This is a genomic window from Nocardioides sp., assembly GCF_014360585.1.
In the GTDB taxonomy this organism is placed as follows: domain Bacteria; phylum Actinomycetota; class Actinomycetes; order Propionibacteriales; family Nocardioidaceae; genus Nocardioides.
The window spans coordinates 1-113,968 of the sequence record NZ_JACIXG010000002.1; the positions used below are offsets into that span (position 1 = coordinate 1).

105 protein-coding genes (1 of these 105 cut by a window edge) are annotated in these 113,968 nt (G+C 69.3%); 65 read left to right on the forward strand and 40 right to left on the reverse strand.

Going from position 1 to position 113,968, the window contains the following annotated elements; genetic code table 11:
- Positions 1-53 precede the first annotated feature (53 nt).
- The 4 genes from H5T77_RS00850 to H5T77_RS00865 are packed head-to-tail and all read right to left on the reverse strand — an operon-like array spanning position 54 to position 5,077.
- Positions 54-1,796, reverse strand: coding sequence for an ABC transporter ATP-binding protein (locus tag H5T77_RS00850; RefSeq protein WP_292643998.1), 1,743 nt, complete (start codon positions 1,794-1,796; stop codon positions 54-56).
- On the reverse strand, positions 1,793-3,694 hold the full coding sequence (locus H5T77_RS00855; protein WP_292644000.1) for an ABC transporter ATP-binding protein: 1,902 nt from the start codon (positions 3,692-3,694) through the stop codon (positions 1,793-1,795). The genes H5T77_RS00850 and H5T77_RS00855 overlap by 4 nt, the downstream gene beginning before the upstream one ends.
- 49 nt (positions 3,695-3,743) lie before the next feature.
- The gene (locus H5T77_RS00860) at positions 3,744-4,415 is read right to left on the reverse strand and encodes a potassium channel family protein (protein ID WP_292644001.1); all 672 of its coding nucleotides are present in this window, start codon (positions 4,413-4,415) and stop codon (positions 3,744-3,746) included.
- A complete protein-coding gene (locus H5T77_RS00865) occupies positions 4,415-5,077 on the reverse strand; it encodes a potassium channel family protein (RefSeq protein WP_292644004.1) in 663 nt (220 codons plus the stop codon). Before H5T77_RS00865 ends, H5T77_RS00860 begins: the two co-directional genes overlap by 1 nt.
- Before the next feature lie 119 nt (positions 5,078-5,196).
- Between H5T77_RS00865 and H5T77_RS00870 the strand changes: the two genes are divergently transcribed.
- From H5T77_RS00870 to H5T77_RS00880, 3 genes are all read left to right on the forward strand, one after another.
- The gene (locus H5T77_RS00870) at positions 5,197-7,212 is read left to right on the forward strand and encodes an APC family permease (protein WP_292644006.1); all 2,016 of its coding nucleotides are present in this window, start codon (positions 5,197-5,199) and stop codon (positions 7,210-7,212) included.
- Positions 7,209-8,405, forward strand: coding sequence for a class I SAM-dependent RNA methyltransferase (locus tag H5T77_RS00875; RefSeq protein WP_292644008.1), 1,197 nt, complete (start codon positions 7,209-7,211; stop codon positions 8,403-8,405). The genes H5T77_RS00870 and H5T77_RS00875 overlap by 4 nt, the downstream gene beginning before the upstream one ends.
- Before the next feature lie 250 nt (positions 8,406-8,655).
- Positions 8,656-9,489, forward strand: a complete 834-nt coding sequence (locus H5T77_RS00880; protein ID WP_292644010.1) for an arylamine N-acetyltransferase family protein — start codon at positions 8,656-8,658, stop codon at positions 9,487-9,489.
- On the opposite strand, the gene H5T77_RS00885 is transcribed toward H5T77_RS00880, so the two are convergent.
- Positions 9,486-9,917, reverse strand: coding sequence for a hypothetical protein (locus H5T77_RS00885; protein WP_292644012.1), 432 nt, complete (start codon positions 9,915-9,917; stop codon positions 9,486-9,488). The two genes, H5T77_RS00880 and H5T77_RS00885, sit on opposite strands and share 4 nt — an antisense overlap.
- Positions 9,904-10,275: a hypothetical protein gene (locus tag H5T77_RS00890; RefSeq protein WP_292644014.1), complete on the reverse strand. Its 372-nt coding sequence runs from the start codon at positions 10,273-10,275 to the stop codon at positions 9,904-9,906. Before H5T77_RS00890 ends, H5T77_RS00885 begins: the two co-directional genes overlap by 14 nt.
- Positions 10,276-10,560: 285 nt before the next feature.
- On the opposite strand from H5T77_RS00890, the gene acnA reads away from it, so the two are divergent.
- Together acnA and H5T77_RS00900 are read left to right on the forward strand one after the other, a co-directional pair.
- Positions 10,561-13,248 carry an aconitate hydratase AcnA gene (gene acnA / locus H5T77_RS00895; protein WP_292644016.1) on the forward strand — a complete coding sequence of 896 codons (2,688 nt, stop codon included), beginning with the start codon at positions 10,561-10,563 and terminating at the stop codon, positions 13,246-13,248.
- A 144-nt stretch (positions 13,249-13,392) separates the two neighbouring features.
- A complete protein-coding gene (locus tag H5T77_RS00900; RefSeq protein ID WP_292644018.1) occupies positions 13,393-14,904 on the forward strand; it encodes a hypothetical protein in 1,512 nt (503 codons plus the stop codon).
- Here H5T77_RS00900 and H5T77_RS00905 read toward each other — a convergent pair.
- The 3 genes from H5T77_RS00905 to H5T77_RS00915 form a co-directional block, all read right to left on the reverse strand.
- Positions 14,826-16,484, reverse strand: coding sequence for an ArnT family glycosyltransferase (locus H5T77_RS00905; RefSeq protein WP_292644020.1), 1,659 nt, complete (start codon positions 16,482-16,484; stop codon positions 14,826-14,828). The two genes, H5T77_RS00900 and H5T77_RS00905, sit on opposite strands and share 79 nt — an antisense overlap.
- Positions 16,485-16,571: 87 nt before the next feature.
- Positions 16,572-17,258 carry a hypothetical protein gene (locus H5T77_RS00910; RefSeq protein ID WP_292644022.1) on the reverse strand — a complete coding sequence of 229 codons (687 nt, stop codon included), beginning with the start codon at positions 17,256-17,258 and terminating at the stop codon, positions 16,572-16,574.
- Positions 17,255-17,482, reverse strand: a complete 228-nt coding sequence (locus tag H5T77_RS00915) for a hypothetical protein (protein ID WP_292644024.1) — start codon at positions 17,480-17,482, stop codon at positions 17,255-17,257. The genes H5T77_RS00910 and H5T77_RS00915 overlap by 4 nt, the downstream gene beginning before the upstream one ends.
- 100 nt (positions 17,483-17,582) lie before the next feature.
- Here H5T77_RS00915 and H5T77_RS00920 point away from each other — a divergent pair, with 100 nt between their 5' ends.
- Positions 17,583-17,888, forward strand: coding sequence for a thiamine-binding protein (locus H5T77_RS00920; RefSeq protein WP_292644026.1), 306 nt, complete (start codon positions 17,583-17,585; stop codon positions 17,886-17,888).
- Positions 17,889-17,890: 2 nt separating this feature from the next.
- Here the strand turns inward: H5T77_RS00920 and H5T77_RS00925 are convergent, their stop codons facing one another.
- The 3 genes from H5T77_RS00925 to H5T77_RS00935 form a co-directional block, all read right to left on the reverse strand.
- A complete protein-coding gene (locus tag H5T77_RS00925; RefSeq protein ID WP_292644028.1) occupies positions 17,891-18,382 on the reverse strand; it encodes a (2Fe-2S)-binding protein in 492 nt (163 codons plus the stop codon).
- An 8-nt stretch (positions 18,383-18,390) separates the two neighbouring features.
- Positions 18,391-20,712: a molybdopterin cofactor-binding domain-containing protein gene (locus H5T77_RS00930; RefSeq protein WP_292644030.1), complete on the reverse strand. Its 2,322-nt coding sequence runs from the start codon at positions 20,710-20,712 to the stop codon at positions 18,391-18,393.
- A gap of 275 nt (positions 20,713-20,987) precedes the next feature.
- Positions 20,988-22,313, reverse strand: coding sequence for an MFS transporter (locus tag H5T77_RS00935; protein ID WP_292644032.1), 1,326 nt, complete (start codon positions 22,311-22,313; stop codon positions 20,988-20,990).
- Between the two features lie 148 nt (positions 22,314-22,461).
- On the opposite strand from H5T77_RS00935, the gene H5T77_RS00940 reads away from it, so the two are divergent.
- Positions 22,462-23,697: a PucR family transcriptional regulator gene (locus H5T77_RS00940; protein ID WP_292644034.1), complete on the forward strand. Its 1,236-nt coding sequence runs from the start codon at positions 22,462-22,464 to the stop codon at positions 23,695-23,697.
- On the opposite strand, the gene H5T77_RS00945 is transcribed toward H5T77_RS00940, so the two are convergent.
- From H5T77_RS00945 to H5T77_RS00960, 4 genes are all read right to left on the reverse strand, one after another.
- Entirely contained in the window at positions 23,694-23,903 is a 210-nt protein-coding gene (locus H5T77_RS00945) for a hypothetical protein (RefSeq protein WP_292644036.1), read from the reverse strand. The genes H5T77_RS00940 and H5T77_RS00945 overlap by 4 nt on opposite strands.
- A gap of 48 nt (positions 23,904-23,951) precedes the next feature.
- The gene (locus tag H5T77_RS00950; RefSeq protein ID WP_292644038.1) at positions 23,952-24,782 is read right to left on the reverse strand and encodes a hypothetical protein; all 831 of its coding nucleotides are present in this window, start codon (positions 24,780-24,782) and stop codon (positions 23,952-23,954) included.
- Positions 24,783-24,845: 63 nt separating this feature from the next.
- Positions 24,846-25,529, reverse strand: a complete 684-nt coding sequence (locus H5T77_RS00955; RefSeq protein ID WP_292644040.1) for a phosphonatase-like hydrolase — start codon at positions 25,527-25,529, stop codon at positions 24,846-24,848.
- Complete coding sequence (locus tag H5T77_RS00960; RefSeq protein WP_292644042.1) at positions 25,526-26,284, reverse strand: GntR family transcriptional regulator; 759 nt, start codon at positions 26,282-26,284, stop codon at positions 25,526-25,528. The genes H5T77_RS00955 and H5T77_RS00960 overlap by 4 nt, the downstream gene beginning before the upstream one ends.
- A 167-nt stretch (positions 26,285-26,451) precedes the next feature.
- Between H5T77_RS00960 and H5T77_RS00965 the strand changes: the two genes are divergently transcribed.
- From H5T77_RS00965 to H5T77_RS01010, 10 genes are all read left to right on the forward strand, one after another.
- Complete coding sequence (locus H5T77_RS00965; protein WP_292644044.1) at positions 26,452-27,609, forward strand: TIGR03364 family FAD-dependent oxidoreductase; 1,158 nt, start codon at positions 26,452-26,454, stop codon at positions 27,607-27,609.
- A gap of 18 nt (positions 27,610-27,627) precedes the next feature.
- Positions 27,628-28,569, forward strand: a complete 942-nt coding sequence (locus H5T77_RS00970; RefSeq protein WP_292644046.1) for a phosphate/phosphite/phosphonate ABC transporter substrate-binding protein — start codon at positions 27,628-27,630, stop codon at positions 28,567-28,569.
- The gene (locus H5T77_RS00975) at positions 28,566-29,354 is read left to right on the forward strand and encodes a phosphonate ABC transporter ATP-binding protein (RefSeq protein ID WP_292644047.1); all 789 of its coding nucleotides are present in this window, start codon (positions 28,566-28,568) and stop codon (positions 29,352-29,354) included. Before H5T77_RS00970 ends, H5T77_RS00975 begins: the two co-directional genes overlap by 4 nt.
- A complete protein-coding gene (gene phnE / locus H5T77_RS00980; RefSeq protein WP_292644049.1) occupies positions 29,351-30,226 on the forward strand; it encodes a phosphonate ABC transporter, permease protein PhnE in 876 nt (291 codons plus the stop codon). The genes H5T77_RS00975 and phnE overlap by 4 nt, the downstream gene beginning before the upstream one ends.
- 62 nt (positions 30,227-30,288) lie before the next feature.
- Positions 30,289-30,741, forward strand: a complete 453-nt coding sequence (locus tag H5T77_RS00985; RefSeq protein WP_292644051.1) for an NUDIX domain-containing protein — start codon at positions 30,289-30,291, stop codon at positions 30,739-30,741.
- A gap of 11 nt (positions 30,742-30,752) precedes the next feature.
- Positions 30,753-32,678 (forward strand): 1-deoxy-D-xylulose-5-phosphate synthase, encoded by a 1,926-nt coding sequence (gene dxs / locus H5T77_RS00990; protein ID WP_292644052.1) that lies wholly within the window; start codon positions 30,753-30,755, stop codon positions 32,676-32,678.
- A gap of 35 nt (positions 32,679-32,713) precedes the next feature.
- Positions 32,714-33,799, forward strand: a complete 1,086-nt coding sequence (locus tag H5T77_RS00995) for a sugar diacid recognition domain-containing protein (RefSeq protein WP_292644270.1) — start codon at positions 32,714-32,716, stop codon at positions 33,797-33,799.
- Between the two features lie 174 nt (positions 33,800-33,973).
- Positions 33,974-35,347 carry a GntP family permease gene (locus H5T77_RS01000; RefSeq protein WP_292644054.1) on the forward strand — a complete coding sequence of 458 codons (1,374 nt, stop codon included), beginning with the start codon at positions 33,974-33,976 and terminating at the stop codon, positions 35,345-35,347.
- Between the two features lie 3 nt (positions 35,348-35,350).
- Positions 35,351-36,502, forward strand: coding sequence for a glycerate kinase family protein (locus H5T77_RS01005; RefSeq protein WP_292644056.1), 1,152 nt, complete (start codon positions 35,351-35,353; stop codon positions 36,500-36,502).
- 196 nt (positions 36,503-36,698) lie between these two features.
- Positions 36,699-36,920: a hypothetical protein gene (locus tag H5T77_RS01010; protein WP_292644058.1), complete on the forward strand. Its 222-nt coding sequence runs from the start codon at positions 36,699-36,701 to the stop codon at positions 36,918-36,920.
- Between the two features lie 99 nt (positions 36,921-37,019).
- On the opposite strand, the gene H5T77_RS01015 is transcribed toward H5T77_RS01010, so the two are convergent.
- Both H5T77_RS01015 and H5T77_RS01020 read right to left on the reverse strand, forming a co-directional pair.
- The gene (locus tag H5T77_RS01015) at positions 37,020-39,113 is read right to left on the reverse strand and encodes a 3-hydroxyacyl-CoA dehydrogenase NAD-binding domain-containing protein (RefSeq protein WP_292644060.1); all 2,094 of its coding nucleotides are present in this window, start codon (positions 39,111-39,113) and stop codon (positions 37,020-37,022) included.
- The gene (locus H5T77_RS01020; RefSeq protein WP_292644062.1) at positions 39,110-40,309 is read right to left on the reverse strand and encodes a thiolase family protein; all 1,200 of its coding nucleotides are present in this window, start codon (positions 40,307-40,309) and stop codon (positions 39,110-39,112) included. The genes H5T77_RS01015 and H5T77_RS01020 overlap by 4 nt, the downstream gene beginning before the upstream one ends.
- A gap of 311 nt (positions 40,310-40,620) precedes the next feature.
- On the opposite strand from H5T77_RS01020, the gene H5T77_RS01025 reads away from it, so the two are divergent.
- The 3 genes from H5T77_RS01025 to H5T77_RS01035 all read left to right on the forward strand — a co-directional run bounded on the left by H5T77_RS01025 (position 40,621) and on the right by H5T77_RS01035 (position 43,003).
- Positions 40,621-41,580 (forward strand): proteasome assembly chaperone family protein, encoded by a 960-nt coding sequence (locus tag H5T77_RS01025; RefSeq protein ID WP_292644064.1) that lies wholly within the window; start codon positions 40,621-40,623, stop codon positions 41,578-41,580.
- A 15-nt stretch (positions 41,581-41,595) separates the two neighbouring features.
- Positions 41,596-42,474: an acyl-CoA thioesterase gene (locus H5T77_RS01030; RefSeq protein ID WP_292644066.1), complete on the forward strand. Its 879-nt coding sequence runs from the start codon at positions 41,596-41,598 to the stop codon at positions 42,472-42,474.
- 178 nt (positions 42,475-42,652) lie between these two features.
- A complete protein-coding gene (locus H5T77_RS01035; RefSeq protein WP_292644068.1) occupies positions 42,653-43,003 on the forward strand; it encodes an arsenate reductase family protein in 351 nt (116 codons plus the stop codon).
- Between the two features lie 6 nt (positions 43,004-43,009).
- On the opposite strand, the gene H5T77_RS01040 is transcribed toward H5T77_RS01035, so the two are convergent.
- The 4 genes from H5T77_RS01040 to H5T77_RS01055 form a co-directional block, all read right to left on the reverse strand.
- Positions 43,010-43,399 (reverse strand): PIN domain-containing protein, encoded by a 390-nt coding sequence (locus tag H5T77_RS01040; RefSeq protein ID WP_292644070.1) that lies wholly within the window; start codon positions 43,397-43,399, stop codon positions 43,010-43,012.
- A gap of 14 nt (positions 43,400-43,413) precedes the next feature.
- Positions 43,414-43,632 (reverse strand): type II toxin-antitoxin system VapB family antitoxin, encoded by a 219-nt coding sequence (gene vapB, locus H5T77_RS01045; RefSeq protein WP_292644072.1) that lies wholly within the window; start codon positions 43,630-43,632, stop codon positions 43,414-43,416.
- Between the two features lie 99 nt (positions 43,633-43,731).
- Positions 43,732-44,598, reverse strand: coding sequence for a MaoC family dehydratase (locus H5T77_RS01050; protein WP_292644074.1), 867 nt, complete (start codon positions 44,596-44,598; stop codon positions 43,732-43,734).
- Complete coding sequence (locus H5T77_RS01055) at positions 44,598-45,920, reverse strand: 3-oxoacyl-ACP reductase (RefSeq protein WP_292644075.1); 1,323 nt, start codon at positions 45,918-45,920, stop codon at positions 44,598-44,600. Before H5T77_RS01055 ends, H5T77_RS01050 begins: the two co-directional genes overlap by 1 nt.
- A 164-nt stretch (positions 45,921-46,084) precedes the next feature.
- On the opposite strand from H5T77_RS01055, the gene H5T77_RS01060 reads away from it, so the two are divergent.
- Positions 46,085-47,380 (forward strand): acetyl-CoA C-acetyltransferase, encoded by a 1,296-nt coding sequence (locus tag H5T77_RS01060; RefSeq protein ID WP_292644077.1) that lies wholly within the window; start codon positions 46,085-46,087, stop codon positions 47,378-47,380.
- A gap of 274 nt (positions 47,381-47,654) precedes the next feature.
- Here the strand turns inward: H5T77_RS01060 and H5T77_RS01065 are convergent, their stop codons facing one another.
- The 3 genes from H5T77_RS01065 to H5T77_RS01075 form a co-directional block, all read right to left on the reverse strand.
- Positions 47,655-48,368 carry a TetR/AcrR family transcriptional regulator gene (locus tag H5T77_RS01065; RefSeq protein WP_292644079.1) on the reverse strand — a complete coding sequence of 238 codons (714 nt, stop codon included), beginning with the start codon at positions 48,366-48,368 and terminating at the stop codon, positions 47,655-47,657.
- Between the two features lie 82 nt (positions 48,369-48,450).
- Positions 48,451-49,956 carry an ATP-dependent DNA ligase gene (locus H5T77_RS01070; RefSeq protein ID WP_292644081.1) on the reverse strand — a complete coding sequence of 502 codons (1,506 nt, stop codon included), beginning with the start codon at positions 49,954-49,956 and terminating at the stop codon, positions 48,451-48,453.
- Positions 49,957-50,086: 130 nt separating this feature from the next.
- Positions 50,087-50,671, reverse strand: coding sequence for a TIGR03086 family metal-binding protein (locus tag H5T77_RS01075; protein ID WP_292644083.1), 585 nt, complete (start codon positions 50,669-50,671; stop codon positions 50,087-50,089).
- Positions 50,672-50,723: 52 nt separating this feature from the next.
- Between H5T77_RS01075 and H5T77_RS01080 the strand changes: the two genes are divergently transcribed.
- From H5T77_RS01080 to H5T77_RS01090, 3 genes are read left to right on the forward strand one after another with little or no spacing between them, the layout of a single operon-like run.
- Positions 50,724-51,140 (forward strand): MarR family winged helix-turn-helix transcriptional regulator, encoded by a 417-nt coding sequence (locus tag H5T77_RS01080; protein ID WP_292644085.1) that lies wholly within the window; start codon positions 50,724-50,726, stop codon positions 51,138-51,140.
- On the forward strand, positions 51,137-52,540 hold the full coding sequence (locus tag H5T77_RS01085; RefSeq protein ID WP_292644087.1) for a serine hydrolase domain-containing protein: 1,404 nt from the start codon (positions 51,137-51,139) through the stop codon (positions 52,538-52,540). Before H5T77_RS01080 ends, H5T77_RS01085 begins: the two co-directional genes overlap by 4 nt.
- Positions 52,537-53,442 carry a DNA-3-methyladenine glycosylase family protein gene (locus H5T77_RS01090; RefSeq protein WP_292644089.1) on the forward strand — a complete coding sequence of 302 codons (906 nt, stop codon included), beginning with the start codon at positions 52,537-52,539 and terminating at the stop codon, positions 53,440-53,442. Before H5T77_RS01085 ends, H5T77_RS01090 begins: the two co-directional genes overlap by 4 nt.
- A gap of 105 nt (positions 53,443-53,547) precedes the next feature.
- Here H5T77_RS01090 and H5T77_RS01095 read toward each other — a convergent pair whose 3' ends face one another.
- Complete coding sequence (locus tag H5T77_RS01095) at positions 53,548-54,798, reverse strand: phospholipase D-like domain-containing protein (protein ID WP_292644091.1); 1,251 nt, start codon at positions 54,796-54,798, stop codon at positions 53,548-53,550.
- A 343-nt stretch (positions 54,799-55,141) separates the two neighbouring features.
- Between H5T77_RS01095 and H5T77_RS01100 the strand changes: the two genes are divergently transcribed.
- The 16 genes from H5T77_RS01100 (at position 55,142) to H5T77_RS01175 (ending at position 70,026) form a co-directional block, all read left to right on the forward strand.
- Positions 55,142-55,915: an MlaE family ABC transporter permease gene (locus tag H5T77_RS01100; protein WP_179657991.1), complete on the forward strand. Its 774-nt coding sequence runs from the start codon at positions 55,142-55,144 to the stop codon at positions 55,913-55,915.
- 28 nt (positions 55,916-55,943) lie between these two features.
- Positions 55,944-56,765 (forward strand): MlaE family ABC transporter permease, encoded by an 822-nt coding sequence (locus tag H5T77_RS01105; protein WP_292644097.1) that lies wholly within the window; start codon positions 55,944-55,946, stop codon positions 56,763-56,765.
- 16 nt (positions 56,766-56,781) lie between these two features.
- The gene (locus H5T77_RS01110; protein ID WP_292644099.1) at positions 56,782-57,924 is read left to right on the forward strand and encodes an MCE family protein; all 1,143 of its coding nucleotides are present in this window, start codon (positions 56,782-56,784) and stop codon (positions 57,922-57,924) included.
- Positions 57,921-59,021, forward strand: coding sequence for an MCE family protein (locus tag H5T77_RS01115; RefSeq protein WP_292644101.1), 1,101 nt, complete (start codon positions 57,921-57,923; stop codon positions 59,019-59,021). The genes H5T77_RS01110 and H5T77_RS01115 overlap by 4 nt, the downstream gene beginning before the upstream one ends.
- A complete protein-coding gene (locus H5T77_RS01120; protein WP_292644103.1) occupies positions 59,018-60,007 on the forward strand; it encodes an MCE family protein in 990 nt (329 codons plus the stop codon). Before H5T77_RS01115 ends, H5T77_RS01120 begins: the two co-directional genes overlap by 4 nt.
- A complete protein-coding gene (locus tag H5T77_RS01125; protein ID WP_292644105.1) occupies positions 60,004-61,260 on the forward strand; it encodes an MCE family protein in 1,257 nt (418 codons plus the stop codon). The genes H5T77_RS01120 and H5T77_RS01125 overlap by 4 nt, the downstream gene beginning before the upstream one ends.
- The gene (locus H5T77_RS01130; RefSeq protein WP_292644107.1) at positions 61,257-62,627 is read left to right on the forward strand and encodes an MCE family protein; all 1,371 of its coding nucleotides are present in this window, start codon (positions 61,257-61,259) and stop codon (positions 62,625-62,627) included. Before H5T77_RS01125 ends, H5T77_RS01130 begins: the two co-directional genes overlap by 4 nt.
- Positions 62,624-63,901 carry an MCE family protein gene (locus H5T77_RS01135; RefSeq protein ID WP_292644109.1) on the forward strand — a complete coding sequence of 426 codons (1,278 nt, stop codon included), beginning with the start codon at positions 62,624-62,626 and terminating at the stop codon, positions 63,899-63,901. Before H5T77_RS01130 ends, H5T77_RS01135 begins: the two co-directional genes overlap by 4 nt.
- 5 nt (positions 63,902-63,906) lie before the next feature.
- Positions 63,907-64,494, forward strand: a complete 588-nt coding sequence (locus tag H5T77_RS01140; RefSeq protein WP_292644111.1) for a hypothetical protein — start codon at positions 63,907-63,909, stop codon at positions 64,492-64,494.
- Positions 64,494-65,357: a hypothetical protein gene (locus H5T77_RS01145; protein WP_292644113.1), complete on the forward strand. Its 864-nt coding sequence runs from the start codon at positions 64,494-64,496 to the stop codon at positions 65,355-65,357. Before H5T77_RS01140 ends, H5T77_RS01145 begins: the two co-directional genes overlap by 1 nt.
- Positions 65,358-65,440: 83 nt before the next feature.
- Positions 65,441-65,917 carry a pyridoxamine 5'-phosphate oxidase family protein gene (locus H5T77_RS01150; RefSeq protein WP_292644115.1) on the forward strand — a complete coding sequence of 159 codons (477 nt, stop codon included), beginning with the start codon at positions 65,441-65,443 and terminating at the stop codon, positions 65,915-65,917.
- 19 nt (positions 65,918-65,936) lie between these two features.
- Positions 65,937-66,131 carry a ferredoxin gene (locus H5T77_RS01155; protein ID WP_292644117.1) on the forward strand — a complete coding sequence of 65 codons (195 nt, stop codon included), beginning with the start codon at positions 65,937-65,939 and terminating at the stop codon, positions 66,129-66,131.
- Positions 66,132-66,137: 6 nt separating this feature from the next.
- Positions 66,138-67,025: an SDR family NAD(P)-dependent oxidoreductase gene (locus H5T77_RS01160; RefSeq protein WP_292644119.1), complete on the forward strand. Its 888-nt coding sequence runs from the start codon at positions 66,138-66,140 to the stop codon at positions 67,023-67,025.
- Entirely contained in the window at positions 67,025-67,783 is a 759-nt protein-coding gene (locus H5T77_RS01165) for a glucose 1-dehydrogenase (protein ID WP_292644120.1), read from the forward strand. Before H5T77_RS01160 ends, H5T77_RS01165 begins: the two co-directional genes overlap by 1 nt.
- A gap of 214 nt (positions 67,784-67,997) precedes the next feature.
- Positions 67,998-69,209 (forward strand): hypothetical protein, encoded by a 1,212-nt coding sequence (locus tag H5T77_RS01170; RefSeq protein ID WP_292644122.1) that lies wholly within the window; start codon positions 67,998-68,000, stop codon positions 69,207-69,209.
- On the forward strand, positions 69,151-70,026 hold the full coding sequence (locus H5T77_RS01175) for a hypothetical protein (RefSeq protein WP_292644124.1): 876 nt from the start codon (positions 69,151-69,153) through the stop codon (positions 70,024-70,026). The genes H5T77_RS01170 and H5T77_RS01175 overlap by 59 nt, the downstream gene beginning before the upstream one ends.
- A gap of 4 nt (positions 70,027-70,030) precedes the next feature.
- Here H5T77_RS01175 and H5T77_RS01180 read toward each other — a convergent pair whose 3' ends face one another.
- Positions 70,031-70,678, reverse strand: a complete 648-nt coding sequence (locus H5T77_RS01180; RefSeq protein WP_292644126.1) for a TetR family transcriptional regulator — start codon at positions 70,676-70,678, stop codon at positions 70,031-70,033.
- 164 nt (positions 70,679-70,842) lie between these two features.
- Between H5T77_RS01180 and H5T77_RS01185 the strand changes: the two genes are divergently transcribed.
- Entirely contained in the window at positions 70,843-73,008 is a 2,166-nt protein-coding gene (locus H5T77_RS01185; RefSeq protein WP_292644128.1) for an acyl-CoA dehydrogenase, read from the forward strand.
- Positions 73,009-73,023: 15 nt separating this feature from the next.
- Here H5T77_RS01185 and H5T77_RS01190 read toward each other — a convergent pair whose 3' ends face one another.
- On the reverse strand, positions 73,024-74,247 hold the full coding sequence (locus tag H5T77_RS01190; protein ID WP_292644130.1) for an alpha/beta hydrolase: 1,224 nt from the start codon (positions 74,245-74,247) through the stop codon (positions 73,024-73,026).
- 71 nt (positions 74,248-74,318) lie between these two features.
- Here H5T77_RS01190 and H5T77_RS01195 point away from each other — a divergent pair, with 71 nt between their 5' ends.
- The 5 genes from H5T77_RS01195 (at position 74,319) to H5T77_RS01215 (ending at position 79,062) form a co-directional block, all read left to right on the forward strand.
- Positions 74,319-76,493: an acyl-CoA dehydrogenase gene (locus H5T77_RS01195; protein WP_292644132.1), complete on the forward strand. Its 2,175-nt coding sequence runs from the start codon at positions 74,319-74,321 to the stop codon at positions 76,491-76,493.
- Positions 76,490-77,014, forward strand: coding sequence for an FAS1-like dehydratase domain-containing protein (locus tag H5T77_RS01200; protein ID WP_292644134.1), 525 nt, complete (start codon positions 76,490-76,492; stop codon positions 77,012-77,014). Before H5T77_RS01195 ends, H5T77_RS01200 begins: the two co-directional genes overlap by 4 nt.
- The gene (locus H5T77_RS01205) at positions 77,011-77,418 is read left to right on the forward strand and encodes a Zn-ribbon domain-containing OB-fold protein (protein ID WP_292644136.1); all 408 of its coding nucleotides are present in this window, start codon (positions 77,011-77,013) and stop codon (positions 77,416-77,418) included. The genes H5T77_RS01200 and H5T77_RS01205 overlap by 4 nt, the downstream gene beginning before the upstream one ends.
- Positions 77,418-77,795 (forward strand): MaoC family dehydratase, encoded by a 378-nt coding sequence (locus tag H5T77_RS01210; RefSeq protein WP_292644272.1) that lies wholly within the window; start codon positions 77,418-77,420, stop codon positions 77,793-77,795. Before H5T77_RS01205 ends, H5T77_RS01210 begins: the two co-directional genes overlap by 1 nt.
- A 100-nt stretch (positions 77,796-77,895) precedes the next feature.
- The gene (locus tag H5T77_RS01215; protein ID WP_292644139.1) at positions 77,896-79,062 is read left to right on the forward strand and encodes a lipid-transfer protein; all 1,167 of its coding nucleotides are present in this window, start codon (positions 77,896-77,898) and stop codon (positions 79,060-79,062) included.
- 71 nt (positions 79,063-79,133) lie between these two features.
- On the opposite strand, the gene H5T77_RS01220 is transcribed toward H5T77_RS01215, so the two are convergent.
- The 3 genes from H5T77_RS01220 to H5T77_RS01230 are packed head-to-tail and all read right to left on the reverse strand — an operon-like array spanning position 79,134 to position 82,917.
- Positions 79,134-80,348 (reverse strand): pyridoxal phosphate-dependent aminotransferase, encoded by a 1,215-nt coding sequence (locus H5T77_RS01220; RefSeq protein WP_292644141.1) that lies wholly within the window; start codon positions 80,346-80,348, stop codon positions 79,134-79,136.
- Complete coding sequence (locus tag H5T77_RS01225; protein WP_366816602.1) at positions 80,345-81,631, reverse strand: MFS transporter; 1,287 nt, start codon at positions 81,629-81,631, stop codon at positions 80,345-80,347. The genes H5T77_RS01220 and H5T77_RS01225 overlap by 4 nt, the downstream gene beginning before the upstream one ends.
- Positions 81,628-82,917, reverse strand: coding sequence for a 3-keto-5-aminohexanoate cleavage protein (locus H5T77_RS01230; RefSeq protein ID WP_292644145.1), 1,290 nt, complete (start codon positions 82,915-82,917; stop codon positions 81,628-81,630). Before H5T77_RS01230 ends, H5T77_RS01225 begins: the two co-directional genes overlap by 4 nt.
- A gap of 616 nt (positions 82,918-83,533) precedes the next feature.
- Between H5T77_RS01230 and H5T77_RS01235 the strand changes: the two genes are divergently transcribed.
- Together H5T77_RS01235 and pulA are read left to right on the forward strand one after the other, a co-directional pair.
- Positions 83,534-84,925 (forward strand): alpha-amylase, encoded by a 1,392-nt coding sequence (locus H5T77_RS01235; RefSeq protein WP_292644147.1) that lies wholly within the window; start codon positions 83,534-83,536, stop codon positions 84,923-84,925.
- Between the two features lie 143 nt (positions 84,926-85,068).
- Entirely contained in the window at positions 85,069-90,348 is a 5,280-nt protein-coding gene (gene pulA / locus H5T77_RS01240) for a pullulanase-type alpha-1,6-glucosidase (protein ID WP_292644148.1), read from the forward strand.
- A 481-nt stretch (positions 90,349-90,829) separates the two neighbouring features.
- Here the strand turns inward: pulA and H5T77_RS01245 are convergent, their stop codons facing one another.
- The 3 genes from H5T77_RS01245 to kstD are packed head-to-tail and all read right to left on the reverse strand — an operon-like array spanning position 90,830 to position 95,021.
- On the reverse strand, positions 90,830-92,296 hold the full coding sequence (locus H5T77_RS01245) for an FAD-binding protein (RefSeq protein WP_292644150.1): 1,467 nt from the start codon (positions 92,294-92,296) through the stop codon (positions 90,830-90,832).
- Positions 92,293-93,255, reverse strand: a complete 963-nt coding sequence (locus H5T77_RS01250; RefSeq protein ID WP_292644152.1) for a MaoC/PaaZ C-terminal domain-containing protein — start codon at positions 93,253-93,255, stop codon at positions 92,293-92,295. Before H5T77_RS01250 ends, H5T77_RS01245 begins: the two co-directional genes overlap by 4 nt.
- Positions 93,255-95,021, reverse strand: a complete 1,767-nt coding sequence (gene kstD, locus H5T77_RS01255; RefSeq protein WP_292644154.1) for a 3-oxosteroid 1-dehydrogenase — start codon at positions 95,019-95,021, stop codon at positions 93,255-93,257. The genes H5T77_RS01250 and kstD overlap by 1 nt, the downstream gene beginning before the upstream one ends.
- Positions 95,022-95,207: 186 nt before the next feature.
- On the opposite strand from kstD, the gene hsaA reads away from it, so the two are divergent.
- Genes hsaA through H5T77_RS01275 form a run of 4 tightly spaced genes read left to right on the forward strand, consistent with a single transcriptional unit; the run spans position 95,208 to position 98,904 of the window.
- A complete protein-coding gene (hsaA, locus tag H5T77_RS01260; protein WP_292644156.1) occupies positions 95,208-96,401 on the forward strand; it encodes a 3-hydroxy-9,10-secoandrosta-1,3,5(10)-triene-9,17-dione monooxygenase oxygenase subunit in 1,194 nt (397 codons plus the stop codon).
- Entirely contained in the window at positions 96,401-97,396 is a 996-nt protein-coding gene (gene hsaD, locus H5T77_RS01265; RefSeq protein WP_292644158.1) for a 4,5:9,10-diseco-3-hydroxy-5,9,17-trioxoandrosta-1(10),2-diene-4-oate hydrolase, read from the forward strand. The genes hsaA and hsaD overlap by 1 nt, the downstream gene beginning before the upstream one ends.
- Positions 97,393-98,292, forward strand: a complete 900-nt coding sequence (gene hsaC, locus H5T77_RS01270; protein WP_292644160.1) for an iron-dependent extradiol dioxygenase HsaC — start codon at positions 97,393-97,395, stop codon at positions 98,290-98,292. The genes hsaD and hsaC overlap by 4 nt, the downstream gene beginning before the upstream one ends.
- Before the next feature lie 30 nt (positions 98,293-98,322).
- Positions 98,323-98,904, forward strand: coding sequence for a flavin reductase family protein (locus tag H5T77_RS01275; RefSeq protein ID WP_292644162.1), 582 nt, complete (start codon positions 98,323-98,325; stop codon positions 98,902-98,904).
- A 158-nt stretch (positions 98,905-99,062) separates the two neighbouring features.
- Here the strand turns inward: H5T77_RS01275 and H5T77_RS01280 are convergent, their stop codons facing one another.
- Genes H5T77_RS01280 through H5T77_RS01290 form a run of 3 tightly spaced genes read right to left on the reverse strand, consistent with a single transcriptional unit; the run spans position 99,063 to position 100,782 of the window.
- Positions 99,063-99,476 carry an RpiB/LacA/LacB family sugar-phosphate isomerase gene (locus H5T77_RS01280; protein WP_292644164.1) on the reverse strand — a complete coding sequence of 138 codons (414 nt, stop codon included), beginning with the start codon at positions 99,474-99,476 and terminating at the stop codon, positions 99,063-99,065.
- Positions 99,477-99,496: 20 nt separating this feature from the next.
- Positions 99,497-99,949, reverse strand: coding sequence for a nuclear transport factor 2 family protein (locus H5T77_RS01285; RefSeq protein ID WP_292644166.1), 453 nt, complete (start codon positions 99,947-99,949; stop codon positions 99,497-99,499).
- Positions 99,946-100,782 (reverse strand): LLM class F420-dependent oxidoreductase, encoded by an 837-nt coding sequence (locus H5T77_RS01290; RefSeq protein ID WP_292644168.1) that lies wholly within the window; start codon positions 100,780-100,782, stop codon positions 99,946-99,948. The genes H5T77_RS01285 and H5T77_RS01290 overlap by 4 nt, the downstream gene beginning before the upstream one ends.
- A 62-nt stretch (positions 100,783-100,844) precedes the next feature.
- On the opposite strand from H5T77_RS01290, the gene H5T77_RS01295 reads away from it, so the two are divergent.
- On the forward strand, positions 100,845-102,452 hold the full coding sequence (locus tag H5T77_RS01295) for a GMC family oxidoreductase (protein WP_292644170.1): 1,608 nt from the start codon (positions 100,845-100,847) through the stop codon (positions 102,450-102,452).
- Between the two features lie 3 nt (positions 102,453-102,455).
- Positions 102,456-103,250, forward strand: coding sequence for an enoyl-CoA hydratase/isomerase family protein (locus H5T77_RS01300; protein ID WP_472850323.1), 795 nt, complete (start codon positions 102,456-102,458; stop codon positions 103,248-103,250).
- A gap of 5 nt (positions 103,251-103,255) precedes the next feature.
- On the opposite strand, the gene H5T77_RS01305 is transcribed toward H5T77_RS01300, so the two are convergent.
- Genes H5T77_RS01305 through H5T77_RS01315 form a run of 3 tightly spaced genes read right to left on the reverse strand, consistent with a single transcriptional unit; the run spans position 103,256 to position 104,833 of the window.
- Positions 103,256-103,519: a hypothetical protein gene (locus H5T77_RS01305; protein ID WP_292644174.1), complete on the reverse strand. Its 264-nt coding sequence runs from the start codon at positions 103,517-103,519 to the stop codon at positions 103,256-103,258.
- Positions 103,516-104,259, reverse strand: a complete 744-nt coding sequence (locus tag H5T77_RS01310; protein ID WP_292644176.1) for a metallophosphoesterase family protein — start codon at positions 104,257-104,259, stop codon at positions 103,516-103,518. The genes H5T77_RS01305 and H5T77_RS01310 overlap by 4 nt, the downstream gene beginning before the upstream one ends.
- Positions 104,252-104,833, reverse strand: a complete 582-nt coding sequence (locus tag H5T77_RS01315) for a nucleotidyltransferase (RefSeq protein ID WP_292644178.1) — start codon at positions 104,831-104,833, stop codon at positions 104,252-104,254. Before H5T77_RS01315 ends, H5T77_RS01310 begins: the two co-directional genes overlap by 8 nt.
- A 70-nt stretch (positions 104,834-104,903) precedes the next feature.
- Between H5T77_RS01315 and H5T77_RS01320 the strand changes: the two genes are divergently transcribed.
- The 11 genes from H5T77_RS01320 to H5T77_RS01370 all read left to right on the forward strand — a co-directional run.
- Entirely contained in the window at positions 104,904-105,488 is a 585-nt protein-coding gene (locus tag H5T77_RS01320; protein ID WP_292644180.1) for a TetR/AcrR family transcriptional regulator, read from the forward strand.
- Complete coding sequence (locus tag H5T77_RS01325) at positions 105,481-106,722, forward strand: cytochrome P450 (RefSeq protein ID WP_292644182.1); 1,242 nt, start codon at positions 105,481-105,483, stop codon at positions 106,720-106,722. Before H5T77_RS01320 ends, H5T77_RS01325 begins: the two co-directional genes overlap by 8 nt.
- Positions 106,722-107,510 (forward strand): SDR family oxidoreductase, encoded by a 789-nt coding sequence (locus H5T77_RS01330; RefSeq protein WP_292644183.1) that lies wholly within the window; start codon positions 106,722-106,724, stop codon positions 107,508-107,510. The genes H5T77_RS01325 and H5T77_RS01330 overlap by 1 nt, the downstream gene beginning before the upstream one ends.
- Positions 107,507-108,862, forward strand: coding sequence for a cytochrome P450 (locus tag H5T77_RS01335; RefSeq protein ID WP_292644185.1), 1,356 nt, complete (start codon positions 107,507-107,509; stop codon positions 108,860-108,862). Before H5T77_RS01330 ends, H5T77_RS01335 begins: the two co-directional genes overlap by 4 nt.
- Positions 108,859-109,062 carry a ferredoxin gene (locus H5T77_RS01340; RefSeq protein WP_292644187.1) on the forward strand — a complete coding sequence of 68 codons (204 nt, stop codon included), beginning with the start codon at positions 108,859-108,861 and terminating at the stop codon, positions 109,060-109,062. The genes H5T77_RS01335 and H5T77_RS01340 overlap by 4 nt, the downstream gene beginning before the upstream one ends.
- On the forward strand, positions 109,055-109,696 hold the full coding sequence (locus H5T77_RS01345) for a hypothetical protein (RefSeq protein ID WP_292644189.1): 642 nt from the start codon (positions 109,055-109,057) through the stop codon (positions 109,694-109,696). The genes H5T77_RS01340 and H5T77_RS01345 overlap by 8 nt, the downstream gene beginning before the upstream one ends.
- Positions 109,693-111,174, forward strand: coding sequence for an aldehyde dehydrogenase (locus H5T77_RS01350; protein WP_292644191.1), 1,482 nt, complete (start codon positions 109,693-109,695; stop codon positions 111,172-111,174). The genes H5T77_RS01345 and H5T77_RS01350 overlap by 4 nt, the downstream gene beginning before the upstream one ends.
- A gap of 189 nt (positions 111,175-111,363) precedes the next feature.
- A complete protein-coding gene (locus H5T77_RS01355) occupies positions 111,364-112,110 on the forward strand; it encodes an SDR family oxidoreductase (protein WP_292644193.1) in 747 nt (248 codons plus the stop codon).
- Positions 112,107-113,024, forward strand: a complete 918-nt coding sequence (locus H5T77_RS01360; RefSeq protein WP_292644195.1) for an NAD(P)-dependent oxidoreductase — start codon at positions 112,107-112,109, stop codon at positions 113,022-113,024. Before H5T77_RS01355 ends, H5T77_RS01360 begins: the two co-directional genes overlap by 4 nt.
- A 6-nt stretch (positions 113,025-113,030) precedes the next feature.
- The gene (locus tag H5T77_RS01365; RefSeq protein WP_292644197.1) at positions 113,031-113,435 is read left to right on the forward strand and encodes a carboxymuconolactone decarboxylase family protein; all 405 of its coding nucleotides are present in this window, start codon (positions 113,031-113,033) and stop codon (positions 113,433-113,435) included.
- A protein-coding gene (locus tag H5T77_RS01370) for an FAD-dependent oxidoreductase (RefSeq protein ID WP_292644199.1) crosses the window boundary here: on the forward strand, positions 113,432-113,968 show its 5' portion. It continues 1,077 nt past the right edge of the window; only the first 537 of its 1,614 coding nucleotides appear in the window; its start codon is at positions 113,432-113,434; its stop codon lies off the right edge, out of view. The genes H5T77_RS01365 and H5T77_RS01370 overlap by 4 nt, the downstream gene beginning before the upstream one ends.

Here is a 113,968-nt window from a genome sequence, read left to right on the forward strand (position 1 = left end):
TCCGATCCGGGCCGGTCGGGCAGTCCAGGGACTGCCCGACCGGCTCTTCGTGTCTACTCTCCGGCGAGGAGCCGCCAGCCCTCGGCCTGCGTACGCTCGCGCCAGAAGTCGAGGTAGCGGCCGCCGTGCGCGAGCAGCTCGTCGTGGCTGCCGCGCTCCACGATCCGCCCGCCGTCCAGGACGACGATCTGGTCGGCGGCCACGACGGTCTGCAGCCGGTGGGCGATGACGATGACCGTACGGTCGGCGGCGAGCGCGGTCAGCGCTTCCTGGACCGCGGCCTCGTTCTCGGCGTCGAGAGCAGCCGTCGCCTCGTCCAGGAGGACGACGGGGGCGTCCTTCAGCAGCGCCCGGGCGATGGAGACCCGCTGCTTCTCACCGCCGGAGAGCGTCGACCCGGCTTCGCCGATCCGGGTCTGCCAGCCGTGCGGGAGACGCGCGACGATGTCGTCGACCCGGGCCAGCCGGGCAGCCTCCCGCAGCTGCTCGTCGGTGGCGTCGGGGCGCGACATCATCACGTTGTCGCGCAGGCTGCCCTCGAAGAGGTAGACGTCCTGGAAGACGATGGAGACGCGCCGCATCAGGGCCTCGGTGCCGAGATCGCGTACGTCGACGCCACCGAGCCTCACCGAGCCCGCCGTGACGTCGTGGAACCGGGCGACCAGGCGCAGCAGAGTGCTCTTCCCGGAGCCCGACGGACCCACCACCGCGGTCAGCGAGCGTGGCGGCGCGGTGAGGGAGACCTGGTCGAGGACCTGGGTGGTGCCGTCGTAGGAGAAGGCCACGTCCCGCAGCTCGATGCCGCTGTCGGCCGGCTCTGCGGGGGTGGTCGGCTCGGGGAGGGGCTCGAGGGCCAGGACGTCGAGGACACGTCGCAACGAGCCCTCCGCGATCCGCAGCGCGCTGGAGAGCTCGCCGTAGTCGATGAGCGACTCCACGAACCGCACCGTGAGAACGAGAAGACCGATCGCGGTGGCCGGGGCGAGCGTGCCGCCGAGGCTGAGCTGGACGGCCAGCGCGATCACCACGGTGAGCAGCGCCTGGATGGCGAGCAGCTGGATCCCGAGGCCGCCGAAGCCGGTCACCAGCAGCCGTCGGGAGGCCCGCTTCTGCTCCTTCAGCGCGGTCTCGACGAGCTCGTTGCCGTGAACGGTGCGTCCGAAGACCCGCAGCGCCGGCTGGTTGAGGGCGAACTCGACCACGCGCGCCGAGCCCTCGGCCATCGCGGCGTCGTAGGCGCCCTCGCCGCGGCCGACGATCGCCGCGAGGAGCCGGGTGGCGGCCAGCACGGCGAGGACCCCGGCGAGGAGCGCGAGCGCGAGACGCCACTCCAGGAACGCCATCGCGACGATCACGGTGACCGGGCTGACGACGGCGGCGATCAGCGGCCGCAGCAGATGGCCCGGCACCGAGGCGATGTCGGTGGCGCCCTTGGAGGCCATCCGGGAGAGCTGTCCGGTGCGGTCCTGGTCGTACCAGCCCAGCGGCAGCCGTACGGTGTGGTCACCGAGCCTGGCCAGGGTGATGTCGAGCAGGTCGCAGGCCAGGTCGTAGCCGTCCAGGTTGCCCACCGCCAGAGCGACATGATGAGCCACGAAGAGGCCGGCGAGCACCATCAGCCATGTCGCCGCGGCGTCCCAGTCCTGACGCAGCGCGGCGTCCAGGACCGGTACGACGCAGGCGAAGGCCAGACCCTGGAGCACCCCGGTGGCGACGAACATCGCCACCACGCGGGCGAGCTGACGCTGGTGCGGGCGGTCCACGAGGGCCGCGAGCAGACGGACGATGGTGATCATGCCGACTCCTCCTCGCCGTCGCCGGTCGAGCCGCCGGAGCCGCTCGGCGAAGGCGTGTCGAGACCAACACGGTTTCTGCCCGTGCTCATGACGACTGTGTTGGTCTCGACGCGCTCGGCCGCGGGCGGCCTCACGGCTCGACCGACGGGGGCCGGGTGGGCGCGCTGGTCGGCGGCCCAGAGCCGGGCGTAACGCCCGCCGCGGGCGAGCAGCTCCTCGTGGGTGCCGCGCTCGGCGACCCGGCCCGCGTCGAGGAGCACGATCTGGTCGGCCGCGGTGACCGTCGAGAGCCGATGGGCGATCACCAGCAGCGTACGTCCGGCGACGAGGCGGGACAGTGCCCGCTGGACGAGGGCCTCCGACTCGGGGTCGGCCGCGGCGGTGGCCTCGTCGAGGACGAGGATCGGGGTGTCGGAGAGGAGGGCGCGGGCGATCGCGACCCGCTGCCGCTCGCCTCCGGAGAGCTGGGCGTCCTCGCCGACCACCGACTCGTAGCCGCGTGGAAGCTCGTCGATGCGGTCGGCGATCTGCGCGGCCGCCGCCGCACGGCGTACGTCCTCGTTGGCTGCCTGGGGGTGGGCCAGCCGGATGTTGTCCCGGATCGAGGTACGCAGCAGCCCGGTGTCCTGGAAGACGAAGGAGACCTGCTCGTAGAGCTGTGCGCTCGTCAGCTCGCGCAGGTCCACCCCGTCGATGGTGATCCGGCCGGCCGTCGGGTCGGCGAAGCGGGGCAGCAGCTTGGCGAGCGTCGACTTGCCTGATCCGGAGTGGCCGACGAGCGCGGTCACGGTGCCGGGCTCGAGGACCAGGTCGATGTCGTGCAGCACCGCAGCGTTGGTGGGGGAGTAGGCGAAGGAGACGGCCTCGAGCTCGACTCGCGCCGAGGTCGGCGCGGCGGCGGGGAGCGCGGGCTCGGGAAGCTCCGGCTCGGCCAGGAGCCGCTGGATGCGGCGCGCCGCCTCGGTCGCCTCGCGCAGCTCGCGGGCGGCGTAGCCGGCGACGGTGACCGGTGCGGTCATCGCCAGCCCGAGGACGAGGAACGGGACCAGGTCCGGCCCGGTGAGCCAGCCGGCCCGCAGCATCCAGACCCCGCCACCGAGGACGAGCACGAGGGTGAGCGCGGGGGTGAGCGCGAGCTCCATCAGCAGCATGCCGAGGGCGGAGTGACGCATCCAGGCGCGGTTGAAGCCGCCGAACCGGGTGGCGACCTCGGCCAGGCGCCGGTGGGCCTGCCCGGTGGCACCGAACGTCTTGATCTCCGCGATCCCGCCGCTGTTCTCGACCGTCGCCGCGGCGAGCTCGGCCAGCCCGGCGTCGTAGTCGCGGTAGAGCGCACCGGCGCCCCGCATCGTGATCCGGAACCCGATCAGGCCGAGCGCGAGCGGGACGAGCGTGACCAGCGCGAGCGGCGGGGAGACGACGCAGAGGTAGACGGCGACGACGGTCGGGAGCGTGATCGCCGCGGTGAGCTCCATGACCGAGTGGGCGACCAGATGGTGCAGCGCGGCGACGTCGTCCTGCACCGCCTTCTTGACCGTGCCGGAGTTGCGCTCGGTGAACCATGCCAGCGGCACCCGGCCGAGCCGCGCGACCAGCAGCCGGCGCAGATGGATGGAGAGGTCGAGGTCGGCGACGTGGGAGAGCCAGGACGAGCCGAGCACCGTCGCCAGGCGCACCAGCAGCGCGGCGACGCTCACCCAGACCACGACCCAGGCGCGGTCGGCGTCCACCGCAGAGCCGGGGCCGCCGGTGACCGCGGGCAGCAGGATCCGGGCGAGCTCGACGATCCCGACCAGGGGCACCAGGCCAGCGACGGTCGAGACGACCATCAGCAGCAGGCTGGCGATCAGCCTTCCCTGGACAGGGCGCAGCGTCTGGAGGAGGGGAGAGCGAGCCAACTGATGTCCTGCCGAGATCGGGGGGTTGCGGCGTACGAGATCCTCGGCGTCAGCCGGGGTGACCGGCCGGCGCAAGAAGACGCTCGAGCTCGTCCTCCTGCTCGGTGGGCACGACGAAGAGGAGCTCGTCGCCCTGCTCGAGAGGCTGCTCGGGCGTGGGTACGTAGACCTGACCGTCACGCAGGAGCGTGACCAGCGCGCAGTTCTCCGGGAACGGCACCAGGCCGGTCGGCTTGCCGACATAGGGCGAGTCGGCGGGCAGGGTGATCTCGACCAGGTTGGCCTGTCCCTGCCGGAAGGTGAACAGCCGCACCAGGTCGCCCACCGTGACGGCCTCCTCGACCAGCGCGGACATGATCCGCGGTGTCGAGACGTTGACGTCGACTCCCCACGCCTCGGTGAAGAGCCACTCGTTGTTGGGGTGGTTGACCCGGCCGACGGTGCGCGGCACGGCGAACTCGGTCTTGGCCAGCAGCGAGCAGACCAGGTTGGCCTTGTCGTCGCCGGTCGCGGCGATGACCACGTCGCAGTTGTCGAGCCTGGCCTCCTCGAGCGAGGAGAGCTCACAGGCGTCGGCGAGCAGCCACTCCGCGTCGGGCACCCGCTCGGGCTTGATCGAGCCCGGGTTCTTGTCGATGAGGAGCACCTCGTGGCCGTTGGTGATCAGCTCACGGGCGATGGACCTGCCGACTGCCCCGGCTCCCGCAATCGCTACGCGCATCACTCCTCCTCGGGACCGTTCTTGATCGTCTGGTACGCCTGTGCGGTGTTCTCCTCGCGCATCACGACGTGGAGCACGTCGCCCTCCTGGATCACGCTCTCGCGGACCGGCAGCATGCCCTCGCCGAGCCGGTCGATCCAAGCGATGCGGCTTCCGGACTGGCGCTGGAACTTGATGGTCCGCTCGCCGACCCAGGACTCGGGCATGACGACCTGGTCGATGCGGATGTTGCCCGACATGTCCCGGAAGTCGGGCTCGGCGCCGGCCGGGAGGAGCCGGCGGAGCACCTGGTCGGCGGTCCACTTCACCGTCGCCACCGTGCTGATCCCGAGGCGCTGGTAGACCTCGGCGCGGCCGGGGTCGTAGATGCGGGCCACGACCTGCTGGATGCCGAACTCCTCGCGCGCGACCCGGGCGGAGATGATGTTGGAGTTGTCGCCGCTCGAGACCGCCGCGAACGCCTCGGCCCGCTTGATGCCGGCCTTGAGCAGGACCTCCCGGTCGAAGCCCATTCCGGCGACCTTGTCGCCGTTGAAGCCCGGTCCGAGCCGCCGGAACGCTTCGGAGTTCTGGTCGATGACCGAGACCGTGTGGTTGCGGTCCTCGAGGCTCCTGGCCAGGGTCGAGCCGACCCGGCCACAGCCCATGATCACTACGTGCACCGTGTCATGATTGCACTCGCTCGGCCTGCGCGTCGCCTACGCCCTCGAAGTTGGCGTGTTCGGTGCGATGGCGATCCGGAAGCGCGCGGAAGGCGCTATGTGCCGTAGCGTCTTCCGTTGTGGGTGTTGGTGATGTCTCCAAGCGGATTCTGATCGGCCGCAAGCTCCGCAGCTCGCAGCTGGGTGAGACGCTGCTGCCGAAGCGCATCGCGCTACCCGTCTTCGCCAGCGACGCGCTCTCCTCGGTGGCCTACGCGCCCGACGAGATCTTCATCATGCTCTCGGTCGCCGGCGCCTCGGCGTACGTGTGGTCGTGGAAGATCGCGCTGGTCGTCGTCTGCGTGATGATCGCGGTGATCGCCTCCTACCGGCAGACCGTGCACGCCTACCCGTCGGGTGGCGGCGACTACGAGGTCGCGACGGTCAACCTGGGTGACAAGGCCGGCACGACGGTCGCCAGCGCGCTGCTGGTCGACTACGTCCTCACCGTGGCGGTGTCCATCTCAGCAGGTGCCAACTACGCAGCGTCCGCGCTCCCGCTCCTGCGCGACTACGAGGTGGCCGTCGCCGTCGGGCTGGTCGTCCTGCTCGCCGCGATGAACCTGCGCGGCGTGCGCGAGGCCGGGGCGACGTTCGCCATCCCGACCTACCTGTTCATGTTCGCCATCGCCGCGATGGCTGTCACCGGGTTCGTCCAGATGATGAGGGGCGATCTGCCACAGGTCGAGAGCGCGGCCTACGACATCGCACCGGTTCCCGGCTGGGACGGTCCGCTCACCGCGTTGGCCCTGGCCTTCCTCCTGGCGCGGGCGTTCTCCTCGGGGTCCGCGGCGCTGACCGGTGTGGAGGCCGTCTCCAACGGCGTACCGGCCTTCCGCAAGCCCAAGTCGAAGAACGCTGCCACGACGCTGGCCATGCTGGGGCTGATCGGCATCGCCATGATGATGTCCATCATCGTGCTGGCCCGCGAGATGGGCATCCGGATGGTCGACCCCGGCGAGCAGAACCGCCTCCTGCTGAACGGGGTGCCGCTGTCGGACAGTCACGTCCAGGATCCGGCGATCGCCCAGATCGGGCGGGCCGTCTTCGAGGGGTTCCCGCCCGCCTTCTATCTGGTCGTGGTGGTCACCGGGCTGATCCTGGTGCTGGCTGCCAACACCGCGTTCAACGGCTTCCCCGTCCTCGCCTCGATCCTGGCCAAGGACGGCTACGCCCCGCGTGCCCTCGGTTCCCGGGGCGATCGGCTGGCCTACTCCAACGGCATCGGATTCCTGGCGATCATGGCGATCGTCCTCATCCTCGTCTTCGAGGCCGAGACGACCCGGCTGATCCAGCTCTACATCGTCGGCGTCTTCGTCTCGTTCAACCTCAGCCAGCTCGGCATGATCCGCCATTGGACCCGCGAGCTGAAGTCCGAACGTGATCCCGGTGAGCGGATGCGGATGCAGCGCTCCCGACTGATCAACACGATCGGTCTCTGCATGACCGCCGCGGTGCTGGTCATCGTGTTCGTGACGAAGTTCCTCGCCGGTGCCTGGATCGCGATCCTGGCGATGGTGATCTTCTACTCCGGCATGCGCAGCATCAAGCGACACTATGACAACGTCGCCGCGGAGCTGGCCGCCGACGAGCGCGACCGGGTGCTGCCGACCCGGGTCCACGCGATCGTCCTGGTCTCCAAGCTCCACAAGCCGACGCTGCGAGCGCTGGCCTTCGCCCAGGCGACCCGGCCCAACGCGCTCGAGGCGGTGACCGTCTCGACCACCGACTCCGACACCGCCGAGCTGCTGAAGCAGTGGGACGAGCGCAACCTGCCGATGCCGCTGAAGGTGCTCCACTCGCCCTACCGCGAGCTGATCCGCCCGGTCGTGGAGTACGCCTCGGCGATCCGCGACGCCAACCCGCGTGGAGTCGTGGCCGTCTACATCCCGGAGTACGTCGTCGGCCGCTGGTGGGAGCAGTTCCTCCACAACCAGACTGCGCTGCGGCTCAAGGGCCGGCTGCTGTTCACGCCGGGCGTCATGGTCATCTCGGTGCCCTACCAGCTGGCATCGGGCAAGGAACGCGCGGAAGAGTTGCGCGAAGAATACTGGCTGGCCCCCGGGCTGCGCCGAGGAAGCGACGGACGACGATGAGCGGCACACGCAGACCCCCACGCGGGCGGCGGCCACGTCCGAAGGCCGCGAAGGGCGAGTCCTACGTCGGTCGGCGCTTCGAGGTCGAGGTCGGGCCGGTCGCGCACGGCGGTCACTTCGTCGCCCGGGTTCAGATCGAAGCCGGCACGTCCAAGGAGGGCTCTCGCGTCGTCTTCGTACGCCACGCCCTGCCCGGCGAGCAGGTGGTCGTCGAGATCACCGAGGGCACCGCCGGTGACCGGTTCTGGCGCGGCGACGCGGTCTCGGTGCTCGAGGAGTCACCGGAACGCGTCGTTCCGCCGTGTCCGTACGCCGGCCCCGGGCTCTGCGGCGGCTGCGACCTCCAGCACGTCTCGCTCTCGGGGCAGCGCGACCTGAAGGCCACGGTCCTGCGGGAGCAGCTGGTGCGGCTGGGTGGCCTCGACGCCGCTGACCCACTGCTGACCGCCCTCGTCGTCGAGGCCGTTCCCGGCGATGTCGACGGCCTGCGGTGGCGTACGCGTCAGCGCTATGTCGCCGCGCCAGGCGGTGGACGCGGGATGCGGAAGTATCGCTCGCACGAGGTGATCCCCGTCGACGACTGCCTGATCGCCGCTGTCGACGCGCGCGAACCCGCTCCCGGGACCGTCGTCGAACGAGTCGACGTCGGGGGAGTCGCGCACACCTTCGAGGTCGCCACCGACGGCTTCTGGCAGGTGCATCCCGGTGCGCCGGAGGCGTTGGTCTCGGCTGTGCTCGCAGCGCTCTCGCCGGCCCCGGGCGATTCCGCCCTGGACCTCTACGCCGGTGTGGGTCTCTTCTCCGCCTATCTCGCCGACAGGGTGGGACCCTTCGGGAAGGTCGTCGCCGTCGAGGGAGACCGGACCGCGTCCGCGCTCACCGCGAGCAACGTCCCATCCGCCGAGGCGATCGCAGGCGACGTCGGCACCGTCCTGGCCGACCTGGGGGAGCGGTCGTTCGACCTGGTCGTCCTCGACCCACCCCGCGAGGGCGCTCGACGAGCCGTCGTCGAGGCCGTCGTCGCGCGCACGCCCCGGAAGGTCGCCTACGTCGCCTGCGACCCCGCGGCGCTGGCTCGCGACGTAGCGATCTTCGCCGAGCACGGTTACCGGCTGCGCTCCCTGCGCGCCTTCGATCTCTTCCCGATGACTCATCACGTCGAGGCCGTCGCACTGCTGGAGAGGACCGACTGACCGGCTGCGTACAGGCCCAACTCCTTCAGGTCGGTTCCACAGGGCGCTGAAGGCGACCGGCGCGCTGTCGACGGTGAACTCGGACATCGGCATGCCGAACCCACGGACGACGTCGACCAACGGGTTGTCGTCGATGGTCACCGCCAGGATTATCCTGGAGTCGCCGGCGCTGTCCTGGTCCTGTGCGCCGTCGCGCTCGACCGCACCTATATCGGTTGCGCATCGTGGACATCGGCGCTGAGATGCTGTCGTGAGCGATGACCTGTGGGGGACCGACCGGCTCGATCTGACCGCCTATCTGGAGCGGATCGGGGTGGCTGAGCCGCCCGGTCCCTCGCGCGAGGTCCTGGAGGAGATCTACGACGCACACCTGCGCACCTTCACCTTCGACAACATCGACGTGCTGCTGGAGCAGCACCCTGGCGTCGACCTGGCGGACGTGCAGACGAAGTTCGTCGGGCGGGGGAGAGGCGGCTACTGCTTCGAGCACGGGACGCTCCTCGCGGCAGCGCTCGAGCAGTTGGGATACGCCGTCGAGCGACGGCTCGCGCGGGTCGGTGACGACCCGACCGGCGCCGGACGTACGCATCTGGTGGCCGTCATCGATCTCGACGGCGAGCGGCTGCTGGCGGATCCCGGGTTCGGGCTGAGCGTGTGGCGGCCGATCCCGCTGGTCGACGGGGCCGTCGACCAGCTCGGCGGCATCACCCATCGGGTGCGGTGGACCGAGCTCGGCTGGGCGCTGGAGCGGGCGAAGGGCGAGGGGTGGGATCTGATGCACACCCACGACGAGGCGCTGGTGGTGCCCAGCGACGTCGCGCTCGGCCACCACTACACCAGCACCCACCCGACGGTGCACTTCCGCCACCGGCTGATCGTGACCAAGCTCCTCGCCGACCGTCACGTCAGCCTCACCCACGACACCGTCACCATCCGCCGTGCGGGCGAGGACACCGAGCACCGCGAGATCGGGCTGGACGAGGCGATGGCCTACGTCGAGGAGCTCGAGGTGCCGCTCACCGACGACGAGCGTGTCCGCCTGCGCGAGCGCCTGGAGACCCTCGAGTCCCAGGCGAGTCGCTAGCGGGCGGCGTCGTCGGTGATGGCGCGCATCGCCATCGTCGGGTCCTCGGAGAGGTCGGTGATCAGCTGCTTGCGGTCGAGGACGGCCTCATCGAGGTGAGGGCCGAGGGAGCCGAGCAGCTCCCTGGTCGTCGCGGTCGGCACCGTGTCGAGCACGCGCGTGCCGCGCCGGTGTGAACGAGGCACTACGCGGGCGAGCGCATCCGCCACCGATCGGGTCGCGCCGGCGAACGGTGCTGTGATCGGCTCGGTGATCGGGCCGAGCCAGTTCGCGGCGCGCTCGGCCTCGGCGTGAGATGTGCGCGCCTTCAGGTCCCCGAGGCGTACGTCCTCCAGAGCCTGCTCCAGAAGATGCTGCTCCCGGAGGGCGAGAGCGACGACGACGGCAGCGCCGAGTGCGGCGAGCAGAGCGAGGCTAGCGACCAGCATGGACCTTGACCTCGGCCACGACACCCTCGTCGGCGAGCCGTTCGCGCAGCGACTCGGCGGCTTGGTCGTAGACCATCTTCGAGAGCAGCGCGGGGCGCACCCGGTGCAGCATCGTGGCCGCCTTGGTCTGGGCGGAGGCCAGCTCGAGCGGGTTGAGGATGCGGATGCTCAGCAGTCGGTCCTCGGGCGGGAGCTCGGCGTAGGCGTTTCGCGGCGCCGTCAGATCGGCCTGCTCCAGCCGCCACAGCAGCCCGATGGTCTCGGCGCGCAGGGCCTTGTTGGACCGCCGCAGGCGCCAGGCGACAGCGGCGGCGGCCGCGGCGACCACCAGTGCCACGACAGCGATCAGGGTGCTCAAGGCTCTCCTCGCATCATTACTGGTTTCCGGCGAGCAGCGGCCCGCCGGGAGGCCCGGTCGGAACAATCATGGAGCATCCGAGGATCGCTGTCAGCGGCGGTGGTCACAACGCGGCGCGCCGGGTGATTCGAATTGTCGTTCGACATCATGTATCTTGATATCAAGAGATTGGGCGGGTGGCCGCCACAAAAGGTTAGGTGAGCCTTTGTTTTCCCGGCGCGGGTAGCCGGGGCAGGATGGGTTCCAAAGACTTGAATTCGTACGTCTGTAGACGCGAGCAAGGAGATGAACGCGTTGGCCAGCAAGGACAGCTTCGGTGCCAAGAGCACCCTGGACGTGGACGGTAAGTCCTACGAGATCTTCCGCCTGGATGCGGTCAAGGGTGAGGGCCTCGACGTCGCGTCGCTGCCCTTCTCGTTGAAGGTGCTGCTGGAGAACCTCCTGCGCACCGAGGACGGCGCGAACATCACCGCCGACGACATCAAGGCGCTGGCGGGCTGGGACGAGACCGCCGATCCCGACAAGGAGATCCAGTACACGCCGGCGCGCGTGATCATGCAGGACTTCACCGGCGTGCCCTGCATCGTCGACCTCGCCACCCTGCGCGAGGCCGCGGCCGAGCTCGGCGGCGACCCGACCAAGATCAACCCGCTCTCGCCGGCCGAGATGGTCATCGACCACTCCGTGATCGCCGAGGTCTTCGGCACCCCGGAGGCGTTCGAGAAGAACGTCGAGATCGAGTACGAGCGCAACCGCGAGCGCTACCAGTTCCTGCGCTGGGGCCAGACCGCCTTCGAGGACTTCAAGGTCGTCCCGCCGGGCACCGGCATCGTGCACCAGGTCAACATCGAGCACCTGGCCCGCACCGTCTTCACCCGTGAGGTGGACGGCGAGCTGCAGGCCTACCCCGACACCTGCGTCGGCACCGACTCCCACACCACCATGGTCAACGGCCTGGGCGTCCTCGGCTTCGGCGTCGGCGGCATCGAGGCCGAGGCCGCGCTGCTGGGCCAGCCGGTCTCCATGCTGATCCCGCGCGTGGTCGGCTTCAAGCTCAACGGCGACCTGCCCGAGGGTTCGACCGCGACCGACCTGGTGCTCACCATCACCGAGATGCTGCGCAAGCACGGTGTGGTCGGCAAGTTCGTCGAGTTCTACGGCGACGGCGTCACCGCGCTGCCGCTGGCCAACCGCGCCACCATCGGCAACATGAGCCCCGAGTTCGGCTCCACCATCGCGATCTTCCCGGTCGATGAGGAGACCATCAACTACCTCAAGCTCACCGGCCGCTCCGAGGAGCAGCTGGCGCTGGTGGAGAAGTACGCCAAGGAGCAGGGCCTCTGGCACGACCCGGCCGCCGAGCCGCGCTTCTCGGAGAAGCTCGAGCTCGACCTCGCCACGGTCGTCCCCTCGATCGCCGGCCCGAAGCGCCCGCAGGACCGCGTCTCGCTCACCGACGCCAAGGCCTCTTTTGAGGGTCACCTGCCGACGTACACCTCCAAGGCGACCGACGCGAAGATCCCGGTCACCCTGGCCGACGGTCAGCAGTTCGAGCTGGAGAACGGCGCGGTCACGATCGCCTCGATCACCTCCTGCACCAACACCTCCAACCCGTCGGTCATGATCGGCGCGGCGCTGCTGGCCAAGAAGGCCGTCGAGAAGGGCCTGACCCGCAAGCCGTGGGTCAAGACCACCCTCGCGCCGGGCTCGAAGGTCGTCACCGACTACTACGACAAGTCGGGCCTCACGCCCTACCTGGAGAAGGTCGGCTTCAACCTGGTCGGCTACGGTTGCGTGACCTGCATCGGCAACTCGGGTCCGATCATCCCCGAGGTCTCCGCCGCGGTGAACGAGCACGACCTCGCCGTCGTCTCGGTCCTCTCCGGCAACCGCAACTTCGAGGGTCGCATCAACCCCGACGTGAAGATGAACTACCTCGCGTCGCCGCCGCTGGTCATCGCCTACGCCCTGGCCGGCAACATGAACGTGAACCTGTTCGAGGACCCGCTGGGCCAGGACCAGGACGGCAACGACGTCTTCCTCAAGGACATCTGGCCGACCCCGGCCGAGGTCGAGGAGACCATCGCCACCTCGATCTCCTCCGACATGTTCACGAAGGACTACGCCGACGTCTTCGCGGGCGACGAGCGCTGGAAGAACCTGCCCACCCCGACCGGTGACACCTTCACCTGGGACGAGGACTCGACCTACGTCCGCAAGGCTCCCTACTTCGAGGGCATGGACAAGACCCCGGCCCCGGTCACCGACATCGAGGGTGCCCGGGTGCTGCTGAAGCTGGGCGACTCGGTCACCACCGACCACATCAGCCCTGCCGGCAACATCAAGAAGGACTCGCCTGCCGGCAAGTACCTCATCGAGCACGGTGTCGAGCAGCGGGACTTCAACTCCTACGGCTCGCGCCGAGGCAACCACGAGATCATGATCCGCGGCACCTTCGCCAACATCCGGATCAAGAACCAGGTCGCCGCGGGCACCGAGGGTGGCTACACCCGCGACTTCACGCAGCCCGACGCTCCGGTCAGCTTCGTCTACGACGCGGCGCAGAACTACGCCGCGGCCGGCACCCCGCTGGTCGTCCTCGGCGGCAAGGAGTACGGCTCCGGCTCCTCGCGCGACTGGGCTGCCAAGGGCACCTCGCTGCTGGGCGTCAAGGCGGTCATCACCGAGTCGTTCGAGCGCATCCACCGCTCCAACCTCATCGGCATGGGCGTCATCCCGCTGCAGTTCCCGGTGGGCGAGAACGCCGACAGCCTCGGCCTGACCGGCGAGGAGACCTTCTCCATCTCCGGCATCACCGAGCTCAACGAGGGCCGCACTCCGAGGACGGTCAAGGTCAGGACCAACACGGGTGTGGAGTTCGACGCGGTCGTCCGCATCGACACCCCCGGTGAGGCCAACTACTACCGCAACGGCGGCATCCTGCAGTACGTCCTGCGCAGCCTGGTGAGCTGACCCTCCACCTCCTGCAGGCCGGGCCCGTTGCTCCGATGGAGCGACGGGCCCGGCCTCATGACATCTGGGCGAACGCCGGGCGAACATGCCCGCTGGAGGCCGAGATGAGTGCTCGCCGGGGATGACGGCGTCCTAGATTTGGGTGTGCCCAATCGCAGAGCGTTTCTGCTGGTCGGCCTCGTGGTCTTCGTGCTGTGCCTCCAGACGGCTGTCGCGACCGCGCCGCTGCACCAGGCCGACGAGCGTGCCCACGCGGGCTACGCGGAGGTGCTGTACCGGGGACAGCTGCCGACGATCGACACCCCGATCCCGGCGGAGCCGAACGCCTACCCGCGGATGTCGGCGATCCTGGCGACCAAGGACGAGGCGCACAGCGCGGTCTGGGTCGCCAACCATCCGCCGCTCTTCTACGTCCTGTCGCTGCCGATGGTCGCGCTGGGTGACGTCACCGGTCATCCAGGGGTCACCTACTTCGGCATGCGGCTGCTCAACGGCATCGGTCTGACCCTCTCGGTCCTCCTGGTCGGGCTGATCTCGCGTGAGCTGGTGCCTCGACGCCCGGCGGTGCCGCTCCTCGCCGCGGCTCTCGCGCTCTCCTGCGGTGCGATCCCCTACCGCGGCGGCGGCATCTACAACGACGGCCTCTCCGTCGTGACCATGCTGTTCGTGGTGCTGGTGGCGCTGCGGATGGTCAGAGCGGGGGTCACCCCAACCCGGATCGCGCTGATCACAGCCGCGGCCACCGCCTCGGTGGCGACCCGGTCGACAGGGGTGATCGCGGTGGCGCTCGCCTGCCTGGTCGTGGTCGGCGCGACGTGGCTGCACCGGCGCAGCCGCGCGGGTCTGGTGCGCGGTCTCGTGGGCGGTTTCGTGGTCGGCATCGTGCCGGTGGTGGCGGTCGCCTGGTTCTACGTACGCAACATCCGTCTCTACGGCGACCCGACGGCCTCGGCAGCTCTCTTCGAGAAGTTCGGCCGGGAGCCCTCGGGCACCACGCTCGGCACCCTGCTCGACCCGACGTTCCACTGGCAGCTCTTCGCCTCGCTGTGGATCGACGAGCGGCTGCTCGACGTGCTCGTCGTGGTGCCGGTCCTGGTGCTCGCGATCATGCTCGCCGCGGTCTGGGCCGAGGCCCGCGCGCGGCACCGTCAGCGCATCGGCCGGCCGGCCCTCCAGCGCTGGGCCCGCACCGTCTCCGCGGAGGACTGGGCAGCGTGGGGTGTCGTGGTGGGCTACTCGGCGCTGGTGGTCGCCAGCGTCGCCTCCTTCATCGCCGGCGGCGGCTGGATCCATGCTCGATACGCGATGCCGCTGCTGCCGCTGACGGCCACCCTGGTGGCTCTGGCCGTGCTACGCCTGGCCCGGGCGCTGGCGCCAGGGGCAGAGCCTGCTGCGCTGGAGTCGAAGGTGGCGTACGTCTTCGTCTCGATCATGCTCGCCGCGGCCCTGGTCGCCCACGTTCTGCTGCAGACCCAGCTGACCGGTCCGGTGCACAGCCTGCTCGGCGGCGGCCTCTTCGTGATCGGCGACGCGGTCGTGCTGGCGGCAGCGGTGGCGCTGGTGCGTGCGCTGCGAGCTCAGCCGGTGCAATCGGAGAGCGAGACGACCTCGATCTCGGGGCCAGGGCGCTCGAACGCGAGCGGGTACCAGTCGTAGCTGAAGTCGAAGGAGAAGCTCGGCGCGCTCGCTCCGTCTCGGTAGGGCGAGATCGTCACGATCTGGTCTGCCTCGCGTCGCAGCCGATCGTAGTAGGCGGCGGCGCCGCTCAGCCCGGCGGCGAGGCCGCGGTCGCGCTGGTGGCTGGTGACCAGCACCCAGCAGTAGCCCTCCTCGCGGTAGGTGTCGACGAGCTCGGGACCCAGCCGTGACTCGTACTCCTGGAACGGCCGCGCGACCGGCCGTTGCACGACGTCTGCGGAGTCGAGGTACGCCGCCGGGAAGGCCGGCTCGACCACGATCCGGGCTCCGGGCGGGAGGTTGTCGCGGAGGTGACCGAGGGCAAGGGCTCGGGTGTCGGTGCGGGTGAGGATGACGGAGTTGCGCACCGAGTCGGCCAGGGGCTGGGCGAGCACGAGAAGTGCAACCGCCGGCAGTGCCAGCTCGGCAAGGCGGGTCCGCCCCCGTTCGGTGAGACGCCTGGCGATCCAGCCGGCCAGGACGACCGCCCCGAGCCCGGCCAGGACGGCCAGGAGCGGGTAGGTCGGCAGCATCCAGCGGGCGAAGAACCGACCTTGGGTGGAGGCGTAGAGGTAGAGCACGACGGGGAAGAGAACCAGCAGCAGCGTACGGCCCCGGTCGCTGCGCAGCCCGGATATCGCGCCGAGCAGCGCCATCGCGACCGGCACCACACCGAGCCCCCAGAGGAAAGAGTACGGGTAGTAGGACCAGGCGGCGCCGCTCTGCCCGATCTTGCCGGCGGGGAGCTGCGCCGACTGCCCGCTGTACTGGCGGACCGCGTAGTCGAAGTCGATCACCAGGAACGGGTTGACCAGCACGAACGCCGCGAAGCAGGCCACCCCTGAGCAGACGAGGACGGTGAGGGTCGGGAGCACCCGGTCCCTGCGCTCGAGGAGACGCAGGAGGCCGGCCAGCCCGACGACCAGCGCGACCGGTCCGGCGGAGTACTTGGTGCCGGCGGCGAGCCCGACCATCGCGCCGGCGAGCGCGAAGTCGGCCAGGCGGCCGTCCTCGTAGGCGCGCAGCGATGCCCAGATCGCCAGCGACACCGGGATCAGCGTGACGATGTCGTTGAGCGCCTGATGGCTGTAGAAGACGGGGAGGAAGGCGAAGCCCAGCAGGGCACCGGCGATCAACCCGGCGGCGGCGCCGTAGAGCCGGCGTCCGAGCCGGTAGACGACGTAGACCAGGACGGTCGCCAGGGTTGCGACCACGACCCGTGACACCCAGAAGACCTCGCCGGGATCGGCTGCCAGCTGATCGGTCACGTCTTGGCCGATGTAGACCACCCGCAGCATGATGGCCAGCAGGTAGGTCAGCGCCGACGGGTTCTGGAAGTAGCCCGGGTTGAGGTCGCCGTCCGCGGCAGCCGCGGCCTGCGGGACGAAGTGGAGCTCCTCGTCGGGGTTGTAGACCTGCGGCAGACCATGGTCGATGCCGACCAGACGCAGCGCGAAGGACCCGGTCAGCAGCGCTCCGAGCAGCAACCTGATCCGCCCCTCGCCCCCGTCCCGGTGGTCCGGGAGGAGGGGAGGGTGCGGCAGATGGACAGTGGACACGCGCGGACGGTAACCGCAGGCCCGCGCGAAGGTGCGCTCGATCCGCCGCTGTTCGACAGATTGTCACCGGATGGCCAGGTTCCGGCCTCAGGCGAGCGAGGCGATCCTGGCGCGGCTGTCCTCGCTCAGGGTGGCCAGGAGGGCCTCCGCGGCCTCGCCCTGGTCGGCGGTGGCGGCCACCACCTCGGTCAGGGTCTCATCGGAGAGGCCGGCGAGGAGCGGGTCGAGCACCGAGGTGTCGTCGAGGAAGAGCGCCACCTGGAGGATCTCGGCGCCGGAGGCGCCGTCCATCACCTGGAGCGAGGTCTCGGGACCGACGACGCCGGTGAACCGCGCCAGCGTGAGGACGTGACCGTCGGCCAAGAGCCGGCGGCCGACGTCGACGACCAGAGCCTGGTCGAGCTTGGCGATGATCGCCTCGACCCGGCTCGGATCGAGGTGGACGGAGAGCTCGGCGAGGAACTCCGGTTTCAGGTGGCCGGCCAGCTTCGCAGCGTCGGCGGGATCCATCACCGCAGCCACGCGGGCGCTGAGCATCGGACCCATCGCGATCTCGGTGATCTTCGCGGTGACCGCCGCGGGGAGCTTCTTGCTGACCGCGGCCAGCCCTTTGACCCGGGACTCGTGGCGGCTGAACATCGCGTGCGAGACGATCCCGCGCAGGTCGCGGAGGTCGTCGGGGGAGGTGGTGGCGAGGAACGCGAGCTCGGCCTCGTCCACATGCATCTCGTGGGCGAGCTTGGTGATCTCCAGCGCGCTGGTCAGAACTGTCATCGGGCACCTCCGAGCATCCTCTGGACGACCCCGCGCAGCATCTTCGGGACCATCTTCAGCGCCTCGTCGAGAGAGGCGTCGAACGCCTTGTCCTCCGCGGTCATCACGCCCCGGACCAGATCGTCGAAGCGGTCCAGCTGCTGGTCGTCGTACGCCTCCAGCGGTGCGAGCCGCGTGGCCGGCACGCCGAGCGTGGCAGCGAGCCGGTCGAGTCCCTCACTCATCGCCTTCCTTCCCGCCGGCTGTGGCACGTTCGGCCCCCGGCGGCGCCACTATATGCAGGCGACGGAGGCAGTTGCAGAGGCAGTTGGATATCGTCTCGGCATGCTCGTCGCCTTCTCGATCGCCCCGACGACCTCCGACGACCCCGATGGCTCGGTGGCCGCCTCCGTCGCGGAGGCGATCCGCATCGTCCGCGAGTCCGGACTGCCCAACGAGACCAACGCCATGTTCACCAACCTGGAAGGTGAGTGGGACGAGGTCATGGGTGTCATCAAGCAGTGCGTCGACGCGGTCGCCGCCGTCTCCCCGCGGGTCGGGCTGGTGCTCAAGGCCGATATCCGGCCCGGCTACACCGGCCAGCTCACCGCGAAGGTCGAGCGGATCGAGCAGGAGCTCTCCGGAGACTGAGGCTAGAGCCCGCGGGCCATCGCGTCCTGTCCGGTCTTGATGGCCTCCCGGATCCGGGAGTACGTCCCGCAGCGGCAGACGTTGCGGATCGTGTCGAGGTCGGCCTCGGTGATGGCGCGGCCCTCCTTGCGGACCTTGTTGACGAGGGCGACCGCGGTCATGATCTGGCCGGGCTGGCAGTAGCCGCACTGGGCGACGTCGTGCTCGAGCCAGGCCTCCTGCATCGGGTGCAGGCCGTCGCCCGGGGCGGTGTCGGCGAGACCCTCGATGGTGGTGATCTCGTCGTCGGTGCCGATGTCGGCGACCCGCACCGAGCACGGGTTGAACGCCTTGCCGTTGATGTGCGACGTACAGGCCTTGCAGACGTTGATGCCGCAGCCGTACTTCGGGCCGGTGACACCGAGGACGTCGCGCAGCACCCACAGGATGCGTACGTCGTCCTCGACGTCGACGGTGACGGTCTCGCCGTTGAGCTGGAAGGTGTGAGAAGGCATCGGTGACCTCAGAAGGTGTAGGCGAGGCCGTCGGTCGGCGACTCGGGGACGGACGGGATGAAGGACTTGGGCTTGAAGTGGATCGGCTCGTTGAAGTTGATCGGGAATTCCGTCGGCATCTCGCCGGTCGCACGTGCGTAGGCGCAGGCGACCGCGGCCATCGAAGCGGCCACACCGGCCTCACCGACACCACCGGGCTGGCCGCCGTGCGACTCCATCACCTCGCACTCGAACTCGAACGGCGTGTTCCACTGCCGGGTGTAGGCCGAGTTGTCCCAGCTGGCCTCCAGGAACTGACCGTCGACCAGGTGGTTGCTGTAGGTCAACGCCTGGCACATACCGTCGGAGAAACCCCCCATCATCTGGGCGTTCACGCCGGCAGGGTTGATCACCAGGCCGACGTCGGCGACCACGACGGCCTTGGTGATTCGAGGCCCGGTGACCGCGTCGCGCACCTCGCGGTTGACGGTCTCGGGGCGGCAGTCGATCTCGACGAGGACGGCGGTGGCGCCCTTGTACTCCTTGTGGACGGCGATGCCCTGTGCCGTTCCTGCGGGCATCGATCGACCCCAGTCGCCGAGCTCGGCGGCACGGTCGAGCACCCGCTTGACGGCGTCGCTCTTGAGGTACCTGCGCCGGAAGACGACCGGGTCCAGCTTCAGCTTCTTGGCCAGCTGGTCGACCATCAGCTCGCTGGCCGTGGCGACGTCGGGGGAGTAGATGTTGCGCACCGAGCTGGTGTTGAACCGGTCGACCTCGGGCTTCGGCTCGTTGAGCAGCTGGGTGACCACACCGAAGTTGTAGGGCAGCTCCTGGCTGAGCAGGAAGATCGACTCCGAGAAGCTCAGGTTCGACAGACCGGTCGGCAGCGCCGCCACCTCGGCGGTCAGCCGCTCGCCGAGCCCGTGGGTGAAGTCGGTGGCGACGCTGGAGTGGCGCTGCTCGAAGGTGAGGATGCTCCCGGCCAGCACCGTCGCCCGGACCTTGGAGACCGCCATCGGGTGCACCCGGCCCTGGCGCGGCTCGTCGGCGCGGTGCCACATCAGCTTCACCGGCGCACCGAAGGCCTTGGAGGCGAGGGCGGCCTCGACGGCGGCGTCACTGAACAGCTTGCGGCCGAAGGAGCCGCCGCCCTGGACCACGTTGACCGTGACCTTGGTCTGCGGGAGGCCGAGCGCCTTGGCGATCCGGCCCTGGGCGTCGATCGGCGACTTCAGGCCGCCCCAGACGGTGGCCTCGCCGTCGCGTACGTCGGCGACCGCACAGTTCGGCTCGAGGGCCGAGCCGCTGCGGAAGTGGAAGGTGAACTCGCCGTCGACCGAGGTCGCCCCGATCTTCGGCACCGCGAGCGGGATCTGTCCGTCCTTGAGCTCGGCCTTGATGTCCTTGGCCGACAGCCCGCCGACCGTGCCGGAGTTCCAGGTGACGTCCAGCGCGCGTACGGCGTCGATGCACTGCCCGAACGTCTTGGCCCGGACCGCGACACCGGTCGGGATGATCGCGACGTGGGTGACGCCCGGCATCGTCTCGACCTCGCCCTTGTTGCTGATCGACTCCGGCGTCCCGTTGAGCTCGGGCGCGCGGCACACCATGGTGGGCAGGGCGTCGGGGATGTCGAGGTCCATCGCGAACTGCTTCTTGCCGGTGACCGCCTCGCGCGCGTCGATGCGCCGATGGGGTTTGCCGACGACCTTGTGGTCGGAGGTCTTCTTCAGCTCGACCTCGACCTTCTCGGTCGTCGGCTTCGCTGCCTTGGCAGCGGCTTCGCCGTACGTCACCGACGAGCCGTCCGGGAGGCTGATCACGCCTTCCTTGGTGGTCAGCTGGGTCACCGCGCCCCCGAGCATGATCGCGGCCGCCTCGAGCAGCGCCTTGCGGGCGATGGCGGCGGCGACCCGGACCGGGGTGTAGACCGAGACGATCGTGTTGGACCCGCCGGTCAGCTGGTTGAACAGCAGCTCCGGGCGAGCAGGTGCCAGCGTCACGTGCACGTGGCCGACCGGGAGCTCGAGCTCCTCGGCGATCAGCATCGCGACGGCCGTGGTGATCCCCTGGCCTACCTCCATCCGCGGCAGCGCGAAGTGGGCGTGCCCCTTCTCATCGACCTCGATCGCGATCAGGTTCGAGGTCGGCATCGCGCAGTGCGTGAGGAAGTCGTTGAGGTCGTAGACCTCGGGGATCTGCGGCACCGACGGGATCGGTGCCGCGTTGGCCGCCGACGGCGTCAGGCCCAGATCGGCTGCCGCGATCAGGGTCGCGCCGCCGATGACGTAGCCGACGAACGAACGTCTGGAGACCCGAGACGGGCCCTCAGCGGGATGATTCTCCATGGTGTGCTCACTCCTGGTTGGGCAAGGCCGAGATATTTGTGACCCCCGACACATAGCACCATTCAGCAGCCCTCGCTTGTTTGGGAAGGGCGCGTCGGGAAATGTGTGAGGCCGCTATAAATCGGATGGTGACGGACAATAAAAGGGTTTCGATGCCGGCCTGGGTATCCGGTTTCGAGGTCAGTTCGAAACTGCCGACGAATCGATCTCGCGGCGCAGGATCTTGCCGGTCGGGCCCTTGGGGAGCTCCGGCATGATCCAGACGTGACGCGGGTTCAGGCCGTCGTGGCTGGGGAGACGGGATCGGCGTCCAGCACCTGGCCGCGGGTCTCGCGCAGCGCGAGGAGGCACGCGGTGCTGAGCACGGCCAGGACCGTCACGAAGCCGGCGAGGCCGCTGGTGCCCCAGCGCTCCAGCAGCGCGCCGCCGATCACGAGCGGCAGCGCGCCGCCGATGATCCCGGCCAGGTTGTAGGCCATCCCGGCACCGGTATAGCGGTACTCCGCCCGGAAGAGCTCCGGAAGGTACGCCGCGGCCGGCCCGTAGGGGATGCCGATGGCGATCATCAGCACCGCCAGCGCCAGGGTGAAGGAGCCGGCGTCACCGGGGGTCAGGATCGCGAACGCCACAGGGCCGGCGATCAGACCGAAGACCGTCCCGGTCATCAGCACGGCGCGTCGGCCGACCCGGTCGGAGAGCAGAGCGGACCCGATCACCGCGACGCAGAGGACGAGGCCGGCCACCATGTTGGCCGTCAACATCTGGTTGAGGGTGAGGCCGAGTCCGTTCTCCTCGGGCGGCCTGGTGGCGATGCCGCCGAGGAAGACCACGGCGAGGTAGAAGGCGCCGAACGTCATCGCCAGCATCCCGCCGCCGAGCAGGATCTGCCTCCACTGGTCGCGCAGTGCGGCGGCGAACGGGAAGGACACCGTGGCTCGAGCGGCGGTGACCTTCGAGAACGACGGTGTCTCGGCGATGTTGAGCCGGACCCAGAGGCCGAGCGCGATGAGCACGATGCTGACCAGGAACGGCACCCGCCAGGCCCACTGCTGGAAGGCCGCCAGGCCGAGCACCTGGATCGTGAGCAGGAAGGTCCCGCTGGCGATGATCACGCCGAGGCCGGGTCCGAGCTGGGGGAACAGGCTGTAGCGCCCGCGCTTGCCCTCCGCGGCGTACTCGGAGGTGAGCAGCGCGGCTCCTGCCCACTCGCCGCCGAGCGCGGTGCCCTGGGTCGCCCGCAGGAGCACCAGCAGCAGCGGCGCCGCCGCTCCGATCGCGGCGGCCGTCGGGATCAGGCCGATCGCGAAGGTCGCACCACCCATCATCAGCAGCGTCGTCACCAGGGTGCGCTTGCGGCCCAGCCGGTCGCCGAAGTGCCCGAACACCACGGCGCCCAGCGGGCGGAAGACGAAGGCGACCCCGAACGTCGCGACGGATGCCCAGGTACCCGCGGCGCTGCCGAGCGAGGGGAAGAAGAGCGGTCCGAAGACCAGTGCGGCGGCGTAGCCGTAGATGAGGAAGTCGTAGAACTCGATGGTCGTGCCGACCAGCGATGCCATCGCGATCCGTGACATCGACCGGGGCTGGGTCGTTGTGGTCATGTGCCTGCCTCTGTGTCCGTCCCGCCGTGTGCGGCAGGATGTCGGGTGTGACAGGCATCACTGTGCGGTCGCGACGGGCCTCGGGGCCACGAGTACGAGCCACAGAACTCGTTGTGGTCGGCCCACAACTCCGGACGAGGAGGTCCTGATGAGCACCGATCCGATCAAGCGCATCGTCGCCGGCGTGCGAGACCGCCTGCCGACGACCGTCGAGGTCTTCCTGACGCGCACCTGGGAGCAGGTCCCGGCCTACGCGGCCAGCCGCGACCCCAACCTGCGCAGCGATGTCGGCCGCCATGCCGAGGCGGTCTTCCATGCGGTGCTGATCACTCTCGAGGAGGGCCGCGACGCGGTCCGCGAGGACTTCCCCCTGAGTGCCGGTCAGGCGGCCAACCGGGTGCGCCAGGGGGTCGCGCTAGCTGACTTCCTGCACGCGTTCCGGCTGGGGCAGGTCGCGTTGTGGGAGCGAATCGTCGAGATCGCTGCCTCGGACCCAGAGACCAGCCAGGCGGCGCTTGCCGCGGCCTCGCGCGTGATGCAGGTGATCGAGGTGGGGAGCACGGTCGCTGCCGAGGCCTACCTCAACACCCAGCAGCTCGAGCTTGCCGAGGGGGACCGGATCCGGCGGGACCTCGTCGAGGATCTCCTGGCCGGACGTGAGGTCCCGGCGGGTCCGAGGCTCGATGTCGCTCGCTCGTGCGGGCTCGAGCGCGACGGACGGGCGGTGGTGATCATCGCGGTCCCGGTGCGCCCCCTACGTGTCGGCCAGAGTCTGCGCGAAGCGCTCCGGGTCATCCGCACCGAGCTCGGTCCGGAGCAGGAGGGCGTCGCGGTGATCCAGCAGGAGCAGATGATCGGAATCCTGCCGGCGGCCACCGACGACGTACAGGCTCTCGTGCCCGATCTACGCCGGGTGCACCGCCAGCTCGCCCGTCAGGGCATCGATCTGGCGGTCGGCGTCAGCACCGTCCACACCGGCTGGGCAGATGTCCCGGCGGCGTACGCCGAGGCCGGGATCGCCCGCGACTCCCTGGCGGATGAGCCGGGTGTGGTGGCGCTGCCGATGCTCTCGACGGTCGACTATCTGGTGCTGCGCGAGGACGCCACCGTCCGTCGGCTGATCCGTCCGGAGCTGCGTCAGTTCGTCACCGACGACCTGGCGCGCGACGGGGCGATGATCGAAACGATGCTGGCCTACGTGGCCAGCGACATGAATGCGAAGCTCGCCGCGGAGCGGCTGCACATGCACGTCAACACCGCCTACTACCGGCTCGAGCGGATCGCCGAGCGCTCCGGCTGCGACCTGCGGCGGTTCGCCGATGTCGAGGAGCTGATCTTCGCGATCCGGCTCCTCACCAAGCCTCGCGGCGTTTCGAGGACCTAAGCCTGCGCCGGCTTGCGGCCGTAGAACCAGTAGACCGCCGCGCCGAGCAGGTTGGTGCTGCCCCACAGTCGCCACAGCATCCGCGGCCCGCGGAGTTCGTCGTCGGAACGCTTCTGCAGGTCGCGCAGGATCACCGGGGCGACCGCCGCCTGGGCCACGAGCGCGCTGGTGGACAGGATCGCCTTCTGCTTCTTGGTCAGTGCCATATCGCCAGTCTTTGCCGTCGTTTGCTTTGCGTCAAGCGTCCTGGCCGATCAGGCGGCCGATCGAGCCCAGGGTGGGATCACGACGATGCCCTCGATCGGGAAGGTGCCGTCGCGGTCTCGGCGCAGCCACACCGGGCCCAGGCGCTGGGTGCGTAGGTGGGCCCGCCACATGCTTCGGCGGTTGACGTTGTCACCGCCATCCTGGCCCAGGACGATCTGCCTCGTCCCTGTCGAGTTCATGCCGATGACTCGCGGCGTGAAACCCCAGTAGGACGAGATCGAGTATGGCGCCGGCCGTCCCAGAACCCAGACGTCGCTGCCCTTGGGCACATGCCGGAGGACCAGCTGGCCGCCGCCGTCGAGCTCGGAGGCGACCCCGTGCCAGAACCGCTTCGCACGGACCGTCTTGACCGCGCCCTTGCGCTCTAGCTGGCTGTCGTCGAAGAAACGTGCGATGCACGTCGTATGACCCCAGGGCCCGACGCGCCCCGCGGCGTCGACGGCCCGGGCTCCGACGCACGAGCCATGACCCTGGTTGATGCCGACGGTGATCTGGCTCGTCCGCGACGTCGAGGTCAGCCCGACGCGCTGTAGGTGCGACGGATAGGTCCATGCCCGTCGGCCGGTCGAGGTGAGGGGTGTCTTCGAGACCCGCACCTGGACGTAGGCAGGCTTGCCGCCGGCCGCCAGGTCGCTGCCGGCGTACGCCTCGTAGGTGACCTTGAAGCTCGGCGCGAGGGTGAAGCCATAGGTGGGTCGAGCGACGGTCTGGACGCTCGGCCCAGAGGTGGCTGCCTGCGTGGCGGGCGCGGGGCTCATGGTTGCCAGGAGAGCGATCGCGACGGCTGTCGCCACGCGCGGCAGGGTTCGGTTGGGCATGCGGCGGAGGGTATCTCTGGCTGGGGGTCCGCGGCGACCGTTTTCGCCGGTTTTGTCGACGAGTTACAGCAGGCTCGGCAGGTCGGCCGTCGAGGGCAGGAGATGGGTGCGGGACTCGCCGGCGAGCTGGTCGTGGGTGAAGGAGCCGGTGGCGACGCCGACGACGAAGCCCGCTCCGGCGTTGGTGCCGGCCCCGAGGTCGTTGGGGGTGTCCCCGGCGACCAGCACGCGGCGTACGTCCTGGACGCCGGTCGCCTCCATGCAGCGGAAGACGAGGTACGGAGCGGGGCGGCTGGCGGGGACGAGGTCGGAGGTGATCACGGCGTCGACGGTCGAGCCGGTGTCCGCGCCGACGGTCCAGCCGAGGCCGTCGAGGATGGCGGCGGCGATCTCGGTGGAGTAGCCGGTCTGCAGCGCCACCTTCACGCCCCGCGAGCGCAGGGTCGCGAACATCTCGGGAACGCCGGGGATCGGCTGCGGCGGGCTCTCCCGGTAGGCGGTGACGAGACGCTCGCCGAAGCCGTCGAAGATCTTGTCGACCTGGGCGGTGCTCGGGTCCTGGCCGAGCCCGCGCAGCAGCCCCTGGATCGCCTCCCGCTTGGAGGTGCCCTTCCACTGCTGCAGCAGATCGCGGGGGACCGGCTCGCCGGCGGCGTCGGCGACGGTGGTCTCGAGGACGTCGTAGACCAGCCCGCCCTCGTCGACGGTGGTGCCGGCCATGTCGAGGGCGGCGAGCTGGAAGTTCACGAGATCTCCTTGAGGATGCGTACGTCGGTGCGGACCCCGGCCGCGGAGGGGCGGGCGTTGTCGATGGTGAAGGTGACCCGGTCGGGGCGGTAGCGGTCGTCGGCGTACTCCAGCGGGACCCCGTCCGAGGATGTCGCCCGGCGACGCTCGCGCAGCAGCGGGCCGCCGACGGCGATCTCGAGCAGGTCGGCGTCGGTCTCGTCGGCCGCGACCGCGTCCATGGTGTGGCGGGCCGCGTGCAGGTCGACGCCGGCGGCGGTGAGGTAGCCGTAGAGCGACCCGGAGTCGGGGTCGAAGTCGAACAGGAGGCGCCCGACGCTCTCGACGAAGGTGCTGCGCTCCAGCATCGCGGGCTGACCGTCGAGCAGGCGAAGCCGCAGCACGTCCACCACCGGGTCGCCCTCGTCGATGTCGAGCGCCTCGGCGGCAGCTGCGGTGGCGCCGCGCCGGGCGACCTCGATGGTGCGCTGGCCGGCGGTGTGGCCGATCTGCTGCACCCACGCGCTGAACGAGATCAGCTGCTCGAAGGGCTGGCCGAGGGCGGTGTCGCGCACGGTCGGCGGGCGTCCCTGGCCGCCGCTGAGCAGGCCTTCGCGACGCAGGCTGGCCAGCGCCGTACGGATGGTGCCGCGGGAGGCGCCGAACTGCGCGCAGAGCTGCGCCTCCGAGGGGATCGGGGCGCCGGTCGGCAGCTCGCCGCCGACGATCCGCGCTCGGATGGCCTCGGCGACCTGGACGTGCAGCGGACTACTCATGAAGGCAGGCTACAACTTGACCAGACAAGAGCGCGGAAGAGCTTCGTGAACAACCGGAGAACGCCCAACCGGTCAAACAGGTCGCAGGAAAACGACCGGTTAACTTGTCTGTACATGTTGCTCGATCCTGTTGACCAAGGCCGCTGCGAGACAGAAGTGTTCGGGCTGTGCCAACTCATACGTCCACCCCCGACGGTGCCGCCGACCTCGTTGTCGTCGGTGCCGGGATCGTCGGCCTCGCGCATGCCGTCGAAGGGCTCGCGCGCGGTCTGAAGGTCCATGTCGTCGAGCGGGACGAGCGCGCCGTCGGCGCCTCCATCCGCAACTTCGGGCACATCTGCACCACCGTGCAGTCGGGCCAGGCGCTCGCCTACGCCGTCCCGTCCCGGGAGCGCTGGCTCGCCCTCGCCGCCAAGGCGGGCTTCGGTCTCCGGGAGACGGGGACGCTCGCCCTGGCCCGCTCCGAGGCGGAGATGGCCGTGCTCGAGGAGTTCGCCGCCGCCCGCGGCGCCGAGCAGGCCCGTGTGCTGAACGCCGCCACCGCCCGCGAGCTGTTCCCGCCGGCAGCCGCCGACGTCCTCGGCGGCGCCCACCTGCCGCTCGACCTCCGGGTGGACCCGCGCGAGGCGCTGCCCGCGATCGCCGCCTGGCTCGAGGCCCAAGGCGTCCGGTTCAGCTGGGCGACCCACGTCGGCGCCATCGACCCGGTCGCTGATGGGATCGAGGTCCGCACCAGCCGCGGAACGATCCGTTCCGCACGCGTCGTGCATGCCGCCGGCCATGACGTCGACCGGCTCTTCCCGCGGGCGGCCGAGGAGGCGGGCGTACGCCGCTGCCGCCTGCAGATGCTCGAGGTCGCGCCCCCGGGCGACGTCGAGATCGGGCCGGCGGTGCTGACCGGGCTCTCGATGCTGCGCTACGGCGGGTTCGCCGAGACCGCGGCCGCGGCCGACGTACGCAGGCAGCTCGAGCAGACCAGCCCGGAGCTCCTCGACGTCGTCATGAACCTCATGCTCACCCAGCGTCCCGGCACCGGCGGCCGGCCGGGCTCGATCGTCCTGGGAGACACCCACCACTACGACCGCACGCACCTGCCCTTCGACGACGAGCACGTCGCCGACCTGGTGCTGCGAGAAGGGGCGCGGCTGCTCGGGGCTCCGCTCACCGTCCGACGTCGCTGGCGAGGGGTCTACGCGGACTCACCGCTCACCGACTTCCTCATCGAGGAGCCGTTCCCGGGACTCCGGGTCGTCTCAGTGACATCGGGCATCGGCATGACCACCGCACTGGGCCTCGCGCCCGACGTCCTCGACCAGCTGCTCTGACCCACAGGAGAAACCGACATGTCCACGCTGCGCTCCCTCACCGCGCTCGCCGGCGCCGCCACCCTGAGCCTCGCCCTGGCCGCCTGCGGTGGCGAGGCGGCCCCTCAGCAGGCCGCCGCCGGCGGCGAGATCGGCCCCGACCAGATCTGCCCCGACGGCACCCTCACCATGGGCGTCGAGCCCTTCGAGGACCCCAAGACCCTCATCCCCGTCTACGAGACGCTGGGCAAGGCGCTCGGTGAGGAGCTCGGCTGCGAGGTCGAGGTGCAGATCTCCGACACGTACGTCGCCGAGATCCTCGCCATGCAGAACGGCAAGCTCGACATCGGCCAGTTCGGTCCGCTGGGCTATGTCTTCGCCCAGAAGCAGGCCGGCGCCACACCGCTGGCGTCCTTCGCCGGCGAGGACGGCAAGGTCTCCTCCTACACCGGCGGCATCTGGGTGCCGAAGGACTCGCCGATCCAGTCCGTCGACGACCTCGCGGGCAAGACGCTGGCGCTCTCCGAGTCCGGCTCCACCTCCGGTGACGCGGTGCCGCGCATGGCTCTCATCGACGCGGGGATCGAGAAGGACGTCAGGGCCGAGTACGCCGGTGGCCACACCGAGGCCCTCCTGGCCCTGGTCAACGGCAAGGTCGACGCGGCCGAGATCAACAGCCAGACCCTGGTCTCGGCGACGGCCGAGGGCCAGTTCGACGAGACCGCCTTCCGTCAGATCTGGGAGTCCGAGCCGATCCTGAACGACCCGATCACGGCGGGACCGAACATGACGCCCGAGGTGTCTGCGGCCGTCCAGGAGGCGCTGCTGAACCTGCCGGCCGAGACGGTCGCGGAGATCGGTGAGTACCTCGACTTCACCCCGCCGGCCGGCAAGCCGGCGATGGTCGCGGTGACCGAGGAGGACTACCAGCCCGTCGCGGACCTCGCCGAGGCCCTCGACCTGACCACGGACGATCTGTGAGCGAGCACGCGGCCACACTGAGTATCGAGGGCCTGAGGAAGGCGTTCGGGGAGAAGACGGTCCTCGACGGCCTCTCCTTCCAGGTCGCCTCCGGGGAGGTGGTCAGCCTCCTCGGGGCCAACGGCTCGGGCAAGTCCACCTCGTTGCGCTGCGTGGTGGGTCTGGAGCGCCCCGACGCCGGCACGATCACCGTCGGCGGGGTCACCGCCAAGCCCGGCGAGGCGGTGCCGGAGGTGGCGATGGTCTTCCAGAAGATCCATCTGGTGCCCCGCCGCAGCGTGCTCGACAACGTCTGCGCGGGCGCCCTGGGCCGGCTCGGCCTGAGCCGGTCCTGGTCGGTGCTGGCCTTCCCGCGCGAGGTGCAGGCCGAGGCGATGGCCTGCCTGGACCGGGTCGGCCTCGCCGACCGGGCCCGGGAGAAGGCCGGTCGCCTCTCCGGTGGCCAGCAGCAGCGAGTCGCGGTCGCCCGGGCACTGTGCCAGCGCGCCAAGGTGCTGCTCGCAGACGAGCCGGTCTCGGCGCTCGACCCGGCCGCCTCCGAGCAGGTCATGAACCTCCTCCGGTCGCTGGCCGACGACGACGGCCTCGCCGTGGCCGCGGTGTTGCATCAGCCCGACCTGGCGCGCCGCTTCTCCGACCGGATCCTCGGGCTGGCCGGCGGCCGGCTCGTCTTCGACAGCAGCGCCGAGGTCACCGACGAGGCCGTCGCCGACCTCTATCGGCCAGCCCTCGAGGCCGCTGCCTCGATGGCCTCCACGGGCACCGCGACGAAGGAGTTCGCATGAGCGGCCTGACCACCGCCCCGAGGCCTCGCCTCGACATCCCGCCGCGCTTCCGTCCGTCCGGCGTCGCCGCCGCGGCGCTCATCACGGTCGCCCTGGTCCTGGTGCACTGGTACGCCGCGGTGCAGACCAACACCTCGCCCAAGGAGCTGCTCGAGGGCTGGCGGGGGCTGTGGAGCTTCCTGTTCGGCGTCGACCGCACCTACCCGAACGGCAAGACCATCCATCAGGACGGTGCCTTCCCGCTCGACCTGCGCTGGGCCGAGACGATCCGGCCAGGACTGGAGTACTGCCTGCTGACGATCTGGATCGGCCTGCTCGGGACGACCCTCTCGATCCCGGTGGCGCTCTTCTTCGCGGTCATCTCGTCGCGGACGACCAACCGGTTCGTGCCGCTGTGGTTCCTGGGACGCGGGGTGATGTCGGTGCTGCGCGCCGTCCCCGAGACCGTGTACGCGCTGATGTTCATCGCCGCGGTCGGCTTCGGTGCCTTCCCGGGTGTGATCGCGCTGGCGATCCACAACGTCGCGGTCATGGGCAAGCTGTGGTCCGAGGCGATGGACGAGGTCGACCAGGGGCCCGTCGAGGCGCTCCGCGTCGCCGGGGCCTCGCCCACACAGTCGGCCGCGCACGCTGTGCTGCCCGCGGTGATGCCGTCGCTGCTAGGTCTGCTCCTCTATCGGTTCGACACCAACGTACGCAGCTCGGTGATCCTCGGCACGGTCGGCGCCGGCGGCATCGGCTTCTTCATCAAGACCGAGGTCGACAGCTTCCACTTCGACACGATGATGACCTACGTCTGCATGGTGATCGTCCTGATCATCGTCATCGACCTGTTCAGCGCCTGGCTGCGCCGGAAGGTCGGCACGGTCTGACGGGCACGGTCTGACAGCGCGGTCTGACGGCACCGCCGGCGGAGGAACTAGGCTCGCGCCCCATGACCGAGTTCGCCGCTGTGATCCTTGTCGACCGTCGTGGCTGGGTGCTGCTCCAGGAGCGTGACGAGCGCCCCCGCATCGCGCCGGAGAAGTGGTCCTTCTGCGGCGGCCACCTCGAGCCCGGTGAGGATCCGCTGGCCGGCGCCGCGCGTGAGCTCGAGGAGGAGACCGAGATCCGGGTGAGCCCCGCCGACCTGCACCTGGTCGCCGTCCACGACGTCCACCATCCCGAGACGGGGACCGACGACAAGCTTCATCTGTACGCCGCCGGAGTCGACCTCACCGACGCCGACGTCGTGTGCCACGAGGGCCGGCAGATCGTCTTCGTCGACCCGGCGAAGGCACCTGACCTGGACCTCAGCGACTCGGCTCGGATCGGGCTCGGGCAGTTCCTCGGATCGCGCCAGCACCTGGCCCTATCCGGGTCGGCGAGCCTCAGGATGGAGACGTAGAATCCCCTCTTATGGGTCTCCTCGAACGCATCGCCGCGCCGCAGGATCTTCGTGATCTCTCCGACGACCAGCTCGAGCTCCTCGCGAGCGAGATCCGGGACGTGATGATCCGGACGGTGGCCACCAACACCGGCCATCTGGGGCCGAACCTCGGTGTGGTCGAGCTGACGCTGGCCATGCACCGGGTCTTCGACAGCCCGAGCGACAAGATCGTCTTCGACACCGGCCATCAGTCCTACGTGCACAAGCTCGTCACCGGACGGGCCGGCGACTTCTGCACGCTGCGCCGCGAGGGCGGGATGAGCGGCTACCCGAGCCAGTCGGAGTCGGACCACGACGTGGTCGAGAACTCCCACGCCTCCACCTCGCTCTCCTACGCCGACGGGCTGGCCAAGGCCTACACGATCCGCGGCGAGGACCGCCACGTGGTCGCCGTGATCGGCGACGGCGCGCTGACCGGCGGGATGGCCTGGGAGGCGCTCAACAACATCGCGATCCAGCACGACTCCAAGCTGGTCATCGTGGTCAACGACAACGGCCGCTCCTACACCCCGACCATCGGTGGCCTGGCCACGGCGCTGACCTCGCTGCGTACGAACCCGCGCTACGAGCTCGTCCTCGACATGGTCAAGCGCCGCCTCAACGCGGTGCCCGGGATCGGCGCGATGGCCTACGACGCGCTCCACGCGGTCAAGAAGGGGCTCAAGGACGCGGTCGCGCCTCAGGGCCTCTTCGAGGACCTCGGGCTGAAGTACGTCGGGCCCGTCGACGGCCACGACCGGCACGCTCTGGAGCAGGCCCTGACGAGCGCCAAGAAGTTCGGTGGCCCGGTGATCGTGCACGCGATCACCCGTAAGGGCTACGGCTACGACCCGGCCGAGCGCCACGAGGCCGACCAGTTCCACTCGCCGGGTCCGTTCGACGTCCAGACCGGCGCCGAGAAGCCGAAGGGCCGGATCTGGACCGACCACTTCTCCGACGCGATGGTGCGGCTGGGGGAGAGCCGCCAGGACATCGTCGCGATCACCGCGGCGATGATGCACCCGGTCGGCCTCGACGGGTTCCAGGCGCGGTTCCCGAAGCGCACCTTCGACGTCGGGATCGCCGAGCAGCATGCCGCCACCTCGGCCGCCGGTCTCGCGATGGGGGGCCTGCACCCGGTCTTCGCGGTCTACGCCACCTTCCTCAACCGTGCCTTCGACCAGGTCCTGATGGACTGCGCCCTGCACCGCGCCGGAGTGACGTTCGTCCTCGACCGGTCCGGGGTGACCGGTGACGACGGCGCCTCCCACAACGGCATGTGGGACATGTCGCTCCTCCAGATCGTGCCCGGGCTGCGCCTGGCCGCGCCCCGCGACATCACCCGACTGAACGAGCTGCTCGACGAGGCGGTCGACGTCGATGACGCGCCCACCGTCGTACGTTTCCCGAAGGGTCCGCCGCCCGAGGACATCCCCACGATCGCCAAGCTCGGCGGCGCCGACGTGCTGGTCCGCAACGGGACCAAGGATGTCCTGGTCCTCGGTGTCGGCTCGATGGCCGAGGTCGCCATGGGTGTCGCGGAGCGGCTCACCGCGCAGGGCATCGGCGTCACCGTCGTCGACCCGCGCTGGGTGAAGCCGGTCGACCCGGCTCTCGTCGAGGCGGCCGCCGACCACAGGCTCGTCGTCACCATCGAGGACAACGGCGTCGCCGGCGGCGTGGGCGCCTCGTTCCTGCAGACCCTGACCGCAGCCGGCGTACGCACGCCGGTGAAGATCCACGGGATCCCGCAGGAGTTCCTCGACCACGCCAAGCGTCCCAAGATCCTGGAGGCGATCGGCCTGACTCCGCAGGCGATCACCCTGGACACCATCTCGGTGCTCGAGGGCTTCCTCCGTGGCGACACCGTTCCTCCTCTGGACGAGGGGCGCCTCTCGCACCAGGAGCAGCTCTGACCGGTGCGGTCGGCACCGCTCACCTGACCGCGGAGCTGGCGCATCAGGTCGTCGAACGGACCATGGGCGTCATCGGTCACAACGTGAACGTGATGGACGCGGCCGGAGTGATCCTCGCCTCGGGCCAGGACGACCGGATCGGCACCGTGCACGAAGGGGCCCTGCTGGCGGCGCAGCAGGACCGGGTGGTGGAGATCGCGCACTCCGACGCGCTCGCGCTGCGTGGCGTCCAGCCCGGCATCAACCTGCCGCTACGGTGCCACGGCCGGCTGGTCGGGGTCGTCGGCATCACCGGTGACCCGGGGCAGGTGCGCGTGCTCGGCGACCTCATCCGGGTGACGGCGGAGCTGATGGTGGACCAGGCCCAGGTGGCCGAGTCCCGGCAGTGGCGCTACCGGGAGCGGGAGGAGTTCGTCGGCCACGCCGCCGCCGGACGGCTCGCTCCGCGTGAGCTCGCCGAATGGGCGGCCGGGCTGGGCATCGACCTCGAGGTGCCGCGACGTGCGACCGTGGTCGCACCGGCGTCCCGCACCCAGGAGCACACCGAGGCCCTGCGGGGGTTCCAGCGGGACGTGCTGCAGGTACGCGGTGTCCTGGTCGGACGGGTGGAGCCGCAGGAGCTCGTCGTCTTCAGCCCCGCCGGGCGCTCCCCGGGCCCCAACGAGGATGTCAGCGCGCTGCTGCACGCTTCCGAAGGTCGTCTCCGGCATGCCACCGGGCGAGCCTTCGCCGGGCCCAGCACCTTCGAGCATGCGTACCTCACCGCCAGCGACACGCTGGCGGTCACCGGTCTCGTCGGCACGGTCGGCGGGTACGACTTCGACGACGTTCCGCTGCTCGCCCTGGTCAGGGGCATGGGCGAGGGCTGGCGAGGTGACCTGCTCGCGGAGCCGTGGCAGCGGCTGGTCGCGGCGGACCGCTCCGGCGAGCTCGTGGCCACCTTCAGCGCCTACATCCAGCACCATGCCAGCGCGACGGCGGCGGCCGGGGCCCTGCACGTCCATCGCAACACCGTCCGATACCGCCTCGCCCGGATCGGCGAGATCACCGGGCTGCGGATGGACCACCTGCCGGACGTGCTGATCCTCTATCTCGGTCCGGTGCTCGGCTCGGAGGGGTAGCCCGGCGCGGTTTGTGCAGATGCACAAGATCCGGGCCGCAGGCCTTGGCCATCTGCCTGTGGACGCCGTCACATCGCGACGCCGATGCTGTGCAGCGTATGCCTGACGCGTGCCTGGCGCGCGGGCACCATCTTGCCCGACCGGCGCGACCCGGTACGACGACGAAGGACTTCCATGGCCGACCTGCTGATTCTGATCGCCCTGGTGATCGGGCTGATCCTGCTCACCGCGTGGGCACGGGTGCATCCGTTCCTGGCGCTCCTGCTGACCGCGTTGGTCGGCGGCCTGGCCTTCGGGCTGCCGCCGCTGACCGACGGTGACACCCCGGGCGTGGTCGCGATCGCCACCGGCGGTTTCGGCAGCACGCTCGGCGGCATCGGGATCGTCATCATCCTCGGCACGATCATCGGCGTCTTCCTCGACCGGTCCGGCGCGGCGATCACGATGGCCGACGCCATCGTGAAGGTGCTCGGCCGACGGTTCCCGACGCTGACGATGAGCATCATCGGGTACGTCGTGTCGATCCCGGTCTTCTGCGACTCCGCCTACGTCATCCTCAACTCGCTCAAGGAGTCGATGGCCGCCCGCACCCGCACCAGCCCGGTCGCGATGTCCGTCGCCCTGGCCACCGGCCTCTACGCCACCCACACCCTCGTCCCGCCCACCCCTGGCCCGATCGCCGCGGCCGGCAACCTGGGCCTCGACGCGCAGCTGGGCCTGGTGATGGCCCTGGGTCTCGTGGTCGGGCTCGTCTCCGCTGCGGCCGGGGCGCTGTGGGCGATGCGGTTCCGCGACGTCCAGCCCGACGGTGTCTCGGATGCCGAGGTCGACCGCCGGATCGCCGAGTTCGAGAAGCTCGCCGACACCGTCCAGCGTCCGGGCACCGCCATGGCGTTCGCCCCGATCGTGGTCCCGATCCTGCTGATCATGCTCGGCTCGGCGATGTCGCTCCCGTTCCTCCCCGGCACCGAGACCGTGGCCGCTGACGTGCTGCGCTTCGCCGGCCAGCCCGTCATCGCGCTGCTGATCGGCCTGGCGATCGCGATCGCGGGCCTCCGCCCGACCAACCACGAGAAGACCGTGACCGACCGGGTCGGGGAAGGCATCGTCGACGCCGCGCCGATCCTCCTCATCACGGGCGCCGGAGGCGCGTTCGGTGCCGTCATCCAGGCGACCGACATCGGCACCTACCTCGGCACCGAGCTGTCGGCGCTGGGCATCGGGATCATGGTGCCGTCCCTGATCGCGGCCGCACTGAAGACGGCGCAGGGCTCCTCGACGGTGTCGATGGTGACCACCTCCGCCCTGGTCGCGCCGCTGGTGGCCGACCTGGGGCTCGGCAGCGACCTCGGACGTACGCTGGTCGTGCTCGCGATCGGGCTGGGGGCGATGACGGTCTCGCACGCCAACGACAGCTACTTCTGGGTGGTCAGCCAGTTCAGCCGGATGAGCGTGCCGCAGGCCTACCGCGCCCAGACGATGGCGACCCTGGTCCAGGGCATCGCCGGTATGCTCGTCGTCCTTCCGCTCTCCCTGCTGATCGTCTGAGCCGTGCGCGTAGTCATCGCTCCGGACTCGTTCAAGGGCAGCTGCGACAGTCCCGCGGCGGCCGCTGCCATCGCCGCCGGCTGGCGGCGCGGGGCCCCCGACTCGGAGACGGTGTGCCTGCCCGTCGCCGACGGGGGAGAGGGGACGCTGCACGCCCTGGTCGGCTCCCTCGGCGGCCGGATCACCCGGCACACCGTCACGGGCCCGCACGGCCGGCCGGTCGGCGCCGAGCTCGGGCTGATCCCTGCCGAGGAGGCCGGGGGCCGGCTCACCGGGGTGGTCGAGATGGCCTCCGCCTCGGGGCTGCACCTGGTCGATCCGACGCCGGCGAGCGCCGCGGCTGCCACCTCGTACGGCACGGGGGAGCTGATCAAGGCGGCTCTGGACGCCGGGGCCGAGCGCCTCCTGCTCACGCTGGGGGGAAGCGCGACCACCGACGGTGGCGTCGGGATGGCCCAGGCTCTGGGGGTGCGCTTCAGCTCCTCGACCGGAGCGAGCATCGCTCCCGGAGGCGCCGGCCTGCACGACGTCGCCACGGTCGACCTCGGTGGCGTGCACCCAGGTCTGGCTCGCTGCGAGGTGGTCGCCGCCTGCGACGTGGACAGCCCGCTGCACGGTCCGCGGGGCGCGGCGTACGTCTTCGGCCCGCAGAAGGGCGCCGACGAGGCGACGGTCCGGATGCTCGACGACGGTCTGCGCCGGCTCGGCGAGGTGTGCGGGGAGCTCGCGGACCCCGAGGCCCCGGGCGCCGGTGCGGCGGGCGGCCTCGGGTTCGCGGCGCTCGCGTTCCTCGGTGCCGATCTGCGCTCCGGCTTCGACCTCGTCGCGGAGGCCGTCGGTCTCGCCTCCGCGATCGCCGCAGCCGATCTGGTGATCACCGGCGAGGGCAGGCTGGACACGCAGTCTCTCGGCGGCAAGACGCCGGTCGGTGTGATGAGGCTCGCCCAGGCACACGACGTCCCGGTCGTCGTGATCGCCGGCGACGTGTCGCAGGGCGCGGATCAGGCGATCGCGGCCGGCATGACGGCGGTCTTCTCCGCCGCACCCGGCCCGGGTCCGCTGCACGAGGCGCTGGACCGCGTCGAGAGCGATCTGTCCCGGACCGCGGAGTCGATCGCGCGGGTGTGGAGCGTCGCAGCCGGCGCGCGTCTCTGACCCTGAGACATGGCCTATGGCCGACGCAGAGCCGGTTCTCGCAGGTCAGGACGGGGCGGCTCGCGATCGAGACCGGACTTCACGTGTGGCGGTCCATCAGATGGGGGCGGGTCCCGGTCTAGAGTGTCATTGGTCCCGGGACCGACAGACTCCCGGAACCATCACCACCGTCACCAATCAGCACTCGGGGGAATCCATGCTCTACGACGATCTCGTGGCCGAGTTCCACTGGTCACCAGAGCAGATGTCCGCGCCGTTCGACCTGCGAGCGGCTGACGAGAAGGTCCGCAAGAGGATCGAGAGCCGGCGCCGCTCCGCCCAAGGCATGGATCAGCAGCGGCCTCGCTCGCGGCAGAGGACCGTGAAGCCGGACGTGGCCGGCGGCCCGGGCAGCGCGTACGTCAACAACCGCGTCTGAGCCCGGGCTGGGCCTGAACCAGCCCTGACCAGCCCTGACCAGCCCTGAATACGAAACGCCGCCGACCACATCGTGGCCGGCGGCGGATTCGTCGAGGGGTCAGTGGAACTTCTTGCCGGTGACCTTTTCGGAGATGCCCTCACGGTCGAGCAGTCGGGTGATACCGCCGTTCCAGAACTGGAAGCCGGCTCCCGTGATCATCGCCAGGTCGATGTCCTCGGCGGCCTGCGCGACGCCCTCCTCGAGCATGCGGCCGATCTCGTCGGCGATGGCCTCCAGCGCCTGCCGGCGGGTCTCCTCGGCCGTCTTGACGACGTCGCCGGTGACCAGCAGCGCCTCGACCTCGGGGTCGAGCGTACGACCGTCGGGACCGAAGAACGAGCTCTTCTTGGCCTCGACGACGCGGTGGAGGTTCTCGGAGAGGTAGAACCGGTCCGGGAAGGCCTTCGCCAGCGTCTCGTTGTTGTGGTACGCGATGGCGGGACCCACCAGGCCGATCAGCGCGAACGGGCCCATCGGCGCGACACCGGCGAAGGCGGCCTCGACGACGTCGACCGGGGTGCCCTCGTCGGCGACCTTGGAGACCTCGCCCATGAAGCGGCCCAGGAGCCGGTTCACGATGAAGGACGGGCTGTCCTTGACCAGGATCGAGGTCTTCTTCAGCGACTTCGAGACCGAGAACGCCGTGGCCAGGGCCGCGTCGGAGGTCTTCTCGCCGCGGATGATCTCCAGTAGCGGCATGACCGCGACCGGGTTGAAGAAGTGGAAGCCCACGACCCGCTCGGGGTTCTTCAGGTCGGCCGCCATCTCCGTGATCGAGAGGCTCGAGGTGTTCGTGGCGAAGACCGCTGTCTCCGGGGCGACCGCCTCGGCGTTGGCGAAGACGGTCTTCTTGACGCCCATCTCCTCGAAGACGGCCTCGATGATGAAGTCGGCGTCGGAGAACGACTCCTCGTAGTCGATCGAGGAGGTCACCAGCGCCTTGAGACGGTTGGTCGCGTCCTGGCTGGCACGACCCTTGGCCAGCTTCTTGTCGAGCTCGGCGTGGACGTACGCCACGCCCTTGTCGGCGCGGTCCTGGTCGAGGTCGACCATGACGACCGGCACCTTGAGGCGCTGGACGAAGAGCAGCGCGAACTGCGAGGCCATCAGCCCGGCACCGATGATGCCGACCTTGGTGACCTTCTGCGCGAGCGCCTTGTCGGGCGCGCCGGCGGGACGCTTGGCCCGCTTCTGCACCAGGTCGAAGGAGTAGAGCGAGGCGACCAGTTGCGGGGTCTTCGACATCGCCACGAGCGCGTCGTCCTCGGCCGCGAAGCCCTCGTCGCGCGACGCGGTCTTGGCCAGGGTGAGCAGCTCGACGGCCTTCTTGGCTGCCGGGGAGGCGTCACCGGTCTTGGCCCAGGCGAAGAAGCCGGCGTTCTTGGCGGCCTCGTCCCAGGCGTCACCCCGATCGATCGGCTCACGCTCGACCGACACGTCGCCGGTGAGGACCTTGTCGGCCCACAGCAGCGACTGCTCGAGGTAGTCGGCCCCACCGAACATCGCGTCCGCGATGCCCAGGTCGTAGGCCTCGGCGCCCTTGAGCACCTTGCCGTTGTTGAGCGGGTTCTCGATGAAGACCTTGGCGGCCTTCGCCGGACCGATCAGGTTCGGGAGCAGGTAGCCACCGCCCCAGCCGGGGATCAGGCCGAGCATGACCTCGGGCAGGCCGACGGCCGGCACCGAGTCCTGGATGGTGCGGTAGTCGGCGTGCAGCGCGACCTCGAGGCCGCCACCGAGCGCGAGCCCGTTGATGAACCCGAAGGACGGCTTCTTGGTGGTGCCGTCACCGTCACCGAGCTTGCGGAAGACCGCGTGACCCAGCTCGGCGATCGTCCGGATCCCGTCGGCGCCACCCGCCTGCAGCGAGGTCAGGTCGGCACCGGCCGCGAGGATGAACGGCTTGCCGGTCACCGCGATCGCGTCGATCTCGGGGTCGGCCAGGGCCGCGTCGTACGCCGTGTTGAGCTCGACCAGCGACTTCGGCCCGAAGGTGTTCGGGCGGGTGTGGTCGTGACCGTTGTCGAGGGTGACCAGGCCGAGCACCTTGCCGGAGGGCAGGTTGACCTTGGCCAGCTTGGCCGCGGTGACGACCTCGTCGTCGGAGAAGAGCTTCTCTACGTCCGCGAGAAGAGTGTTGATGTCAGTCACTTCGACTCCCCAGTCCAGTTCGGGTTCTCCCAGATGACCGTGCCGCCCATACCCAGGCCGATGCACATGGTGGTGAGGCCGTAGCGGACCTCGGGGCGCTCCTCGAACTGGCGCGCGAGCTGGATCATCAGCCGCACACCGGAGGAGGCCAGCGGGTGACCGAACGCGATCGCGCCACCGTAGGGGTTCACGCGGTCGTCGTTCTCGTCGATGCCGAAGTGGTCCAGGAACGCGAGCACCTGGATCGCGAAGGCCTCGTTGACCTCGAAGGCCTCGATGTCGTCGATCGTCAGCCCGGCCTTGGCCAGCGCCTTCTCGGTCGAGGGGATGGGGCCGACGGCCATGACCTCGGGGGCGACGCCGGCGAAGGCGTACGAAACCAGTCGCATCTTGATCGGCAGACCGAGCTCCTTCGCGACCTCCTCGGAGGCCAGCAGCGAAGCGGTCGCACCGTCGTTGATGCCTGCCGCGTTGCCCGCGGTGACGCGGCCGTGCGGCCGGAACGGGGTCTTCAGCTTGGCCAGGTCCTCCGTGGTGGTGCCGGGACGCATCGGCTCGTCGGTGGTGGCCAGGCCCCAGCCGTTCTCGGCCGAGCGCGTGGCGACGGGAACCAGGTCGGGCTGGATCTTGCCGTCGGCGTACGCCTTGGCTGCCAGCTCCTGGGAGCGGACCGCGAACGCGTCGGTGCGCTCCTTGGTGATCGCCGGGTAGCGGTCGTGCACGTTCTCGGCGGTGTTGCCCATGACGAGCGCGCTCGGGTCGACCAGCTTCTCGGAGATGATCCGCGGGTTCGGGTCGACGCCCTCGCCCATCGGGTGGCGGCCCATGTGCTCGACACCGCCGGCGATGACGACGTCGTAGGCACCGAAGGCGATGCCGCCGGCAGTCGCGGTGACCGCGGTCATCGCGCCCGCGCACATCCGGTCGATCGCGTAGCCCGGCACGGACTGCGGCAGCCCGGCGAGCAGGCTCGCGGTGCGGCCGATGGTCAGGCCCTGGTCGCCGATCTGTGTGGTCGCGGCGATGGCGACCTCGTCGATCCGCTCCGGGGGAAGGTCGGGGTTGCGGCGCGTGAGCTCACGGATGAGCTTGACGACCAGGTCGTCCGCGCGGGTCTCGGCGTACTGGCCCTTAGCCTTGCCGAAAGGTGTGCGTACGCCGTCGACGAAGACGACTTCTCGCAGCTGTCGGGTCACCGTGTCACTCCATGTGGGTTGCCGGTCGGTCGCCGCTTGAGCGGCGTTGTCGATGCGGGCACGGGGTGGTGCCCGAGGAGTACATTACCCGCAAGTAACAACGGCGCCGCTCAGGGGTCGGTCGCGGCGGATGTCCGAGGTGTTCTGCCCGTGCCCGCGCGTCGGCTTGGGAATATCGGGGGCCTCCAGGATGCTGCCCTGTCGTCATGTGGAAGCGTGTATTGAGAAGGATGAGCCCCAGGGTCGAGACCCCGGGCGAGGCAGATGACGGCGAGGCCCGTGCGGGCCGTACGCGACGGGAGGAGACACCGATGTCCGGATCGCGACTTGTGCACATCGTGGACGACCTGCCCGAGGAGGTCGTCCTCGCAGGTGGCGACCGGCTTCCGATGGTGGTGGTCCTGGACGGATTCCTCGATGCCGGCAAGGCCGTGGAGCGAGCCACGGCCCACCTGCTCCAGGCCTCCAGGCGGGCGCCGGTGGTGGCGACCTTCGACGTGGACGAGCTGCACGACTACCGGGCCCGGCGGCCGGCGATCTCGTTCGTCAGCGACCACTACGAGTCCTTCGACGCGCCGCGGCTGGTCGTCCGGCTCCTCAAGGACACCGGCGACAACCCCTACCTGCTGCTGCACGGTCCCGAGCCGGACAACCGCTGGGAGGCGTTCGCGGGCGCCGTGCGCGACGTCATCGAGCGCCTGGGCGTGACCGAGGTGATCTCGCTCGGCTCGGTGCCGATGGCGGTGCCGCACACCCGTCCGCTGACCACGACCCGACACGCCAACGACCCGGCCCAGGAGATCGCGGGCCAGGTCTGGGAGAGCCCGTGGAAGGGCGAGATCCGGATCCCGTCCTCGGCTCAGGCCCTGGTGGAGGTACGCCTGGGGGAGTGGGGCCACCCCGCGGGCGGCTTCGTGGTGCACATGCCGCACTACCTGGCGCAGAGCGACTACCCGGCCGCAGCGGTCGTGCTCGTCGAGGCGCTCGAGCGCGCGGCGCGGCTGACGATCCCGGTCTCCGACCTGGAGGCCGAGGCGCAGCGCCGCGAGGAGGAGATCGCCTCCTACATCGAGGAGAACGCCGAGGTGCGGGAGGTCGTGGCCGCGCTCGAGCGGCAGTACGACACCTTCCAGCGCGGCGAGGAGTCCGGACGCTCCCTGCTCGCGCCCGACGAGCCGCTGCCGACCGGTGAAGAGCTCGGCGAGCAGTTCGAGCAGTTCCTGGCCGGGCTGAACGGCCCCGACCCCGATGACGACCCTGAGAAGGACTGAGGGAAACTCACTCACATGACGACCGAGGCCGTAGCGGCGGATCAGGCAGTGGCGGAGCTGGTGGGCGTGCTCGACCTGGTCGAGATCGACAAGGATCTCTTCCATGGCGCCACCACGACCCGCAACTCACGCGGGCGCGCCTACGGCGGCCAGGTGGCCGCGCAGGCGCTGATGGCCGCGATTCGATCCGCCGACGACGCCTACACGGTGCACTCGATGCACTCCTACTTCCTGCTCCCGGGTGACCCGTCCTACCCGATCGTCTACGAGGTCGAGCGGATCCGCGACGGCCGCTCCTTCGAGACCAGGCGGGTCCGCGCGCGCCAGAAGGGGCGCGACATCTACTACCTCACCGCCAACTTCCAGCGCGAGGAGACCGGCTTCGAGCACCAGGACGCGATGCCGTCGGTGCCGCCGCCGGAGAAGTGCATCGACTTCCTGAAGATGATGGCCGACTCCGGCAGCCCGGAGGCGGTCTCGCTGGCTCGCGAGTGGGAGGCGGTCGAGGTGCGCGCCGTCGGCAACTCCCTGCTCGGCATCGAGCCCGACCCGACCCGGCCCGCGCAGCAGCGGCTGTGGATCCGGCTGGGCGCGGAGCTCCCCGACGATCCTGACATCCAGCGCGGTGCCTTCACCTGGGCCTCAGACATCTCGCTCCTCGGTGCCTCCCTGGCTGCTCACTCCCTGGACCACAAGGGCATCCAGATGGCCTCGCTGGACCACACCATCTGGTTCCACCGGCCCTTCCGCGCCGACGAGTGGTGGCTCTACGACCAGGAGAGCCCCTCGGCCTACGGCGGCCGCGGCCTGTCCATCGGTCGCGTCTTCACCGCCGATGGCACCCTCGCCGCCACGGTTGCCCAAGAGGGCCTCATCCGCCCTCCGCGCGACTAGCACGTCCTAGGGGGCGCCGAGTCGGCTCGTCCTGACGGGAATCGACGGGTATTTCGGTCAGAACGAGCCGGCTCGGCGTGAACCTGTCATCGGCATGCTCAGAATAGGTCGGCGCACTATCGCACACCCTGGTTGCCTGCCGCGATAGCGCACCGACCCCGCGGGCTAAGGTGGCGGCGTGGATCAGATCACCGTGTACGAGAAGCCGACCTGCACGACCTGTCGCAACCTGTTCGCCCTTCTCAAGGAGGAGGGCGTCGACTTCGAGAAGGTCGACTACCACGTGCTCGGCCTGCGGGCCGAGGAGGTCAAGGACATCCTCGCCAAGACCGGACTGAGCGCTCACGAGGTGCTGCGCAAGCGCGAGCCGGTCTACAAGGAGCTCGACCTGGGCAAGCGCGACCTGTCCGAGGACGAGCTGGTCGACCTGATGGTGAAGCACCCGGCTCTGCTGGAACGCCCGATCGTGCTCAAGGGCGACCGTGGCGTGCTGGCCCGGCCGATCGAGAAGGTCCGCGAGCTCTTCTGAGCCAGCTCAGGCACGCAGCCGCTCAGCCGGCTGACCGGTGGTGCGGGTGATGAGGTCGACGTCGTTGTCGGCGTGGAGCACGGTGAGATCGGCCTCCTCGGCGACCGCCGCGACGAGCAGGTCCGGGACCGACGGCGCCCGTTGACGGCCGGTCTTCAGCACGATGCGCTGGATCTCGAGGGCTCGCGCCTCCGTACGAGGGGTGAGGGTCGCGAGCGGCATGTGGATCACCGGCACGTCCTCGACGAGCTCGGACCATTCGCGCTCCGAGCGGGCCAGGTGGCCGATCTCGAGCAGCGTGGTGGTGGTGATGCGTACTTGTCCCAGCTCGATCAGGCGGGACCACTTCTCAGCGTCGGGGCTGGTGGACATCCGGGCGAGTGCCGACCGGTGCATCAGCCAGGGTCGCCTCACGACCATGCGTCACGCATCAGACCCCGGTCGGCGAGCGGGGCGAACTTCGCGAAGTCTGCGCCGGCCACGGGTCGCGCGGGCGGCAGCGGACGCAGCGCGTCCTGCGTGAACCACCTGCGGAGATACTCGTTGCGGGTGAGTCCGAGCCGCGTCGCCTCGGTGTCGATCCGCGTGAGCTCGCCATCCGAGAGGCCTCGGATCAGTACGTCGGACATGTCTGTCCACCTCCTGGACGCAAGATGCTAGCGGAGCGGTGCAGTCGGTCGGGTGATGCCCGGTGTGTGGGCATGGCGCGCGCCGGGCATCACCTGACCTCAAAGAGCGGTCGTGCGCCCCACCAGGTGGAGGGTGTCGGAGCCACGCTTGTGGAGTGAGAAGTCGTAGCCGTCCAGGTGCTTGAGCGACCCGAACGCGACCGAGGAGGGCAGGAAGACCGGCTTCTTGAACGCCACGTCCACGCGTACGGACCCGGGCAGGCGGTTCTCCAGCGCCGCGATGCAGCGCGCCTTCGTCCACATCCCGTGGGCGATCTGCCGCTTGAACCCGAGCGCCTTCGCGGTCAGCGGGTACAGGTGGATCGGGTTGTAGTCGCCGGCGACCTTGGCGTAGCGCCGGCCCAGGTCGGCCGCGAGCGGGAAGACCGGGCCCGAGGGCTCCACCTCGGCGAGGTCCGAGCGCCACGTCACCTCCGGGTTCCGCTTGCCCCGGACCAGGTACGTCGAGGTCGACTCCCACACGACCTCACCCTCCACGGTGGCGACCGTCAGGAACCGGTACGCCTGGCCGACCGGGTGCGGTTCGGGCTGCCCCACGGTGGCGGTGACCGCGACCGCCTCGTCGACCGAGATCGGGCGGTAGCCGCTGATCGAGTTCTCGATGTGGACCATCCCCATCGCGGGCGAGGGGAAGTCGGGTGAGGACATCAGCGCCATGTGGAGCGGGAAGGCCAGCATGTGCGGGTAGGGGAGCGGCACGGTGTCCTTGATCGGGAAGCCGCACAGCTCGGCGTAGGCGTCGACCGCACCCCGCTCGAGGACGACGGGCTCGCGGGCCAGGCTGAGCTCCTCGTAGGCGACGCCGGTCTTCTTGATCCCCGGCAGGGCGTTGACGCCCGGGACCGCGGGGAGTGCAGCCCTGATGAGCATCCCGGGACCGGACCTGCCTGTGAAGATGTCGCTCATCAGGCCCCCAGCATCATCTGGCCGCAGACACGCACGACGTTGCCGTTGACCGCGGTGGAGGCCGGCGAGGCGTACCAGGCGATGGTCTCGGCGACGTCGACCGGCAGGCCGCCCTGCGACATCGCGTTGAGCCGCTGGCCGACCTCGCGGGTCGCGAACGGAACGGCGGCGGTCATCTGGGTGATGATGAAGCCCGGCGCGACCGCGTTGATGGTGATGCCGTCGGGGAGCTCCTCGGCCAGCGAGTCGACGAAGCCGATGACGGCGGCCTTCGACGCGCCGTAGGAGGTCTGGCCCAGGTTGCCGGCGATGCCGGCGATCGAGGAGACGCCGAGGATGCGTCCGTTGGGGCGGATCAGGTTCTGCTCGAGCAGCTTGGCGGTGATTCGCTCCGGGGCGGAGATGTTGATCTCCAGCACGGTGCCGAAGCGGTCGGCCTTCTGGTTCGCGAGCTTCTTGTCGAGGGTGACGCCGGCGTTGTGGACGACGATGTCGACGCCGCCGAACTTCTCCTGGAGGTAGGAGGCGATGTTCCCCGGGGCGTCGGCGGCGGTGATGTCGGCGGTGATGTAGTCCGCGGTGACCTTCTTCAGGTCGTCCTCGGACGGCGGGATGTCGAGACCGACGACGGTCGCGCCGTCGCGCTGCAGCACCTTAGCAATCTCCTCGCCGATGCCGCGCGCGGCGCCGGTGACGAGCGCGACCTTGCCGGTCAGCGGCTTCTTGGGATCGACCTGCTCGGCGGCGGGGGAGGCGTTCTTGGTGCCGATCCGGACGACCTGACCGGAGACGTAGGCGCTCTTCGGTGAGAGCAGGAAGGCCAGCGTGGAGAGCAGCGAACCCTCGAAGCCCTTGGCGACGTAGACGAGCTGGACGGTGCCGCCCTTGCCGATCTCCTTGCCGAGGCTGCGGGTGAAGCCCTCCAGCGCCCGCTGGGCGACCCGCTCGCGGCCGCTGAGCTGCTCGGGCGGGGTGCCGATCACGACTACGCGCGGGTTGTTCTCCAGGCTGCGCATCACGGGGGTGAAGAACTCCTGGAGCGCGACCAGGTCGCTGGTGGAGGTGAGGCCGGTGGCGTCGAAGACCAGGCCCTTGAAGCGCGCGCCGGCTGCCGCGGTGTCGGTCGAGGCCACGTCCAGCTCACCGAGGAGCCCGCCCAGCGACTCGGCCAGACGGCCGCGGCCGCCGATGAGGACCGTGCCCTTCACGAGCGGTGCACCGGCTGCGTACCGCTCGAGCTTGGCGGGGCTCGGCAGCCCGAGGTTCTTGACGAGGACCTTGCCGATCGCCGACTGGGTGAAGCTCTGGTACTTGTCGCTCATGGTCTGCTCTGATCCTTCTGGACGTGGTCTCTGAACGTGGTCTCTGAGGCGTACGTTGGTATGTTACTGACCAGTTGTAACTACAGGTGTAACTCGGTGTCCACTTTTCGTGATCTCCCTGACATACCCTTCTCCAAAGCGCGTCATCAGACAAGGATGTACTCATGACCACCACTCGCCGTGTCGCCATCGTGGGCGGCAACCGTATTCCTTTCGCCCGCTCCAACGGCGCATACGCGACCGCGTCCAACCAGGAGATGTTCACCGCCGTCCTCGACGGTCTCGCCGCTCGCTTCGGCCTGGAGGGCGAGCGCATCGGTGAGGTCGCCTCCGGCGCGGTGCTCAAGCACTCGCGCGACTTCAACCTGACCCGCGAGTCCGTGCTCGGCTCCAAGCTGGCTCCTGAGACGGCGGCCGTCGACCTCCAGCAGGCCTGCGGCACCGGCCTCCAGGCGGCGACCTACATCGCCAACAAGATCGCGCTCGGCCAGATCGAGTCCGGCATCGCCGGCGGCACCGACACCACCTCCGACGCGCCGATCGCGCTGGGCGAGAAGCTCCGCAAGATCCTGCTCGAGGCCAACCGCGCCAAGAGCAACGTCGACCGCGTGAAGGCGTTCGCCAAGCTCCGCCCGGCCGACGTCATCCCCAACATCCCGGCCAACGTCGAGCCGCGCACCAAGCTCTCCATGGGTGAGCACGCCGCGCTGACCGCGCAGGAGTGGGGCATCACCCGCGAGGCCCAGGACGAGCTGGCGGCCGCGTCCCACCAGAAGCTGGGCGCTGCGTACGAGGCCGGCTGGTTCGAGGACCAGATCACCCCGTTCCGTGGCCTGGAGAAGGACAACAACCTCCGTCCGGGCTCGACCGTGGAGAAGCTCTCGACCCTCAAGCCCGTCTTCGGGGCAAAGGGCGAGAACCCGACCATGACGGCCGGCAACTCGACGCCGCTGACCGACGGTGCCTCCGCCGTGCTCTTCGCGAGCGAGGAGTGGGCCATGGCCAAGAACCTTCCGGTCCTGGCCTACTTCGTCGACGCCGAGGTCGCCGCTGTCGACTACGTCGCCGGTGGTGAGGGCCTGCTGATGGCGCCCGCCTACGCCGTCCCGCGCCTGCTCGCCCGCAACGGCCTGACCTTCGACGACTTCGACTTCTTCGAGATCCACGAGGCCTTCGCCTCCCAGGTCCTCTCGACCCTCGCCGCCTGGGAGTCCCCGGACTTCTGCAAGGACAAGCTCGGCCTCGACGCCCCGCTCGGCACCGTCCCGCGCGAGAAGCTCAACGTCAAGGGCTCCAGCCTGGCGGCCGGCCACCCCTTCGCCGCCACCGGCGGCCGGATCATCAACAACCTCGCCAAGCTGCTCGACGAGAAGGCTGCGTCGACCGGTGAGGGTGCCCGCGGCCTGATCTCCATCTGCGCCGCCGGCGGCCAGGGCGTAGTGGCCATCCTGGAGAAGTAGGAAAACGCAAGACGTACGCGGCGCCCGGCTCCTGCCGGGCGCCGCAGTCATTCCCGCCGAGTCGGTAGTTGTGGCGTACCGAGTCGTTAGTTCTGGCCGCCGAGACCGTAGTTGTGGCGTGCCGAGTCGGTAGATGTGGGCGGCGAGTGGGTAGTTATGGGCGACGAAAGTCGAGTTTCGTCGCCCATAACTACCCACTCGACACGCCAGAACTACCGATTCGGCGCGCCGAAGGTGCGGTTTCGGCACGCCAGAAGTGCGGTTTCGGCGAGGGCTATTTTGCGGTGAGGGCCAGGGCCGAGGTGACCAGGAAGTCGCGGACCTGGTCGGGGGAGACGGAGCCGACGGTGGGTACGCCGGGGGCGGACTCGGAGACCAGGATGCCGACGCGGGCGAGCTGGAGAGCGCCCAGGCCGGAGGCGTAGAGCGTGTTGGCGAGCAGGTTGGCGTCCTTGACGTGGAGCTGCCCGGATGCGGCGCCGTCCTCGAGGACCTTGGTGAGGATGGTGAGGCAGCCGTTCATCGCCCGCCCGAGGCGGAACAGGGCGCTCTCGGAGAGCTCGTCGAGGAGGTCGGAGCCGCTGCGGCGCATCAGCGTCTGGGCGCAGTCGACGAAGGCGGGATACTCGATCCCGTAGTCGACGAAGGTGCCGACGACATCGCGGACGACGTCGGTGGGTGCGCTGTCGCCCTCGGTCGCGACCAGCATCCGCTCGCGGAGCTCGTCGAGATAGCCGACCAGGGTCAGCGCGAAGATCTCGTCCTTGCCGGTGAAGTGCCGGTAGACGATCGCCCGGTTGATGCCGACGGCCTTGGCGATGTCCTCGATCTGCGCATCGCTGACCCCGCGCTCGTCGAAGAGCCTGCGGGTTGCCGCAACGATGTCTGCCTCGCGTGCGCGGCGGCGGGCGGCTGCGGCCGACCGGCGGCCGTCGGGCTCGGATCCGTTTGCTGACGCGGCGCCAGAGATGGGTGGTCGGATGCTCACAGGCACACTGTACGCCGTGTGCAACTCCGAGTTGCACCACGAGTGCGCCTAGTCACATGCGTCGGCCGACGTCGTGATCGGGCTAGCCGAGGAACTGCTGCACCGTCGCGAGGGTGTCCGCCTCGGCCGCGGTCTTGTCGTCGCGGTAGCGCACCACGCGGGCGAACCGCAGCGCGACCCCACCCGGATAGCGGGTCGAGCGCTGCACCCCGTCGAAGGCGATCTCGACCACCTGCTCGGGCCTGACCTCGACAACCCAGTCACTGTGCGGGTCGGTGACGGCGAGCTCGGTGAATCGTTCGGTCTGCCAGGCCAGCATCTGGTCGGTCATCCCCTTGAACGTCTTCCCGATCATCACGAACCCGTCCGGTCCGCGCGCGCCGAGGTGGATGTTGGAGAGCCAGCCCTTGCGGCGCCCCGAGCCCCATTCGACCCCGAGCACGACCAGGTCAAGGGTGTGGACCGGCTTCACCTTGACCCACCCCGAGCCGCGTCGACCAGCCTCCCAGGGCAGGCCGACCCCCTTGAGGACGACTCCCTCGTGGCCGGCCGCGAGCACGTCCGCGGCGAACCGCTCCGCCTCCTCGGAGTCGACGGTCAGCAGCCGCGGAGCCCGGTGCTGCTCGGGGACGATCCGGTCGAGCTCGGCGAGGCGCTGGTCGAGTGCATGATCGAGGAGGTCGAGACCGTCGAGGTGGAGGATGTCGAAGAAGTACGGGGCCACGACCGTCTCGGAGGACGACCGTGTCGCCGTGCGCGAGGCGGTCTCCTGGAACGGCCGCGGTCGCCCGTCGGGGCCGAGGGTCATCGCCTCGCCATCGAGCACGAGCGTCTCGGCCGGCAGGGCGCCGACGATCTCCGCGACCTCGGGCAGCCGCGCGGTGATGTCCTCCAGGGTGCGCGTCGCGATGCGGACCTCCGAGCCGGACTTGTGGGCCTGGATCCGGATGCCGTCGAGCTTGGTGTCGACCACGACCGCCTCGCCGAGCTTGGCCATGGCCTCCTCGACCGAGCCGGCGGACGAGGCGAGCATCGGCAGCACCGGCCGTCCGACGACCAGCCCGACCTCGTCCAGCGCGTCGGTGCCGTCGAAGGCGAGGCCCGCGACCGCGACGGTCGAACCGGAGAGCATCGCGGCGCGGCGTACGGCCGGCAACGGCACCTGCGCAGCCACTGCCAGCGCCTCCTGGACCAGCGAGTCGAGTGCGCCTTGGCGGACCTCTCCGGTCACCACGCCCCGCAGCCAGGTCTGCTCCGCCTCGATCGCGGAACCGAACAGCATCGCGGTCTCGCGCGCCCGCTCGCTCTGCGAGCCGACGCCGGCCAGCCGGGAGATCCGCTCGAAGGCCTCGTGCACGCCCTCGACGGTCAACGACGGCTCGGCTGCCGGAGCGGGGAGCGAGGTGAGCGAGCGCCATCCCAGGCCGGTACGCCGCTGCAGCAGCGAGCCGCCGAGATAGGCCGTCACCACCGGCAGCTCCTCGCGCGTGGCCGCGCCGAGGCACGTCGCCAGCGCGGCGACCTTCGCTTTCCGTGACCGAGTCGCGGCGACGGCGTTCGAGGTGGAGACGATGTCGGCGAGCAGCATGTGTCCAGTGAACCTCACGCCACCGACATCCGAGCCTTGCCCGGCGCTTGCGCAGGGCAAACGGGAGGAGGTCGAGCGAGCGCAGCGGGTGAGCCTGCGAACCCGCGAAGCGGGTCGAGACCACTTTGCGCTACCCCATTGCGGTCCACGCGGGGTCACGCCCGAGAAGGCGTAGTGCGTTGTTCCACGGGTCATCGCCACTCATGGACAGCGGCGTGGCGAAGACGGGGGTGCCGCCCGGCGAGGAGGCGATCTGGCGAGCGATGTCGTGGACGTGGGTGACCGTTGGTTCGTCTGGCCGGTAGGTCTTCCCGAGCGCAGTCGCGACATCCCAGTTGTGCACGGCGGCGTCCAGCAGCTGCATCCCCAGCGCCATCGTGACGGTCGGGTGGAAGCCGAACTCGGCCAGATGGATCGTCGCCTCCGGATCGGCTGCGCCGAACGCATCCCGGACCCGTGTGGCCGACTCCTGCCACCTGCGGGCGACGTCCTCGCTGTCGACCGGCACGGACTCGTACGCGGCGACCGGTGCGTCGCCGTCGGCGACCGCGGCGGCGAAGCCGAGGTTCTGCCCGACCATGTGCCCGAACAGGTCGGCGAGGTCCCAGTCGGCGCACGGGGTGGGGATGGTCAGGTCGTCGGCCGCGGAGGCGAGCGTGGCGGTGTCGTCCAGGGCGCGGTCGTAGGCCGCGAGCGTGTCGTGAAAAGTAAGCATCTGTTGATCGTAGGCGCAAGTAGACGATCTGTCGACCGGTTAGGCTTCTGCGGTGGATCGACCCGAGCTCGGCTTCCTGCTGTCCCGTCTGATGCGCGAGGTGATGGCTCGCGAGAAGCCGATCCTCGACGCCGCTGGGCTGGAGATGTGGGACTACGCGGTGCTGACCGCGCTGGCTGAGTCGGACGCGCCTACCCAGGCCCACCTCGCCGCGACGACGGGCCGTGACAAGACCCGGCTGATCGGCAACCTGGACCGGCTCGAGGCCGAGGGCATGGTCGCTCGCCAGCCCGACCCGGCCGACCGGCGCAACCGGATCGTCTCCTTGACCCCCGGCGGCGCCGAGATCCTCCGCAGGTGTCGCGAGGCCATCGAAGCCATGGAGACCGAGCTGCTGGCCGGTCTCGACCCGGCCGACCGGGCGGCGTTCGAGCGCGCGCTGACGGCTCTCGCCGAGGCCGGCCGATGAGCTCTCGTCCCAGCTCCCTCGCCGCCACCCGCGCCTGGCTCCAGGACGAGCTGCCGAGCCTGCTGCGACGGCGCCGGGTTCCCGCCGCGGCCGTCGGAGTCCTCCGCGACGGACAGGTCGTCGACCACGCGAGCGGCGTCCTCAACCTCGACACCGGCGTGGAGGCGACCACCGACGCGCTGTTCCAGGTCGGTTCGATCACCAAGCTGTGGACCACCGACCTGGTGATGCAGCTCGTCGACGAGGGCCGGGTCGGCCTCGACGACGAGATCATCAGCCACCTGCCGGGCTTCGCGGTCGCCGACGAGGAGGCGACCCGGACGATCACCGTCCGTCACCTGCTCTCCCACACGGCCGGCTTCGAGGGCGACGTCTTCACCGACCACGGGCCTGGCGACGACGCGGTCGAGCGGTTCGTCGCCTCGATGGGCGACCTGCCGCAGATCTTCGCCCCGGGGGAGCGGTTCTCCTACTCCAACACCGGGTTCGCCGTCCTCGGGCGCCTCGTCGAGGTCCTGCACGGAACCACCTGGGACCGCGCGCTCCAGGAACGGCTCGCGGCGCCGATGGGCCTCACCCACATCGCCACCACTGCCTACGACGCGATCAGGTTCCGCACCGCGATGGGGCACATCGACCCGGCTCCCGACCACGTGCTCCGCCCGGGCCCGGCCTGGGGGATGGCCCGTGCCAGCGGCCCGGTCGGGGCGATGCTCTCGATGCGCGTACGCGACCTGCTCGGCTATGCCGCGATGCATCTGTCGGGCGGCGTCGCCCACGACGGCTCCCGGGTCGTCTCGGCAGCCTCCTGCGCCGAGGTGCTCGCGCGGCAGGTCGACCATCCCGCCTCCACCCGATCCGACGCGCGCGGCCTGGGCTGGTCCCTCGACGACCTCGGCCAGGGGATCGTCGGCCACGACGGCCAGACGATCGGGCAGTCGGCGTTCTTCCGGATGGTGCCCGAGCACGGCCTGGCGGTCGCGCTGCTCACCAACGGCGGCGACACCTACGGGCTCTACCACGACGTCGTCGGCCATCTCCTCGACGACCTCGCCGGCGTCCGGATCGTGCCCCACCCGGTGCCACCGCGGCAGCCGCCGCCCGGGTTCGATGCCGACCGCCTGCTCGGCACCTACCGCGCCCGCATCGTCGACTGGACGCTGCGCCGGCATCCCGACGGCCGGCTGTGGGTCGAGGAGGTCCCGGGCCCCGAGGCCGCCGCGGCCGGCGACGAGCCGGTGCGCTACGAGGTGCTCCCGTACGCCGCCGACCAGGTCGTCACTGCCGACGCCCTGCACGGAGCCCACCATGTCTTCGGCTTCACCGGTCGAGATCCGTCCGGCCGGGCGACCCATCTGACGACCAGTCGGGTCATCCCGCGGGCTGGCCTCGAAGCATGAGCGAGCAGCGGACCGTCCGCCCCGGCCATGCCGTCGGCCTGGCCGCGATGTTGCGCCCGCTTCGCCGCGGGCCGGGCGACCCGACGTACAAGATCATCGGCGAGGACCACTGGCGAGCCATGCGTACGCCGCAGGGCCCTGCCACGCTCAGGCTGCGCCAGCGTGGCACCGACGTCGAGGCCGAGGCCTGGGGAGCCGGTGCCGAGTGGGCGCTGACCCACGTACCGGCCCTCCTCGGCGCGGACGACCGCCCCGAGGAGTTCCACACCGACGACCCGGTGCTGATGACGCTGATGGAGCGCTTCGAGGTCCCCCGTTTCGGGCGGACCGGGCTGGTGATGGAGGCACTGGTGCCCGCGATCCTCGAGCAGAAGGTGACCAGCACCGAGGCGTTCCGCGGCTTCGGCAACCTGGTCAGGCGATTCGGCGAGGTCGCTCCCGGTCCGGGTGCCGACCACGGGCTGCGTCTGCAGCCGTCACCGGAGCGGCTCCGGACGGTCCCGAGCTGGGAGTGGCTGCGTCTGCCGGTGGACCACGCCCGCTCCAAGACCGTTCTCCAGACGGCGCGCGTCGCGCCGGCAATCGAGCGGACTGCCGGCCTGCCTGGCGAGGAGGTCGAGCGCCGACTCACCACCATCCCGGGGATAGGGGAGTGGACCGTGGCCGAGGTGCGTCAGCGAGCGTTCGGTGACCCCGACGCGGTCAGCTTCGGCGACTACCACGTCGCCAAGGACGTCGGCTGGGCGCTGACCAACGAGCCCTGGGACGACGAACAGCTCCGTGACTATCTGGAGCGGTTCCGGCCGCATCGTGCGCGCGTCATCACCCTCATCTACCGGGGTGCCGGAAAGCGGCCGCGCCGGGGGCCGCGGATGTCGCCGCGGACGCACTTGCCTCGCTGAGTTGCCGTTTTGAGTGCCGAGTCGGCGCATCCGCCCCCTCTCGCTCGCTTCGCTTCGCGAGGCACGGGGGCAGATCCGCCGACTCGGCAGACCTGGGGGCAGGCTCTACAGCAGGGGCCGCAGGGGGGTCAGGACGAGCTCGGTGAACTTGCGGTGGATCTCGCGCGCCGCCCACTCGTCGGCGGTGAGTTCGATCGCGTTGGACTCGTCGCGGGAGAAGATCTCCTCCATCTGCTTGGCGACGGCGCGGTCGAAGATCTCCAGGTTGATCTCGTAGTTGCCGGTCAGCGAGAGCCGGTCGATGTTGGCGGTGCCGACGGTCGACCAGTGGCCGTCGACGGTGGCCGTCTTGGCGTGGATCATCGCGTCCTTGAAACGCAGGATCCGCACGCCTGAGCCGAGCAGATGGGAGAAGTAGCCTCGTGAGATCCAGTCGGCGACGATGTGGTTCGACTTCAGCGGCAGCAGGATGCGTACGTCGACCCCACGCTGTGCCGCGGCCTTGAGCGCGTCCACGAAGTCCTCGTCGGGGACGAAGTAGGCGGTGGTCAGATAGATGTTGCGGGAGGCCCGGTTGATCGCCTCGAGATACATCGAGCGGATCGGGAACATCCACAGCCGGGGTACGTTGCGGTGGAATCGGATGTCGGGGTCCCAGGAGGGGGCGGTCTCGATGAGCAGCGGGCCCTCGTGGGCGGTGCGGCGAGACAGCGGGTGCGGCCGGCGCCGGTTGAGGTTCCAGAAGTCCGCGAACGCGCGGCGCAGGTCCCACACCCCGGGGCCGGTGATGCGCACGTGTGTGTCGCGCCACTCGGTGGCGTACGCATCCCCGATGTTGTAGCCGCCGACGAACCCGACGGTGTCGTCCACGACCAGGATCTTGCGGTGGTCGCGGCCGTAGCGGGAGAGGTCGAAGAAGCGCCAGCCCGCCGCGTAGGTGGGGTAGCGCAGGACGTGCATCCCCGGGGGAAAGCGCTTGAAGCGGGCCGGGACCACCAGGTTGGCGAGCTCGTCGTAGATGCAGTAGACCTCCACCCCACGCTCGGCCGCGGCCGCCAGCGCCTGCTTGAACCGCTGGCCGATCTCGTCGCCCTTCCAGATGTAGGTCTCGAGGAGGACCTGCTTCTTGGCGCCTTCGATCGCGGCGATCATGTCCTCGTAGAGGTCGTTGCCGAAGGTGTAGGTCGTCACCGTGCCGTCGCCGACGCTGTTGGTCAGCGGCGGTGTCACCGGGAACGGCTTGGCTCGTCTGCCGTTCTTCCCGCGGCTGCGGTAGGCGTCGACGAGGCTCATCACGACGGCGAGCGCCAACGGCACGCCGAACACGGCGAGGAGCAGGCGGCGTAGGAACCTCATGACGCCCCCCGGCGACAATCTCATCACATTCCCCAATCTAACGGGCGCACCGCGTTGAGACACACCGGTGCCGTCCGCTGCTCGATGCCGATGCGCGTGCCCATGCTCCCAGCCTGCCCGACCGCCCCCGACCAGCATGCGGGAACACCCTTCACGACCCTGGCGCAGGGGTGGACGATCCTGTGACTCCCGTCACCTACTGACGGGTAAGTCGTTGGAACCAGATACCTCCCACCCTGTTCGGCGACATGTCGAGGGACGGGTCGTTGCCCTCGGAACTGAAACATGTTCTACTACAGGCCTGAAACGTGAGCCGAGTCACAAGACCCGCGGAAGGTGAACTATGGCAGTGCAGTTCGTCTCGCTGGTGCGAGGCGTCGGCGGGATGGGCCTGATGACCGGAGAGGTCGTCAAGGGGGCCTTCACGACCAAGTTCCAGTTCCGCGAGTTTCTCGAGCAGGCCTGGTTCATCGCCAGCGTGACGATGCTGCCCGCGGTCCTGGTCTCGATCCCGTTCGGCGCGGTCATCTCGCTGCAGGTCGGCAACCTCGCCGGTCAGCTCGGGGCGCAGTCGTTCGCGGGTGCGACGGCGGTGCTCGCGGTGGTCCGGGAGGCGGCGCCGATGGCGGCCGCGCTGATCATCGCCGGAGCCGCCGGGTCGGCGATCTGCTCCGACATGGGATCGCGCAAGATCCGCGAGGAGATCGACGCCATGGAGGTGCTGGGCATCGACCCGGTGATCCGGCTGGTGGTCCCTCGGGTGCTCGCCTGCCTGTTCGTCTCGGTGATGATCAACGGGATCGTCATCGCGACCGGGATCGGTGGCGGCTACTTCTTCACGGTGATCATCCAGGGCGGCTCGGCCGGTGCGTTCCTGTCGAGCTTCACGGCCCTCGCAAGTCTTCCGGACCTCTACATCTCGATGGTCAAGGCAGCGCTGTTCGGCTTCCTGGCCGCGATCATCGGCGCCTACAACGGCCTCAACGCCCAAGGCGGCCCCAGCGGCGTCGGCCGAGCGGTCAACGAGGCCGTGATCATCGCGTTCATGATGCTGTTCGTCCTGAACTCCATCATGACCGCCATCTACTTCCAGATCGTTCCTCAGGACGGGTTGTGATCCCCCGGTGTCCAACACGCTCGCCCAGGTGGGCAACCAGATAATCAAGGAGCAGCGCCAGGCCGTCGAGGGCTATGGCGACCAGCTGCTCTTCTACGCCAAGGCCCTGGCCTGGGCGCCACGCACCATCCGACGCTACAAGCGGGAGGTGCTCAACATCCTGGCCGAGGTCGCCTTCGGCGCCGGTGGCCTGACGATGATCGCCGGCACCGTCGGCGTGATCGCCTTCATGGCCTTCTTCGCCGGCTCCGAGGTCGGCATCCAGGGCTATGCGAGCCTGAGCCAGATCGGTGTCGCGAAGTTCTCCGCGTTCATCTCGGCCTTCTTCAACACCCGCGAGGTCGCGCCGCTGATCTCCGCGATCGCCCTCGCCGCGACCGTCGGCTGCGGCTACACCGCGAGGCTCGGCGCGATGCGGATCTCGGAGGAGATCGACGCGCTCGAGGCGATGGGCGTGCCGAGCCTTCCCTACCTGGTCACCACCCGGATGATCGCCGGGTTCCTGGCCGTCATCCCGCTCTACGTCGTCGCCCTGTGCGCCTCCTACCTCAGCCCCCGGCTGATCACCACGCTGATGTACGGGCAGTCCGGCGGCACCTACGACCATTACTTCCTGGCGTTCCTGCCGCCGATCGACATCCTCTACAGCTTCCTCAAGCTGATCATCCTCGCGGTCGCGATCATCCTGATCCACTGCTACTACGGCTACACCGCCTCCGGCGGCCCGGCCGGGGTCGGCATCGCGGTCGGCAAGGCGATCCGTACGTCCATCGTCACCGTCGTGGTCGCGGACTTCTTCCTGAGCTTCGCGATCTGGGGCTCGACGACCACCGTGCGGATCACGGGATGAGGGTGGGGCGATCCACATGCTGATGGGAATCCAGCGCGACACCCGCGCCGAGCACACCAAGCTCTTCGTCTCCGGGATCGCCTTCACGGTGACCCTCGCCCTGCTGATCGCCCTCTGCGTGGCGATCTACCAGAAGGCGTTCGTGCAGTTCACCACGGTCAGCGTGCAGGCCGACCGGGCCGGCCTGCAGCTGCCGCGCTACGGGGACGTACGCATGCACGGCGTCATCGTCGGGCAGGTCCGCGAGATCCGCCAGGACGGCAAGCTGGCCGTCATCGAGCTCGGTCTGGAGCCGGAGCAGGCCGAGCAGATCCCCGCCAACGTCAGCGTCGCGATCAAGCCGACGACGCTGTTCGGGCAGAAGTACGTCGAGTTCATCGACCCCGAGGGGGAGCGGACCGGCGCGCTGAGCGACGGCACCGTCATCACCGCCGACCGGGTCCGCACCAGCGTCGAGCTCGACGTGATCCTGGCCCGGCTCTTCCCGCTGCTGAAGTCCATCCGGCCCCAGGACCTCAACAGCACCCTGCACGCCCTCGCCACCGCGCTCTCCGGCAACGGGGAGAAGCTCGGCGAGACGATGGTCCAGCTCAACGACTACCTCGAGAAGATGAACGTCCACCTCCCCACCCTCGAACGCGACCTCGAGGACATGGCCGACGTCGCGGAGACCTACTCCATGGCCGCCCCCGACCTCGTCAAGGTCCTCGAGAACACCACGACCACCGCCAACACCGTGACCGAGCAGCGAGCCCGTCTCGGCGGCCTGCTCACCTCGGTCACCGGGGTCGCCAACTCCTCCAAGGACCTGCTCGCCGAGAACGAGAAGGCGATCAGGTACGAGACCGAGCTGGCGGTCCCGCTCCTCAAGCTGCTCGCCGACTACTCCCCGGAGTACACCTGCCTGCTGCGCGGCCTCGACGACTACACCGAGCTGCTGGCGACGGTCTTCCAGCAGAACCGCGTGCGTCAGACGATGGTCCTCGACGGCACTCAGAAGCCGTCGTACGGCCGCGACGACCGCCCCGAGTGGGGCGAGATCGGTCACGGGCCCTGGTGCGCCGGGCTGCCGAACCCGAAGGTGCCGGCCGAGCCGAACGAGCTGGAGAACGGCACCGAGGACGTGCCGTGGGCACCCGGGAACGGGGGTCTGCAGTGAACAAGCGCGATCTGAAGACCACGGTGGCCGGGACCAAGCTGGTCATCTTCACCGTCCTGTCGATCATCGTCACCGGCACCCTGGCCTCGATCATGGGAAACCTCGGCTTCGGCGACCGGGTGCCCTACCGGGCCGAGTTCACCACCGCCTCCGGCCTGAGCGAGGGAGACGACGTACGCATCGCCGGCATCACCGTCGGAGAGGTGCTCACCGTCGAGATCGAGGGCGGGGACCACGCGATGGTCACCTTCCGGATCGACGAGACGGTGCCGCTGACGACCGCCAGCGGTGCCCAGGTCCGCTACCTGAACCTCGTCGGCGACCGCTATCTGGCGCTGACCCAGGACGCCGGCTCGCAGGAGCCCGGGGAGGACGCGGCGCCGTTGCGCAAGGGCCAGACGATCGCGATGGCCAACACCACCCCGGCGCTCGACCTGACCGAGCTCTTCAACGGCTTCCAGCCGCTGTTCCAGGCGCTGCAGCCCAAGGACGTCAACAAGCTCTCGCTCAACCTGATCCGTGTGCTGCAGGGGGAGGGCGGCACGGTCGCAAGCCTCCTCTCGGAGACGGCGGAGCTGACCAGTGCCCTGGCCGAACGCGACCAGCTGATCGGGGACGTGATCACCAACCTGTCCAAGACGCTCAACACGGTCAACGAGCACCACACCGAGCTGGCCGAGCTGATCCAGCAGCTCAGCGGCTGGATGAAGGACCTGGCGCGGGACAAGGAGGCGATCGGGGACTCGATCTCCTCGATCGGCGACCTCACCGACGAGCTGGCCGGGCTGCTCACCGACGTACGGCCGTTCCTCAAGGAGGACATCAAGCAGCTCAAGCGCGTGGTGGACATCCTCAACAAGCCGGGCAACCAGAAGCTGCTCGACAAGACGCTCGAGCGGCTCCCGGAGACCCTGGAGTCGCAGGCACGGATCGGCAGCTACGGCTCTTGGTACAACTACTACCTCTGCGACCTCGACTTCTCGATCAAGCTGCCCTCGCTCGGTGAGCTGCTCGACAACTCGCCCGCCGTCAAGGCGATCCAGAAGCAGCTCGACAACGTGGCCTTCTACAGCCGGGCAGAGAGGTGCAAGCTATGAGCCGACACTCAGACACCAAGCTCACGCGCACCGGCGTGATCACGATCGTCGCACTCGCGCTGGCCCTCACCGCGGCGTTCAACCTGCGCAAGCTGCCGTGGCTCGCCGGCACGACCTATCAGGCCGAGTTCTCCGACGCCAGCGGCCTGCACGTGGGCAGCCGGGTGGAGGTCGCCGGCATCCGGGTCGGCCGGGTCAGCGACATCGAGATCGAGGGAGCCAAGGTGGTCGTCTCGTTCTCGGTCGAGGGCACCGAGATCGGCCACCGCAGCGAGGCGTCGGTCGGCGTGCTCAACCTGCTGGGGGAGAAGTACCTCGACATCACCCCGCAGGGCGGCCGGAACCTCGACGCCGGATCGACGATCCCGCTGGCCCGCACCAGCGCAGGCAGCGACATCGTCGGCACCTTCGGTGATCTCGCCGAGACGACCGAGGCGATCGACACCCAGCAGCTGGCCAAGGCGCTGACGACGATGTCGGGCACCCTCGAACAGGCCGGGCCCGAGGTGCAGGGTGCCTTCCAGGGCATCGCCGCGCTGTCCCAGACGATCGCCGCCCGCGGCGACGAGCTGGAGTCTCTCCTGCAGGACGCGGAGAAGGTCGTCCAGCTCGTCAACGAGCGCAAGCAGGACATCGTCAGCGTGATGAAGAACGGCGACCAGGTCTTCGCCGAGCTCATCTCGCGCCGCGAGGCCATCCACCAGCTCCTGGTCAACGCCACCGCCCTGGCCGAGCAGCTGCAGGCCCTGGTGAAGGAGAACGAGAAGCAGATCGGTCCCGCGCTGGACGCGCTCAACCAGGCGCTGAAGTTCCTCAACGCCCGCGACGAGGACCTGACCAAGACCATCCAGAACTACGGGCCGTACGCGTCGATCCTGATCAACATCATCGGCACCGGGCCCTGGTTCGACGCCTACCTCGCCAACCTCACCGGGATCGTGAGCGGGGAGTTCGTGCCCGGACGACGACCAGGGATCGTGGAATGACAAAGAACTTCTGGGGCCGAAAGTGGGCCGCGCTGCCGATCGCGCTGGTGCTGATGTGCGGGCTGCTGCTGATCTCCGAGGTGGCCTCGCCCGACACCAAGACGCTGACCGCGAGCTTCCCGCAGGCGGTGAGCGTCTACGAGGGCTCCGACGTGGTCATCATGGGCGTCAAGGTCGGCAAGGTCGTCTCGCTGGAGACGAAGGGCGACCACGTGGACGCGGTGATCGAGTACCAGAGCGACTACAAGCTGCCCGAGGACGTCAAGGCCGCGATCGTGACCCCGACACTCGTCGCCGACCGGTTCATCCAGCTGACCCCCGCCTATACCGGCGGGCCCGCGATGGCAGACGGCGGCGAGATCCCGATCGAGCGCACCGCGGTGCCGGTCGAGCTCGACCGGATCTATGCCAGCCTCTCCGAGCTGGCCACCTCGCTGGGACCCAACGGGGCCAACAAGAACGGCGCGCTCAGCGACGTCCTGCGTGAGGGCGCGGACGCGCTGGAGGGCAACGGCAAGATCGGCAACCAGGCGATCGCCGACATGTCCGAGGCGGCCCAGGTGCTCGGCGGCAACTCCGAGCAGCTCTTCAGCACGCTCACCCAGCTCTCCGAGGTCACCACGACGCTGGCGCGCAACGACGAGACGACCGAGCAGTTCCTGACCAGCCTCTCGACCGTCTCCACCCAGCTGGCCGGTGAGAGCGACGAGCTCGACCAGGCGCTGGCGGCGATCGCGCAGGCGGTGAAGGTGACGAAGTCGTTCGTGGAGAACAACTCCGACGCTCTGGTCGGCGACGTCAAGGAGCTCAACAAGACGCTCAACATCCTGGCCAAGGAGGAGGAGACCCTCGGCACCGTCATCGACCTGGCGCCGCTGGGGATCGGCAACCTGGCCGAGTCCTTCGACCCCGCCTCCGGATCGGTCGGCTTCCGGCTGCAGGTGGGGCCGATCGGCTCGGACCTGTCCAACATCCTGTGCATGGTCGTCGAGAACGACAAGATCCCCGGAGCCAAGGAGATCTGCGCGCTGTTCAAGGCGCTGCTGCCCACCGGCTCCACCGCTCCGCTGGGCGAGGCGCTCACGGATGCCGCGGCGCCCACCGACCGCGACACGGCGACCGGGCTGCCGTTCGGGGCTCCGAACGAGACCAAGGCCAAGCAGCCGGAGGTGAAGCCCGAGGTGGTCTCCGAGGGCGGCATCACCGAGCTCAGCGGGTCGCTGCAGGACCTGATGTCGGGAGGCAAGAGATGAGATCTCGGATCCGGACGTTCGTCGCCGTGCTCGGCGTCATCGCCGTGGCGAGCGGGTGCGGCGTACAGGCCTATGACCTGCCGCTCCCCGGCAAGGAGGTCGGTGAGGGCGACGGCTACGTCGTCACCGCCGAGTTCAACGACGTCGTCGACATCGTGCCGCGCACGAAGGTGATGGCCAACGACGTCCCGGTCGGCCAGGTCGACAAGGTGGAGCGGGAGGGCTGGCATGCGAAGGTCACCATGACCGTCCGCAAGAACATCGAGCTTCCGGCCGACGCGCTGGCCAACGTACGCCAGACCAGCCTTCTCGGGGAGAAGTACATCGCCCTGGTGGTTCCCGAGGGTTCCACCGTCGCCAAGGCCGGAAAGCTCGGCGACGGCGCCACCATCGGGCTCGAGCGCACCAACCGCAACCCCGAGGTCGAGGAGGTGCTCGGCGCGCTCTCCTTCCTGCTGGCGGGTGGTGGTGTCGGCCAGCTGAAGACGATCAGCGACGAGCTCAACACCATGATGGACGGGCGCACCGATGACATGCGCTCGCTGCTGGGCAACCTGGAGACGACGGTGGCCTCGCTCAACCAGCAGAAGGGCTCGATCATCAAGGCGATGGAGCAGGTCGACCGGCTGACCCGCACCCTCAACAGGGAGTCCAAGTCGATCGAGGCCGCCATCGACTCCTTCGGTCCGGCGCTCGAGGTGCTCCGCCAGCAGCACGCGGACATGCTGAAGATGATGAAGGCGCTCGACCGGCTCGGTGTGGTCGCGACCCGCGTGATCAACCAGAGCGGCGCCAACCTGACCACGGCGCTGGAGGAGCTGGCGCCGACGCTGCGCGAGCTGGCCGACGCCGGCGACTCGCTGCCGCGCGGACTGATGATGGCGGCCAGCTTCCCGTTCCCGGAGAACGCCGCCGGCCTGGCGATGGGCGACTACTCCAACGCCCTGTTCCACATGGACCTCGACCTCGGCAAGCTGGTCGGCAGCCTCACCAACGGCGAGTCCAGCGGCATCGTGCCGCAGGTGTTCCAGATCTGCCTGTCCTACTCCAAGGGCTGCCGGGCGATCCAGCCGCTGGCCAAGGCGCTGTGCGACCTGACCAACCTGCAGCTGGTCTGCTCGGTGGTCGGCAAGGAGGACACGAAGGCGAAGCCGGGGGAGAAGACGCCCAAGCTGCCCGACATCTCCGACCTGCTGCCCAAGAGCTCGACCTCGACCTCGACCAAGACGCCAGGACTCAACGGCCTGGTTCCCGAGATCACCGAAGGGCTCTCGACGCCCTCGGCGACCGAGACACCCACAGCCGAGCCGACGACCGGTGGCCTGACCGGTCTCCTCGAGGGACTCCTGGGAGGGGGCACCAAATGACGCGGAGCGTACGCACCAAGCTGGTCATCTTCCTTGTCCTCGCCGCGGTCGGGATCTTCTACGTCTCGGCCGCCTACCTCGGCATCGTCGACCGCGTGCTCGGCCGGCACGTGAACGTCTCGGTCGACCTGCCGGCCTCCGGTGGCCTCTACGAGGGCAGCGAGGTCAACTACCGCGGCATCGGCATCGGCCGGGTGGCCACCATGAAGGTCACCGAGGAGGGCGTCCGCGCCGAGCTGGAGCTCGACCCCGGCACCGAGGTGCCGAGGAACGCCAAGATCGAGGTCCACAACCTCTCGGCGGTGGGGGAGCAGTACATCAACTTCATCCCCGACTCGGCCGCCGGCCCCTACCTCGCCGAGGGCGATGTGGTGAGCGCCGGGCCCGAGTCGATGCCCGGCACCACCGATCAGCTGCTCACCGAGCTGGACAGCTTCACCACCTCGATCGACGGCGAGGACCTGAGCACCGTCGTGGCCGAGCTCGGCACGCTGTTCCGCGGCAACGCCGAGAACCTGCGTACGCTGCTCGACTCGGGTGCCACGCTGGTCGATGAGGCCTCCGCGCACCAGAAGGAGACCGTGCGCCTCCTCGAGACCAGCCAGACCGTCCTCCAGACGCAGAAGGACCACAGCGGTGACATCCGCGAGTTCGCGGACGGGCTCGAGGAGGTCACCGCGACCTTGGACAAGCGTGACCCGGAGCTGCGCGAGATCCTGCAGGGCGGCGAGGCGACGGCGGTCCAGGTGCAGTCGCTGGTCGACGGCCTGCAGCCGCTCCTACCCGTGTTCCTGGCCAACCTCACCACCGTCAACGAGGTGCTCACCGCCCGGCTCCCCGCGATCGAGCAGACTCTGGTGACCTTCCCGCAGGTCGTGGCGACGGGGTGGACCGGCTCACCCGGTGACGGCTACGGTCACCTCTCGATGGGCTTCGTCTACACCACACCGCCGTGCCAGGAGGGCTATAAGCCCCCTGACCAGTGGATCCCCGGCACCGTGATGGAGGACCAGCCGCTCTACCCGGCCAAGTGCACCGACAAGCGCGCGCAGCCCGACTACGAGGGCGACAACCCGATCATGCAGCGGGGTGTCAACATGGTGCCGAAGCCCGAGGGCGTCGAGAAGTACGTGACGAGCTACGACCCCAAGACCGGCCGCACCAAGCTCCCCGATGGAAAGACGGTCACGATGTCCGCCCCGACCGATGACGGAGGCCTGGTCTCCGCCCTGTCCGACGACTCCTGGCGATCGATGATCCTGGGAGAGGAGTGAGTCCCGTGCCTGAACCTGCCGAGCTGGCCCACAATCGCCTCGACGTCAAGATGTCCGTCGCCAGACTGGGGCGGGTCAACACCGTCCTCGCGGCGGTGGTGGTGATCCTGGTGGTGCTCGCGGCGGCGGTCTTCATCGGTGGCGCCCGGGTGCTGCCGTGGACGACGCCCGCCGAGGCTGCGGCCGCCGACTACGACGAGGTGAAGTCCGTCGCCGAGGACGGGGTGATCGCCTTCCTCGACGTCGACTATCGGGACATGGACCCGCGGATCCAGGCGGTCAAGGAGATCTCGACCGGCACCTTCGGCAAGGAGTACACAGCCATCGCCGAGCAGATCCGGCAGGCCGCGATCCCCGCCCAGACCGTCTCGAAGGGCAAGGTCAAGCAGGTCGGCATCCGCGCGATCGGTTCGAAGAAGGCGGTCGTGCTGGTCGCCGTGGACTCGGTCGTGACCAGCAGCCAGACAGCTGAGCTGAAGAAGAGCGACACCTGCCCCTACGACGGAGCGAAGTGCTCGAAGTACCGGTTCAAGGTGTCGCTGGACAAGACGAAGGACGGATGGCGCATGTCCGACCTGGCAGGAGTCAACTGATGACGGGCGTACGAGCGAACGGATCGGTCTCCGCCGGCCAGAAGGAGTGCCCCTTCTGCGCGGAGACGATCAAGGCAGCCGCGATCAAGTGCCGTTACTGCGGCTCCGACCTGCTGCCTCCGACCGACGAGCCAGAGACCCCGGACGTACGCGGCGGGGACGATGAGCCGGAGGAGAGCGAGGACTCCGCGGCCGCACCCGATGACGCGGAGACCGAGGCAGAGTCTCAAGCTGAGGATGAGGGTGAGGGTTCACCCGAGGCGCGTGGAGGCTTCGCCGAGCGGTGGCTGGGTGATGGCAGCCGGAAGCTGACAGCCGTTCTCGGCGTACTCGTCCTGGTGGCCGGCGGCGCGCTGTGGCTGGCTGTCGATCAGGCGTCGAAGGATGACGTGGCGCCGGGCGGTGAGCTGACCGCGGCCGGTTCCCGGGCGGCGATCATGGAGCACTCGGTCGGGCTGACGCAGACGGTGATGTCCTACCAGGCCGCGAGCGCGGAGAAGGACATCGCGGCGGCGAAGAAGCTGATGACGCCGGCGATGCAGAAGGACTACGAGAAGACGCTCCCCGGCGAGGACAAGCGCAAGGAGCAGGCAGACCTGGGCATCAAGGTCGACGCCGAGGTGGCGCCGCTCTCCGAAGACGGCGCCAAGGCGGCCGAGGAGGGCAAGGCCTGTGTCGACGAGGACTGTGCCGCCTCGATCATCTCGGCCACCGAGGACACCGCGTCGGTGCTGCTCTTCGTCAACCAGAGCGCGACCGCGCCGAAGACGAAGAACACCGTGGTCAGCCCGACCTGGGAGGTACTGACGCTGGTGAAGGACGACGGTGGCTGGCTGATCTCCGAGATGAAGGCTGCTTCCTAGATCTCATCAGGCAGTCCCTTCAAGGGTCCGTCTCGTCTTGTTATGGTAGAACAGGTTCTAGTTTCATCGCTCGAGGAGGGCACATGGCCGGCTCCCGCCAGTCCGTACAGCTGACCGAGGCCGAGATCGAGGACTTCCTCGGCTCGCAGATGAAGGTGCAGGTCGCGACCGTGGGCGCAGACGGGGCTCCGCACCTGACCACGCTGTTCTATGTGCTCGACGAGGGCAGGATCGCGTTCTGGACCTACGGGTCCTCGCAGAAGGTCCGCAACCTGCGACGTGACCCGCGGGTCACCTGCCTGGTCGAGGACGGTGAGGACTACTTCGAGCTGCGCGGGGTGAGCATCACCGGCAAGGCGCGTCTCGTCGAGGACTACGAGGAGATCAAGGCTCTCGGGTCGCAGGTGATGGCCCGGATGGCCGGCGGTGCCGATCTGGGCGACCTGGGCGAGGACCTGGTCTCGAAGCAGGCCCACAAGCGCGTCGGCATCGTCATCGAGCCCGACAAGGTCGCAAGCTGGGACCACCGCAAGCTGGGTGCCCTGCCCGGCCAAGGATGAAGAGTTCAAGGAGACGGACATGGCAAAGGTGATCGCGGACTTCGACCTGTGCGAGTCCAACGGGATGTGCGAGGCGTTCGCGCCCGACGTGTTCGAGATCGATGACGACGACTACCTGCAGATCGCGGACCCGGCGGTGACCGACGAGAACCGCGACCGCGTCGAGCAGGCCGTGGCCGGCTGTCCCAAGGCGGCCCTGAGGATCGAGGAGTAGCGGCACGTGAGCGTCGATCTGAGTGGGAAGGTCGCGATCGTCACCGGATCCGGTGCCGGTCTGGGGCGGGCGGAAGCAGTCGCGCTGGCCCGGGCGGGCGCCCGGGTGGTGCTCAACGACCTGCCGGGCGCGGCCGAGGAGGCCGCCGAGGAGATCCGCGGGTTCGGCGGCGAGGCGGTGATAGCGGCGGGCGACGTGAGCGACCGCGCGACCGCGGACGCGATGATGGCCGCGGCCGTCGACGGGTTCGGTGGCCTCGACATCGTGGTCAACAACGCGGGCATCACCCGCGACAAGATGCTCTTCAACATGTCCGACGAGGAGTTCGACCTCGTCGTACGTGTGCACCTGCGCGGCCACTTCCTGCTGACTCGCAACGCCTCGGCCCACTGGCGGTCGGTCGCCAAGTCGTCCGGCGCGCCGGTCGACGCCGCGGTGGTGAACACCTCCTCGGAGGCGTTCCTGTCCGGCCCGCCGGGACAGGCCAACTACGGCGCCGCGAAGGCCGGGATCACGGCGCTGACGATGTCGACCGCACGCTCGATGGGCCGCTCCGGCGTACGTGCCAACGCCATCTGCCCGCGGGCGGCGACGGCGATGACCGAGGGCGTGCTCTCGGGTGACTCCTACGGTGCCGAGCACGTGGCGCCGCTGGTCACCTATCTCGCCTCCCCGGCCGCTGCCGCGATCACCGGGCAGGTGTTCGTCGTCTACGGCGGGATGATCGCCGTCCTGGCGCCGCCCACGGTGGCCGAGCGGTTCGACAACGCCGCCTGGGATCTGGACTCGCTCGACAAGCAGGTCGGCGGCTGGTTCGCCGACCGTGACCCCGAGGCCGGGTTCTCGGCCGACTCGATCATGCAGCTGAAGCTGAAGGACCAAGAGGAGCAGTGATGGCACGTCTCGACGGCAAAATCGCGATCGTCACCGGTGGCGCACAGGGTCAGGGAGCCGCCATCGCGCGCGGCTTCGTCGCCGAGGGTGCGAAGGTGGTGATCGCCGACGTGGCCGACGAGCCGGGCAAGCTGCTCGCCGACTCCCTGGGCGAGTCGGCACTCTTCGTGCACCACGACGTCAGCTCGGAGGAGTCCTGGACGGCATTGGTGGCCGCGACGGCCGCGACGTACGGTCCGGTCAACGTCCTCGCCAACAACGCCGGCATCCTGCGCTTCGGTGAGATCCTCACCCAGCCGGTCGAGGAGTTCGAGCTGCTGTGGCGGGTCAACACGCTCGGCTGCTTCCTCGGGATGCGCTCGGTGATCTCCACGATGAAGGAGAACGGCGGCGGCTCGATCATCAACGCCTCCTCGATCGAGGGTCTGGCCGGGATGGCGTTCGTGGCCGGCTACACCTCCACCAAGTTCGCCATCCGCGGCATGACCAAGGCCGCCGCCCTCGAGCTCGGCCCCAGCGGCATCCGGGTCAACTCCGTCCATCCGGGCATGATCGACACGTCCATGACTCGCGGCGTCGGCGCCGATGACGCCGCGATGGAGTTCGGCGCGTCCAAGGTCGCCCTCAAGCGCGTCGGCCACCCCGAGGACATCGCCCCGCTCTACGTCTACCTGGCCTCGGACGAGTCGAGCTTCGTCACCGGTGCCGAGATCGCCATCGACGGCGGTGCCACCGCCACCCACGCCTTCGGCGGCTGATCCACCCCTGGCCGAGGCGTCACCCGCGTCGGCCGAGGCGCCACTCCAGTCGGCCGAGACGTCACCTACGTCGGCCGAGTGGGCACCGCGGTGCCCACTCGGCCGACGGGAGTGACGTCTCGGCGTGGTGAGTCGGCCCCACGAGAGACCGGTCTCCGGCATACTGCCGCAGGAAGGTTTCAGTCAGCGGGGACGAACCGAAGGCGATCAGAACTTGTCTCGATGGCGCAGCGCGATCGCCACCTTTGCGGTGCTCAGCGTCTTCGCGTTCCTCTACAGCCTGGCCCTGGCGATCCCCGTCCACGTCGGCGACGTCTCGGCTCTGTGGAGCTCGCGTGGCCACGTCTGGTTCGGAGACGTGCTGGGCCGGATGGTCGAAGGGTTCAGGTTTCTGTGGGGCTCGGCGGTGATGGTCGAGGGGTATCCCGTCGCGCCCGCCTCCGGGTGGCCGACGGTGGTGTTCGTCGCCCTGCTCGCCGGACTGGTCTACGCCAGCCTGCGGACCGGCTCCGAGGGCGCCTTCGCCGTCGCCGGCCGGGTGCTGTGCGCGAGCGTGCTCGCGGGCGGACTGACGAACCTCTTCGTCGTCGTCCAGACGGTCCGGGGGATCCGCGGCGGGCTGGAGTCGTTGCCGACGGTCATCTGGGCGCTGCCCGGTGACGGGATCTGGCTCGGTCTGGTGGTGGGAGTCTTCGGGGGCTATGTGGCGTACGCGGCCTCGGCGTTCGCGGCGCTCGCAGCGATCGCCCTGCGCGGTGATGGCGGAACCGGTGATTCCGTCCGAGCGGCGGAGGCGCCCAAGACAGCGCTCAAGACATCGGCCGGGCGGGCGCGGGCGGCGCGGATCGCCACGTGGGGCGCGTTGCCGACACTCGTGCTGGCGCTCGTCGGCGGGTTCGTCTGGGACTACGGCCCGGACGCCGACCCGTACGGGGCGGAGATCAGCCCGCGCCAGGCCTGGGTTCGCCTGGTCTGGTTCGCCCACGCCAGCCTGTCGGCCCCGAACGACCCATACGCGCTCGGCGGCAGCTTCGAGACGTCGGTCTGGCTGCCGCGTGCGGTGACCTCTGCCGTTCTGGTGATGCTGGTGTGGCTGGCGATCTACCTGGTCGTGGCGCGCTGGCCACCCGAGGGTGGTCCGGGTGCGCTCGGCATCGTCGTGCAGTGCTGGGGCCTGGTGGCGGTGCTCGCCGCCACTGTCGGACTGCTCGAGGGTGCGTTCGTGCAGCAGCCGGAGTTCGCTGGCTTGGCGCACTACTGGGCCCTCGAGACCGCCGCCGACGGGGTGCGGTTCGCTGCCTGCTTCGGGTGGCTGACCGGCGTCGCAGTGCTCCTCGCCCACCGACTCTCGAGAGGAGCGCAGACCGATGTCGAAGCAGTCGAAGCGGCCGAAACAGTCGAAGCGGTCGAAGCAGAGGTCGGCTAAGGCCGCCGCTCCGCGGGAGGACGGGCAGGCGCGGCTGACCTCGCTGGCGAAGAAGCCCGTCACGTGGGTCGTGGGCGTGATCCTGGTCGCGCTGGGTGCGACCTTCAGCTCCGGCCTGCAGAGCATGTTCGCCGGCCTCATGCCCGACGGCTGGAGCGAGCCGGGCAGCGGCATCAAGGTGGTTGACGTACGCCGTAAGCCGCTGAGTGGACCGGTGCTGATCCCGCAGGCGGAGTCGGCGAAGTTCAGTGACCAGGCCGATGCCCGGGAGAAGGTCAACGATCCCGAATGGGAGGCGCAGCACGAGTGGTACGCCGCCGGCCGGATCACCTGGGAGGTGACCATCGTCGGGCGACACAGCGACCCGGTCGTGATCACCGACCTGCGCCCCGAGCGGACCGGGCCGTGCACGGAACGGCTCGAGGACGGCGTACTCGTCGACGACGTCCCCCAGGGCGAGAGCAAGAAGATCGCGCTGAAGACTGCCATCGACGCGAAGGTGCCGCAGCTGACCTCGGTCGCTGACGGCTCGGCGTACTTCGACGACGGGACCATCACGCTCGCCAAGGGCGAGACGGTGGTGATCTCGATCCAGGCGACGAGTGCCGGACCGACCTGTGAATGGGTGCTCGAGGCCGACTACGTCGACCACGGTGAGCGCGAGTCGATGACGATCGAAGGGCCTGGCGACCGCCCGTTCGCCATCACCGGCTTCATCGAGGACCGAGGCTACGACCTCACCTGGGGCTTCGGCTGCAACGACCGCGCGGTCTCCGCCGAGGAGGCCACCTCGGGCGACCTGCCGCCTAAGTGCTGATCGTTCAGCGCAGCAGGAGGCGTACGGCGACGTCGATCGACTTCTCGACGTCCTTCTCGTCCATGCGGCCGGTGACCCAGGAGATGAGGGCAGAGAGCCATACGTCGGAGATGATCCGGATGATGGCGGCCTCCTCCTCGGTGACCTCGCCGTGGTCGGGGGTGCCGTGCATGGCGCGGGCGATGACGGTGGTCAGGCTGGTGCCGACCTCGTGGATCTCGCCGGTCACCGACTGGTCGGCGAACATGAAGGCGCGCACCAGGGCCTCGGTGAGCTTGGGCTGCTTCTGCAGGGCGCGGGTGCGGCGGTTGAGGACGTACATGATCCGCTCGTGGGCGGTCTCGCCCGGCGTCGCGCGGATGGCGGAGCGGTCGACGTCCTTGGTGAACTCGCGCGCCAGCGCGGAGACCAGCAGGTGGATCTTCGAGGGGAAGTAGCGGTAGAGGGTGCCGAGGGCAACCTCTGCCTGCTCGGCGACGGCGCGCATCTGCACGGCGTCGAACCCACCCTCGGCCGCGAGCGAGATCGTGGCGTCGAGGATGCGCCGGCGGCGCTCGCGCTGCGCCGCGGACCCACCGGTGGGTGCACTGGTCTGCGCGCCGGTCGATGCGGCGTCGTCGGTGTTGCGTGGCTCCGTGCTGACGGACGTCACTGGTGTCCCCCCTAGGACTATGACCGGATCTCGGTCTGTGGGTCTCAGGCTAACCGCATCGGCGCCCAAGAGTGAAACACGTTCCTTCGTGAGTCTAGACTTGTAACACGTTCTACATCAGGCTCTATTCCGGACGAAGGCCCCGGAGACAGTAGGAGGTCCCTGTGCCGATCGGCATCACCGACGAACACCAAGCCCTCAGCGAGAGCCTGCGCGACTGGGCGAAGGGCTTGGGCGGCATCGAGCTCGCGCGGGTCGCCGAGGGCGCCGCCTCTGCTGGTTTCGACGACGTGTGGCGCGGCGTGCGGGAGTACGGAGTCGCAGGCATCGCGGCTCCCGAGCCGAACGGTGGCGGCGGCACGCTGCTGGATGCGGCCGTCGCTCTCGAGGCCTGCGCCCACGAGCTGCTCCCGGGCCCGCTGCTGGGTAGCGCGGTCGCCGCCTCGCACGCGGGAGCCGCCGGGCTCGACGACATCGTCGATGCAGTCGTCGCCGGCGGCTGCGGGATCGCGCTCGACCCGGTCCTCGAGCTCGGAGATCGTCTCGCAGGCACCGTTCCGGTCGTCTACGACGGCGGGGGAGCGGCCCACCTGCTGCTCGGCGCTCGTGGTGCCGACGGCGAGGAGCGCTGGTTCTTCGTGGCTGCGGAGCAGGTGGACGTACGTCCCCAGGTCGGGCCTGATCTGACCAGGCGGGTGGCCGAGGTGCGAGTCGACATCGATGCCGGCGAGGCGGTCGAGGTCCCCGGCCTGCGGAGCGAGGCGGTGCGGCGTAGGGCCCTCACGCTCGCTGCGGCAGAGGCCTCCGGTATCGCGCAGTGGTGCTTGACGACGGCGGTGGAGTACGCGAAGGTGCGCGAGCAGTTCGGCGCGCCGATCGGGTCGTTCCAGGCGATCAAGCACCTGTGCGCGCAGATGCTGGAGACGGCCGAAGCCGTGGCCGCGACCGCTTGGGACGCGGCCGCCTCGGCCGAGACCGCGCTGTCCGAGCCGGGTGACACCAGCCAGTGGGACTTCGCGGCCGAGGTCGCCGGCGTCACCGCGCTCGACGGCGCGGTGCGGGCGGCGCAGGACTGCATCCAGGTCCTCGGCGGGATCGGCTTCACCTTCGAGCACGACGCTCACCTGTACCTGCGCCGCGCGGTAGCCCTGCGCAGCCTCCTCGGTGGCGGGGACGCCCACGCGGTCGCGCTGGCCGGGCACGCCGTCGCCGGGATCCGTCGCTCGGTCCGCGTCGACCTCGACGGCAAGGACGAGGAGGTGCGCCCCCGGGTGCGCGAGGCCGTCGCGGCGATCGCAGCCCTCCCCGAGGCCTCCCGCCGTGACGCGCTCGTCGACGCGGCCTACCTCGCGCCGCACTGGCCCGCTCCGTACGGCCTCGGCGCCGGCCCCGTCGAGCAGCTCGTCATCGAAGAGGAGCTCGCCGCTGCCGGAGTCGCCCGTCCTGACATCAAGATCGCCGGATGGGCCGTGCCGACCATCCTCGAGCACGGCACGGACGCCCAGCGAGCGCGGTTCGTCGAGCCTTCGCTGCGTGGCGAGATCACCTGGTGCCAGCTCTTCAGCGAGCCCGGCGCGGGCTCCGACCTGGCCTCGCTGGCGACTCGCGCCGAGCGTGTCGACCCTTCGACAAGCTCAGGACACCGCGGCGGCTGGAGGCTGACTGGTCAGAAGGTGTGGACCTCGCTCGCGGCCGATGCCGACTGGGCGATCTGCCTGGCGCGTACGAACCCCGACGTCCCCAAGCACAAGGGCATCAGCTACTTCCTGGTCGACATGGGCAGCGAGGGGATCGACGTCCGCCCGCTGCGCGAGCTGACCGGTGACGCGCTCTTCAACGAGGTCTTCCTCGACGGGGTCTTCGTGCCCGACGAGCTCGTCGTCGGCGACGTCGACGGCGGCTGGCGGCTGGCGCGCACGACGCTGGCCAACGAGCGGGTCGCGATGGCCTCGACCAACCTCGGTGGCAGCGTCGAGCGCGCGGTGGCGCTGGCAGTGGACCGAGGCGAGGCCGAGCTGGCAAGGATCGGCCACGCCGTCGCGCTCTCCTCGGTGTGCGCGCTGCTCGGTGTCCGCTCCACGCTCAAGGCGCTCGCCGGCCACGGGCCCGGGGCGGAGTCGTCGGTGGCCAAGCTCCTGACGGTGCGCAACCGCCAGGACGCCTCCGAGCTCGTCGTCGACCTCCTCGGCCCGCTCGCGCTCACCGACGACCCCCAGGTGCGCGAGGATCTGCACCAGTCCCAGCTGACTCGTTGTCTCTCCATTGCCGGCGGCACCACCCAGGTGCTCCGCAACGTGGCCGCCGAGCACCTGCTCGGCCTCCCGCGCTGAACCGCTGAACCGCCGTCAGCCGAGTCGGGCGCCGGCGCGTTCGCGATGCCACAGCAGCCAGCGCTCGACCGCCGCCACGGCGTGGTGGGCCCGGATGCCGCCGAAGACGTCGAAGGCGTGCTGGGCGCCCGGCATCTCGACGTACGTCACCGTCGCCTTGGAAACCTCGCGCAGCCGAGCGACGAAGGAGAGGGCCTGGCGCTTGGAGACCAGCGTGTCGAGCGCTCCGTGGAGCACGAAGAAGTCGGGGGCGTCCTCGGTGATGTGGTTGATCGGTGAGGCCTGGCGGAAGTCCTCGATGGTGGCGCCCTCGGGCATGATCTTCTGGGTCCACAGTCCATCGCGCACCCGGGCGGTGTAGCGGTCCCCGTCCTCGCCGGCCACGTCGTAGACCCCGTAGAACGGTACGCAGGCGGCGACCCGTGTGTCCGCGTCCTCGAACCCGGGCTGGAACGGCGCGAAACCAGGCGTGAGCGCTGCGAGCGCGGCCAGGTGACCGCCCGCCGAGCCGCCCGTCGCGACGACGTAGTCGGGGTCGCCGCCGTAGTCGGCGATGTGCTCGTGCACCCACGCCAGGGCGCGTTTCACGTCGACGATCTGTGCCGGCCAGCGGTGCTTGGGTGCGAGCCGGTAGTTGATCGTCACGCAGACCCAGCCGTTGGCTGCGGCCATCCGGTTCATCAGCAGCTGTCCCTGCTGCTCCTTGGAGCCCAAGGTCCAGGCGCCGCCATGCACGTGGAATAGCACGGGCGCCGTGATGACCTCGACACCGGCCGGGCGGTAGATGTCGAGCCTGGCGCGGCTGCTGTCGCTGTCGGCGTACGCGACGTCATGGATCACCTCGACCGCCGGGTTCTTCATCCGGAACGGCCGGGCGAGCTGGGCGAGGTCGAGCGGCGTCCGCTCGCCCGGGGGCGCTCCGAGGGTCTCGGTGAGCGCCTCCTCGAGAAGGCTGCGTGCGGACCCGGCGCGGTAGGTGTTGAGTGCGAAGCCGGCGGCGGCAGCACCCGCGAGCGCGAGCCCGAGCGGCGAGACCTTGCGTCGGACGGCCGAGACGGCGGTGTCCGTGATGCCGAGCGCCAGCAGCTGCGGAGCCAGGTCGCCGGCGAGCCAGCCGGCGGCGAAGGAACCGATCGCGCCGCGCGGCCCGGTCCGGTCGACGGGCGGCCACAGGGCGTTGGCTGCGAGGGCGGCGAGGGCGGCCTGGCGGGCGGTGTGTGCACGAGGAAGTCGGGCCATGATGCGAGGTTAGTGGGCCACCGGGAGTCACACTGCTGACATGCAAACTAGAACACGTTACAGTTTGGCCCATGGGAGACGAGACACTCGATGCGGTACGCAGTGTGGTGGCCGAGGTGCTCGCCCGCGACTCCGACCGCGGCGACTGGTCGGCCTGGGCGAGTGCCGGGCTGACCGCGCTGCCGGTGCCGGAGACGTACGGCGGAGAGGGCTTCGGGCTCGGCGAGATCGCGGTGCTGCTGCGCGAGGCCGGACGCCAGGCGGTGCGCGTGCCGGTATGGGAGACCCTGGCTGTCGGCGCCCTCACCCTGGCCGGTCACGGCACCCCCGAGCAGCAGCACAGGATCCTGCCCGGCGTCGCCTCCGGTCAGACGCTGCTCACCCCGGCCTGGCTCGAGCGCGGGCGGCCCGAAGTGCCGACCACCACCTTCCGAGACGGCACGGTCTCGGGACGCAAGACCGCGGTGACCTACGCCGCGGACGCCTCGCTCCTTCTGGTCACCGCGACGGTGGGGGAGCGGCAGGTCGTGGTGCTCGTCGACCCGTCCGCCGAGGGCGTGACCCTGCTCCCGGCGAGCACGTCCAGCACCGTCCCGCAGCACACCCTCGTGCTCGAGAACGCCCCGGCCGAGGTGCTCGACGAGGGCGCCTACGAGGCTCTGATCGGGCTGGCGACCGCAGGCCTGGCGGTGACCTGTGCCGGGGTGCTGGCCGGAGCGCGCGACCTGACCGCGGCGTACGTCTCCGGGCGGCGGCAGTTCGGCCGAGCGCTGGCCGAGTTCCAGGCCGTCGCGCTGCAGATGGCCGACGTCTACGTCGCCTCCCGCACGCTCGACCTCGCCGCCGACAACGCGGTCGCCGCCGTGACCAGCGGACATTCCTCCGCGACGGACCTGAGGGTGGCCGCCTACTGGGCCAGCCAGGTGGCGCCGTCCGCCTTCCGCACCTGCCACCACCTCCACGGCGGCATGGGTGTGGACGTGACCTACCCGCTGCTCGCGTTCACCACCTGGGGCACCGACATCGCTCACCTGCTCGACACGCCGGCCGCGGCCGTCCCGGTCGAGACCGACGAGGCCAAGAACCTCGAGCTGACCGCGGCGCAGCGTTCGCTGAAAGCCGAGGTCAGAGCCTACTTCGCGGATCTCTCGCACCAGGACGAGCCGGGCGACCCCGGCCCCGAGGGGTCCTGGGACCGGCACGGCCCGACCTACCAGAAGCTCATCAAGCAGCTGGGCGACGACGGCTGGATGGGCGTCGGCTGGCCCAGGGAGTACGGCGGCCACGGCCTCGGCGAGGTCGAGCAGACGATCTTCGCGAACGAGGCCCAGTACGCCGACGTGCACCTGCCGGCGGTGACCCTGCAGACGGTCGGCCCGACCCTGATCCGCTACGGCACGTCGAAGCAGAAGGAGATGTTCCTCAACCGGATCCTCGCCGGGGAGGTGCACTTCGCGATCGGCTACTCCGAGGCCGAGGCCGGCACAGACCTGGCCTCGCTCCGTACGACGGCCAGGCTGGACGGCGATCACTACGTCGTCAACGGCCAGAAGCTCTGGACCACCGGCGGCCACGCGGCCGACTACATCTGGCTGGCCGTACGCACCGACCCTGACGCGCCCAAGCACAAGGGCATCTCGATCCTCATCGTCGACACCACCGACGCGGGCTTCTCCTGGACCCCGATCATCACCGCCGACGGCTCCCACCACGTCAACGCGACGTACTTCAACGACGTCCGTGTCCCTGCCGACATGCTGGTGGGGGAGGAGAACAGGGGCTGGAAGCTGATCACAACCCAGCTCAACCACGAGCGGGTCATGCTCGGACCCGCCGGACGGATCGAGGGTTTGCGCGACCGCGTCCTGCGCTGGGCCACCGCTCAGGGGGTCACCGACAGCCCGGACGTACGCGCGCTCATCGGGAAGACCACCGCCGTCTTCCGGGTCAACGAGCTCCTCAACTGGGCGGTCGCCAAGGCCGGCCAGGCCGGCGAGATCGAGGTCGCGGACGCGTCCGCGTCGAAGGTCTTCGCCGCCGATCAGGTCCAGCACCTGCTCGCCGACCTGATCGCGCTGGTGCACCGTCACGGTGACCCTGGAGATCCGGTCACGAAGAGCCTGCTCGACTATCTCGACGCCCAAGCGAAGCGGAACCTCGTGCTCACCTTCGGCGGCGGTGTCCAGGAGGTCCAGCGCGAGCTGATCGCGATGTTCGGTCTCGGGATGCCGAGGGTGCCGCGATGAGCACGGAAGCGAGGCAGACCCTGGTGGACGAGGCCGTCCACGAGAAGATCATGGCCGCCGCCGACGAGATCAAGGCCTGGGGAGAGGCCGCCGCGCGCGACGCCCGCGACCTGGTCAACCAGCCCACCATCAACAACTGGCTCGAGGCGATGGGCCTGGACTCCGATCGGTTTCGCCAGGGCGAGGCGCCACCCTCGATGGCGCAGGTCTGGACGATGTACGGACAAGGCGGGCGGCACCCCGACCGTGATCCGCTCCACGCGATGATGAACGTGCTCAGCGATGCCGGCTTCAACGGCGTCCTCGGCACCAACTCCGAGCAGAGCTACGACCGCTACCTCCGCGTCGGCGAGCAGGTCCGGGTCACCACGGCGCTCGACTCGGTCGTCGGTCCGAAGAGCACCGGCATGGGCGTCGGCTACTTCGTGACCTCCAAGAGCACCTGGTACGTCGGCGAGGAGCGAGTCGCGACCATGCTGTTCCGCGTCCTCAAGTTCATCCCCAAGGGAGGTGCCTCATGAGCGGCCCCGTGCGACCCGTGATCGGCCGGGACAACGCGTACTTCTTCGAAGGCACCGCCAAGCAAGAGCTCCGCATCCAGAGCTGCAACGCCTGCGGCACCCTGCGGCACCCGCCGGGTCCGGCATGCCTGAGCTGCGAGGCGTACGACCGCGGTCACGTCGTCGCCCGAGGCGAGGGCACCGTCTACTCGTTCACCGTGATCCACGCCCCGAAGCTTCCCGGCAAGGAGCTCCCGCTGGTGGTTGCCCTGCTGGATCTGCCCGAGGGCGTACGCATGGTGGCCGAGGTGACCGACGTGCCGCCGGAGGGTGAGAACGCCCTGAAGATCGGCGAGGGCCTGGTCGTCGACTGGAACGTCATCGACGAGGAGCTGACGCTCCCGATCTGGAGGAGGAAACCGTGATGAAGGCTGGCGACGAGATCCCGGTCTGGGTGCTCCCGATCACCCCGACGCTGGTCGTCTCGACGGCGATCGCGACGCGCGACTTCCAAGACGTGCACCACGATCGCGACCGGGCCCAGGCGGCCGGATCGAAGGACATCTTCATGAACATCCTGACCTCGACGGCGCTGTGCGAGCGCTACGTCACCGACTGGGCGGGGACCGACGTGCAGATCAAGGGCATCTCGATCCGCCTGGGTGCGCCGGCCTACCCCTACGACACGCTGTCCTTCTCCGGTGAGGTCATCGAGGTGGCCGACGGCGAGGCCACGATCAAAGTGACCGGCGAGGTATCCGTGGGGGCGCACGTGACCGGAACCGTGAGGGTCGCCGCATGATGGCCGACGGCGGGGTAGTCCGGGAGCGAACTGCCCAAATACTCGCCGGTAATAGGCAGTTCGCTACCGGACTACCCCGACCGCGACCTCTGGAGAGCGCATGACGACCCTCAGTAACAAGGCCGCGATCGTCGGCATCGGCGCCACCGAGTTCTCCAAGGACTCCGGACGCTCCGAGCTCCAGCTCTCCGTCGAGGCGACCCGAGCGGCCCTGAAGGACGCCGGTCTGACGCCGGGAGACGTCGACGGGCTGACCACGTTCACCATGGACAGCAGCTCCGAGATCGCGCTGGCCCGCGAGCTCGGCCTCGGCTCCTTACGGTTCTTCTCCCGGATCAACTACGGCGGTGGTGCGGCCTGCGCGACGATCCAGCAGGCCGCCATGGCGGTCGCGACCGGGGTCGCGGACGTCGTCGTCGCCTACCGCGGCTTCAACGAGCGCTCCGGTCAGCGCTTCGGCCAGGTGCAGCCGTGGGCCGCCCAGCAGGTCAACACCAACGGCATCGACAACGCCTGGACCTACCCGCTCGGGCTCTCGACCCCCGCGGCGACGGTCGCCATGCAGGCGCGCCGCTACATGCACGACTACGGCGTGACCAGCGCGGACTTCGGTGCGGTGGCCGTCGCCGACCGCCGCCATGCCGCGACCAACCCTGCCGCGTTCTTCTACCAGAAGCCGATCACGCTCGAGGACCACCAGGCCTCCCGGATGATCGCCGACCCGCTGCACCTGCTCGACTGCTGCCAGGAGTCAGACGGTGCCGTCGCGATCGTCGTCACCAACCCGGAGCGGGCCCGCGACCTGCCCAATCCGCCGGTCCACATCGCCGCGGCCGCCCAGGGCAGCGCCCCCGACCAGTACGTGATGACCTCCTACTACCGCGACGAGATCGGCATCCCGGAGATGGGCGTGGTCGCCAAGGATCTGTGGCGCCAGTCCGGCCTCACCCCGGCCGACATCGACACCGCCGTCCTCTACGACCACTTCACCCCCTACGTACTCATGCAGCTCGAGGAGCTCGGCTTCTGCGGCAGGGGAGAGGCGAAGGACTTCGTACGCGACGGGGCCATCGAGCTCGGCGGCCGGCTGCCCGTCAACACCCATGGCGGCCAGCTCGGCGAGGCCTACCTGCACGGCATGAACGGGATCGCCGAAGGCGTACGCCAGGTTCGCGGCACCTCGGTGAACCAGGTCCCCGGCGCCGCCCATGTGCTCGTCACCGCCGGCACCGGCGTACCGACGAGCGGGCTGGTGCTCAAACGTTGATCGGGGCAGCGGTCGGAAGCCGGCTCGATATGGGCGATCGCGCGGCGTACCCGGCCCTGACCCCGACTTGCTCATTCCAAGCCGGCGTTGAGGAATTTCGCAAGCCGCTCCATGCCGTCGGCCAACGCATCGTCGGCGAGGGCGTAGGAGAACCGTGCGTACCCAGGGGCCCCAAACGCTTCACCCGGAACGAAGGCAACCTTGGCGTTGTCGAGCACCATCTCGGCTAGCTGCAGAGTCGACGTGATGGGCGTGCCGTAAAGCCGTTGGCCGATCAGGCGTCGGAACGAGGGGAAGATGTAGAAGGCCCCGCTGGGCAGTTGGCACTCGACCCCCGGCATCTGGGACAGGAAACGGTAGATGGCTTGGCGGCGCTGGTCGAAGGCACGATGCATTCGGCAGAACTCCTCGAGGTCGCCGGAGACAGCTGCGTTTGCTGCTCTTTGTGCCACGTGAGACACATGTGAGGTTACATGTGATTGGTAGTGCTCGAACTGTGAAGCAAGTGCGCTCGGGGCGAGCAGCCACCCGACGCGCCATCCCGTCATGCTGTGGGTCTTGGCGACCCCGTTGACCACGATCGTTCGCTGGGCCATCTCCGGGACTTCGACCGGGATGGAGTGGAATGTGGCGTCTCCGTAGACCAGATGTTCGTAGATTTCATCGGTGATGATCCAGATGTCGTGTTCAAGTGCCCATCGTCCGATCGTCTGGATCTGCTCTCTGGTGTAGACGGATCCTGTCGGGTTCGAGGGTGATGCGAGCACGAGGGCTTTGGTCCGAGCGGTGAAGGCAGCGTCTAGGTCATCCACCGTCAGCCGAAACCCGGTGTCCTCGCGACAGGTGACGAACCGGACGATCCCGCCGAGCATCCTCGTCGCTTCCGGGTAGGTGCTCCAGTAAGGTGTCGGAACGAGGACCTCATCGCCATTCTCGACGAGGGCGGCAAGCGCAGCGAAGACTGCCTGCTTGCCTCCATTCGTCACCAGAACCTGTTCTGGTTCGACGGGGAACCCGCTGTCGCGGAGCGTCTTCTCTGCGATGTTGGCCCGCAGTTCCGGAAGTCCCGCCGTGGGACCGTACTTCTGCATCCGCGGATCCCGGCACGCCTGGACGGCAGCCTCGACGATGTGACTAGGGGTTGGGAAGTCGGGTTCGCCTGCGCCGAAGCTGACGATATTCTGGCCGGCGGCGCGTAGCGCCTTAGCCTTGCTGTCCACGATCAGGGTGGGCGATCCCGAAACAGCATTGAACCGCTGAGATGTTGCCAATGGGATGATGCTCACTTGGGCTCCTGCTCTGCAAGGGTGCGCTCGGGCAACGTGTTGACACCTGAGGAGGTTGCGGGGCTCCTGCGTCCGACCAGTGGTGATGTTCTTGTCAGTGATAGTCCGACAACGCAGGCCAGTAGGAGCAAGATCCATCCGGTTGTGTAAGAGCCGGTGCGGTCGCTGAGGAGCCCAAGCAACGGTGGCGCGAGCACGACAGCAACCTGGTTGAAAGCCATGGCGCTACCGATTGCGAAGCCCTGTCGGCCGGGCGGCGAGACTTCGGAGAGATAGGTGACCCAAGGTCCGTACCAGCCGATCCCGAAGAAGCCGAGCAGAGCGACGATCCCACCGATCGCCCAGGGACTCTCGACAGGTAGCTTCACCAAGGCGAAGATCGCGACGGCGCAGGCGACCATGCACATACGTACGGTGGTGAAGCGGTCGGCGGCAGCGTGATCGGTCATTGCCGCGAGTGCGACCCGTCCGACGACGCCTGCAACTTGTGCGAGGACGACAAAGCCAGCTGCCTGACCAAGCGGGAGCCCGACCGTGTGGTGGAGGTGCAGCGCAGTCAGGAGAAGCACTCCGTACTGCACAGTGATGAGGACAACTCCAGCCGCAATGATGCGTCTCATCGCAGGCGAGCGCAGAACCTCCGTGCGCGAGGCTCGGTGCCTGGTGACCTCGCGAAGGCCCTCAGGCGATTGCGATTCAGGGGGCCGACGGTAGAGAGCGGCGAAGCAGATCGCGCCCAGGAGGGCGACGCCACCGCCGAACAGTAGCGTCGCCTGCCATCCGAAGTGGACGCTGATCATCGGAAGCGAGGCAGCAGCAGCTGCACCGCCGAGAGGCAGACCTGCTTGCCGGATACCCATCGCAAGGCCGCGCTGGTTGGCGGGGAACCAACCAGCGACGGCTTTGCTACCTCCAGGTTGCGCCGTGCTGTATCCGGCTCCGACCACCAGGAGCGCTAGGAGCAGCCACGGGTAGGAGGAGGTGATACTGCCGGCGAGCAACGCGATCCCGACCAAGGCTGTGCCGCAGGCGACAACCGTTCGTTCGCCCAGTCGATCGAGCAACTCGCCGGCGATGACCAGCCCGACCAGCGGAACCAGTTGCGCGGCCGACAGGAGCAGACCGAGTTCAAACGTGTTCAACGACAAGGCGAGCTGGAGGTATCCCCCGAGTGCTCCGAGGCCCTGCACGAAGAAGCAGGCCATCGCCTGGGCAAAGGTAGCCGACGCCAAGATCACCCAGCGGTAGGACCGTTCCTCAGACCCAGCAGAACCCACCGTCACGGTTGCGGAACCAGCACTCGAGCGTCCGCGAGATGCGTGAAGCGCTGGGAAGGGTCACGTTGCTCGCCAGCCACCTGCTCACGCAGCATGTCGATCCTCATGCGGCGCTCCACTACGTCGGTGTTGGTCTCAAGGTCCACCCCGTGACGCCGGATCTCATCACGCGCGATGGCAACGAGGTCCGCGTTCTCACCCTCGACCACCCTACCGGCCTCGTTGACGATGTAGGGGGTGTCTTCCATGCCAACGCGCAAGATGTCCACTCCGCTATCTGGTTGCGCGGCATAGGCCGCCATTCTGCGTAGGGCGCAGACTGCACGTCCTTCGGGATCGATGTCGAGGGGCAGGAAGTGTTCTTCGGCCTGCTGCGGGAGGACTGCAGCGCCGACACTGATCGTTACTCGCCTCGTGCGCGTCTCGGGGTCATCGAGGTCGTATTCCAAGCGTTTGGCCAAGTCGACGACGGCCTTGAACTCTGCGTAGGTGTGTGGAAAGGGCAAACGCGGCGAGAATCCGAAAAGGAGAGTGATATTCAGTTGACCCGAGTCACCGAGGCGGATCTGCGGATGCTCGATAGCGTAGCGAGCCATCGCGTAGCTGCGATCCAGTTGGACCCACTCGATCTCATGAAGCAAGCCCAACTGTCGCCGACGCTTGACGGCCTCGCTGTAAACGAGGAACTGTACGCGGGGGGAAGTTCTTCCATAGTCCGCACCATTCGAGGTCGAATGCGTTTGAAGCGATGCGGACTCCTCGTTATCGCTAGGCACATTCTGCTCGATGATGTCGGCGAACGCACGGCTGCTCACCATGTCGGGCGAGATGGGACCGAACTTGCGTTCGATCTCGCAGATCACCTGAAGCTCCACCGCGGCCTGGATGGTCACGAAGTGGGCGCCACCAAGGTGAAGGGGCAGCGCGCACTGGCTCACCCGCTCCCACTCGCCGAACTGGGCCACCCGCTCGCGCACTTCGGCGCCGTTGCGACTGGCGCCGAAGCTCAGGAGCATGCCCGGGCACTCGCGCTGGATGCGGCTGCTCACTGCCTGGTAGATCTCGTTATCTGTTGTCTGTTCGCGGGTCTCAGGGTTGCGGGCGTGGTAGTGGAAGTACCGGACTCCGGCTTGGTACAGGGTGACCGCTTCCTCGATGATCTCCTCGGTGGCGGCTTTGATCGATGCTCCTGTGCAGATTCGATCGAGCACGTCATCACCGGTTGCCCGGTGGTTCCACGGCGTGAACTTCGCGCCGGTCGATGCACACCCGAGAATTAGTCGACCTGACATCTATTCCTCCCGAAACAAGTTTGAGAACCATGCCACGTGTTTCCTGCGGGTGCGGCCTATCAATGAGCTGGCCACACCCCGCTCGTTTCCCCAAATAACAGTGTCAATCAGTAGCGATAGCGTCGACGGACCGGGAGCGACTGTTACGTGAATGCTACGTGTATGAGCCTGCCTGTTATCAGACTCGAATGGCTGGCAATGGTCACCCGTAATAGGTCTGAACACCCGCAGAAAAGGGAGACGTCAGTCACAATTCGAGGCGGGAGGCGCTGACGGGTACCTGCGGATATCGGAGGTGACCGGGTCGTGTACTGGCTCGGCTTCGCATCTCGCGATCACGATGAGCCGGGTTCGGAAGCGGAGACCTCGCGTCCGCTCCAAGGGTCAGCACGCTTGGTGGCGGCCTGGTGGTGGGTGGTTGAAACTTGCGCAAACTCTTGCAGTTTCACGCTCCGCCTGGCGTTGCTTCCTTGAGATGTCTCCCTGCGGGGGTTGACGTGTGACGGTGATCACTCATACGGTCAGCCTGCAAGATCTTGCAGCAAGATTCAACCGCGCTTTGTCACCCCCATCACCCGTCCGGACATCGCGCGTTGCCTTCGACCTAGGAGGAACCATGGCGAGAAGACCCATGGCTGCCGCACTTGCCCTCTTGGCGGGAGCCGCTGTCGCGCTCACGATCCCGGTCTCGGCCCCGGAGCGAGCACTAGCCGCACCGCCGGGAGACAAGGACGTCACCGCGGTGATGTTCGAATGGAAGTTCGCCTCGGTGGCTCGCGAATGCACCCAGACCCTGGGCCCCGCGGGCTACGGCTACGTCCAGGTGTCCCCGCCGCAGGAGCACATCCAGGGCTCGCAGTGGTGGACGTCCTACCAGCCCGTCAGCTACAAGATCGCGGGCCGCCTGGGCGACCGCGCCGCCTTCAAGAACATGATCGACACCTGTCATGCCGCGGGCGTGAAGGTCGTCGCCGACGCCGTCATCAACCACATGTCCGCGGGCTCCGGCACCGGCACCGGCGGCTCGTCCTACGGCAAGTACGACTACCCCGGCCTCTACTCCTCCTACGACTTCGACAACTGCACGGCCACGATCAGCAACTACCAGGACCGGTTCAACGTCCAGGAGTGCGAGCTGGTCGGTCTCGCCGATCTCGACACCGGCGAGGACTACGTACGCGGCAGGATCGCCGGCTACCTCAACGATCTGCTCTCGCTCGGCGTCGACGGGTTCCGGATCGACGCGGCCAAGCACATGGCCGCCTCCGACCTGGCCGACATCAAGTCCCGGCTGAGCAACCCCAACGTCTACTGGAAGCAGGAGGCCATCTACGGCGCAGGGGAGGCGGTCTCGCCCAGCGAATACCTCGGCAACGGCGACGTCCAGGAGTTCCGCTACGCCCGCGACCTGAAGCGGGTCTTCGAGAACGAGAACCTCGCTTACCTGAAGAACTACGGCGAGGGCTGGGGCTACATGTCCTCGGGCAGCTCGGCCGTCTTCGTCGACAACCACGACACCGAGCGCGGCGGCGACACGCTCAGCTACAAGGACGGCGCCAACTACACCCTGGCCAACGTCTTCATGCTGGCCTGGCCCTACGGCTCGCCCGATGTCCACTCCGGCTACGAGTGGAGCGACAAGGACGCCGGCCCGCCCAACGCCGGTGCGGTCAACGCCTGCTGGCAGGACGGCTGGAAGTGCCAGCACGCCTGGCCCGAGATCAAGAAGATGGTCGCCTTCCGCAACACCGCCCGTGGCCAGGCCGTGACCAACTGGTGGGACAACGGCGGCGACCAGATCGCCTTCGGGCGAGGCAGCAAGGCGTACGTCGCGATCAACCACGAGCCCTGGACGCTGACCCGCACCTTCCAGACGTCGCTGGCCGCGGGCACCTACTGCGACGTACAGAGCGGCAAGAACGTCACGGTGAACGGCTCCGGTCAGTTCACCGCCACCCTCGGGGCCAACACCGCCCTCGCGCTGCACGTCGGCGCGACCTGCGGCTGACATCCCCTCGGCCGACCGTCCGGCGCCGCCCCCCATGGGCGCCGGGCGGTCGGTCTCCACCGCATGCCCCCGCATCATCCAGAGAGGCCCTCAAGGTGAATCGAAGAAGCGGCGCACGCAGTGCGCCCCGGACGGTCGCGACCGTGATCGCGACCGCACTGCTCGCCACGGCGTTGCAGACGGCCATGCCGGAGTCGGCGACCGCCGCCGCCCCGAAGCCGCCCTCGGATGCCAAGCTGGCCGCCGAGCCGGCCCGTCACGACGCGACGAAGGAGCAGTTCTACTTCGTGCTCCCTGACCGGTTCGCCAATGGCGAGACCGGCAACGACAAGGGCGGCCTGACCGGCAGCCGGACGTCGACCGGTTTCGATCCCACCGACAAGGGCTTCTACCAGGGCGGCGACCTCGAGGGCATCACCGAGCGCCTCGACTACATCAAGGGTCTCGGCACCACCGCGATCTGGATGGCGCCGATCTTCAAGAACAAGCCTGTCCAGGGCGAGGGCGAGAACGCCTCGGCCGGCTACCACGGCTACTGGATCACCGACTTCACCCAGGTCGACCCGCACTTCGGCACCAACGCGGACCTCGAGACGCTGATCGACAAGGCCCACGCCAAGGGCATGAAGGTCTTCTTCGACGTCATCACCAACCACACCGCCGACACTGTCGACTACGCCGAGAAGAAGTACGGCTACCGCCCCAAGGGCGCCTTCCCCTACCTCGACACCGAGGGCCGCCCCTTCGACGACGCCGAGCCGTCCTCGGACCGCAGGAAGGTCGACGAAGACTCGTTCCCCTACACCCCGGCGAACACCGGCGAGATGGTGCCGTCCTGGCTCAACGACCCGACGCTCTACCACAATCGCGGCGACTCCACCTGGGAGGGCGAGTCGACCACGTACGGCGACTTCAGCGGCCTGGACGACCTCTGGACCGAGCGCCCCGAGGTCGTCGAAGGGATGACCGAGATCTACCAGAGGTGGGTCCGCGACTTCGACATCGACGGCTTCCGCATCGACACCGTCAAGCACGTCGACCTGGACTTCTGGACCGAGTGGGCGACCGCCCTCGACGCCTACGCAGCCAAGCAGGGCCGCGAGGACTTCTTCATGTTCGGCGAGGTCTACTCCGCCGACAGCGACATCACCTCGCCGTACGTCACCCGCGGCCGCCTCGACGCCACGCTCGACTTCCCGTTCCAGGACGCGGCCCGCGCCTACGCCTCCCTCGGCGCTCCGGCCGACCGGCTCGCAGGAGTCTTCGCCGACGACTACAAGTACGCCACCGACAAGGCCAACGCGTACGAGCAGGTCACCTTCCTCGGCAACCACGACATGGGCCGCATCGGCACCTTCCTCCGCGCCGATCACCCGGGCGCGACCGACGCCGAGCTGGTCCAGCGTGCCCGGCTCGCCAACGAGCTGATGTTCCTCTCCCGCGGCAACCCGGTCGTCTACTACGGTGACGAGCAGGGCTTCACCGGCGCCGGCGGCGACAAGGACGCCCGCCAGACGCTGTTCGGCTCGAAGGTCGCCGACTACCTCGACGACGATCAGATCGGCACCGACCGCACCCACGCCGACGACGCGTACGACCCGACCCACCCGCTCTATGCCGCCATCGCCGCCCTGGCGAAGCTCCGCACGGACCACCCCGCGCTGGCCGACGGCGCCCACAGGGAGCTCTACGCCAAGGACTCCGTCTACGCGTACTCGCGCACCGGTGAGAACCGCGAGTACGTGGTCGCGATCAACAACGCGGTCGAGGAGAAGACCGTCACCCTGCCCGTGGAGTCGGCCGCCTTCGACACGATCTACGGCGGTGAGGCCGCCAAGGCAGCCGACGGCGGCACGATCACCGTGACCGTCCCCGCGCTCTCCTCGATCGTGCTGCGCGCCGAGGGCGAGCTCCCCGGGGCCACCGCGAAGCCCCAGCTGTCGCTGACGGCCCCGGCCGCCGGCGCCACCGGCACCGTCACCCTCTCCGCCGACCCGGGGGAGACCGCGGACGCCCGCGTCGTCTTCGCCGCCCAGGTCGGCAACGGCAAGTGGCGCACGCTCGGCTCGGTCGACCACGCCCCCTACAAGATCACCCAGTACGTCCCCGCGACCGTCGCCGCCGGAACCGCCCTGCGCTACAAGGCCGTGGTCGTCGATCGCGACGGCCGCACTGCGAGCGACCTCGCCGAGACCACCGCGGGGCAGGCGCCCGAGGCCGAGAAGCCGAGCGCCGTCGACCGCGACTACGCCGTCGTGCACTATCGGCGAGCTGACGGTGACTACGACGGCTGGACCCTCGAGGCGGGCGGCCAGAGCGCGGCGTTCGACGGCCGCGACGCCTACGGCGCCTTCGCCTGGGTCAAGCTGCCCGACGACACCGCGTCGCTGACCTACACGGTCGAGAAGGACGGTGCCACCGACGGCCCCGAGCGGACCATCGATCTCGCCGAGACCGGCGAGGTCTGGGTAGAGGCGGGCAACGACGGGCAGCAGACCACGAAGCCCGGCGGCGTCTACCCGGAGCCGGACACGTCCAAGGCGGTCATCCATCTGCACCGTGCCGACGGCGACTATGACGGCTGGGGCCTGCACACCTGGACCGGTGCGGCCGATCCCACCGAGTGGTCCAAGCCGCTGCCGCCCACCGGCAAGGACGCCTACGGAGTCACCTTCGAGGTGCCGCTGGTGGACGGCGCGACCTCGCTGAACTACATCGTCCACAAGGGCGATGAGAAGGACATCCCGAACGACCGCTCGCTCGACCTGGCGACGTACGGTCACGAGGTCTGGCTCAACTCCGGCGACACCGGCTACCTGCTGCCGTCGGTCGGGTCGGCGCCCGACCTCGACCTGAGCAAGGCGCAGGCGCAGTGGATCGACGCGGAGACCGTGGTGCTGCCCAAGGAGACGGCGGCCGGATCGGCGCTGTCGACGCAGCTGGTCTACGACCGCGACGGCGGCATCGCTGTCGAGGATGGCGCGCTCAGCAGCGAGGGCCGCTGGCTCCGGCTCCAGGACTCCTCGCTGACCGACGGGCAGAAGTCGGAGTTCCCCCACCTGAAGGAGTACGCCGCCTTCACCGTGGACCCTCGAGACCGCGACCGCGTCCGCGAGGCGCTCGCCGGCCAGGTCGTGCTCACCCAGCGCCTCGGCAACGGCGCCCTGGTCACGGGCACCGGCGTCCAGACGCAGGGCATCCTGGACGACCTCTACGCCGGGAAGGCGAAGAAGGTTTCGCTCGGACCGGCGTTCAAGGGCAGCAAGGTGACCCTGTCGGTCTGGGCGCCGACCGCCCACGAGGTCTCGCTCGAGCTCGGACGCAGGATCGTGCCGATGCGCCGTGACGACGCCAGCGGTGTCTGGTCGGCGACCGGACCAGCCTCGGCCTGGCGCGGCAAGGAGTACCGCTACCTCGTGAAGGTGTGGGCGCCGAGCGTCCAGAAGGTCGTGACCAACAAGGTCACCGACCCCTACTCGGTCGCGCTCACCGCCGACTCCGAGCGCAGCCTCGTCGTCGACCTCAGCGACAAGGCGCTCGCCCCCAAGGGCTGGTCCAGCCTGGAGAAGCCGAAGGCCGTGGCGATGAAGGACGCCCAGATCCAGGAGCTCCACATCCGCGACTTCTCCGTCGAGGACGAGACCAACGACCGCCCGGGCGGTTATCTGGCCTTCGCCGACAAGGACAGCGACGGGTCGCGGCATCTGCGGAAGCTGGCGGAGTCCGGGACGTCGTACGTCCATCTGCTGCCCGCCTTCGACATCGCCACCATCCCGGAGGAGAAGGCCGACCAGGCCGCGCCCGACTGCGACCTCGCATCGTATGAGGCTGACAGCGACAAGCAGCAGGAGTGCGTCGCCGCGGCGGCCGCGAAGGATGCGTACAACTGGGGCTACGACCCCTACCACTACACCGTTCCGGAGGGCTCCTACGCCACCGACCCGGACGGTACGGAGCGGACGGTCGAGTTCCGGCAGATGGTGAAGTCGCTGAACGAGGACGGCCTGGGCGTCGTCATGGACGTGGTCTACAACCACACCACCAGCAGCGGTCAGGCCGAGACGTCCGTGCTCGACAAGATCGTGCCGGGCTACTACCAGCGGCTCCTAGCCGACGGCTCGGTCGCCAGCTCCACCTGCTGTGCCAACACCGCTCCCGAGAACACGATGATGGGCAAGCTCGTCGTCGACTCGATCCTGACCTGGGCGAAGGACTACAAGGTCGACGGCTTCCGCTTCGACCTGATGGGTCACCACCCCAAGGCCAACATCCTGGCGGTCCGCCAGGCCCTCGACGGGCTCACGCTCGAGAAGGACGGCGTCGACGGCAAGCGCATCGTCCTCTACGGCGAGGGCTGGAACTTCGGCGAGGTCGCCGACGACGCCCGGTTCGTCCAGGCCACTCAGAAGAACATGGCGGGCACCGGCATCGCCACGTTCAGCGACCGCGCCCGAGACGCCGTCCGCGGCGGTGGCCCGTTCGACGCCGACCCGGGCGTCCAGGGGTTCGCGAGCGGCCTCTACACCGACCCCAACACCTCGACCGCGAACGGCACAGAGGCAGAGCAGCGGGCGCGACTGCTGCACTACCAGGACCTGATCAAGGTCGGGCTCTCCGGCAACCTCGCCGGCTACTCGTTCACCGATACCTCGGGCAACCAGGTGAAGGGATCCGAGGTCGACTACAACGGCTCGCCGGCCGGTTATGCGGAGGCCCCGGGTGACGCGCTCGCCTACGCCGACGCCCACGACAACGAGACGCTCTACGACGCGCTCACCTTCAAGCTGCCTGCCTCGACCAGCACGGCCGACCGCTCCCGGATGCAGGTGCTCGCCATGGCGACGGCCGCGCTGTCGCAGGGCCCGGCGCTCTCCCAGGCCGGCACCGACCTGCTGCGCTCGAAGTCGCTGGACCGCAACTCCTACGACTCGGGGGACTGGTTCAACGCCATCGCCTGGGACTGCGACGCCGGCAACGGCTTCGGGCGGGGGCTGCCGCCGGCCGCGGACAACAAGGACAAGTGGCCCTACGCCAAGCCTCTGCTGGCCTCGGCCTCCGCCCCCGGCTGTCCGGACATCGAAGGCGCCTCGGCCGCCTATCGGGACCTGCTGAGGATCCGTACGGAGGAGCCGGTCTTCCACCTGTCCACCACCGGTCAGGTCCAGGAGAAGCTGTCGTTCCCGCTCTCGGGGACGGACGAGACGCCGGGCGTCATCACCATGCGCCTGGATGACCTCGTGATCGTCTTCAACGCGACCAAGGCGACGCAGCGGCAGACGGTGAAGAGCGCCGCGGGTGCCGGCTACCGCCTGCACCCGATCCAGGCCGAGGGCGCCGACGCGGTGGTGAAGAAGTCCGCGTTCGAGGCGGATTCGGGGACCTTCACGGTGCCCGCCCGGTCGGTGGCGGTCTTCACCCGCTGAGGCGGACGGTAGATAGAGAAAAGGACGCGGCCCCGGCTCATCGAGCCGGGGCCTGCGGGTCCGTCGGTCAGGAAGCTCGGCGCCAGGTCAGGCGGGGCTGTTGCCGGCGACAGCGCCGACCACCACGAGCGCGATGACGACCAGGGCGGCGACGACCATGAGGCCGGCCGGGCTCCGGAAGTCGAACATGGGGATTCCTTTCGGCTAGTTCGGCGACAGGCGACGGGTGGGGATCGTGTCCTGCGGACGCGTCGGGAGAGCCAGCCAGACAGCGGCGATGCCCGTGGCGTCGCGTATACATAACCAGTCATGGTCACAACGCGCGTAGGGCCCAAGGTCCCGATTTTTACCGAAGCCATTCACGCGCGAAGAGATATGTGATATGGCAACCGCTTCATCGGTGAACGTCGTAAAACCCTAGCGGACCGCCGGCGGGGCGGACGACCGGGGATCGTCAGGGCGGCCTTCGTTGTGGGCCCGGTCACGCGACCCCGGCGGCATGCCGGCCGGCCCGCCGTCCGAAGTACGAGCCGTCGCCGAGCTGCATGCCGGAGGCGTAGCCCTTGGCGTCCTGGGCGAGGTTGGCTGCGCAGGCGCCCGCGGCGTACAGACCCGTGATCGCGGAGCCGTCCTCGCGGCGTACCTCGCCTTCGACGGTGGTCGCCAGCCCGCCCATCGTGAACCCGGCGTACATCGCCTTGCCCAGCGAGAGGTCGTAGGCGCCCCACGGTCCGGTGTCCTGAGGCTCGGTCCACTCCGCCGCCTTGTGGAGCTCCGGATCCTCCCCGGCGGCCGCATGGGTGTTGTAGGAGGTCAGGGTCGCGTCGAGGGCATCGAAGGGCACGCCCAGGCCGGCCGCCATCTCCTCGACCGTCTCCCAGCCGTCGATGAACGGGCACAGCGGCATCTTCGGGTGCTCGATGTGCGCGGAGTCGACGATCAGGAACGCGGCCGAGTCCGGCTGCTCCATGACGAAGGCGGCCGTACGGGCGTGGTAGGAGTCCTCCGCCACGAAGCGCCTGCCGTGCTTGTTGACGATGATCCCGGTCAGCAGGATCGAAGGCGGATAGAACGGTGCGGTCTGGAACGGCTCGTCCATGAACCGCCAGCGGCCACCCGCCGAGGCGCCCAGGCGCAGCCCGAGGCCGTCGTCGTAGGTGGAGGCCAGCGGGAAGAGCTTCTCGCCGAGCCGCGGCGTGTGCTCGGCGACCATGTCGGCGTTGCCGACGAAGCCGCCGGCGGCGAGGATCACCGCCTTGGCCCGGATCGCGCCCCGCTCCTCGAAGCGGCGCCATGCCAGCCCGACGACCCTTCCGTCCTCGATCACCAGGTTGGTGGCGCCGGTCTCGTAGCGGACCTCCGCCGACGTCTCGGCCAGGCGGTCGGCCATCCGGTCGACGACGAGCTTGGCGCCGCCGGTGTCGCCCGGGACCGGAACCTTGTGGCCGCGCGGCGCCGGGACGGCGAGGTCGCGGAAGGGATGGACCTTCTCGTTGCCGGTGTACATCAGCCCCTCGGTGCCCGGCTGGATGACGGCCTTGCCGGGCCAGAAGGTGCGCTCGAACTCGAAGCCCAATCCCTCGAGCCAGTCGAAGTGCTCGACCGAGTCGTCGCAGTAGGCCCGGATCTTGTCGTCCTCGGGCTCCTTGGAGACCGCGCGGATGTACTTGAACATCTCCTCGGCCGAGTCCTCGATCCCGGTCGCCTTCTGCACCGCGGTGCCGCCGCCGAGGTAGAAGTGGCCGCCGGCCATCGCGGAGGTCCCGCCGGGCTCGGCGGCGCGCTCGAGGAGGATCGTGCGGGCGCCGGAGCGGACCGCCTCAAGCGCAGCGGCGCCGCCGGCCACGCCGAAGCCGACCACGATCACGTCGGTCTCCTCCGACCAGCCGCCGAAGCGCTCCTCGACGTCGGCGGGGGAGAGTACGTCGGGCAGTGCTGTTCCGCTCATCGCTCCTCCTCGCTTCGCTCGGTCGCTCCCTTGTTCGGCGCGAGCGGACGAGCAAGCTCGCCGCTCGACCTTGCTCCGGTCGCCTCCAGATAGCAGTCGGCGAGCACCGGCGCGCCGTCGCGGGCAGGATCGTCGGTGGAGATCGTGGCCCTGATCAGGATCCTGGGCCCCTCGTCCCAGGCCTCGATCGAGATCGTCTCGCCGGGGAAGACGATCCCGGCGAACCGGGCGCCGAACCCGGCGACCCGGGTCGCGTCCCCGTCGAGGAGGAGTTGGGTCGCCTCGCGCAGCACGATCCCGTAGGAGCACAGCCCGTGCAGGATCGGCTTCGGGAAGCCTGCCTTCGCGGCGAACTCCGGGTCGGCGTGCAGCGGGTTGCGGTCGCCGCACAGCCGGTAGAGCAGCGCCTGCTGCTCCGTGACGTCGTACGCCGCCACAGCATCCGGCGCGCGGTCAGGAACCGGCAGCGCGGTGGACGGCCCGCGTTCACCACCGAAGCCGCCCTCGCCACGGACGAAGATCGAGGAGCGTACGGTCCACAGCGGGTCGCCCGCCGCGGTGGTGGCGACACCCTCCTGGACGATGACGGCGGCTTTGCCCTTGTCCCAGACCTCGGCGATCCGGGTCGAGACGACGGCTTCGCCGGAGGTGGGGATCGGGCCGTCGACGCGGATCTCCTGGGAGCCGTGGAGCACCGAGGCGAGGTCGATGTCGCAGCCCGGCAGATCGACGGTGGGCGGCTCGGTCACGTGGAAGGTCGGTGCGACGACCCCGAAGGACGGCAGCACGGTCAGCGCGTCGGAGTCCAGCGTGTAGCGCAGCGCGGCGGGGTCGGTCGCGTCACCGGGACGCGAGCCGGCGCCGATGCCGAGGTGGTAGAGCAGCACGTCGGACGAGCTCCACGAGAACGCCCGGGACGGGAGCGCCGCGCCGATGGCCTTGGTCGGGTCGATGGGCATCAGTGCTTCTCCTTCTTCGACGAGCCCGAGGAGTCCGACGAGCCCGAAACGGTGCTGTCCGAGGACTCGCCGGTGAGCTCGGTGGCGCAGTCCTCGGCGGCCAGGTAGCCGAAGACGAGGGCTGGGCCGATGGTGGCGCCGGGACCGGCGTAGGTGCGGCCCATGACCGCTGAGGAGGCGTTGCCGGCGGCGTACAGGCCCGCGATGGCGGAGCCGTCGGGACGCAGGACGCGGGCGCGCTCGTCGGTGACGAGACCACCCTTGGTGCCGAGGTCGCCGGGAGCCATCTTGACCGCGTAGAAGGGCGCCTGATCGATGACGTTGAGCGAGCAGTTCGGCTTGACGGTGGGGTCGGAGTAGTACTTGTCATAGGTCGACTCGCCGCGGTGGAAGTCCTCGTCGACACCGGACTCGGCGAAACCGTTGAACCGCTCCAGAGTCTCTCGCAGACCGGCCGCCGGCACCTCGATCTTGGCCGCGAGCTCGTCGACCGTCGACGCCTTGACGACGACCCCGTCCTTGAGCCAGCGGCCCGGGAACGGCTGGCCCGGCCCGAGCCCGGCGAAGATGTAGCGGTTGCGGTAGCGCTGGTCGAAGACCAGCCACGAGGGGACGTGCGGGACGCCTTGCCCAGAAATGTACTCAGCCTCGCCCTTGTAGATCTCGTGGACGGCCTCGACGTAGGGGAGGGCCTCGTTCATGAACCGTTTGCCGGCGCCGTTGACGATGATCGACCCGGGCAGGTTGCGCTCGGCGAGCGCGAACCAGGGCCGACCCGGGAACGGGATCGTCGGACCCCACCAGGACTCGTCCATCAGGTCCGTGTCCGCGCCGGCCGCGATCCCGGCCAGGATCCCGTCGCCGGTGTTGGAGAAGGCGCCGGTGGTCCACTCGACCGAGGTCGGCGCGGGCAGGTACTTCTCCCGCATCTCCAGGTTGCGCTCGAAGCCGCCCGACCCGAGGATCACACCGCGCCGCGCCCGGATCACCGTGGTCGGACCGGACTCGCCGCGGCGCACCTCGACGCCTACGACCCGGCCGTTCTCGGTGACCAGGCCGACCAGCTCGGTCTCGTACCTGATCGGGACTCCGGCGTCCATGAGTCCCTTGCGCAGCCCGATCGTGAGAGCCGCGCCCATGGCGTACATCTTCTTGCCGAGCAGACCGGAGAGGATCCGGGCCACCGCGATCTTGACCATGGTGATCGGGCCCTTGAGCGTGCGCATGCCGAGGCTGATCTTTCGGAAGTCGGCCTGGGTGACGACCATGTTGGCCGGTGACTTCGTGTAGGGCGGGTGCAGCCGTGAGAGCTCCTCGCCGATCACCCGGGCGTCGAGGGGGACCGGCTCGACGGAGCGGCCCGCGCCGCGGCCGCCGGGCGCCTCGGGGTGGTAGTCGGCGTAGTCGGGCACCCACGCGAACCGCGCCGGGGTGTGCGTGCAGACGAAGGAGAGCACCTCGGGGCCGCGGTCGAGGAAGGTCTCGCGACGCGCGGCCGGGACGACGTCGCCGACGATCGACTCGAGGTAGAGGCTGGCGGCCTCGGGGGAGTCCTTCTGATGGGCCGCCTCCAGGGCGTGGTTGCGCGGGATCCAGACCCCGCCGCCCGAGCGTGACGTCGACCCGCCGAAGTAGGCGCTCTTCTCGATGACGACGGTCTCGAGCCCGTGGCGGCGGGCGGCTGCGAGCGCGGCGGACATCCCGGCGCCCCCGGCGCCCACGACGACGACGTCGTAGATCTCCTCGCCGTCTGCTGCCTCAGTCAACTTTCCCATGGTGCTCCCTCAACCTCGCCTATCCCAGAACTGAAACACGTTCTACCATAGACGACAGTCGACGAAACATGCCCGAGGACTCGACAAAACTGAAACGTGTTCTAGTATTGATCCATCGGCAGCGCACGAACCGCGCCGCCCGAGGACATTTGGGACACCATGCAGGAAGGCAGAGCGGTGAGCGAACCGACACAGCGCCCTAACAAGGACGCACAGACCGTCAGAGACGGGGTGCAGGACCTGCTGCCCACCATCAGGGAGCGCGCGGAGGAGACCGAGCGCCTTCGGGTCGTTCCCGAGTCGAGCGTCAAGGAGCTGGAGGAGGTCGGTTTCTTCAAGCTGCTGCAGCCCGTTCGGTTCGGCGGCCTCGAGGCGGACCCCGTCGACTTCTACACCTGCGTGCGTGACATCGCCTCGGCGTGCGGTTCGACCGGCTGGGTCTCCAGCGTCCTGGGCGTGCACCCCTGGCAGATCGCCCTCTTCGACGACGAGGCCCAGCAGTCGGTCTGGGGAGAGGACCCCGACACCCGGGTCTCCTCCTCCTACGCACCGATGGGCAAGGCGTCGCTCACCGAGGGCGGGTTCAACCTCTCCGGCCGCTGGTCGTTCTCCTCCGGCTGCGCGCACGCCACCTGGGTCCTCCTGGGCGGCCTCGTCTTCAACGACGAGGGCCAGGTGGTCGACTTCCGTACGTTCCTGGTGCCGCGCGAGCGCTACGAGATCGTCGACGTCTGGAACGTCGTCGGCCTGGCCGGCACCGGCTCGAACGACATCGTGGTCGAGGACGTCTTCATCCCGGAGACCTTCACCCTCTCGATGGCCGAGACCGGACGGTGCAAGGGCCCGGGGCAGGCCGTGAACACCGGCGACCTCTACAAGCTGCAGTTCCACTCGCTGTTCACCACCACGATCACCACGCCGATCATCGGCATGGCCCGCGGTGCGTACGACGAGCACGTCACCATGCAGCAGAACCGGGTCCGCGCCTCGTACGGCGAGAAGGCCTCGCTCGACCCGTTCGCCGCGGTGCGCGTGGCGACGGCCTCCTCCGACATCGACGCAGCCTGGGCGCTGCTGATGGGCAACATCCGCGAGCAGCAGGGCTACGTCGCCCGCGGCGAGAAGATCCCGATCACCCAGCGGCTGCGGATCCGCCGCGACCAGGTCCTCGGCACCCAGCGGGCGATCGACGCGATCGACCTCCTCTTCGAGGCCTCCGGCGGCCGGGCGCTGGCCAACGGCACCCCGCTCCAGCGTGCCTGGCGCGACGCCCACGCCGGTCGGGTCCACGCCGCCAACGACCCGGAGCGGGCGCTGCAGATGTACGGCGCCTCCGAGTTCGGGCACAAGGTCGACCCGGGGATGTACTGATGGTGCTGAAGAAGGAGGACGTCGCTCACGACGTCACGATCAAGACCGACGCGGCCGGCGAGCTCACGCTGCGCTACTACGACCTCGGAGGCGACTCTGTTGGTCTCGACACGCCTTCGCCTAGCGGCTCCGGCGGCTCGACCAGCGAGGTGGCCGCTGGTCGCGCCGCGAGCGCCAGCGAGCGTGTCGAGACCAACACGTTGCCTTTGGTGATGCTCCACGGCGGCGGTCCCGGCGCCTCGTCCTGGTCCAACTTCGGCCCCGCGCTGGAGGGCTTCGCCGCCGACTTCCGCACGATCCTGGTCGACCAGCCGGGCTTCGGCGCCTCCGACAAGCCGCCGGTGGTGGGCAACTACTACCGCTTCGCCGGCGACGCCGTGATCGCGCTCCTCGACGAGCTCGGCCTGGAGAAGGTGCACCTGCTCGGCAACTCGCTCGGCGGCGGGACGGCCATGCGGATCGCGCTGACCTACCCCGACCGGGTGGGACGGCTCGTCCTGATGGGGCCGGGCGGACTCTCGCTCAACCTCTTCCACGCCGACCCGACCGAGGGGGTCCAGCGGCTGATGGACTTCTCCGGCGACCCGACGAGGGAGGCGCTCAAGGCGTTCATCTCGACCATGGTCGTCAATCAGAAGCTGGTCACCGACGAATTGGTCGAGGAGCGCTTCGCCGATGCGACCGCGCCCGGCGCCCGCGAGGCGATGGCGTCGATGGGGTGGTCGTTCTACAACCCCGAGACCGCCGAGGACGGCATGCTGTGGCGCGAGGCGCACAGGCTCAAGCACCACACGCTGCTCACCTGGGGGCGCGAGGACCGGGTCAACCCGCTCGACGGCGCGTTCGCCGCCCTGAAGCTGATCTCCAAGGCGCAGCTGCATGTCTTCCCGCGATGTGGGCACTGGGCACAGATCGAGGCGGCCGACGAGTTCCGCGAGGTGGCGGTCTCGTTCTTGAAGCGGCACCGCGAACGTACTCCCAAGGAGAAGTCATGACGATCGACCTGAAGTCCATGGGCTACGTACGCGTCACCAGCACCGACCTGGAGGCGTGGCGTACGTTCGCCGGCAAGGTCCTCGGCCTGATCGAGGCCAAGGGCCCCGATCCGGAGCATCTGTACTACCGCATCGACGAGGTCTCGGCCCGACTGGTGATCGTGCCGGGGGAGAAGGACCAGCTGGACTGCGTCGGCTGGGAGGTCGCCGACCACACCGCGCTGGCGCAGGCCCGCGAGCACCTGGAGAAGTCCGGGGTCGAGGTGGAGGAGGGCACGCCTGAGGAGCTCGCCGAGCGCCGGGTGCAGGAGATGCTGCGCTTCCGCGACCCCTTCGACAACGTCTTCGAGCTCTTCCACGGCATCACGTACGAGCGGCGTCCCGCGGTCTCGCCGTACGGTCACACCTTTGTGACCGGCGAGCAGGGGATGGGCCACGTCGTGATCCCGGTCTCCGACGACGTCGAGGCGCTGGAGTTCTACCGGGACACGCTCGGCTTCCGGCTGCGGGACTCGATGAGCATGCCTGGCGAGTTCGCCGGCAAGGAGCCAGGCACGAAGATCTGGCTGCGCTTCCTCGGGATCAACCCGCGCCACCACTCGCTGGCGTTCCTGCCGTTCCCCAACGACTCCAAGTGCGTCCACATCATGCTCGAGGTCGACAAGCTCGACGACGTCGGCCGGGCGTTGGAGCGGGTGACGAAGCACGGCGCCAAGCTGTCGGCGACGCTGGGGCGCCACATGAACGACGAGATGGTCTCCTTCTACGTGAAGTCGCCGGGCGGCTTCGACATCGAGTTCGGCACCGAGGGCCTGCAGGTCGACGACCAGAAGTGGGTCGCCCGGGAGTCCACCGCCGTCTCGTACTGGGGCCACGACTTCGGTGTAGGCCAGTGATCGGGTATGCGTATACAGGTGCCTGATGGGATGTCTCCCGATGCCGCCGAGAGCTGGCCGCATCCGGAGCTGATCGACTCCTTCCACGGTCGCTTCGACTTCGAGGCGCCACCGTCTCCTCCGGAGACCCCTTCCGACGCGGAGGCGGACGCCCTGTTCCGTACGGTGCTGGGCCGGTTCGCCTCCGGGGTCACCGTGATCACGGCGCAGACCGCGGAAGGACCGGTGGGGATGACGTGCCAGTCGTTCTCCTCGGTGTCGCTGCGGCCGCCGCTCATCCTGTTCGCGCCGACCAGGTCGTCGCGCGCCTGGGCGCGGATCCGCCGGGCAGGGCACTTCTCGGTCAACATCCTCGCCGCGGGTCAGGAGGCCGTCTCGAACCAGTTCGCCTCGCGGGCCGCCGACAAGTACGCCGACATCTCCTGGACCCCGTCGCCGCATCACGGCGACCCGCACCTGTCCGGTGCGGTCGGGTATCTCGACTGCGCGGTCCACTCGGTCCACGAGGAGGGCGATCACTACCTCGTCGTCGGCCGCGTCCTCGACCTGGAGGAGGGTGCCGCCACCGAGCCACTGCTCTTCTTCCGCAGCAGCTACCGCGAGCTGGGTTGAGCCTGTCTCGACCAGAAGCGTGCCGAGTCGGCGCGAACTGACGAGGATCAGCGTCGAGTCGGCGCAAACTGACAAGACTCAGCGCCGAGTCGGCGCGTCATGACGAGCCGACTCGGCGGCAGTTCCGGTCAGGATGAGCCGACTCGGCGGTGGGGCGGTCAGGGGAGCTGGTCGAGACGGTAGATGGCCGCCGCCTCATCGGGGTCGGGGGTGGTTTCGTCGAGGAAGGCGCGGGTGACCTCGACCGCGACGTCGGGCGCGAGCCGCTTGAGGCTCATCGCCAAGACGTTGGCGTCGTTCCACAACCGGGCGTTGCGGGCGATCCACGGCTCCCAGGCGAGGGCGGCGCGGACGCCGGGGACCTTGTTGGCGGCGATCGCCGTGCCGGTGCCGGTCCAGCACATCACCACGCCGACGTCGGCTCGGCCGTCGACGACCGCTCGACCGATGCCGGCGCCGAGATCCGGCCAGGAGTCGTCGGCCACGATCTCGACCTCGCCACGCTCCTGGAGCGCGGTGAGCACGGCTCGGGTGGTCTCGTTCTCGTCATCGGCTCCGAACACGATCCGCATGTGTCCGAACCTACCGGTCCTCATGTGTGCGTGGACGGTCCGTCGGGTCCGACGAGCTTCGCGCTGGGCTGGTCCTTCAGGCTGGTGGTGAGCTCCCAGGTGCGCTGGTAGCCGGTGTGGGCGATGCGCCAGCCCTGCGGCGTACGGACGTAGCGGTCCTCGTAGAAGGCGGCGCCCTCGAGGGCGAACTCATAGGCGGGGGCGAAGACCTTGTCGTAGAGATACCAGCGGCCGGTGGCCTCGTCGGCGTCGATCGTGATCTCGGGGTGGTGGAGATGGTGCATCGTGAGGATCTCCGCGGGCAGGTTGGTGCGCATGTAGTCCACCAGGTCGCCGGGCGAGTTGAAGGAGAGCCCGGCGTAGTCGGCGGTGGCGTCGTCGCTGAAGCAGGTGGCGAACTCGTCCCACTGCTTGGTGTCGAGGAGGCGTACGTAGCGGTACTTGAGCTGCTCGATCTCGCGGATGTCACTCATGAGACGACGCGCCCGGCGAGCTTGTCGAGATAGGTGAGCACGCCGGCCGGCTCGGTGTCGGGTACGCCCCAGATCAGCTCGTCGGCGACCGACCACTCGGCGAGGTCGTCGGCCGTCGGCCGCTTCGCGACGAGCACGCGGACCTCGGGCTTGCCCTCGCGTCCGGCCGCCTCCCACTCGTCCTGGAGCGTCTTCACCTTGTCGCCGATCCCGGCCTCGGTCGGTGTCGTCATCCAGCCCTCGGCGTTGCGGGCGATCCAGCGCAGGGTCTTGGGTCCGCCGCCGGCGCCGACGATCGTCGGGATGCGGCCCTGAGGTGGCTTCGGGTAGGCCCATGACGGGCCGAACGAGACGAACTCGCCGTCGTAGGCCGCCTCCTCCTGGGTCCACAGCGCTCGCATCGCCTCGAGGTACTCCTTCAGCGCGGTGCGCTTGCGGTTGCCCGGGATGCCGTGGTCGGCGAGCTCGTCGGTGTTCCAGCCGAACCCGACCCCCAGCGATACCCGGCCGCCGGAGAGGTGGTCGAGGGTCGCGATCGTCTTGGCGAGCGTGATCGGGTCGGACTCGACCGGCAGTGCGACCGCCGTCGAGAGCCCGATCCTCGAGGTCACCGCGGCGCAGGTGCCGAGCGTGACCCAGGGGTCGAGCGTACGCAGGTAGCGGTCGTCGGGGAGCTCGGTGCCGCCGGTGGGGTGGAGGGCGTCGCGACGCACCGGGATGTGGGTGTGCTCGGGCACGTAGAACGTGTCGAAACCACGCTCTTCGGCGGCGGAGGCTAGCTCGGCGGGCGCGATGCCGCGGTCCGAGGTGAACAGGACGATGCCGTGGCGCATGACACAACAGTAGAACGTGTTCTAGTCTTTGCGGAAGGGATCAACGGGAGAGAGAAGTGAGCATGGAAGCCGACTACATCGTCGTGGGAGCCGGGAGCGCGGGCTGCGCCACCGCCCGCAGGCTGGCCGAGAGCGGCGCCAGCGTGATCGTGATCGAGGCGGGCACCAAGGACACCGCATTCGGGATCAAGAACCTCCTCGAGCTTCCCGGCGCCGTCGCCGCGATGCTCTCCACACCGCAGCTGAAGAAGCTGGTCGACTGGGGCTACAAGTCGGTTCCGCAGAGCGCTGCGCTCGACCGGGTCATCCCGATGACCCGCGGCAAGGTGCTCGGCGGCTCGTCCTCGATCAACGGCATGCTCTGGGTGCGCGGCAACCGCCAGAACTTCGACGACTGGGCGGCCGACGGCGCGACCGGATGGTCCTACGACGACGTGCTCCCGGCGTTCAAGCGCATGGAGGACTTCGAGGGCGGCGCGGACGAGTTCCGCGGACAGGGCGGACCGGTGAAGGTGCGCTACCAGAAGGACCTCACCCCGGCCACGCAGACCTGGCTCGACGAGGCGCCCAAACGGCTCGGCGTCAGCGCCCTGGACGACTACAACGGCAAGGAGCAGGAGGGCGTCGGTGTCGTCCAGCTGAGCGCCTCCGAGGGGCGCCGCTACTCGGCCTCCAAGGCCTACCTGCGTGAAGCGCCCCTGGACAACCTGCTGATCCTGACCAAGGCGCAGGTCACCCGGGTGCGGATCGAGGGCTCGCGCGCGACCGGCGTCGAGGTCGTCGGCGCCGACGGCGACAAGCAGACGATCCGGGCGACTCGCGAGGTCATCGTCTCGGCCGGCGTCTACGGCTCGCCGCACCTGCTGATGCTCTCCGGAATCGGTCATTCCGGCCACCTCCGCGACCACGGCATCGAGGTCCACGCGGACCTCCCGGTCGGCGACAACTTCCACGACCATCTCTTCGTGCCGGTCTCCTTCCGGATGGACTCGGCGCTGCGGCGGCCGACGCCGGCGTACTTCGCTGCGGGCTTCGCCAAGTCGCTGCTCACCCGCAAGGGCTGGGCGGCCGGGTCGCAGTTCGAGGCCTTCGGGTTCGTACGCAGCGCGCTGGCCGGCCAGCTCCCGGACCTGCAGCTGCACGTCCTCTACTGGGTCTACCCGTTCCCGAACCAGGACGGCGAGAAGGCGATCCGGCCGCCGACGGCCAAGCCCGGCCTGTGCATCCTGCCGACGCTGATCTATCCCGAGAGCCGGGGCACCGTACGTCTGGCCAGTGCCGACCCGCTCGCGCACCCGCTGCTCGACCCCGGCTATCTCACCGCGGGCAAGGACACCGAGGTGCTCCTGGACGGGATCGCGAAGGTGCGCGAGATGATGGTCGGCCTCGGCGACAACGAGGGTGAGATCGCGCCGGGTCCGGACCATGCCGGGGACGACGCCACCCGTGAGCTGCTCCCGAACATCGTGCACAGCGTCTACCACGGCGTCGGCACCTGCCGGATGGGATCGGACGAGCGTGCGGTCGTCGACCCGTCGCTGCGGGTCAAGGGCATCGACGGCCTGCGGGTCGCCGACGCGAGCGTGATGCCCTCGATCACCGGAGGCAACACCAACGCGCCCTCGATCATGATCGGCGAGCGCGCCGCCGACCTGATCCTTGGCCTCTAGGAGATGACCGTGTCCGATCTGCTGCTGAGCGAGGACCGAGACCGCGTCCGTACGCTGACCCTGAACCGTCCCGACCAGCTCAACGCCTTCAGCCAGGCGCTCTATGTGGCTCTCGCCGAGGCGCTGCGCGAGGCCGACGAAGACCCGGAGGTGGCCGTGGTGCTGCTGACCGGCACCGGGCGTGCCTTCTCGGCAGGCACCGATCTCCTCGAGATGAAGGAGACCGCCGCAGGTGGCGACGAAAGCGCCTCGCACGGGTTCATCGGCCTCGTCGACTCCCTGGCTGCGTTCTCCAAGCCGCTGGTGGTGGCGGTCAACGGGCTGGGGCTCGGCATCGGGGTGACGCTCCTCGGCTTCGCCGACCTGGTCTTCGCCTCGACGGCGGCGAGGTTCAAGACGCCGTTCACCACCCTCGGGGTCGCTCCGGAGGCGGCCTCCAGCTTCCTGTTCCCGCGCCTGATCGGGCGTCAGAATGCCGCCTGGATGCTGATGTCGGGGGAGTGGTTCAGTGCCGAGGAGGCCCACGAGATGGGGCTCGTCTGGCGGGTCACCTCGCCCGAGGAGCTGCTCGTCACCGCCTGGGACCATGCCGCCACGCTCGCCGCGCGTCCGATCAGCAGCCTGGTCGCGGTCAAGGAGACCATGACGGCGTCGCTGCGTCCCGGGATCGAGGCCGCCCGCGAGCTCGAGAACGCCAGGTTCGCCGAGCTGCTCGGCGGGCCGGCCAACATCGAGGCGCTCGTCGCCTTCGCCGAGGGTCGGGAGGCCGACTTCACCCGACTGCCACCCGGGGTCTGAGGGGGTCAGCTGCTCGGCGGTGGAACGATCCGCTCGTGGCCCGGCCCGCCCGGACCGGGCTCGGCGCTGAGCATGATGTGGTCGGCGATCTCGAGCCCGGTGTCGTGCTCCCTGATCACGTCGAGCACCATGTCCCGGCGCTCTTCGGAGGCCACCTCGCCGGAGACGACCAGATGCTCGCCGCGTACCTGGAGGTGGATGCCGAGCTCGTGGGTGCGTGGATCGGTCGCGATCGCGCACTCGAGGTCTCGGGCGAGCTGTTCGTTCATGCCGACCTCCTGGGGACGACGTCGTAGACGCGGAATGCCGCCTGGATGACGGGCTGGGCGACGTTGCGCACCGGCACTCCCGCGGGGGTGAGGCCCTTCTCGCGCCCGGCGTGGGCGTGGCCGTGGACCGCGAGGTCCACTCCCGCCTCGTCGATCGCCTCGCCGAGCCGGTAGTTGCCGAGGAAGGGCCAGATCTCCTTCGGCTCGCCGAGCAGGGTGTCGTCGACGGGAGCGAAGTGCGAGAGGGCGACGGTGACGTCCGGCGCCTCGCCGGCCAGGTCGTCGAGGGCCCGGCGCAGGACGACCGCGGTCTCGATGCCGTGACCCGTGAAGGCCTTCATCTGCGGCTCGCCGAAGTCGGCGGCGCTGCGGCCGGAGAAGCCGAGGCAGAAGCCCTTGACGCCGGCGACGCCGAGCCGGCCGGCCCTCGTCTCGATGGTGGTCGAGGTGCCCTCGAGGACGGTCATCCCGCGCTCCTCGAGCAGCTGAGCGATCTCGCGCTCTTCGCCGGAGTGGTAGTCGTGGTTGCCGAGCACGGTGAGGACGGGTACGTCGGCGGCGTCGAACTCGTCGGCGAACGCCTTCGCCTCGTCGATCGTCCCGTGCTGGGTGAGGTCACCGGCGACCAGCAGCGCGTCGGCCTCGGCGGAGATGCCCTCGAGCAGTGGTGCATATCGGCCACGCAGGTCGTCTGCCAGATGTACGTCGCCCACCGCTGCCACGCGAATCGGCTCAGGCATCGCTCTCACCCCCGGCGACGTCGAGCGCGTCCAGCAGGCCGAGCGCGGCCTGTGCGAAGGGGCTGCGCTTCGCCTCCTGGCGCACCAGCCTCCAGTCGATCTGCTCTCGTAGGGCGCGGCCGCAGCCGACGATCCTCGAGAGGTCGCAGGCGTGCTCGCTGAGGGCGAGCATGCGCGAGATGATCAGGTCCGTCGCGGACATGACGGGCATGGTCACGGAGTCGACCGGCAGGTCGTCGCACCGCGCGAGCAGGTCCTCGTCGACCGGCCCGGTCGGAAGCCGGTGGATCAGGTCGACGACCACGGTGTCGCGCCCGACTTTCACCAGCCAGTCCTCGGGTGCGGCGACCGCATCCATCCCGTTCGCGAGCAGCACCTGAACGGCCTTCTCGGCAACATCCTGGGGCAGGACGAAGTCCACGTCGTGGGTGCTCTCGGGGCCGCCACGGGTCCACACCGCGTACCCGCCGGCCAGCGCGAACGGGATCTCGGCGGCCTTGAGCGTCGCGCCGACCCGCTTGAGCACCTCGCGTTGTCGCTGGAACTCCTCGCCCAGCACGTCTGTTCTCGCCATGGATGTGCGGTACCCGAATCCATCCGGTTCAGCCCTTGTCGAAAACAAGAACGTGTTCTAATCTGGACACGTGTCCAGCGCAACGAGCACCCGCCAGGCAGAGACGGTCGAGCGACTGTTCGCCGCAGGCCTCGACGAGCTTCGCCAGGTCGGGCACGAGGCGCTGACCATCCGCTCGGTGGCCCTGCGCGCCGGGGTCTCCTCGGCGACGGCCTACACCTATCTCGCCTCCAAGAACCGTCTCTTCGCCGAGCTCTTCTGGCGTCACCTCGCCGAGATGCCGGCGGACCGGACGACCGGGTCCAGGGTGGAGCGGGTGCAGGAGGCCGTCCGCGGTCTGACGACCCGGATCGCCGAGGAGCCCGAGCTCGCCGCGGCCGTGACGCCGGCGCTGCTGGGCAGCGACGCGGACGTCGCCCGGCTGCGACTGCGGATCGGGGCGGAGTTCGCCGCCCGGTTCGAGGCAGCGCTGGGCGACGGGGCCGGAGCCAAGGACGACGACGCCGTGCGCGAAGCGCTGCTGCTGGCCTTCTCGGGCGCGCTGCTGCAGGCGGGCATGGGCCTGATGACCTACGACGAGATGGCCGACCGGCTCGCCCCGGTCGTGGCCGTGATCGTCCGTGAGGCGATGTATCGAGCCTGTCGAGATGAGTGAGATGACCAGCACCACCACCGAGATCTTCGACCCCTACGACTACGACTTCCACGAGGACCCCTATCCGGTCTACGCCCGGCTGCGCGACGAGGCGCCGCTCTACTACAACGCGACCGACGACTTCTGGGCGCTCTCCCGGCACGCCGACGTGCACGCCGCGGTGAAGAACGACGTCACCTTCTCCAACCGGATGGGCGTCTCGCTCGACGCCAGCGCCTGGAACTCCGAGGCCCACCGGGTGATGTCGTTCCTGGCGCTGGACGGCAAGGAGCAGACCCGGCTGCGGAAGCTGGTCTCGGCCGGGTTCACGCCACGGCGCGTACGTGAGCTGACCCCGCGCATCCAGGCGCTCGCCGACCACTACCTCGACGCCCTGACCGCGGTGGGTGCCGAGCAGGGGGAGGCCGACTGGATCGCCGAGCTGGCCGGCAAGCTCCCGATGGACGTGATCTCGGAGATGATGGGCGTCCCGGCCGCCGACCGCGACGAGGTGCGACGGCTGGCCGACCTGGTGGTGCACCGCGAGGACGGCGTACGCGACGTGCCGGAGGCCGGGATGACGGCCGCGCTGGAGCTGATCGGCTACTACGCCGAGATGGTCACGCAGCGTCGCGGCCGGCCCAGCGATGACCTCACCTCGGCGCTGGTCGAGGCCGAGGTCGACGGCGACCGGCTGCTCGACCACGAGGTCATCGCGTTCCTGTTCCTGATGGTCGTGGCCGGCAACGAGACCACCACCAAGCTGCTCGGCAACGCGCTCCACCACCTCGGTGCCCACCCCGATCAGCTCGCCGAGGTGTTCGCCGACCCGGAGAACCCCACGCTGGTGAGCGCGTGGATCGAGGAGACGCTGCGCCACGACACCTCCAGCCAGATGCTGGCCCGGTACGTCGCCGAGGACGTCGAGCTCCACGGGCAGACCGTCCCTGCCGGGTCGAAGCTGCTCGTCCTGCTCGGCTCGGCCAACCGCGACGAGCGGGTCTTCGCCGCACCCGACGTCTTCGACATCCACCGCCCGGCCGACGAGCTGGGCAGGATCATGAGCTTCGGCGTCGGCCGGCACTTCTGTCTCGGTGCCAACCTGGCCCGGCTCGAGGCCCGGGTCGTGCTGGCCGAGCTGGTGCGGCGTACGTCCGGCTTCGTCGTGCATCCCGAGCGCTCGATCCGGGTCCACTCGACGAGCGTGCGCGGCTTCGCGGCGCTGCCCGCCACCTTCGTCCCCAGGGGTCGCTGATGACCAGATCCGAGAAGTACGCACAGCCCGACCGCCGCCCGGCGGTGATCACCGGCGCATCCTCCGGGATCGGCGCGGAGACCGCGAAGGCGCTGGCCACGGCCGGTTTCCCGGTCGCGCTCGGCGCCCGGCGGCTCGACCGGGTCGAGGAGATCGCCGCCGCGATCCGGGCCGACGGGGGAGAGGCGGTCGCGTACCCCCTCGACGTGACCTCGGACGACTCAGTGGTCGAGTTCGCCGCGAAGGTGGTCGCCGACCTCGGCGAGGTCGAGGTCCTGGTCAGCAACGCCGGTGTCACTCATCCGGGAGCGACCGTCGACGTCTCCACGGAGACCTTCGGTCACCAGGTCGACATCAACCTGCTCGGTGCCCATCGTGTCCTGCGCGCCTTCGGGCCAGGGATGATCGAGCGGCAGCGCGGCGACCTGGTCTTCGTCTCCTCCGACGTGGCGGTGAAGCCGCGACCGTTCATGGGAGCGTACGCAGCCTCCAAGTGGGGCCTGGAGGGCATGGTCAACGCGCTCCAGATGGAGCTGGAGGGCACCGGGGTTCGCGCTTCCATCGTGCGACCCGGCCCCACCCACTCCGACATCGGCAACGAGTGGCCCACCGAGCTCGGCGGGTTCGTCCTGGAGCAGTGGGCCCGATGGGGCCTGGCCCGGCATCCACACTTCCTCAAGGCCCAGGCGCTGGCCGACGCGATCACGTCGGTCGTGACCGCCAAGCGCGGTGTCCACATCAGCACCATCGACGTCGACCCCGAAGCCCCTGTGCAGGAGGCACGATGACGATCCCCACGGTCTCCACCGTCCTGGACGACCAGGACCCGAGTGTCCCCGAGATCATCCGGGGGACCGGACACCTGCCCGAGATGCGGGTCGACCCGATCTCGCTGTTCACCCGCGTCCGCGAGGAGTGCGGTGACCTCGGTCGCTTCCGGCTCGCCGACAAGGACGTCGTCCTGGTCACCGGGGCCGAGGCCAACGAGGCGTTCTTCCGGGCGCCCGACGACGTGCTCGACCAGGCTGCCGCGTACCCGTTCATGACGCCGATCTTCGGCAAGGGCGTGGTCTTCGACGCCTCGCCGGAGGAGCGGCAGCAGATGCTGAAGAACCAGGCGCTGCGTGGCGACATGATGCGCGGGCACGCGCAGACGATCGAGGCCGAGATCCGCCGGATGATCGCCGGCTGGGGCGATGAGGGCGAGATCGATCTGCTCGACTTCTTCGCCGAGCTGACCATCTACACGACCTCCTCGTGCCTGATCGGCAAGCCGTTCCGCGAGGAGCTCGACGCCACCTTCGCCCAGCACTACCACGAGCTGGAGCACGGCACCGATGCCATCGCCTACGTCGACGCGTACGCCGACATCGAGAGCTTCCGGATGCGCGACGCCGCCCGGGAGCGGCTGGTCGAGCTCGTCCAGGCGATCGTGGACAAGCGGGTCGCGCGGGGGAAGGTCGCCAAGGAGGACCGCGACCTGCTCGACGTCCTCATCTCCATCGACATGGACACCGATACCATCACCGGGATCTTCATCTCGATGATGTTCGCCGGGCACCACACCTCCTCGGGCACGGCGTCGTGGGCGATGATCGAGCTGCTGCGGAACCCGTCGGTGATGGCGGAGGTCACCGCCGAGCTCGACGAGCTGTACGCCGACGGCAGCGAGGTCTCCTTCCAGGCGCTTCGCTCCATCCCCGTGCTCGAGGCGACGCTGAAGGAGACGCTGCGGCTGCACCCGCCGCTGATCATCCTGATGCGGCTGGTGCAGGAGGACTTCGAGCTGCTCGGCGAGACCATCCCGGCCGGCACCCTGCTCGCCGCCTCGCCGCGGGTCTCCAACCGGATCGAGGCCGACTTCCCGAAGGCTGCGTCGTTCGATCCGTCGCGCTACATCGACCCGCGCCAGGAGGACATGCAGAACCGCTGGACCTGGATCCCGTTCGGTGCCGGCAAGCACCGCTGTGTCGGCAACGCGTTCGCGATGATGCAGATGAAGGCGATCTTCTCGGTCGTCCTGCGCGACTACACCTTCGAGGCCGCTCAGCCGCTGGACTCCTACGCCGACGACTTCACCAAGATGGTGATCCAGCTCCAGCAGCCCTGCAAGGTCCGCTACCGCAGGCGGGCATCGTGAAGCTCATCGCTGACCTCGGCCTCTGCCAGGGGCACCAGGAGTGCCTCGCCGAGGCCCCCGAGCTCTTCGCCTTCGACGACGACAGCTACCAGGTCGTCGTACGCATCACCGAACCGTCCGAGGAGCAGCTTCCGGCCGCGCGCGCGGCCGTGAAGTACTGCCCTGCTTTCGCCCTATCGCTGGAGGACCGACGTGTCTGACCTGGACCGCACCGAGATCGAGGGGTTCTGGGCCCATTGGCTCGACCTCAACCGCCAGGCGGAGGCCGACGGCAGCTGGTCGCCGCTGGCCGACGTGTATGCCGAGGACGCGACGTACGGCTGGATGTACACCCCCGACGAGCACTTCATGGCCGTCGGCCGCGACCAGATCCGCGAGTGGGCGCTCGGCACGGAGATGGCCGGCCTCGAGGGCTGGCACTACGACTACCAGGCGACGGTGATCGACGACGTGAACGCCATGGTGGTCGGCTTCTGGCGCCAGCGCGCGGGGATCATCGACGACGCGACCGGCGAGGAGTACGAGATCCTCGGCATCGGGGGCTCGTGGTTCGGGCTCGCGCGGCGTCCCGACGGTGAAGGTCTGGAGTTCGCCTGGCAGCGCGACTGGTTCGACCTCGGCTCCACCGCGACGACCTTCCTGGACATCGTCAAGGCGAAGAAGGCGACCCAGGGGCTCCTCGACCGGATGTCGCTCAACGGCATCGAGCAGCCGGGCCACTACCGGCGCAAGGACCTGCCCAGCACCGTCTGGCCGCCGCCGGTGGCCGACGGGAAGTTCCTCACCCAGAGCACATCGGTTCCGGCTGCACTTCGACAGGAGACCCCCAAGTGAACCGCACCCCCACCAACCCTCCCGCTCAGCAGTACGTCGACGGCAAGCTCGGCGCTGCGAGCAACGGCGAGACGTACGCCATCCTCAACCCCGCCACGGGAGCGGAGATCGGTCGCGCGCCCGACTCGACGGCCGAGGACATGGACGCCGCGATCGCCGCCGCTCGTCGAGCCTTCGACGAGACCGACTGGTCCACCGACGTCGCCTTCCGGATCCGATGCCTCCGCCAGCTGCACCAGGCGCTGCTGGACGACGTCGATGCTCTGCGGGACCTGACCACCGCCGAGGTCGGGGCGCCTGCGTTCCTCGTCGCCGGGCCCCAGCTCGACGCCCCCATCGAGACCCTGAAGTGGGCGACCGACCTGGCCGAGCGCTACGAGTGGGAGCAGGACCTCGGCGTCGGGGTCACCATGGGCGTCTCCTCGAGGCGCACCGTACGGAAGGAGTCGGTCGGCGTCGTCGCGGCGATCACGCCGTGGAACTTCCCCAACCAGATCAACCTGGCCAAGATCGGTCCGGCGCTCGCCGCCGGCAACACCGTGGTGCTCAAGCCCGCCCCGGACACCCCGTGGGTGGCGGCCGAGCTCGGGCGCCTGGTCGCCGAGCACACCGACATCCCGGCGGGCGTCTTCAACGTGGTGACACCGCGCAGCAACGAGGTCGCCGCCCTTCTCGCCGAGGACCCCCGCGTCGACCTGGTCTCCTTCACCGGCTCGACCAGCACCGGCCGCAGGATCATGGCCGCCGCCGCGCCGACCCTGAAGAAGGTCTTCCTCGAGCTCGGCGGCAAGTCGGCCGCAATCGTCCTCGACGACGCCGACATCGCCGCCGCTGCCTCGATGGCAGCCTTCTCGGTCGCCGTTCACGCAGGTCAGGGCTGTGCCCTGACCACCCGCCTGCTCGTGCCGCGCGCGTCCTACGACGCGGCCGTCGAGGCGGCGGCCGCGACCATGGCCTCGCTCGGCGCCGGCGACCCCGCCGACCCCGGCACGATCTGCGGCCCGGTCATCTCGGCGGTCCAGCGCACGCGCATCCTCGGCTACCTGGCGCTCGCCGAGGAGGAGGGCGGTCGGTTCGCGACCGGTGGCGACGTGGCCGTCCAGGACGGTGACCTGGCCGGCGGCTTCTGGGTCCAGCCCACCGTCATCGCCGGTCTCGACAACACCGCCAGGGTCGCCCGCGAGGAGATCTTCGGACCGGTGCTGACGGTGATCCCGCACGACGGCGACGACGATGCCGTACGTCTTGCCAACGACTCGCCCTACGGCCTCTCGGGCTCGGTCGAGTCCGGGTCGCTGGAGCGCGCGAAGTCGGTGGCGGCCCGGATCCGCACTGGCACCATCGGCGTCAACGGCGGCCAGTGGTTCGGCCCCGACGCCCCCTTCGGCGGCTACAAGCAGTCCGGCCTCGGCCGGGAGATGGGCGTGGCCGGCTTCGAGGAGTACCTGGAGACCAAGCTGATCGCGGAGCCGGCATGAGCGAGACGACTGTGTTGGTCTCGACACGCCTCCGCCTAGCGGCTCCGGCGGCTCGACCAGCGGTTTCGTCGGCCGATTCGGCCGGATGGGCGCGCGCGAGCGACCCCCGGTGGTCGAGCCGGGCGAGCGCCAGCGAGCCCGTGTCGAGACCAACACGGTCGCCATGCGACCAGAGTGAGAGGAAGCACGATGAGGTTTGAGGGCAAGGTCGTCGTGGTCACGGGGGCGGCGCAGGGGATCGGGGAGGCGTACGCCAAGGGGCTTGCCGCCGAGGGGGCCGCTGTCGTGGTCGCGGATCTGAACGAGGAGAAGGGGGAGCGGGTCGCCAAGGAGATCGAGGCGGCCGGCGGAGTCGCGAGGTTCGTACGCTGCGACGTCTCCGACCACGAGTCGGCGGCTGCGCTCGCGGCTGAGACGGTCGAGGCGTACGGCGGGATCGACGGTCTGATCAACAACGCCGCGATCTACGGCGACATGGCCTTCGACCTGCTGATCACCGTCGACTGGGACTACTACGAGAAGTTCATGAGCGTGAACCTCAACGGAGCCCTGGTGATGACCCGTGCGGTCTACCCGGTGATGCAGCGGCGCGGCGGCGGGGCGATCGTCAACCAGTCCTCGACCGCTGCCTACCTCTACTCCGGTTTCTACGGCCTGGCCAAGGTCGGGATCAACGGCCTGACCCAGCAGCTCGCCCACGAGCTCGGTGGGATGAACATCCGGGTCAACGCGATCGCTCCCGGCCCGACCGACACCGAGGCGACCCGCACCCAGGCCGGTGACGCGGCCAAGGACATGACCAAGCAGATGGCGATCAAGCGCCTCGGCACCACCGAGGACATGGTCGGGACCGCGAAGTTCCTCCTCTCCGAGGAGTCGTCGTGGATCTCGGGCCAGATCATCGCCGTCGACGGAGGCGGGACGTTCCGACTGTGAGCACCAGGACGCGCGCGGGATTCATCGGGCTGGGCAACATCGGCAGGCCGATGGCGCTCCAACTCGCCAAGGCCGACGGCATCGACCTGTGGGTCCACGACATCGCCCCCGAGCCCGTCGCCGAGCTCGAGGCCGCGGGCGCTAAGGCGGCCGCCTCGGTGGCGGAGCTGGCGGCATCCGTCGACGTGCTGAGCGTGATGGTCCGCGACGACGACCAGGTGCGCCAGGTGCTGGCAGAGGTGCTGACGGCTCGCCGGACGACCGGCAGCCGCCTCACCGTCCTGGTGCACTCGACCGTCTCGCCCCACACCCCCACGGAACTGGCCGCGACCGCCGCTCCCCACGGGGTCGACGTGCTCGACGCACCGGTCTCGGGTGGACCGATGGGCGCCGCCGACGGCACTCTGGCCATCCTCTGCGGCGGAGGGGCCGAGGCGTACGCAGCGGCATCCCCGGTCCTGTCAGTGATGGGCGCCAAGGTCGTCCATGCCGGTCCGGTCGGCGCCGGGACGAGATTCAAGCTGGCGCGGAACCTGCTCCACTTCGCCTCCTTCACCGCCGCCACCGAGGCCCAGCGGCTCGCCGAGGCGGCCGGGCTGGACCTGGTCGCGCTCGGTGAGGTCGTCCGCCACACCGACGCGATCACCGGCGGGCCCGGCGCGATCATGCATCGCGACACCACCGCAACGATTGCCCCCGATGACTTCTGGCACGGCGTCTTCGGCCACGTCGTGGCGCTGGGGGAGAAGGACCTCGGCTTCGCGATCGAGCTGGCCGAGGAGCTCGGCGTCGAGGTGCCGCTGGCCCGGCTCGCGCTCGAGCGGCTGGCGCCGGGTTTGGGGATGTCCGACGTCGAGGGGGTCTCGACAGGCTCGACCACCGCAGAGAGACTCGACCGCCGCAGAGAGACATGAGTGACCATGCCTGACGACAAGTTCGCCGAGCTCCCCGAGCAGCGGGCCAAGGGCCTGCGCAAGATGGAGGAGGTCTACGGCTTCGACATGGCCGACGGCGAGGGCGACTTCTTCCGCTATACCGCCGACCACCTCTTCGGCGACATCTGGCAGCGCCCGGGTCTGACCACGCGCGACCGGCGGCTCCTGCTGATCGGGCTCCTCGCCGGCCAAGGCGCCGCGGACGTGCTCGGGATCCAGATCCCCGCCGCGTACGCCAACGGTGAGCTCTCCGAGGACGAGCTGCGGGAGATCGTGGTTTTCCTGAGTCACTACGCGGGATGGCCCAACGGTGCCAGGATGAACACGGTCGTCGAGGAGACCATCGGCAAGGCCCGAAGAGAGGCCCAGGGGAAGGCTCAGCGCTCATGACGTACGTCATCACCCAGTCCTGCTGCAACGACGCCTCCTGCGTGGAGGTCTGCCCGGTCGACTGCATCCACCCCGGACCGGACGAGCCCGGGTTCGGTGGCGCCGAGATGCTCTACATCCACCCCGACGAGTGCATCGACTGCGGCGCCTGCGAGGACGCCTGTCCGGTCAACGCGATCTTCCCGGACTACGAGGTCCCGGATGTGTTCGCGCCCTACACCGACATCAACGCCGCCTTCTTCGAGTTCACCGGCGAGCAGGACGCGCCCGCGCCGCTGCCGCCGCCAGGCCCCAAGATCGCCGGGTCCGGTCCGCTCAAGGTGGCCGTCGTAGGGGCCGGGCCGGCCGGTTGGTACGTCGCCGAGGAGCTGGCCGCCACCCGACGCTGCGACGTCGAGATCACCGTCATCGACCGGCTCGCGACCCCGTACGGTCTGGTCCGCTACGGCGTCGCGCCCGACCACCTGGACACCAAGGAGATCGCCTCCGGCTTCGCGAAGACGGCGCGACACCGCCGGGTGCGCACCCGCTAC

Excerpts from the sequence above, each read along its gene's own strand:
- H5T77_RS01165 (WP_292644120.1), top strand. The coding sequence starts at position 67,025 with ATGGCACGTCTCGACGGCAAAATCGCGATCGTCACCGGTGGCGCACAG.
- phnE (WP_292644049.1), top strand. The coding sequence starts at position 29,351 with ATGAGCGGCCTGACCACCGCCCCGAGGCCTCGCCTCGACATCCCGCCG.
- H5T77_RS01110 (WP_292644099.1), top strand. The coding sequence starts at position 56,782 with ATGCTGATGGGAATCCAGCGCGACACCCGCGCCGAGCACACCAAGCTC.
- H5T77_RS01310 (WP_292644176.1), bottom strand. The coding sequence starts at position 104,259 with ATGCCTGAGCCGATTCGCGTGGCAGCGGTGGGCGACGTACATCTGGCA.
- H5T77_RS00885 (WP_292644012.1), bottom strand. The coding sequence starts at position 9,917 with ATGCTGGTCGCTAGCCTCGCTCTGCTCGCCGCACTCGGCGCTGCCGTC.
- H5T77_RS01000 (WP_292644054.1), top strand. The coding sequence starts at position 33,974 with ATGGCCGACCTGCTGATTCTGATCGCCCTGGTGATCGGGCTGATCCTG.
- H5T77_RS01330 (WP_292644183.1), top strand. The coding sequence starts at position 106,722 with ATGACCAGATCCGAGAAGTACGCACAGCCCGACCGCCGCCCGGCGGTG.
- H5T77_RS01230 (WP_292644145.1), bottom strand. The coding sequence starts at position 82,917 with ATGTCAGGTCGACTAATTCTCGGGTGTGCATCGACCGGCGCGAAGTTC.
- H5T77_RS01235 (WP_292644147.1), top strand. The coding sequence starts at position 83,534 with ATGGCGAGAAGACCCATGGCTGCCGCACTTGCCCTCTTGGCGGGAGCC.
- H5T77_RS01150 (WP_292644115.1), top strand. The coding sequence starts at position 65,441 with ATGGCCGGCTCCCGCCAGTCCGTACAGCTGACCGAGGCCGAGATCGAG.
- H5T77_RS01275 (WP_292644162.1), top strand. The coding sequence starts at position 98,323 with ATGTCTCCCGATGCCGCCGAGAGCTGGCCGCATCCGGAGCTGATCGAC.
- H5T77_RS01040 (WP_292644070.1), bottom strand. The coding sequence starts at position 43,399 with ATGCACCGGTCGGCACTCGCCCGGATGTCCACCAGCCCCGACGCTGAG.
- H5T77_RS01050 (WP_292644074.1), bottom strand. The coding sequence starts at position 44,598 with ATGAGCGACATCTTCACAGGCAGGTCCGGTCCCGGGATGCTCATCAGG.
- H5T77_RS01075 (WP_292644083.1), bottom strand. The coding sequence starts at position 50,671 with ATGCTTACTTTTCACGACACGCTCGCGGCCTACGACCGCGCCCTGGAC.
- H5T77_RS00950 (WP_292644038.1), bottom strand. The coding sequence starts at position 24,782 with ATGCCCAACCGAACCCTGCCGCGCGTGGCGACAGCCGTCGCGATCGCT.
- H5T77_RS01285 (WP_292644166.1), bottom strand. The coding sequence starts at position 99,949 with ATGAGTGACATCCGCGAGATCGAGCAGCTCAAGTACCGCTACGTACGC.
- H5T77_RS01190 (WP_292644130.1), bottom strand. The coding sequence starts at position 74,247 with ATGGCCCGACTTCCTCGTGCACACACCGCCCGCCAGGCCGCCCTCGCC.
- H5T77_RS01195 (WP_292644132.1), top strand. The coding sequence starts at position 74,319 with ATGGGAGACGAGACACTCGATGCGGTACGCAGTGTGGTGGCCGAGGTG.
- H5T77_RS01355 (WP_292644193.1), top strand. The coding sequence starts at position 111,364 with ATGAGGTTTGAGGGCAAGGTCGTCGTGGTCACGGGGGCGGCGCAGGGG.
- H5T77_RS01010 (WP_292644058.1), top strand. The coding sequence starts at position 36,699 with ATGCTCTACGACGATCTCGTGGCCGAGTTCCACTGGTCACCAGAGCAG.
- H5T77_RS00920 (WP_292644026.1), top strand. The coding sequence starts at position 17,583 with ATGCTCGTCGCCTTCTCGATCGCCCCGACGACCTCCGACGACCCCGAT.
- H5T77_RS00850 (WP_292643998.1), bottom strand. The coding sequence starts at position 1,796 with ATGATCACCATCGTCCGTCTGCTCGCGGCCCTCGTGGACCGCCCGCAC.
- H5T77_RS00915 (WP_292644024.1), bottom strand. The coding sequence starts at position 17,482 with ATGAGTGAGGGACTCGACCGGCTCGCTGCCACGCTCGGCGTGCCGGCC.
- H5T77_RS01365 (WP_292644197.1), top strand. The coding sequence starts at position 113,031 with ATGCCTGACGACAAGTTCGCCGAGCTCCCCGAGCAGCGGGCCAAGGGC.
- H5T77_RS00970 (WP_292644046.1), top strand. The coding sequence starts at position 27,628 with ATGTCCACGCTGCGCTCCCTCACCGCGCTCGCCGGCGCCGCCACCCTG.
- H5T77_RS00860 (WP_292644001.1), bottom strand. The coding sequence starts at position 4,415 with ATGCGCGTAGCGATTGCGGGAGCCGGGGCAGTCGGCAGGTCCATCGCC.
- H5T77_RS01085 (WP_292644087.1), top strand. The coding sequence starts at position 51,137 with ATGAGCTCTCGTCCCAGCTCCCTCGCCGCCACCCGCGCCTGGCTCCAG.
- H5T77_RS01325 (WP_292644182.1), top strand. The coding sequence starts at position 105,481 with ATGAGTGAGATGACCAGCACCACCACCGAGATCTTCGACCCCTACGAC.
- H5T77_RS01125 (WP_292644105.1), top strand. The coding sequence starts at position 60,004 with ATGACAAAGAACTTCTGGGGCCGAAAGTGGGCCGCGCTGCCGATCGCG.
- H5T77_RS01120 (WP_292644103.1), top strand. The coding sequence starts at position 59,018 with ATGAGCCGACACTCAGACACCAAGCTCACGCGCACCGGCGTGATCACG.
- H5T77_RS01070 (WP_292644081.1), bottom strand. The coding sequence starts at position 49,956 with ATGCTGCTCGCCGACATCGTCTCCACCTCGAACGCCGTCGCCGCGACT.
- H5T77_RS01290 (WP_292644168.1), bottom strand. The coding sequence starts at position 100,782 with ATGCGCCACGGCATCGTCCTGTTCACCTCGGACCGCGGCATCGCGCCC.
- H5T77_RS01025 (WP_292644064.1), top strand. The coding sequence starts at position 40,621 with ATGTCCGGATCGCGACTTGTGCACATCGTGGACGACCTGCCCGAGGAG.
- H5T77_RS01200 (WP_292644134.1), top strand. The coding sequence starts at position 76,490 with ATGAGCACGGAAGCGAGGCAGACCCTGGTGGACGAGGCCGTCCACGAG.
- vapB (WP_292644072.1), bottom strand. The coding sequence starts at position 43,632 with ATGTCCGACGTACTGATCCGAGGCCTCTCGGATGGCGAGCTCACGCGG.
- H5T77_RS01095 (WP_292644091.1), bottom strand. The coding sequence starts at position 54,798 with ATGAGGTTCCTACGCCGCCTGCTCCTCGCCGTGTTCGGCGTGCCGTTG.
- H5T77_RS01145 (WP_292644113.1), top strand. The coding sequence starts at position 64,494 with ATGACGGGCGTACGAGCGAACGGATCGGTCTCCGCCGGCCAGAAGGAG.
- H5T77_RS01210 (WP_292644272.1), top strand. The coding sequence starts at position 77,418 with ATGAAGGCTGGCGACGAGATCCCGGTCTGGGTGCTCCCGATCACCCCG.
- H5T77_RS00875 (WP_292644008.1), top strand. The coding sequence starts at position 7,209 with ATGAGCGGCACACGCAGACCCCCACGCGGGCGGCGGCCACGTCCGAAG.
- H5T77_RS00930 (WP_292644030.1), bottom strand. The coding sequence starts at position 20,712 with ATGGAGAATCATCCCGCTGAGGGCCCGTCTCGGGTCTCCAGACGTTCG.
- H5T77_RS01250 (WP_292644152.1), bottom strand. The coding sequence starts at position 93,255 with ATGCCCATCGACCCGACCAAGGCCATCGGCGCGGCGCTCCCGTCCCGG.
- dxs (WP_292644052.1), top strand. The coding sequence starts at position 30,753 with ATGGGTCTCCTCGAACGCATCGCCGCGCCGCAGGATCTTCGTGATCTC.
- H5T77_RS01335 (WP_292644185.1), top strand. The coding sequence starts at position 107,507 with ATGACGATCCCCACGGTCTCCACCGTCCTGGACGACCAGGACCCGAGT.
- H5T77_RS01100 (WP_179657991.1), top strand. The coding sequence starts at position 55,142 with ATGGCAGTGCAGTTCGTCTCGCTGGTGCGAGGCGTCGGCGGGATGGGC.
- H5T77_RS00935 (WP_292644032.1), bottom strand. The coding sequence starts at position 22,313 with ATGACCACAACGACCCAGCCCCGGTCGATGTCACGGATCGCGATGGCA.
- H5T77_RS01295 (WP_292644170.1), top strand. The coding sequence starts at position 100,845 with ATGGAAGCCGACTACATCGTCGTGGGAGCCGGGAGCGCGGGCTGCGCC.
- H5T77_RS01135 (WP_292644109.1), top strand. The coding sequence starts at position 62,624 with ATGACGCGGAGCGTACGCACCAAGCTGGTCATCTTCCTTGTCCTCGCC.
- H5T77_RS01130 (WP_292644107.1), top strand. The coding sequence starts at position 61,257 with ATGAGATCTCGGATCCGGACGTTCGTCGCCGTGCTCGGCGTCATCGCC.
- H5T77_RS00910 (WP_292644022.1), bottom strand. The coding sequence starts at position 17,258 with ATGACAGTTCTGACCAGCGCGCTGGAGATCACCAAGCTCGCCCACGAG.
- hsaC (WP_292644160.1), top strand. The coding sequence starts at position 97,393 with ATGACGATCGACCTGAAGTCCATGGGCTACGTACGCGTCACCAGCACC.
- H5T77_RS01175 (WP_292644124.1), top strand. The coding sequence starts at position 69,151 with ATGTCGAAGCAGTCGAAGCGGCCGAAACAGTCGAAGCGGTCGAAGCAG.
- H5T77_RS01315 (WP_292644178.1), bottom strand. The coding sequence starts at position 104,833 with ATGGCGAGAACAGACGTGCTGGGCGAGGAGTTCCAGCGACAACGCGAG.
- H5T77_RS00925 (WP_292644028.1), bottom strand. The coding sequence starts at position 18,382 with ATGCCTTCTCACACCTTCCAGCTCAACGGCGAGACCGTCACCGTCGAC.
- H5T77_RS01245 (WP_292644150.1), bottom strand. The coding sequence starts at position 92,296 with ATGAGCGGAACAGCACTGCCCGACGTACTCTCCCCCGCCGACGTCGAG.
- H5T77_RS01060 (WP_292644077.1), top strand. The coding sequence starts at position 46,085 with ATGACCACCACTCGCCGTGTCGCCATCGTGGGCGGCAACCGTATTCCT.
- H5T77_RS00945 (WP_292644036.1), bottom strand. The coding sequence starts at position 23,903 with ATGGCACTGACCAAGAAGCAGAAGGCGATCCTGTCCACCAGCGCGCTC.
- H5T77_RS01030 (WP_292644066.1), top strand. The coding sequence starts at position 41,596 with ATGACGACCGAGGCCGTAGCGGCGGATCAGGCAGTGGCGGAGCTGGTG.
- H5T77_RS01055 (WP_292644075.1), bottom strand. The coding sequence starts at position 45,920 with ATGAGCGACAAGTACCAGAGCTTCACCCAGTCGGCGATCGGCAAGGTC.
- H5T77_RS00960 (WP_292644042.1), bottom strand. The coding sequence starts at position 26,284 with ATGAGTAGTCCGCTGCACGTCCAGGTCGCCGAGGCCATCCGAGCGCGG.
- H5T77_RS00940 (WP_292644034.1), top strand. The coding sequence starts at position 22,462 with ATGAGCACCGATCCGATCAAGCGCATCGTCGCCGGCGTGCGAGACCGC.
- hsaD (WP_292644158.1), top strand. The coding sequence starts at position 96,401 with ATGGTGCTGAAGAAGGAGGACGTCGCTCACGACGTCACGATCAAGACC.
- H5T77_RS00985 (WP_292644051.1), top strand. The coding sequence starts at position 30,289 with ATGACCGAGTTCGCCGCTGTGATCCTTGTCGACCGTCGTGGCTGGGTG.
- H5T77_RS01305 (WP_292644174.1), bottom strand. The coding sequence starts at position 103,519 with ATGAACGAACAGCTCGCCCGAGACCTCGAGTGCGCGATCGCGACCGAT.
- H5T77_RS01155 (WP_292644117.1), top strand. The coding sequence starts at position 65,937 with ATGGCAAAGGTGATCGCGGACTTCGACCTGTGCGAGTCCAACGGGATG.
- H5T77_RS01090 (WP_292644089.1), top strand. The coding sequence starts at position 52,537 with ATGAGCGAGCAGCGGACCGTCCGCCCCGGCCATGCCGTCGGCCTGGCC.
- acnA (WP_292644016.1), top strand. The coding sequence starts at position 10,561 with ATGAACGCGTTGGCCAGCAAGGACAGCTTCGGTGCCAAGAGCACCCTG.
- H5T77_RS01280 (WP_292644164.1), bottom strand. The coding sequence starts at position 99,476 with ATGCGGATCGTGTTCGGAGCCGATGACGAGAACGAGACCACCCGAGCC.
- H5T77_RS01300 (WP_472850323.1), top strand. The coding sequence starts at position 102,456 with ATGACCGTGTCCGATCTGCTGCTGAGCGAGGACCGAGACCGCGTCCGT.
- H5T77_RS01205 (WP_292644136.1), top strand. The coding sequence starts at position 77,011 with ATGAGCGGCCCCGTGCGACCCGTGATCGGCCGGGACAACGCGTACTTC.
- H5T77_RS01215 (WP_292644139.1), top strand. The coding sequence starts at position 77,896 with ATGACGACCCTCAGTAACAAGGCCGCGATCGTCGGCATCGGCGCCACC.